The 111,149-nt window shown below is 70.1% G+C and carries 107 protein-coding genes and 2 pseudogenes (2 of these 109 only partly in view); 35 read left to right on the top strand and 74 right to left on the bottom strand.

The genetic code is table 11. The annotated features are described in order from the left end of the window. Positions 1-373, top strand: partial view of a SpoIIE family protein phosphatase gene (locus ACZ4RZ_RS15395; protein WP_467744866.1) — the final stretch only. 1,994 nt of this gene lie to the left of the window's left edge; 373 of the gene's 2,367 nt are visible here — the last part of the coding sequence; its start codon lies beyond the left edge, outside the window; its stop codon occupies positions 371-373. Between the two features lie 8 nt (positions 374-381). Here ACZ4RZ_RS15395 and ACZ4RZ_RS15390 read toward each other — a convergent pair whose 3' ends face one another. From ACZ4RZ_RS15390 to ACZ4RZ_RS15350, 9 genes are all read right to left on the bottom strand, one after another. Further along, positions 382-882 (bottom strand): GNAT family N-acetyltransferase, encoded by a 501-nt coding sequence (locus ACZ4RZ_RS15390; RefSeq protein ID WP_467744864.1) that lies wholly within the window; start codon positions 880-882, stop codon positions 382-384. A 7-nt stretch (positions 883-889) separates the two neighbouring features. Then, positions 890-2,467, bottom strand: a complete 1,578-nt coding sequence (locus tag ACZ4RZ_RS15385) for an acyl-CoA synthetase (RefSeq protein WP_467744862.1) — start codon at positions 2,465-2,467, stop codon at positions 890-892. Between the two features lie 50 nt (positions 2,468-2,517). After that, complete coding sequence (gene hcaB, locus ACZ4RZ_RS15380; protein ID WP_095855707.1) at positions 2,518-3,357, bottom strand: 3-(cis-5,6-dihydroxycyclohexa-1,3-dien-1-yl)propanoate dehydrogenase; 840 nt, start codon at positions 3,355-3,357, stop codon at positions 2,518-2,520. 3 nt (positions 3,358-3,360) lie between these two features. Further along, on the bottom strand, positions 3,361-4,227 hold the full coding sequence (locus ACZ4RZ_RS15375; protein ID WP_467744861.1) for an alpha/beta fold hydrolase: 867 nt from the start codon (positions 4,225-4,227) through the stop codon (positions 3,361-3,363). Between the two features lie 24 nt (positions 4,228-4,251). Continuing rightward, complete coding sequence (locus ACZ4RZ_RS15370) at positions 4,252-4,809, bottom strand: 3-phenylpropionate/cinnamic acid dioxygenase subunit beta (RefSeq protein ID WP_467744860.1); 558 nt, start codon at positions 4,807-4,809, stop codon at positions 4,252-4,254. A 95-nt stretch (positions 4,810-4,904) separates the two neighbouring features. Further along, complete coding sequence (locus tag ACZ4RZ_RS15365; protein ID WP_467744858.1) at positions 4,905-6,125, bottom strand: NAD(P)/FAD-dependent oxidoreductase; 1,221 nt, start codon at positions 6,123-6,125, stop codon at positions 4,905-4,907. Further along, positions 6,122-6,469, bottom strand: a complete 348-nt coding sequence (locus tag ACZ4RZ_RS15360) for a bifunctional 3-phenylpropionate/cinnamic acid dioxygenase ferredoxin subunit (RefSeq protein ID WP_467744856.1) — start codon at positions 6,467-6,469, stop codon at positions 6,122-6,124. The genes ACZ4RZ_RS15365 and ACZ4RZ_RS15360 overlap by 4 nt, the downstream gene beginning before the upstream one ends. Beyond that, positions 6,466-7,812, bottom strand: coding sequence for an aromatic ring-hydroxylating dioxygenase subunit alpha (locus tag ACZ4RZ_RS15355; protein ID WP_467744854.1), 1,347 nt, complete (start codon positions 7,810-7,812; stop codon positions 6,466-6,468). Before ACZ4RZ_RS15355 ends, ACZ4RZ_RS15360 begins: the two co-directional genes overlap by 4 nt. Continuing rightward, entirely contained in the window at positions 7,809-8,837 is a 1,029-nt protein-coding gene (locus tag ACZ4RZ_RS15350) for a 2-keto-4-pentenoate hydratase (RefSeq protein WP_467744853.1), read from the bottom strand. The genes ACZ4RZ_RS15355 and ACZ4RZ_RS15350 overlap by 4 nt, the downstream gene beginning before the upstream one ends. 187 nt (positions 8,838-9,024) lie before the next feature. Here ACZ4RZ_RS15350 and ACZ4RZ_RS15345 point away from each other — a divergent pair, with 187 nt between their 5' ends. Next, positions 9,025-9,870 carry an IclR family transcriptional regulator gene (locus tag ACZ4RZ_RS15345; RefSeq protein ID WP_467744851.1) on the top strand — a complete coding sequence of 282 codons (846 nt, stop codon included), beginning with the start codon at positions 9,025-9,027 and terminating at the stop codon, positions 9,868-9,870. 396 nt (positions 9,871-10,266) lie between these two features. On the opposite strand, the gene ACZ4RZ_RS15340 is transcribed toward ACZ4RZ_RS15345, so the two are convergent. Then, complete coding sequence (locus tag ACZ4RZ_RS15340) at positions 10,267-10,887, bottom strand: TetR/AcrR family transcriptional regulator (RefSeq protein WP_095855700.1); 621 nt, start codon at positions 10,885-10,887, stop codon at positions 10,267-10,269. 169 nt (positions 10,888-11,056) lie between these two features. Between ACZ4RZ_RS15340 and ACZ4RZ_RS15335 the strand changes: the two genes are divergently transcribed. The 3 genes from ACZ4RZ_RS15335 to ACZ4RZ_RS15325 all read left to right on the top strand — a co-directional run bounded on the left by ACZ4RZ_RS15335 (position 11,057) and on the right by ACZ4RZ_RS15325 (position 12,777). Further along, positions 11,057-11,686 carry a TetR/AcrR family transcriptional regulator gene (locus ACZ4RZ_RS15335; protein WP_355953893.1) on the top strand — a complete coding sequence of 210 codons (630 nt, stop codon included), beginning with the start codon at positions 11,057-11,059 and terminating at the stop codon, positions 11,684-11,686. Between the two features lie 535 nt (positions 11,687-12,221). Continuing rightward, entirely contained in the window at positions 12,222-12,509 is a 288-nt protein-coding gene (locus ACZ4RZ_RS15330; protein WP_467744849.1) for an IclR family transcriptional regulator domain-containing protein, read from the top strand. Continuing rightward, entirely contained in the window at positions 12,445-12,777 is a 333-nt protein-coding gene (locus ACZ4RZ_RS15325; RefSeq protein ID WP_467745064.1) for an IclR family transcriptional regulator domain-containing protein, read from the top strand. Before ACZ4RZ_RS15330 ends, ACZ4RZ_RS15325 begins: the two co-directional genes overlap by 65 nt. 332 nt (positions 12,778-13,109) lie before the next feature. Here ACZ4RZ_RS15325 and ACZ4RZ_RS15320 read toward each other — a convergent pair whose 3' ends face one another. From ACZ4RZ_RS15320 to ACZ4RZ_RS15235, 18 genes are all read right to left on the bottom strand, one after another. After that, positions 13,110-13,721 (bottom strand): helix-turn-helix domain-containing protein, encoded by a 612-nt coding sequence (locus ACZ4RZ_RS15320; protein ID WP_030928054.1) that lies wholly within the window; start codon positions 13,719-13,721, stop codon positions 13,110-13,112. Positions 13,722-13,730: 9 nt separating this feature from the next. Next, positions 13,731-14,543 (bottom strand): alpha/beta fold hydrolase, encoded by an 813-nt coding sequence (locus tag ACZ4RZ_RS15315; protein WP_467744847.1) that lies wholly within the window; start codon positions 14,541-14,543, stop codon positions 13,731-13,733. A 20-nt stretch (positions 14,544-14,563) separates the two neighbouring features. Further along, entirely contained in the window at positions 14,564-15,766 is a 1,203-nt protein-coding gene (locus ACZ4RZ_RS15310; RefSeq protein ID WP_467744845.1) for a thiolase family protein, read from the bottom strand. A 1-nt stretch (position 15,767) separates the two neighbouring features. After that, positions 15,768-16,412, bottom strand: a complete 645-nt coding sequence (locus tag ACZ4RZ_RS15305) for a CoA transferase subunit B (RefSeq protein WP_467744844.1) — start codon at positions 16,410-16,412, stop codon at positions 15,768-15,770. Beyond that, the gene (locus ACZ4RZ_RS15300; RefSeq protein ID WP_358978321.1) at positions 16,413-17,168 is read right to left on the bottom strand and encodes a CoA transferase subunit A; all 756 of its coding nucleotides are present in this window, start codon (positions 17,166-17,168) and stop codon (positions 16,413-16,415) included. Next, positions 17,168-17,464: a muconolactone Delta-isomerase gene (catC, locus tag ACZ4RZ_RS15295; RefSeq protein ID WP_099934617.1), complete on the bottom strand. Its 297-nt coding sequence runs from the start codon at positions 17,462-17,464 to the stop codon at positions 17,168-17,170. Before catC ends, ACZ4RZ_RS15300 begins: the two co-directional genes overlap by 1 nt. A gap of 18 nt (positions 17,465-17,482) precedes the next feature. Then, on the bottom strand, positions 17,483-18,352 hold the full coding sequence (catA, locus tag ACZ4RZ_RS15290; RefSeq protein ID WP_467744843.1) for a catechol 1,2-dioxygenase: 870 nt from the start codon (positions 18,350-18,352) through the stop codon (positions 17,483-17,485). A gap of 47 nt (positions 18,353-18,399) precedes the next feature. Continuing rightward, positions 18,400-19,503, bottom strand: coding sequence for a mandelate racemase/muconate lactonizing enzyme family protein (locus ACZ4RZ_RS15285; protein ID WP_467744841.1), 1,104 nt, complete (start codon positions 19,501-19,503; stop codon positions 18,400-18,402). A 9-nt stretch (positions 19,504-19,512) separates the two neighbouring features. Continuing rightward, entirely contained in the window at positions 19,513-20,565 is a 1,053-nt protein-coding gene (locus ACZ4RZ_RS15280; protein WP_099923658.1) for a 2Fe-2S iron-sulfur cluster-binding protein, read from the bottom strand. 80 nt (positions 20,566-20,645) lie between these two features. Next, complete coding sequence (locus ACZ4RZ_RS15275) at positions 20,646-20,966, bottom strand: phenol hydroxylase subunit P4 (protein ID WP_467744840.1); 321 nt, start codon at positions 20,964-20,966, stop codon at positions 20,646-20,648. 1 nt (position 20,967) lies between these two features. Further along, positions 20,968-22,512: a ferritin family protein gene (locus ACZ4RZ_RS15270; RefSeq protein ID WP_467744839.1), complete on the bottom strand. Its 1,545-nt coding sequence runs from the start codon at positions 22,510-22,512 to the stop codon at positions 20,968-20,970. Between the two features lies 1 nt (position 22,513). Beyond that, positions 22,514-22,801, bottom strand: a complete 288-nt coding sequence (locus ACZ4RZ_RS15265; protein ID WP_467744837.1) for an MmoB/DmpM family protein — start codon at positions 22,799-22,801, stop codon at positions 22,514-22,516. Next, entirely contained in the window at positions 22,798-23,814 is a 1,017-nt protein-coding gene (locus tag ACZ4RZ_RS15260) for a ferritin family protein (RefSeq protein WP_467744835.1), read from the bottom strand. Before ACZ4RZ_RS15260 ends, ACZ4RZ_RS15265 begins: the two co-directional genes overlap by 4 nt. Before the next feature lie 51 nt (positions 23,815-23,865). Continuing rightward, positions 23,866-24,264 (bottom strand): hypothetical protein, encoded by a 399-nt coding sequence (locus tag ACZ4RZ_RS15255; RefSeq protein ID WP_123979875.1) that lies wholly within the window; start codon positions 24,262-24,264, stop codon positions 23,866-23,868. Between the two features lie 213 nt (positions 24,265-24,477). Beyond that, complete coding sequence (locus tag ACZ4RZ_RS15250; RefSeq protein WP_467744833.1) at positions 24,478-25,635, bottom strand: acyl-CoA dehydrogenase family protein; 1,158 nt, start codon at positions 25,633-25,635, stop codon at positions 24,478-24,480. A 162-nt stretch (positions 25,636-25,797) separates the two neighbouring features. Beyond that, positions 25,798-26,703 carry a LysR family transcriptional regulator gene (locus ACZ4RZ_RS15245; RefSeq protein WP_467744832.1) on the bottom strand — a complete coding sequence of 302 codons (906 nt, stop codon included), beginning with the start codon at positions 26,701-26,703 and terminating at the stop codon, positions 25,798-25,800. A 50-nt stretch (positions 26,704-26,753) separates the two neighbouring features. Beyond that, positions 26,754-26,984, bottom strand: a complete 231-nt coding sequence (locus ACZ4RZ_RS15240) for a PucR family transcriptional regulator (protein ID WP_467744830.1) — start codon at positions 26,982-26,984, stop codon at positions 26,754-26,756. Between the two features lie 5 nt (positions 26,985-26,989). After that, on the bottom strand, positions 26,990-27,919 hold the full coding sequence (locus ACZ4RZ_RS15235) for an RsbRD N-terminal domain-containing protein (protein WP_467744828.1): 930 nt from the start codon (positions 27,917-27,919) through the stop codon (positions 26,990-26,992). Between the two features lie 153 nt (positions 27,920-28,072). On the opposite strand from ACZ4RZ_RS15235, the gene ACZ4RZ_RS15230 reads away from it, so the two are divergent. Further along, positions 28,073-29,566, top strand: coding sequence for a long-chain-fatty-acid--CoA ligase (locus ACZ4RZ_RS15230; protein ID WP_467744826.1), 1,494 nt, complete (start codon positions 28,073-28,075; stop codon positions 29,564-29,566). A 92-nt stretch (positions 29,567-29,658) separates the two neighbouring features. Here the strand turns inward: ACZ4RZ_RS15230 and ACZ4RZ_RS15225 are convergent, their stop codons facing one another. Further along, the gene (locus ACZ4RZ_RS15225; protein WP_467744825.1) at positions 29,659-31,944 is read right to left on the bottom strand and encodes an ATP-binding protein; all 2,286 of its coding nucleotides are present in this window, start codon (positions 31,942-31,944) and stop codon (positions 29,659-29,661) included. A gap of 114 nt (positions 31,945-32,058) precedes the next feature. Between ACZ4RZ_RS15225 and ACZ4RZ_RS15220 the strand changes: the two genes are divergently transcribed. Beyond that, complete coding sequence (locus ACZ4RZ_RS15220) at positions 32,059-32,529, top strand: IclR family transcriptional regulator domain-containing protein (protein WP_467745062.1); 471 nt, start codon at positions 32,059-32,061, stop codon at positions 32,527-32,529. A 269-nt stretch (positions 32,530-32,798) separates the two neighbouring features. Here the strand turns inward: ACZ4RZ_RS15220 and ACZ4RZ_RS15215 are convergent, their stop codons facing one another. After that, positions 32,799-33,554: an SDR family NAD(P)-dependent oxidoreductase gene (locus tag ACZ4RZ_RS15215; RefSeq protein ID WP_093629636.1), complete on the bottom strand. Its 756-nt coding sequence runs from the start codon at positions 33,552-33,554 to the stop codon at positions 32,799-32,801. A 180-nt stretch (positions 33,555-33,734) separates the two neighbouring features. Continuing rightward, entirely contained in the window at positions 33,735-36,329 is a 2,595-nt protein-coding gene (locus tag ACZ4RZ_RS15210; RefSeq protein ID WP_467744822.1) for a flavin-containing monooxygenase, read from the bottom strand. Positions 36,330-36,583: 254 nt separating this feature from the next. On the opposite strand from ACZ4RZ_RS15210, the gene ACZ4RZ_RS15205 reads away from it, so the two are divergent. After that, complete coding sequence (locus ACZ4RZ_RS15205) at positions 36,584-38,605, top strand: oxidoreductase (protein WP_467744821.1); 2,022 nt, start codon at positions 36,584-36,586, stop codon at positions 38,603-38,605. 70 nt (positions 38,606-38,675) lie between these two features. Here ACZ4RZ_RS15205 and ACZ4RZ_RS15200 read toward each other — a convergent pair whose 3' ends face one another. The 7 genes from ACZ4RZ_RS15200 to ACZ4RZ_RS15170 form a co-directional block, all read right to left on the bottom strand. Then, positions 38,676-38,921 (bottom strand): ATP-binding protein, encoded by a 246-nt coding sequence (locus ACZ4RZ_RS15200; RefSeq protein ID WP_467744819.1) that lies wholly within the window; start codon positions 38,919-38,921, stop codon positions 38,676-38,678. Continuing rightward, complete coding sequence (locus ACZ4RZ_RS15195; protein ID WP_467744818.1) at positions 38,918-40,111, bottom strand: UvrD-helicase domain-containing protein; 1,194 nt, start codon at positions 40,109-40,111, stop codon at positions 38,918-38,920. Before ACZ4RZ_RS15195 ends, ACZ4RZ_RS15200 begins: the two co-directional genes overlap by 4 nt. A 408-nt stretch (positions 40,112-40,519) precedes the next feature. Continuing rightward, on the bottom strand, positions 40,520-41,392 hold the full coding sequence (locus ACZ4RZ_RS15190) for an IS3 family transposase (protein ID WP_467744816.1): 873 nt from the start codon (positions 41,390-41,392) through the stop codon (positions 40,520-40,522). Next, on the bottom strand, positions 41,389-41,697 hold the full coding sequence (locus ACZ4RZ_RS15185; RefSeq protein ID WP_467744814.1) for a transposase: 309 nt from the start codon (positions 41,695-41,697) through the stop codon (positions 41,389-41,391). Before ACZ4RZ_RS15185 ends, ACZ4RZ_RS15190 begins: the two co-directional genes overlap by 4 nt. 44 nt (positions 41,698-41,741) lie before the next feature. After that, on the bottom strand, positions 41,742-45,566 hold the full coding sequence (locus tag ACZ4RZ_RS15180; RefSeq protein WP_467744812.1) for a coiled-coil domain-containing protein: 3,825 nt from the start codon (positions 45,564-45,566) through the stop codon (positions 41,742-41,744). Positions 45,567-45,577: 11 nt separating this feature from the next. Further along, positions 45,578-46,396 (bottom strand): hypothetical protein, encoded by an 819-nt coding sequence (locus tag ACZ4RZ_RS15175; RefSeq protein WP_467744810.1) that lies wholly within the window; start codon positions 46,394-46,396, stop codon positions 45,578-45,580. Then, positions 46,393-47,817, bottom strand: a complete 1,425-nt coding sequence (locus ACZ4RZ_RS15170) for a hypothetical protein (RefSeq protein ID WP_467744808.1) — start codon at positions 47,815-47,817, stop codon at positions 46,393-46,395. Before ACZ4RZ_RS15170 ends, ACZ4RZ_RS15175 begins: the two co-directional genes overlap by 4 nt. A gap of 239 nt (positions 47,818-48,056) precedes the next feature. Here ACZ4RZ_RS15170 and ACZ4RZ_RS15165 point away from each other — a divergent pair, with 239 nt between their 5' ends. Continuing rightward, positions 48,057-48,230 (top strand): hypothetical protein, encoded by a 174-nt coding sequence (locus ACZ4RZ_RS15165; protein WP_467744806.1) that lies wholly within the window; start codon positions 48,057-48,059, stop codon positions 48,228-48,230. Positions 48,231-48,234: 4 nt separating this feature from the next. Here the strand turns inward: ACZ4RZ_RS15165 and ACZ4RZ_RS15160 are convergent, their stop codons facing one another. Continuing rightward, the gene (locus tag ACZ4RZ_RS15160; RefSeq protein WP_467745077.1) at positions 48,235-49,182 is read right to left on the bottom strand and encodes a hypothetical protein; all 948 of its coding nucleotides are present in this window, start codon (positions 49,180-49,182) and stop codon (positions 48,235-48,237) included. 25 nt (positions 49,183-49,207) lie between these two features. Here ACZ4RZ_RS15160 and ACZ4RZ_RS15155 point away from each other — a divergent pair. After that, a pseudogene (locus tag ACZ4RZ_RS15155) lies at positions 49,208-49,480 on the top strand (AMP-binding enzyme); the annotation flags it as partial. Positions 49,481-49,883: 403 nt separating this feature from the next. Here the strand turns inward: ACZ4RZ_RS15155 and ACZ4RZ_RS15150 are convergent. Next, positions 49,884-50,624 carry a VOC family protein gene (locus tag ACZ4RZ_RS15150; RefSeq protein WP_467744804.1) on the bottom strand — a complete coding sequence of 247 codons (741 nt, stop codon included), beginning with the start codon at positions 50,622-50,624 and terminating at the stop codon, positions 49,884-49,886. A gap of 195 nt (positions 50,625-50,819) precedes the next feature. Here ACZ4RZ_RS15150 and ACZ4RZ_RS15145 point away from each other — a divergent pair, with 195 nt between their 5' ends. From ACZ4RZ_RS15145 to ACZ4RZ_RS15130, 4 genes are all read left to right on the top strand, one after another. Beyond that, entirely contained in the window at positions 50,820-51,608 is a 789-nt protein-coding gene (locus ACZ4RZ_RS15145; protein WP_467744802.1) for a tetratricopeptide repeat protein, read from the top strand. Positions 51,609-51,859: 251 nt separating this feature from the next. Next, positions 51,860-52,312, top strand: a complete 453-nt coding sequence (locus tag ACZ4RZ_RS15140) for an SRPBCC family protein (RefSeq protein ID WP_467744800.1) — start codon at positions 51,860-51,862, stop codon at positions 52,310-52,312. After that, positions 52,309-52,662, top strand: coding sequence for an ArsR/SmtB family transcription factor (locus tag ACZ4RZ_RS15135; protein ID WP_467744798.1), 354 nt, complete (start codon positions 52,309-52,311; stop codon positions 52,660-52,662). The genes ACZ4RZ_RS15140 and ACZ4RZ_RS15135 overlap by 4 nt, the downstream gene beginning before the upstream one ends. 47 nt (positions 52,663-52,709) lie before the next feature. Beyond that, complete coding sequence (locus tag ACZ4RZ_RS15130; RefSeq protein ID WP_467744796.1) at positions 52,710-53,153, top strand: SRPBCC family protein; 444 nt, start codon at positions 52,710-52,712, stop codon at positions 53,151-53,153. A gap of 87 nt (positions 53,154-53,240) precedes the next feature. Here ACZ4RZ_RS15130 and ACZ4RZ_RS15125 read toward each other — a convergent pair whose 3' ends face one another. Both ACZ4RZ_RS15125 and ACZ4RZ_RS15120 read right to left on the bottom strand, forming a co-directional pair. Further along, entirely contained in the window at positions 53,241-53,633 is a 393-nt protein-coding gene (locus ACZ4RZ_RS15125; protein WP_467744794.1) for a hypothetical protein, read from the bottom strand. 256 nt (positions 53,634-53,889) lie between these two features. Then, positions 53,890-54,291 (bottom strand): DUF5997 family protein, encoded by a 402-nt coding sequence (locus ACZ4RZ_RS15120; RefSeq protein WP_467744792.1) that lies wholly within the window; start codon positions 54,289-54,291, stop codon positions 53,890-53,892. Between the two features lie 333 nt (positions 54,292-54,624). On the opposite strand from ACZ4RZ_RS15120, the gene ACZ4RZ_RS15115 reads away from it, so the two are divergent. Then, positions 54,625-55,440 (top strand): LysR family transcriptional regulator substrate-binding protein, encoded by an 816-nt coding sequence (locus tag ACZ4RZ_RS15115; protein WP_467744790.1) that lies wholly within the window; start codon positions 54,625-54,627, stop codon positions 55,438-55,440. A gap of 10 nt (positions 55,441-55,450) precedes the next feature. Here the strand turns inward: ACZ4RZ_RS15115 and ACZ4RZ_RS15110 are convergent, their stop codons facing one another. The 3 genes from ACZ4RZ_RS15110 to ACZ4RZ_RS15100 all read right to left on the bottom strand — a co-directional run bounded on the left by ACZ4RZ_RS15110 (position 55,451) and on the right by ACZ4RZ_RS15100 (position 57,922). Continuing rightward, the gene (locus ACZ4RZ_RS15110) at positions 55,451-55,903 is read right to left on the bottom strand and encodes a hypothetical protein (protein WP_467744788.1); all 453 of its coding nucleotides are present in this window, start codon (positions 55,901-55,903) and stop codon (positions 55,451-55,453) included. 33 nt (positions 55,904-55,936) lie between these two features. After that, entirely contained in the window at positions 55,937-57,076 is a 1,140-nt protein-coding gene (locus ACZ4RZ_RS15105) for a DUF6745 domain-containing protein (RefSeq protein WP_467744786.1), read from the bottom strand. 249 nt (positions 57,077-57,325) lie between these two features. Continuing rightward, positions 57,326-57,922 (bottom strand): ABATE domain-containing protein, encoded by a 597-nt coding sequence (locus ACZ4RZ_RS15100; protein ID WP_467744784.1) that lies wholly within the window; start codon positions 57,920-57,922, stop codon positions 57,326-57,328. Positions 57,923-58,025: 103 nt separating this feature from the next. Here ACZ4RZ_RS15100 and ACZ4RZ_RS15095 point away from each other — a divergent pair, with 103 nt between their 5' ends. From ACZ4RZ_RS15095 to ACZ4RZ_RS15085, 3 genes are all read left to right on the top strand, one after another. Beyond that, on the top strand, positions 58,026-59,258 hold the full coding sequence (locus ACZ4RZ_RS15095; protein WP_467744782.1) for a cysteine desulfurase: 1,233 nt from the start codon (positions 58,026-58,028) through the stop codon (positions 59,256-59,258). An 85-nt stretch (positions 59,259-59,343) separates the two neighbouring features. Continuing rightward, complete coding sequence (locus ACZ4RZ_RS15090; protein ID WP_467744780.1) at positions 59,344-59,730, top strand: MerR family transcriptional regulator; 387 nt, start codon at positions 59,344-59,346, stop codon at positions 59,728-59,730. Between the two features lie 60 nt (positions 59,731-59,790). Then, entirely contained in the window at positions 59,791-60,243 is a 453-nt protein-coding gene (locus ACZ4RZ_RS15085; protein WP_467744778.1) for a carboxymuconolactone decarboxylase family protein, read from the top strand. Positions 60,244-60,247: 4 nt separating this feature from the next. Here the strand turns inward: ACZ4RZ_RS15085 and ACZ4RZ_RS15080 are convergent, their stop codons facing one another. Further along, positions 60,248-62,731 carry an alpha-L-arabinofuranosidase C-terminal domain-containing protein gene (locus ACZ4RZ_RS15080; RefSeq protein WP_467744776.1) on the bottom strand — a complete coding sequence of 828 codons (2,484 nt, stop codon included), beginning with the start codon at positions 62,729-62,731 and terminating at the stop codon, positions 60,248-60,250. 137 nt (positions 62,732-62,868) lie between these two features. Here ACZ4RZ_RS15080 and ACZ4RZ_RS15075 point away from each other — a divergent pair, with 137 nt between their 5' ends. Then, positions 62,869-63,318 (top strand): DUF6314 family protein, encoded by a 450-nt coding sequence (locus ACZ4RZ_RS15075; protein WP_467744774.1) that lies wholly within the window; start codon positions 62,869-62,871, stop codon positions 63,316-63,318. On the opposite strand, the gene ACZ4RZ_RS15070 is transcribed toward ACZ4RZ_RS15075, so the two are convergent. Continuing rightward, positions 63,300-63,893, bottom strand: a complete 594-nt coding sequence (locus ACZ4RZ_RS15070; protein WP_467744773.1) for a histidine phosphatase family protein — start codon at positions 63,891-63,893, stop codon at positions 63,300-63,302. The two genes, ACZ4RZ_RS15075 and ACZ4RZ_RS15070, sit on opposite strands and share 19 nt — an antisense overlap. A 244-nt stretch (positions 63,894-64,137) precedes the next feature. Then, positions 64,138-65,571, bottom strand: coding sequence for an aminotransferase-like domain-containing protein (locus ACZ4RZ_RS15065; protein ID WP_467744771.1), 1,434 nt, complete (start codon positions 65,569-65,571; stop codon positions 64,138-64,140). On the opposite strand from ACZ4RZ_RS15065, the gene ACZ4RZ_RS15060 reads away from it, so the two are divergent. Together ACZ4RZ_RS15060 and ACZ4RZ_RS15055 are read left to right on the top strand one after the other, a co-directional pair. Next, complete coding sequence (locus ACZ4RZ_RS15060; protein WP_467744769.1) at positions 65,570-66,544, top strand: DMT family transporter; 975 nt, start codon at positions 65,570-65,572, stop codon at positions 66,542-66,544. The genes ACZ4RZ_RS15065 and ACZ4RZ_RS15060 overlap by 2 nt on opposite strands. A 92-nt stretch (positions 66,545-66,636) precedes the next feature. Then, positions 66,637-66,828, top strand: coding sequence for a DUF1918 domain-containing protein (locus tag ACZ4RZ_RS15055; protein ID WP_369245325.1), 192 nt, complete (start codon positions 66,637-66,639; stop codon positions 66,826-66,828). Between the two features lie 40 nt (positions 66,829-66,868). On the opposite strand, the gene ACZ4RZ_RS15050 is transcribed toward ACZ4RZ_RS15055, so the two are convergent. Continuing rightward, positions 66,869-68,122: a glycoside hydrolase family 10-like protein gene (locus ACZ4RZ_RS15050; protein WP_467744767.1), complete on the bottom strand. Its 1,254-nt coding sequence runs from the start codon at positions 68,120-68,122 to the stop codon at positions 66,869-66,871. 168 nt (positions 68,123-68,290) lie between these two features. Here ACZ4RZ_RS15050 and ACZ4RZ_RS15045 point away from each other — a divergent pair, with 168 nt between their 5' ends. Continuing rightward, complete coding sequence (locus ACZ4RZ_RS15045; RefSeq protein ID WP_467744765.1) at positions 68,291-69,154, top strand: 3-hydroxybutyryl-CoA dehydrogenase; 864 nt, start codon at positions 68,291-68,293, stop codon at positions 69,152-69,154. 226 nt (positions 69,155-69,380) lie between these two features. Beyond that, positions 69,381-69,638 carry a hypothetical protein gene (locus tag ACZ4RZ_RS15040; protein ID WP_369245328.1) on the top strand — a complete coding sequence of 86 codons (258 nt, stop codon included), beginning with the start codon at positions 69,381-69,383 and terminating at the stop codon, positions 69,636-69,638. 25 nt (positions 69,639-69,663) lie between these two features. Here ACZ4RZ_RS15040 and ACZ4RZ_RS15035 read toward each other — a convergent pair whose 3' ends face one another. The 10 genes from ACZ4RZ_RS15035 to infC all read right to left on the bottom strand — a co-directional run bounded on the left by ACZ4RZ_RS15035 (position 69,664) and on the right by infC (position 81,772). Continuing rightward, the gene (locus tag ACZ4RZ_RS15035; protein ID WP_189323983.1) at positions 69,664-70,209 is read right to left on the bottom strand and encodes an NUDIX hydrolase; all 546 of its coding nucleotides are present in this window, start codon (positions 70,207-70,209) and stop codon (positions 69,664-69,666) included. A 142-nt stretch (positions 70,210-70,351) separates the two neighbouring features. Then, entirely contained in the window at positions 70,352-71,692 is a 1,341-nt protein-coding gene (locus tag ACZ4RZ_RS15030; RefSeq protein WP_467744763.1) for a transcriptional regulator, read from the bottom strand. A 265-nt stretch (positions 71,693-71,957) separates the two neighbouring features. Beyond that, positions 71,958-72,959 (bottom strand): PP2C family protein-serine/threonine phosphatase, encoded by a 1,002-nt coding sequence (locus ACZ4RZ_RS15025; protein ID WP_467745061.1) that lies wholly within the window; start codon positions 72,957-72,959, stop codon positions 71,958-71,960. Positions 72,960-73,451: 492 nt separating this feature from the next. Next, the gene (gene pheT, locus ACZ4RZ_RS15020) at positions 73,452-75,959 is read right to left on the bottom strand and encodes a phenylalanine--tRNA ligase subunit beta (RefSeq protein ID WP_467744761.1); all 2,508 of its coding nucleotides are present in this window, start codon (positions 75,957-75,959) and stop codon (positions 73,452-73,454) included. Next, entirely contained in the window at positions 75,959-77,083 is a 1,125-nt protein-coding gene (pheS, locus tag ACZ4RZ_RS15015; protein WP_467744759.1) for a phenylalanine--tRNA ligase subunit alpha, read from the bottom strand. Before pheS ends, pheT begins: the two co-directional genes overlap by 1 nt. Before the next feature lie 179 nt (positions 77,084-77,262). Then, the gene (locus ACZ4RZ_RS15010; RefSeq protein ID WP_467744757.1) at positions 77,263-78,480 is read right to left on the bottom strand and encodes a sensor histidine kinase; all 1,218 of its coding nucleotides are present in this window, start codon (positions 78,478-78,480) and stop codon (positions 77,263-77,265) included. Positions 78,481-78,531: 51 nt separating this feature from the next. Next, positions 78,532-79,389, bottom strand: coding sequence for a TrmH family RNA methyltransferase (locus tag ACZ4RZ_RS15005; RefSeq protein ID WP_467744755.1), 858 nt, complete (start codon positions 79,387-79,389; stop codon positions 78,532-78,534). A gap of 820 nt (positions 79,390-80,209) precedes the next feature. Then, positions 80,210-80,593, bottom strand: coding sequence for a 50S ribosomal protein L20 (gene rplT, locus ACZ4RZ_RS15000; RefSeq protein WP_467744753.1), 384 nt, complete (start codon positions 80,591-80,593; stop codon positions 80,210-80,212). Between the two features lie 95 nt (positions 80,594-80,688). After that, positions 80,689-80,883 (bottom strand): 50S ribosomal protein L35, encoded by a 195-nt coding sequence (gene rpmI, locus ACZ4RZ_RS14995; protein WP_007829094.1) that lies wholly within the window; start codon positions 80,881-80,883, stop codon positions 80,689-80,691. Between the two features lie 154 nt (positions 80,884-81,037). Then, positions 81,038-81,772 (bottom strand): translation initiation factor IF-3, encoded by a 735-nt coding sequence (infC, locus tag ACZ4RZ_RS14990; RefSeq protein WP_467744751.1) that lies wholly within the window; start codon positions 81,770-81,772, stop codon positions 81,038-81,040. Between the two features lie 357 nt (positions 81,773-82,129). Between infC and ACZ4RZ_RS14985 the strand changes: the two genes are divergently transcribed. After that, the gene (locus ACZ4RZ_RS14985) at positions 82,130-82,486 is read left to right on the top strand and encodes a DUF1844 domain-containing protein (protein ID WP_467744749.1); all 357 of its coding nucleotides are present in this window, start codon (positions 82,130-82,132) and stop codon (positions 82,484-82,486) included. Between the two features lie 4 nt (positions 82,487-82,490). On the opposite strand, the gene ACZ4RZ_RS14980 is transcribed toward ACZ4RZ_RS14985, so the two are convergent. Beyond that, the gene (locus tag ACZ4RZ_RS14980) at positions 82,491-83,222 is read right to left on the bottom strand and encodes an SseB family protein (protein WP_467744747.1); all 732 of its coding nucleotides are present in this window, start codon (positions 83,220-83,222) and stop codon (positions 82,491-82,493) included. A 149-nt stretch (positions 83,223-83,371) separates the two neighbouring features. Between ACZ4RZ_RS14980 and ACZ4RZ_RS14975 the strand changes: the two genes are divergently transcribed. After that, positions 83,372-84,337, top strand: coding sequence for a serine hydrolase (locus tag ACZ4RZ_RS14975; RefSeq protein WP_467744745.1), 966 nt, complete (start codon positions 83,372-83,374; stop codon positions 84,335-84,337). 64 nt (positions 84,338-84,401) lie between these two features. On the opposite strand, the gene mycP is transcribed toward ACZ4RZ_RS14975, so the two are convergent. Together mycP and ACZ4RZ_RS14965 are read right to left on the bottom strand one after the other, a co-directional pair. Next, positions 84,402-85,607 (bottom strand): type VII secretion-associated serine protease mycosin, encoded by a 1,206-nt coding sequence (gene mycP / locus ACZ4RZ_RS14970; RefSeq protein WP_467744743.1) that lies wholly within the window; start codon positions 85,605-85,607, stop codon positions 84,402-84,404. Then, positions 85,604-86,617, bottom strand: a complete 1,014-nt coding sequence (locus ACZ4RZ_RS14965) for a hypothetical protein (protein WP_467744741.1) — start codon at positions 86,615-86,617, stop codon at positions 85,604-85,606. Before ACZ4RZ_RS14965 ends, mycP begins: the two co-directional genes overlap by 4 nt. A 73-nt stretch (positions 86,618-86,690) precedes the next feature. On the opposite strand from ACZ4RZ_RS14965, the gene ACZ4RZ_RS14960 reads away from it, so the two are divergent. Together ACZ4RZ_RS14960 and ACZ4RZ_RS14955 are read left to right on the top strand one after the other, a co-directional pair. Then, entirely contained in the window at positions 86,691-87,299 is a 609-nt protein-coding gene (locus ACZ4RZ_RS14960; RefSeq protein WP_467744739.1) for a hypothetical protein, read from the top strand. A gap of 610 nt (positions 87,300-87,909) precedes the next feature. Next, positions 87,910-89,112 carry an amino acid deaminase/aldolase gene (locus ACZ4RZ_RS14955; RefSeq protein WP_467744737.1) on the top strand — a complete coding sequence of 401 codons (1,203 nt, stop codon included), beginning with the start codon at positions 87,910-87,912 and terminating at the stop codon, positions 89,110-89,112. Between the two features lie 34 nt (positions 89,113-89,146). On the opposite strand, the gene ACZ4RZ_RS14950 is transcribed toward ACZ4RZ_RS14955, so the two are convergent. The 5 genes from ACZ4RZ_RS14950 to ACZ4RZ_RS14930 form a co-directional block, all read right to left on the bottom strand. Beyond that, positions 89,147-90,073 carry a DUF2510 domain-containing protein gene (locus ACZ4RZ_RS14950; protein WP_467744735.1) on the bottom strand — a complete coding sequence of 309 codons (927 nt, stop codon included), beginning with the start codon at positions 90,071-90,073 and terminating at the stop codon, positions 89,147-89,149. A 74-nt stretch (positions 90,074-90,147) separates the two neighbouring features. Then, complete coding sequence (locus ACZ4RZ_RS14945) at positions 90,148-91,398, bottom strand: HAD family hydrolase (RefSeq protein WP_467744734.1); 1,251 nt, start codon at positions 91,396-91,398, stop codon at positions 90,148-90,150. Positions 91,399-91,422: 24 nt separating this feature from the next. Further along, the gene (locus tag ACZ4RZ_RS14940) at positions 91,423-92,205 is read right to left on the bottom strand and encodes a 3-oxoacyl-ACP reductase (protein WP_467744733.1); all 783 of its coding nucleotides are present in this window, start codon (positions 92,203-92,205) and stop codon (positions 91,423-91,425) included. Then, the gene (locus ACZ4RZ_RS14935; protein ID WP_467744732.1) at positions 92,202-93,602 is read right to left on the bottom strand and encodes an aldehyde dehydrogenase family protein; all 1,401 of its coding nucleotides are present in this window, start codon (positions 93,600-93,602) and stop codon (positions 92,202-92,204) included. Before ACZ4RZ_RS14935 ends, ACZ4RZ_RS14940 begins: the two co-directional genes overlap by 4 nt. A gap of 8 nt (positions 93,603-93,610) precedes the next feature. Further along, a complete protein-coding gene (locus tag ACZ4RZ_RS14930) occupies positions 93,611-94,981 on the bottom strand; it encodes a glutamine synthetase family protein (RefSeq protein ID WP_467744731.1) in 1,371 nt (456 codons plus the stop codon). A 77-nt stretch (positions 94,982-95,058) separates the two neighbouring features. Between ACZ4RZ_RS14930 and ACZ4RZ_RS14925 the strand changes: the two genes are divergently transcribed. Beyond that, entirely contained in the window at positions 95,059-95,796 is a 738-nt protein-coding gene (locus ACZ4RZ_RS14925; RefSeq protein ID WP_467744730.1) for a FadR/GntR family transcriptional regulator, read from the top strand. A 103-nt stretch (positions 95,797-95,899) separates the two neighbouring features. Next, positions 95,900-96,580: a gamma-glutamyl-gamma-aminobutyrate hydrolase family protein gene (locus tag ACZ4RZ_RS14920; protein WP_467744729.1), complete on the top strand. Its 681-nt coding sequence runs from the start codon at positions 95,900-95,902 to the stop codon at positions 96,578-96,580. Between the two features lie 119 nt (positions 96,581-96,699). Here the strand turns inward: ACZ4RZ_RS14920 and ACZ4RZ_RS14915 are convergent, their stop codons facing one another. Further along, on the bottom strand, positions 96,700-97,704 hold the full coding sequence (locus ACZ4RZ_RS14915) for a LysR family transcriptional regulator (protein ID WP_467744728.1): 1,005 nt from the start codon (positions 97,702-97,704) through the stop codon (positions 96,700-96,702). Between the two features lie 70 nt (positions 97,705-97,774). Between ACZ4RZ_RS14915 and ACZ4RZ_RS14910 the strand changes: the two genes are divergently transcribed. From ACZ4RZ_RS14910 to ACZ4RZ_RS14890, 5 genes and pseudogenes are all read left to right on the top strand, one after another. Further along, complete coding sequence (locus tag ACZ4RZ_RS14910; protein ID WP_467744727.1) at positions 97,775-98,914, top strand: TDT family transporter; 1,140 nt, start codon at positions 97,775-97,777, stop codon at positions 98,912-98,914. A gap of 215 nt (positions 98,915-99,129) precedes the next feature. Next, positions 99,130-99,683: pseudogene (locus tag ACZ4RZ_RS14905) on the top strand (transposase); the annotation flags it as partial. A gap of 375 nt (positions 99,684-100,058) precedes the next feature. Beyond that, entirely contained in the window at positions 100,059-100,928 is an 870-nt protein-coding gene (locus ACZ4RZ_RS14900) for a HalD/BesD family halogenase (protein ID WP_467745059.1), read from the top strand. A gap of 69 nt (positions 100,929-100,997) precedes the next feature. Then, complete coding sequence (locus ACZ4RZ_RS14895) at positions 100,998-101,843, top strand: class I SAM-dependent methyltransferase (protein ID WP_467744725.1); 846 nt, start codon at positions 100,998-101,000, stop codon at positions 101,841-101,843. Positions 101,844-101,902: 59 nt separating this feature from the next. Next, a complete protein-coding gene (locus ACZ4RZ_RS14890) occupies positions 101,903-103,663 on the top strand; it encodes a choline/carnitine O-acyltransferase (RefSeq protein WP_467744723.1) in 1,761 nt (586 codons plus the stop codon). 382 nt (positions 103,664-104,045) lie between these two features. Here ACZ4RZ_RS14890 and ACZ4RZ_RS14885 read toward each other — a convergent pair whose 3' ends face one another. The 6 genes from ACZ4RZ_RS14885 to ACZ4RZ_RS14860 all read right to left on the bottom strand — a co-directional run bounded on the left by ACZ4RZ_RS14885 (position 104,046) and on the right by ACZ4RZ_RS14860 (position 110,763). Then, positions 104,046-104,795, bottom strand: a complete 750-nt coding sequence (locus ACZ4RZ_RS14885; RefSeq protein WP_467744721.1) for a helical backbone metal receptor — start codon at positions 104,793-104,795, stop codon at positions 104,046-104,048. Next, positions 104,792-105,589, bottom strand: coding sequence for a class I SAM-dependent methyltransferase (locus ACZ4RZ_RS14880; protein ID WP_467744720.1), 798 nt, complete (start codon positions 105,587-105,589; stop codon positions 104,792-104,794). Before ACZ4RZ_RS14880 ends, ACZ4RZ_RS14885 begins: the two co-directional genes overlap by 4 nt. A gap of 141 nt (positions 105,590-105,730) precedes the next feature. Continuing rightward, the gene (locus ACZ4RZ_RS14875; RefSeq protein WP_467744718.1) at positions 105,731-106,309 is read right to left on the bottom strand and encodes a helix-turn-helix domain-containing protein; all 579 of its coding nucleotides are present in this window, start codon (positions 106,307-106,309) and stop codon (positions 105,731-105,733) included. Positions 106,310-106,459: 150 nt separating this feature from the next. Then, positions 106,460-106,972 (bottom strand): hypothetical protein, encoded by a 513-nt coding sequence (locus ACZ4RZ_RS14870; RefSeq protein WP_467744716.1) that lies wholly within the window; start codon positions 106,970-106,972, stop codon positions 106,460-106,462. Positions 106,973-107,066: 94 nt separating this feature from the next. Next, the gene (locus tag ACZ4RZ_RS14865; protein ID WP_467744714.1) at positions 107,067-109,682 is read right to left on the bottom strand and encodes an ABC transporter permease/substrate binding protein; all 2,616 of its coding nucleotides are present in this window, start codon (positions 109,680-109,682) and stop codon (positions 107,067-107,069) included. Then, entirely contained in the window at positions 109,675-110,763 is a 1,089-nt protein-coding gene (locus ACZ4RZ_RS14860) for a quaternary amine ABC transporter ATP-binding protein (protein WP_467744712.1), read from the bottom strand. Before ACZ4RZ_RS14860 ends, ACZ4RZ_RS14865 begins: the two co-directional genes overlap by 8 nt. Before the next feature lie 182 nt (positions 110,764-110,945). Between ACZ4RZ_RS14860 and ACZ4RZ_RS14855 the strand changes: the two genes are divergently transcribed. Then, on the top strand, positions 110,946-111,149 hold the start of the coding sequence (locus ACZ4RZ_RS14855) for a 5'-3' exonuclease (protein ID WP_467745057.1). Its footprint extends 726 nt past the window's final position; the window shows 204 of its 930 coding nt (coding positions 1-204); its start codon is at positions 110,946-110,948; its stop codon lies off the right edge, out of view.

The raw sequence follows: 111,149 nt of genomic DNA, 5'->3' as shown, positions 1-111,149 counted from the left end.
CTCCTGGGACGTTCCCGTCGATCCCGCGGTCGTCGCCGAGACCCGCCGCCGCGCCTGTGACCGGTTGGTCGCATGGGGCCTGGAGGAAACCGCGTTCGTCACGGAACTGGTCATCAGCGAGCTGGTGACGAACGCCATCCGGTACGCCAGCGGCCCGATCCGCCTCAGGCTGATCAAGGACGAGGCACTGATCTGCGAAGTCTCCGACGGCAGCAGCACCAGTCCGCACCTCCGCCGGGCCCGGGTGTTCGACGAGGGCGGCCGCGGCCTGTTCATGGTCGCCGAGCTCACCCGAAGATGGGGTACGCGCTACACCCGCACCGGCAAGACCATCTGGGCCGAGCTTGCTCCTCTCCACCTCTCCACGCGGTGAGGCGGTGGTCAGTGGGGCATGTCGTCGAGGGCGGTGGACATGTCGGCGAGGTCCGGCGGTTCGGTGGCGAACAGGACCACGCTGGCGTCGGGCAGGTCGGCCTCGGTGACCCGGAGGAGTCCGCCCGCCTCAAGGGCGGCCTGGGTGACGGTGTCGCTCTCGTCCGGTGCGGCGACGATGCGGCGGCAGCGGGGGTCGGCGAGGAAGAGTGCGGGGACGAGGGCGCACAGCAGTTTCGCGGCAAGCGCCCGGCCGGACGGCCCGTGGTCGGGGAGGACCAGGCCCAGGGCAAGGTCGTGGGTGCCGTACGGATAGCAGCTGTGCAGCGGGTGGTGCGCGACGCGGTGGACGCGCAGGAGCAGCGTCGGACCGCCCTGGGCCTCGGTGACGGCATACGTGCGCGCCGTCTGCGGAGTTACCGTGGCGGGCTCGTCGAGCGGGCGCAGCGTCCAGTCGGTACCCAGGACGGGTTCGGGCGGTGCCGGTACGACGGCGGTGTGGATGCTCATGGCCGGCTCACGGTGTCTCGGCGGACCGCTGGGTCTCGACCCAGCTCCGCAGTGCGGACTTGACCAGCTTGCCGCTGCCGTTGCGGGGCAGCTGTTCGGCGATCAGCACCTGGGTGGGCAGCTTGTAGCGGGCCAGCTGCCCGCCGGTGAAGGCCCGCACCTCCTCCAGTGTGGGCGTGGTCCCGGGCTCGCAGGTCAGCACGGCGAGCACGGTCTCGCCCCACTTCGGATGCGGGACGCCGATGACGGCCGCCTCCACGACACCCGGGTACGCGGCGAGAACGCGCTCGACCTCGGCCGGGTACACATTCTCCCCACCGCTGATGATCATGTCCTTGAGGCGGTCGACGATGTAGTAGAAGCCGTCCTTGTCCCGATGCGCGATGTCGCCGCTGTGGAACCAGCCCGCGTCGTCGAAGGCAGCACGGGTGGCCTCGGGGTTGTTCCAGTAGCCGGGCGTGACGTTCGGGCCGCGCACGCAGATCTCCCCGCGCGTGTCCGCGTCCCGCACGCCGGCCCCGGTGACCGGGTCGACGATGCGGATCTGCGTGTACGGCATGGGTACGCCGGCCGATCCGGCCTTCTCCGCCGTGAGCCCGGCCGGGAGGTAGGTGGCGAAGGGCGCGGTCTCGGTCAGCCCCCACGCCTGCTGGAGCAGGATGCCACGTTCTTCGTAGTTCCTGATCAGCTGAGCCGGGACGGGGGCGCCCGCGACGATCGCGGATCGCAGGGCGGAGAGGTCGGCCGCGGCGAAGCCGGGCACGCGGGTCAGGGCGCTGTACATCGCGGGGACCGCGAACAGGGTCGTCACGCGGTGCTGGACGAGGTCCTCCAGGCACTGGGCGGGGTCGAAGCCGCGGCGCACGACGACGGTGCCGCCGCGCACGAGGGTGCGCAGGGTGAGGGCGTTGAGGCCGCCGATGTGGAAGAGCGGGGCGACGGCGAGGTTCACGTCGTCCGGGCGGGTGTCCACGACACTTTCGACGTTGACCGCGTTCCACCAGAGGTTGCCGTGGGTGAGCATGACACCCTTGGGTCGGCCGGTCGTGCCGGACGTGTACATGAGCGCCGCCAGGTCGTCGTCGTACAGCGCCACCGGCTCCGTGCCACGCCGGTCGGCTCCGAGCAACTCCGAGAGCGGTGTCCAGACGGCGGCGGGCGCCGTCGCCGCGGGGCACCGCGGATCCGTGTCGACCAGCACGTGGAAGCGGGCGGGTATGTCGCTCATCACCGACTCGACGAGTGCGCGATGGCCCTCCTCGACGACCAGGGTGTGCGCACCGCTGTCGCTGAGAATGTGGCGCACCTCCTCGGCCGCGAGCCGGAAGTTGACCGGCACGAAGACCGCCCCGAGGTGGGCCGCGGCCAGCAGCGTCTCGAAGAAGGTCACGCTGTTGAGGCCGAGGTAGGCGACCCGGTCGCCGCGCCGCAGTCCACGTTCGGCCAGCCCGGCAGCCAACTCGGCCGTCCTGCGGCTGAGTTGGGCGGCAGAGATCTCATGGCCCTCGTAGACGAGTGCGCAGGCGGTGGGGTACTGGGCTCTGCGGTGCAGTGCCGCGGCGGGGCTGATGTCGACGGCGGCCATGCGGCGGCTCCTTCGATGGCTGTCGTGCGGAAGTGAGAAGGGGAGACGGTTCAGAGGCCGGCGCCACCGGCCGGGGAACGGAATCCGCGGACGGCGATGCCGCCGTCGGCGGGGATCACGGCGCCGGTGACGGTGCCGCTGTTGGCGCGGGAGGCGAGCAGGACGTACGGGCCGGTGAAGTCCTCCGGCTCGACGCTGGAGTCGTACAGCGGAATGAGCGGTTGCTGTTCCTGGCCGGACGCCTCGTTCTTGGCGAAGGAGGCTTCGAGCGTGCGGTCCTGAAGGCCCAGGCTCTGCGGGCCGCGCAGCTTGGTGCGCATGCCGCCGACGGCGACGCCGTTGACGCGGACCCGCGGCGCCAGTTCGTAGGCGAACTGGCGGAGCAGGCCGAGGCAGGCGTGCTTGCTGGCGGTGTACAGGGGACCGCCACCGTCGGTGTGGAAGGAGGCGTTGGACAGCGTCATCACGATGCTGCCGCGCGTGGCGACGAGTTCCCGCCAGGCCGCCTCGACGGCGAGGACGTAGCCCTTGACGTTGATGCCGAAGACCTCGTCGAACGCCTCGGACAGCTCCTTGCCGTCGAGCTTGGTGACGCTGCGGTGGTAGTCCCAGATCCCGGCGTTGGGGACGAGGATGTCCAGCTTGCCGAACCTCTCGACGGTCGCGTCCACCGCCCGGTGCAGATCGTCCGGGGAGCGTACGTCGCCGGTGAGGGGCAGCACCCGGTCGGAGCGGTCGCCCGCCGCGGCGACGACCTCCTCCAACTGCGCGGCCCCACGGCCGAGGACGGCGACGCTCGCGCCTTCGGCGAGGTAGCGCAGGGCAACAGCGCGACCGATGCCGGAGCCCCCGCCGGTGATCAGGGCGACCTCGCCCTCCAGCCAACCCATGATTCAGTGCTCCCCGAGGAAGTCGGTGACCAGGCGCTCGAACTCGGCCTGCCGCTCCAGCTGGACCCAGTGGCCGCAGCCGCCGAAGACATGCAGCTGGACGTCGCGGATCTGCTTGAGCATGAGCTGGGCGCCGTCGAGGGTGATGGTGCGGTCGTCGCGGCCCCACAGCAGGAGGGTGGGCGCCTTGATCTTGTGAACGCGCTGCCACAGCGGGTCCATGCCGTGCCGCTTGGCGAAAGCGGCGTTGTAGGCGTGGTAGAAGGCGATGTGGGACTCGTCGAGGGACGCCTCGTAGCGGGCCTGCGCGGTGTCGGCCCAACGCTTGGGCTCGGCGGTCATCACGCCGATGAAGTCCCGCATCTTCTTCAGGGTGGGGCCCTCGCCGTTGTAGTAGCGGAACATGGCCTTCTGGCCCTCGGTCGGGGTCGGTCCGAAGGGCAGCCAGCCTCCTCCCGGCGCCATCAGAACCAACTTCTCGACTCGGCCTGGGACTTCGAGTGCGGTGGCGATGGCGGCGGCCCCACCGAGGCTGTTGCCGAGCAGGTGGAAACGGTCAATGCCGAGGGCGTCCAGGGTCTGCAGCAGGGCGTCGACGGTGATCTCGGTGATGCTGCGGGCGTCGAGGTCGGCCTCGGTGGGGCGGTAACTGCCGCCGAAGCCGGGCTGGTCGGGCAGGAGCACGCGGAAGTGCTCGGTGAGCGTGGGGAGGTTCTGGCGGTAGTTGGCCACCGCGCTCGCGCCGGGGCCGCCGCCGTGCAGCATCACCAACACCGGGCCCTCGCCGGCCTCGCTGACCGCGATGGGGCCGAGCGTGGTCTGCACGGTGTGCTCGACGAGCTTCACCTCTGTGGTCTGTTCAGTGGTCACGAGCGGGCTCCGGTTCACAAGGGCCTACAGGAAGGTGCTGATGTTCTTGGCGAGCAGGACGTTCTGGTCGAGCAGGATGGTGCGGCGCGCGATCAGCAGCCGTCCGTCGTCCGGGTCGCGGCGCAGCTGGTCGGTGCGGCCGCCGGCGTAGATGTCGACCTCACGTTCCAGGCGGTTGCGGTAGCAGAGGAATGACGACTCGGCGACGTACTCGCCGGGCTCGTCGGCCGGCCAGACCAGGATGTTGGTGATCAGATGCCGGGTCCGCGACGGCGGGTCCTCGGCCCAGGCCATGCCCGAGTCGAACCGGCGGATGCGCCAGGCCAGGCTCGCCTTGGTCTCGTCGAAGATCGCGACTTCGCCCGGGGCGCCGTCGGCCAGGGCCTGCTGGCGCCGCAGGCGGTTGGTGCGGACCGGCGCCCAGTAGTGCAGGTCGTCGGTGAACAGCTCCAGCCAGTCGGCGTAGCGGTGCTGGTCGAGCAGTTGTGCCTCGACGGCGTACAAGCGCTGTACCTCGAAGTGGAGCCGCATGTCGACGGCGGGTGCGGTCGTCCGGGGGGTCTCCGGGGGGTGGATGCTCATCGGGGGTCCTCCTGCGGGCCGCGCCGGGTGGTGCCATTCCAGCGCGGAGGGGGCGGTTCGGGGAGCGCGTGTGCCACAAGGCGGCACGTGGCGGTTCAGCGCTTCAGCAGCGTGCGCAGATCCGCACTCTCGTCGGACAGGACGGCCGCGTCGACAGCGACACCGCGATCGACGATCCGCCGGGCGGCCTTGATGTCGCGTGGTCGGTCGATGGCGGCCGCGGCCACCAGCCGGTCGCCCAGCAGCCCGAAGACGGTGAAGGCGCCGTCGTCCGGAGCCCCGCGCAGCACGGTGCGCTCGGCGTCTGCCATGGTGCCGACCGCCTCCAGCCGGGAACCGTGCCGGTCGGACCAGAACCAGGAAGCGCCGAAGGACGGCAGGGGGCGGCCGAGGATGCCGTGGGCGGCGGCCTCGCCGTCGCGCTGGGCGGCCTCCCAGTGCTCATGACGGACCTTGTGCCCCTCGGGGCGGGCGACGTCGCCGACGGCGAAGACATTGGGGTGGCAGGTGCGCTGACCGGGGTGGACGACCACACCGTTGTCGACGTTCAGCCCCGCGGCCTCGGCCAGTTCCGTGGCCGGACGCATGCCGATGCCGACCACCACGGTGTCGGCGAGCACGGGTGCCCCGTAGCCGGTGAGGTGCAGCAGGACTCCAAGGTTGCCTGGACGGCGCTCGATGCATTCGACGCCGGCGGTCAGGACGGCGATGCCTTCGGCGGAGTGCCTCAGATGCAGTGCGTTCGCGATGTCGTCCCCGACCGCTGCGGTCAGTGGCACCGGTAGCGGGTCGATGAGGGTGACGCGGCAGCCCAGGGCGTGGGCGACGGCCGCGGTCTCCGCGCCGATCAGCCCGGCACCGATCACCGCCACCCGGGCGCCGGGTAGCAGCCGCTCCCGCAGCCGTTCGGCGTCATCCCAGGTGCGCAGCAGGTGTACGGCCGGGTCGTCGCCGCCCGGCACCGGCAGGGGGCGCGCGGTGCCGCCGGTGGCCAGCACGATCCGGTCGGCTGCGGCAAGCTCGCCGTCGGCCAGCTCCAGTCCGCCCTCGTGCGGGCGGATCGCCCGGACCGGGGCGCCATCGCGGAGTTCGATGCCCTGCTCGTCGTACCACTGCTCGGGCCGCAGCAGGACGTTCTCGCGGCGGGACTTGCCGAGCAGGACGTCCTTGCTGAGTGGCGGGCGGTCGTAGGGCAGCCCCCGCTCGGAGGAGTACAGCACGAGCTCGCCGTCGTAGCCCTGGGCGCGCAGCGCGTCGCAGGTCGAGACGGCGGCCAGGCCCGCGCCGACGACGGCGATACGCCGTGGCGCGCTCATGCTTCGGCCTCCTCGCCGGGGTGCAGCCAGACCTCACCCTCGCGCACCTCGACCCGGTGGGTGCGCTGGGCGAGGGTGGCGGGCATGCACTGCGGTTCGCCGGACTTGAGGCAGAAGCGGGCGCTGTGCAGCGGGCACTCGACCTCGCCGTCCTCGATCCAGCCGTCGGCGAGCGATGCCTGGCCGTGGGTGCAGGTGTCGTCGAGGGCGTAGTAGGCGCCGGCCTCGTGGAAGACGGCGATGGCGTCGGTATGGCCGGTGGTCTCGGCGGGCACCTTCAGCGCCTCGCCCTCCTCGATGTCGCCGACGGCGGCGACCCGGATGCCGGTGCCGGTGGTGCTCATGGGCTGTCCTCGGGGTTCTTCTCGGTGTTCTTCTCGTGCCAGGCGGGCGTGTTCATCAGGTCGCGCCAGCGGGCGTAGAAGCCGCGGGCGGCGCCGTCGCTGTAGAGGCGGCCGGTGCTGCCGGGGTGGACGCCGTCCTCGGCCTGAAGCCCCAGTCCCATCTGGTAGTTGAGCGTCATGGAGCCGGCCACGAAGCCGTGCGCGGTGGCCTGCACCTCGCTCCAGTTCTCGCCGTCGTCCTGCTCGAAGATGCCGCTCGGCCCGAACGTGCGCAGGTTGTAGATGCGTTGGGCGTCCTTGACCTCGTCCGGCATCGATTTGTCGACGATGGTCCAGGCCCAGACCTCCATCTTGTCCGGGCCCTTGGGGTGCCACACGCGGATGGAGCCGTTGACGGGCAGGTAGGAGAAGTTCGGGAAGACGGTGCCGTGCCCGGTGGTCATCGGCCCCTCGACCCGGGCGTCACCGAGCCGTTCGCGCAGCGCCTCGTAGTCGGTCCACTCGTGTACGACACGGTCGTCGAAACGGCTCTTGGGGTGGGTCGGAAAGCCGTGCCCGTGCCCCAGCGAGTCGGTGTACTGCCGGCCCGGCGTCTGCACGATCTCCGTCTTGGGGCCCTTACCGGTGGGCGACATGACCATCAGCGCGGAGGCGTGCGAGATGTTGACGTGGTACCAGTCGGAGGCGAACTGCTCGGCGGCCAGCTTCCAGTTGCCCTCCAACACCCACTTGTGCACCCCGCCGACGGCCTCGGTGCCCTCCGGGTCGTGGTCGAGCATCGCGTCCAGGTACCACGCCAGTCCGCCCAGCGCCTCCACCAGGGGCGGGGCCTCGGGGTTCCAGGTCGCGAAGACGAGTCCCTTGTACGTGTCGAGTTGCGCGACCTCGATCAGTCCCCACTGGTCCTGCTCGAAGTGGGCGGGGTAGTCCCCTCCGTTGGGGACGTTGATCAGCTTCCCGGAGGTGTCGTAGGACCAGCCGTGGTAGCTGCACGTGAACGCCTTCGTCGCCCCCGCGTCGGCGCGGCACACCCGCATGCCGCGGTGGCGGCAGGCGTTGAGGAAGGCACGCAGTTTCCGGTCCTTGCCCATGGTGACGATGACCGGGTCCTCGCCCATGTAGGTGGTGAAGAAGTCACCGGGCTTCGTGAACTGGCTCTCGTGCGCGAGGAACAGCCAGCTCGGCGCGAAAAGGCGGCGCAGCTCCTGCCGGTAGACGGCCTGGTCGCTGAAGATCGTGCGGTCGACCAGACCGCGGTCGAGGTCGAAGTAAGGGCTGACGTCGACGGCCGGCTCGGGTACGCGAGCCAGGCGGTCCGCCGACCGGGCGGGCGTGGTTGTCATCGCTGGGCCTCCTCGGGCCGGATCGGGCGCGCGCTGCGCCGCCATCGTGGGCTGGTGGTGCGGCGTGCGTTCATGTGCACACCCGAAGGGTCGGAGCGCTCCGGTTCACGCGGTGGCATGGCGGCTCCTCCGCATCCTTGGTGGTGGTTCATCGGACGGTCACGGCCGGTTCGGGCAGGCGGCCGGTGCCGGACCGCACGGCGAGCCGAGAGCCCGGTGTCAGGGGGACGCCGGCGTGCACAGACCCGGTGAAGCAGCAGCTCGCCCGGATGGAGAGCGCTGCCGTGCGCGTGGAGCGTCCGGGCCGGCCAGGCCACGGCCCGAAGCGGATCGCCGAGGACTTCGGCCCCCAGGCCAAGCGTGACGCGCTCCCCGTCGGCGCACAGCCCGACGCACTCGTCCCGGAGCACCGTGAGCAGGTCGTCCGTGGCGTCGACGGAACGGCCGACGGCGACGCGCGCCGAGGAGGCGTTGTCGTCGACGGTGTCGGCCTGGGAGACGCGCCAGTCGGTGATGCGGCTGTCGATGATCTCCATGGTCGGCGCCACCTGGGAGACGGCCGCCCGGACCTCCGCGTCCGTCACGCGGGGTCCGGACAGCCGCCGGCCGAGGACCAGACCGACCTCTGCCTCGGCTCGCGGGGTGATGAGCTCCCGCGTGTCGATGGTGCCGCCGTCCGGGATCACCATCGACTGGAACAGGGTCCCGAAGCTCGCTTCGGGCAGGCCGAGTTGCTCGCGCATCGGCAAGGACGTGAGGCCCACCTTGCGTCCGGCGAGGTGCTCACCCGCCGCGAGACGGATCCGTACGTTGGCCTCCTGCGCGGCGTAGGCGACGGCCAGGTCCAGGTCCTCGTACTCCTCGGTGAGTGGTGCGACGGGAATCCTCCCCCAGCCTTCGGCCGGGAGGTGCCCCCAGGCCTCGGCACGCCGCAGCAACGCCGCCAGCTCCTCGACGAGCTGTGCGTCGGGGGAAGCCGGGGCGGCGAGGACGGCGGTCGTGGCCACTGTGGCGTGTCGCTGCATGGCCACAGCAGACGCTGCTCCCGGCCGCCGTGCCCAGCCACCGTGCCGAGATACGGCACGGGGTGACGATCGGATCCGTCACGCAGGGGCAAGCGGGGTCCCCGGTGTTTTACAACGACGAAACGATCTATTAAGCTGGACGTGCGTCCATTTTAATGGCCACCCTGGATCCCCATCGGAGCCCGCCATGCCACTCCCTTCCTCGCCTTCCGCGCAGCCCTCAGCCACGGCGACCGGCGAGCCCGACCAGCAGACCGCTGTCGACAAGGCGCTCTTCCTCCTGAAGTCCCTCGCCGAACTGGACGGGGAAATCGGCGTGAGCGAGCTGGCCCGGCGGACACGGCTGACCAAGTCGACCACCTTCCGACTTCTGGGCATCCTCCACCGCAACGACCTCGTGGAACGTGTCGGCAGCAACTACCGGCTGGGATCCCAGCTCTTCGACATCGGCGTACGGGTCTACGGCCCCAATCCCCCGCTCCTGCAGGAATGCCTGATGCCGCATCTGGCGGACCTGTACGAGATGACCCACGAGACCGTGCACCTGGCCGTACTGCACGACACCGACATCGTGTACGTCAACAAGATCCAGGGCCACCGAGCGACCCGCTCCCCCTCCCGGATCGGCGCCCGCCTGCCCGCCTACTGCACCGGCGTCGGCAAGGCCCTCCTCGCCTTCGACCACGACGCCATCGACGCCGCGATCGCCGACGGACTCGCGGCACGCACTGAGTACACCTGCACCGATCCCGACCGTTTCCGGTCCGAGCTGCGCCGCATCCGCCGGGACGGCGTCGCCTACGACCGCCAGGAAGCTGTTCCCGGCCTCACCTGCGTCGCCGTACCGATCATGGGTTCGGCCGGGCGACCCGTGGCCGCCTTCTCCGTCGCGAGCGCCGACCGCCGCTTCGAGCCCGCCCGGTTCGCGCCGGCTCTGCGACGGGTGGCCTACGAGGCGGCACGCGCGGTCAACGCGGCCACAGCAAGCCGGCAGGCGGCCCCCTCGCGGCTCGACAATCTATCTGCGGCTTGACCCTGGCACGAGAGCCCACAGGCCACCCACCTGGACGGCGACCCCGGTGTGCGGCACCGAGGTCGCCTCACGGACGGGCCGGGCCCAGCGGAGTGGCCTGATCCCGTCCAAGTTCACCGCTGTCCTTGCCAGGAGTGGTCAGCGGCGATGTCGCCCCCGACGTCCACCGGCGGCTGACGCCAGCATTCCGGGTCGGCGCCTACCGCGGCGAGAACACGTGCCGGAAGACGGCACAGCGCATCCTGATCAGCGCCGGACGCCGCCCCGCCCCGTTACCGGTAACGGCCCTTCAGGGCTGGGAGCGCGTGCGGGACGGCTAGGGCTCAGTAAGTCGAACTCACGCACGGAGCACGACGTCTAAGGGCGATCAGGCAGTCATCCCGCAGAGGGGAGCGGTCAGCCTGATCCGGCGTCTCCGACTGCGCGCAGCCCATGAAGGAACAGGTCGAGGAACCGGTCACGGACTGCGTGCGTGTTCATGCCGCGGAGGCGGGCGATGTGCGTGCTGAACCCGCCGATCGACGCCGCGAAGGTCTCCGCGGCCACGGAGCGGTCGATGTCGCTGCGGAGTTCGCCGCGCACCTGGGCGTCGCGGAGGACGTCCTCGATGACGGCCAGCGGCTGGTCGATGCAGTCGCGCTGGAACGTCGCGTAGAGCTCGGGGTGGTCGGGGAATTCGAAGCTGCAGCGAGCTCCGATCAGCCAGCGGGGGCTGTCGAGATGCTCGGCCATGGCGTCGTAGAGAAGCCGTATGTCCTCTTCGAGGCTGCCCGTACACGGCGGGTCGAGCCGCACGGACAAGGTGGCCAGGCCGGCCAGGATGAGATCGTCGCGCTCGGGCCAGCGCGAGTAGAGGGTTCGTTTGGCGACCTTGGCACGCGCGGCGATGGAGTTGATACGGAAGCCTGCGATGCCGACCTCGGCGAGTTCGTCCACGACCGCCTGGATTATGCGCTCATCCGCACCCGGGTCGCGAGGCCGTCCGGGCTTCGCCGCCGCCGGTGACGTGCTTGCCATGCATGTCCCTTCCAGGTCTGCTCGCGGTCCAGTTTCTCAGGTGGCCCAGATCGAAAGCCAGTGCCGGGCTTCGCCCGTGTCCCTTTTCACTACCGAAACGGTTTCGTATTCATGCTTCCTCGGGATAGATTTTCCTCGCACGGAACGGTTCCGTTCGAGGGAGTCGCTGATGTTGACGGAGGCCGAGCGCAAGACGTCAGCAGCCTCGGAGGGGCCGGACCGCGCGAGGCCGCGTAGCCGGATAACGCCCGAGCGCGAGGCAGAGATATGCGAGGTCGTGCTCGATGTGCTGCGGGAATCCGGTTACGAGGCCCTGACCATGGACGCCGTGGCCGCCCGGGCCCAGTGCAGCAAGGCCACCCTTTACCGCCAGTGGACGGGCAAGCCGGAGCTGGTCGCTATGGCGCTACGCCATCAAAAGCCCGCCACCCTTTCCCGTGTCGACACCGGATCCCTGCGAGGTGACTTCCGGGCGATGGTGGCGCAACTGGACGACCGGCAGATGATGAAGAACGCCTCGCTCATGCGCGGCCTCGTCCAGGCCGTGCACACCCATCCCGATCTGTTCCAAGCGCTGCGTGACCTGCTCGTACACCCGGAGCTGACGGGACTCGACAAAGCGCTCGCCCGGGCGGTCGAGCGGGGTGAGATCAGCGCGGCCTCGCCGACCCTGACCTACGTGCCACACATGCTCCTCGGTGCCCTGATCGCCCGTCAGTTGATCGAGGATAAGTCGGCCGATCGAGCCTTCGTGAGCCATTACCTCGACGCCGTTGTCCTCCCCGCCCTCGGCGCCTGAACCGCCGCACAACGGCGTATAGCACAACAAGCGTCGTGCAGCGCCACAGCGCCCCTCGCGCCCCACCTGACGTGCGCCACTCTCGTACGGTGGGCGCTTCTCGCCGTCGTCGCCGTAATGCACTATCGCGATGCGGCCGATACCGGTTCGTATTCGGGACACCGCCGGCACAGTCGACTGAAGCGAGTCTGAGCCTGTCGGCGGTCAGGCATGCCGAGTGCGACAGCAATCTGCTCCAACGTCTGCCCATGAGCACGGGCCTGATCAATGAGCCCGGGTGGCTGCGACGTGGAGCATCGGCCCGGATGACTCGCGATCTCCCTCCACCTGGCGTTGTGCCAGGCGGCGGGCCGCCTGGATCGCGACATCGTCACTGCCCGGATCGTATCGGCGCGCGCCCGCCCGCTCTGTAGGTGTTTGCACTCCTCAGGCTTGGCGCCGCGCCGCCAACATCGGATCGTCCCCCACCGACAGGCAAGCGCCCTCGACACTCAGCCGAGACCTCTTCGCCCCGAGGCCGTTCCGTGCGACGCCGGTGCTGCTCCGCGAGCAGCTGCTGCCGCATCTCGCGGACCTGTACGAGCTGACGCACGAGACCGTGCACCTGGCGGTCCTGCGTGGCACCGACATCGTGTACGTCAACAAGATCCAGGGCCACCGGGCGACCCGCTCCCCCTCCCGGATCGGCGCCCGCCTGCCCGCCTACTGCACCGGCGTCGGCAAGGCCCTGCTCGCCTTCGACCCCGACGCGGCCGAGGCTGCCCTCGGCCGGCCTCCCGGCCCGCACCCAGTACACCCTCGCCGACCCGCGACGGTTCCGTGAGGAGCTGCGGCGCATCCGCCAGGACGGCATCGCTTACGACCGGCAGGAAGCCGCCCCCGGTCTGACCTGCGTCGCAGTGCCGATCATGGGTGCCTCCGGACGTCCGGTGGCGGCGCTCTCGGTCGCCGGCGCCCACCACCGCTTCGAGCCGTCCCGATACGCCCCGGCCCTGCGCCGCGTGGCCTTCGAGGCGGCACGCGCCCTCACCGCGGCGAAGGGACGCCAAGCGGCAGCGCCGTACGACGTGAGCAGGCCGTCGGCGGCCTGAGCGGACCGCCGGCGCCCCCGGCATGCGCGGCACCGAGGTCACCGGGCAGGCGGATCGGACACGCCGACCCGGCCGATCCGCCTGCCGTGCCGTCGCGGACTGTCCGGCCCCACCCGTTTGTGGATGGATCCCGGTCTCCGACATGACCACCCCTGGACGCGGAGAACGGCGGCCGGCCAGGCGTGTGTCCAAGAGCACCACGGTTTATGCCCGGACGCTCACGCCTGGCGGCCCCGGACCGCCCTGACGAGCGGCCGACCCCAGATTCCGCCCTGTCCCGGGGGTGGGCCAATCGGTTGTACCGAGGTGCGGCACACCAGGTGCGGCGAAGCTCAGCGTCTTTCGTTCCCGTGGGTCCGTGCCAGGTTCGTACCGCCGGTGCCGGGCTGGACGCGCGGCACGCTCACCACGATGTGCACCAGGCTCTCGTCCGCCAGTGACTCGTACACGTGGGGCCGGTCGCCCGGATAGCGCGCGAAATCCCCCTCGCCAAGCTCCAACGGGCTGTCGACAGGCCCCACGCGTACCTTGCCGCTGATGACGTAGAGGTGCTCCAGTGTGCCCACCGGGTGCGGTTCGGACGGCATGTCCGCACCGTCGCTGTGCCGGCCGATGCGCACCACGTAGTTCTCGATGACACCTGAGCCGTAGATGTGGTCGAGCGACCGTGACTCGTACCTTCCGTGCTGCTCCCAGACGACCTCGTCGCCCCGCTGCACGTTGATGACCTGTTCCCGCTCGGCGACCAGCCGGGTTACCGGCACGCCGAGGGCCGTGGCGATGGAGAACAGGGTGTCGACCGTGGGGTTGCCCGTGCCCTGTTCCAGATTCGACAGCGTCTGTTTGGCCAGCCCCGCCCGGCGGGCCAGCTCGGCCAGGGACAGGCCGCGCTGCTCCCTGAGAAGGCGCACATTGCGCGCGACTACGGCGTTTCCTTGTGACACACGGCCACTCTACGAGCTGCGGTCGGCGTCCTCCGCGCCGCCCGCCATTCGGAGATGGGCCAGCAGCGCCGCTCCGACGGCCTGTGGCTCTTCCACGGCGAGATGACCTGTATCGACCGTCACCAGCTTCGCCCCGGAAATCCCCTCGGCTAGTTCCCTGGCATGTGGCAGGGGTGTGGCGGTGTCCTGGGAGCCATTGAGCACGAGCGTGGGGGCGGTGATCCTTCTCAGGTCGCGCCGAACGTCGTAGGCGGCAAGGGCGTCGCAGCAGGCGGCGTAGCCGATCGGGTCGGCGGTGGCGAGGTCCTGCAGGAACGTCTTCCCGAGGGAGGTCGCGGCTGTGCCGGGATCGGCGAACCAGCGGCCGGGCATGGCCTCGAGCAGGGCGCCGGTTCCCTCGCGTCGTACGAGAGCGGCGCGCTCCTGCCAGAACTGCGGCGGGCCGAAGTACGCCGAGGAACAGACCAGCGCCAGCGAGGCGATGTGGTCCGGCTGATGCAGTGCGAGGTGCACCCCCACACCGCCGCCGAGCGAGATGCCGGCGTAGTGGAACCGGTCCCGGCCCTGGTGGGCGACGAGGTCCAGGACCATGTGGGCAAGGTCGCCGACTGTCGTACGGCCGGGATTGTGATCCCGGACGAGATCGCTCGGCGAGCCGCCATGCCCTGGAAGGTCGTAGCACAGCACGCGGTGGCTCTCGGCAAGCACCGCCACATGGGGTTCCCATACGGTCGTCGACGTGCCGAGCGAGGGTCCCAGGACGAGCAGCGGCGCGTCGACGGGACCGAGCACCCGGTGATGCAGCAGAGGGCGGCGTTTCACTGCGGCTCCTGTGGAGGTTCTCAGCGTTCGAGGAGGAGGGCGAGGCCCTGGCCTACGCCGATGCAGAGGGTTGCGATGCCGGTGCCACTGCCCCGGCGGGCGAGCTGGTGAGCGACCGTGCCGGCGAGGCGGGCGCCAGAGGCGCCGAGGGGGTGGCCGAGGGCGATGGCGCCGCCCTGGGGGTTGAGGACCGCCGGGTCGAACTCGGGCCATTCGGCGAGGCAGCCGAGGACCTGGGCGGCGTAGGCTTCGTTGAGTTCCAGGACGTCGAGGTCGGCGAGGGTCTTGCCGGCCTTGGCCAGGGCGCGGTTGACGGCCTCGACTGGGGCAAGTCCGAAGTAGTGCGGGTCAATTGCCGATGTGCCGCTGGCGCTCACGCGGGCGAGCGGCTCGCGACCGGTGGCTTTCAGGCCCTCCTCGTCGACCAGCAGTAGGGCTGCCGCGCCGTCATTGAGGGGTGAGGCGTTGCCCGCGGTGATCGTGCCGTTCTCGGCGCGGAAGGACGGCTTGAGCTTGGCCATCGCCTCCAGCGAGGCGCCCGGCCGGACGCCCTCGTCGCGGTCGAAGGAGACCGGGTCGCCCTTGCGTTGCGGGATGGTGACGGGGACGATCTCGGCGTCGAACAGGCCCTGTCGCTGAGCTGCGGCGGCCTTGCGGTGGCTGTGCAGGGCGAACTCGTCCTGCTGCTCGCGGCTGATCTTGTGCTTGTCGGCGATGAGCTCGGCGGACTCGCCCAGAGGGATGGTCCACTGCGGGTCCATCCTCGGGTTGACCATGCGCCAGCCGAGGGTGGTGGAGTACAGCTCGGCGTGCCCGGCCGGGAAGGGCCGGTCGGACTTGGGCAGCACGTAGGGCGCGCGGGTCATGGACTCCACCCCGCCCACCACGATGACGCTCGCGTCTCCGAGCGCGATCGCCCGGTAGCCCTGGATGACGGCTTCGAGGCCGGAGGCGCACAGCCGGTTGACGGTCACCCCCGGCACGGAAGTGGGCAGTCCGGCGAGCAGGGCGGCCATGCGGGCGACATTGCGGTTCTCCTCGCCGGCGCCGTTGGCGTTGCCGAAATACACGTCGCCTATGACGGCCGGGTCCAACTCGGGGGTTTGGCCCAGGAGTTGTCGGATGACGTGGGCGGCCAGGTCGTCGGGGCGGACGGCGGCGAGGGCGCCGTTGTAGCGGCCGATCTGGGTGCGCACCGCGTCCACGATGTAGACGGTCTTCATGTCAGGCGAGGCCCTCCGGGACGATCAGCTTGGCATCGGTCCGGGCGGTGATCTCCTCGACGGAGATGCGCGGCGCGGTTTCGACGAGGACCAGTCCGTCGTCGGTGACGTCGAGGACGCCGAGGTCGGTGATGATCCGGTTCACGCACGCCCTGCCGGTGAGCGGCAGGGCGCATTCGGTGAGGATCTTCGGGCTGCCGTCCTTGGCGGTGTGGGTCATCACCACGATCACTTGTCGGGCGCCGTGGACCAGGTCCATCGCCCCGCCGATCCCGGTCACCAGCTTTCCCGGGATGGCCCAGTTGGCCAGGTCACCGCGCTCGGAGACCTGCATCGCGCCCAGCACGGCGACGTCGATGTGCCCGCCGCGGATCATGGCGAAGGAGAGCGCCGAGTCGAAGAAGGAGGCGCCGGGCAGGACGGTGACCGTCTCCTTGCCGGCGTTGATCAGATCCGGGTCGACCTGGTCCTCGGTGGGGTAGGGGCCGGTGCCCAGGATGCCGTTCTCCGACTCCAGCACCACCTCCACGTCATCGGGCAGGTAGTTGGGGATCAGTGTGGGCAGTCCGATGCCGAGGTTGACGTACTGCCCGTCCTTCAGGTCGCGGGCGGCGCGAGCGGCCGTCTGTTCGCGAGTCCAGGCCATCTAGGGGCTCACCGTCCGCTGCTCGATCTTCTTGTCCGCCGCCTGCTGAGGGGTGAGCGCGACGATGCGCTGCACGAAGATGCCCGGCAGATGCACTGCATCGGGGTCGATCGCGCCGGGTTCGACCAGTTCCTCCACCTCGGCGATGGTGATGCGCCCGGCCATCGCCGCCAGCGGGTTGAAGTTGCGGGAGGACTTGTTGAACACCAGGTTTCCGTGCCGGTCTCCGCGGGCCGCGCGCACCAGGGCGTAGTCGGTGCGGATGCCGCGCTCCAGGACGTACTCCACGCCGTCGAACTCCCGCACCTCCTTCGGCGGCGAGGCCAGCGCGACGCCGCCGGAACCGTCGTAGCGCCAGGGCAGCCCACCCTCGGCGACCTGCGTGCCCACCCCGGCCGGGGTGTAGAAGGCGGGGATCCCGGCGCCCCCGGCACGCAGCCGCTCGGCCAGCGTGCCCTGGGGGATCAGTTCCACCTCCAGCTCCCCGGCCAGGTACTGGCGGGCGAACTCCTTGTTGGCGCCGATGTAGGAGCCGGTCACCCGGGCGATCCGGCCCGCGGCCAGCAGGACCGCGAGACCGGATTCCAGGGCGCCGCAGTTGTTCGACACCACGCTCAGCCCGCCGACCCCGCGCTCGTACAACGCCTGGATGAGCACGTTCGGCACACCGCTGAGCCCGAACCCGCCCACCGCCAGCGAGGCACCCTCCGGTAGGTCGGCCACCGCCTCGTGGGCGGTGGCCACCGTCTTGTCCATCAGGCCACTTCCACGCCGGCCGCGAGGTCGGACGGGTGCTGGGCCAACGGGATGACCTCGACGCTCATGTAGGGGAAGAGCGGCAGGTTCCACAGGATCCGGTGCAGCGCCTCGTTGTCGGCGACGTCGAAGACGCTGATGTTGGCGTACTGGCCGACGCACCGCCAGATGTGCACCCACTCACCGGTCTTCTGCAGTTCCTGGCAGTAGGCCTTCTCCCGGGCCACCAGGTCCGCGCGTACCTCGGGGTCGAGGTCCCGCGGAATCTCCACGTCCATGCGCACCGCGAACAGCATCGCGTTTCCTCCGGTCCTTCACTGTTGCGGCGCGAGCTCGAGGTCGTAGTGGACCTCGTGCCCGTTGCCGTCCGCCGCCGGGGCGGGGTCGAGGACCAGCTCGGGCTTGACGGCGGAGGCGATGTCATCGGTGACGTGCTCGCCGCCGCGGAAGTACAGCTGGGTGGTGAGCGGCTGGTGGCCGGGTGCGCTGACCTTCAGGTGGAGGTGGGCGGGGCGCCACGCGTGCCAGCCGGCGGCGGCGATCAGCTTGCCGCAGGAGCCGTCCGTCGGAATCTGGTAGGGGGCCGGTTCGACGGTGCGGATACGGAAGGTGCCCTTCTCGTCGACCGTGACGCTGCCCCGCAGGTTCCACTCCGGGAGGTTCGGCGCGAACTGCGCGTACAGGCCGTCGGCGTCGGCCTGCCAGATGTCGACCAGGGCGCCGGGCAGCGGGGTGCCGTCGGCGCTGCGCACCTGGCCCTGGAAGACGAGGGGGGTACCGCTCTCGCCCTCACGCATGGGCAGGGTGGCGTCCGCAGACAGGGCCGGGGCGCCCGGCACGTAGTACGGCCCTTCGATGGTGCCCTTGCTGCCGGGGCGGGCCTCGTTGTTGACCTCCTCGACCACGTGCTCCACCCACACGTCGAGGAAGAGCGGCCACTCGCCGTCGAGGCCGACCTGGATCAGCCAGGCCTTGAGGGCGTCGTACTCGGCGTAGGTGACCTTGTGACGGCGGATCACGTCGTGCACCGCGGCCAGGACTTCCGAGGCGAGCGTGCTGACCCGCTCCTTGCTGCTGGCGGCCTCGCTGCGCTCTTTGGCCTGGAAACGCTCGGTCGCCGAGGCTCCCGAGGCAGCGGCGGTGGCCTTCTGTTCCGTGCTCTGCTGTGTGGTGACATCAGTCATGTCCGGCTCTCCTTCGAGCTGGTCGTCGAGTCAGATGTATGGGCGGTTCAAATGTCCTGGCGGTAGTGCTTCAGCTTGTTGTCGTCGATCTCGATGCCGAGGCCGGCGGCCGCGCGTACGCGGACCGTGCCGTTCTCGATCCGCAGCGGCTCGGCGAGCAGGTCGTCGGTCATGTCCAGGAAGTTGGACAGTTCCGCGGGGCGCCGCGCGGTGGTCTGGTAGGCGGCTCCGAACGCGGCGCTGCACAGGGAGCCGATCTGGCCGTCGATCTGGTTGCCCATCACCACGTCGACGCCCAGGCCCTCGCACTGGTGGACGATGCGCTGGGACTGGGTGAAGCCCGTGCGTGCCGTCTTCACGCTCACCCCGTGCGCCGCTCCGGCGAGGAGTTCGCGGGTGACCTCGGCGGGCCGGGTGGCGCTCTCGTCGGCGTACAGCGGGATGCTGCTGTGCTCGGCGAGCCAGCGCCGGGCGAGGACGTCGTCGGCCGGGCACAGCTCTTCGGCGAAGGTGAGGCCCACGTCCTCCAGCTCGCGCAGGGCGCGTGCCGATTCGGCCGCGGTCCAGCCCCGGTTGCCGTCGATGTAGAGCTCCACGTCCTCGCCGAGGGCTTCCCGCAGGGCGCGGGTGGCCTCGACGTCGTCCCGGTAGGGGCGGCGCCCGACCTTCACCTTGAAGGCGGTGATGCCGTACTCGGCGCGCAGTTTCTCGGCCTCGGCCACCATCTCGGCCGCCGGGGCGAAGCCGACCATGTGGGCGACCCGCATCCGGTCGGTGAACCCGCCGAGGAGCTCGGTCACCGACACGCCCAGCGACTGGCCTATGACGTCCCAGAGGGCCATGTCGAGGGCGGCCTTGGCGGTGGGGTTGCCGACCGTCCTGGCCAGCCGGGTCCAGATCGCCTCGCGGCGCAGCGCGGACTCGCCCAGGATTTGCGGGGCGAAGACGGTGTCGATGACGGCGATGATCGACGGCTGGGTCTCGCCGTAGGTGAAGGGGCGGGGTGGCGCCTCCGCCGTGCCGGTGATCCCGTCCTCGGTGTGGACGCGGACGAGTACGTGCTCGGCCGTGCCCACCTCTCCGCTCGCGAAGCGCAGCGCCTTGCGGTAGGGGATGGCGAACGGGATCGTCTCGATCCTGGTGATCTTCACGTCTGGTCCTTATCGGCGGATGAGCGGACTGCGCACGACGTGAGTGCCGGCAGCGCGGTCGGCTGCGTCGAAGAAGTCCTCCCGATAGATGTCACGTGGGAAGAGGCGCGCCTTCATCAGAGCCTTCAGCGTGTCGGCGACCATTGCCGGACTGCCGCAGACGTAGGCCACGTGGCCGGAGGCGCGGGGATAGTCCTCGGCCAGCAGGGCGGGGACTCGCCCGCTGCGGCCCTGCCAGCTGTCGCGGGAGAGGGCGGGGCGGTAGGTGAACCAGTCGTGCTCCGCCTGAAGCGTCTCGAACCACTCCGCGTCGTAGAGGTCCTCCTGGGCGGCGACGCCGTGGTAGAGCACCACCTCGCGCTCGGTGCCGGTCTCGACCAGGTGCCGGAGCATCGACACCATCGGTGCGAGACCGGTGCCGCCGGCCAGCAGCAGAACGGGTTCCTCGCGCAGCGGCCGGAAGGAGAACTGGCCGTACGGACCGGAGAGTGCGACCCGCTCCCCCGCACTCAGAGTCTTGAAGATCCAGCCGTCGGTGCACACCCCGCCCTCGGAACGCTTGATGTGCAGTTCGATACGACCGCCGTCGGCGGGGCTGCTGGCGATGGAGTACGGCCGCTGCTCGCCGCCGGGCACGTCCAGCAGGACGTACTGTCCCGGGTTGAACGCCAGCGGCTCGTCCAGCGTGATGACGACCCGCCGGACGTCCGGGGCGATGTCCTCGACGACGGTCACCTGGCCCGCCCGGTCCCGCACCGGGTGGATGTCCACGCCCTCCTCGACGTCCACCTCGCCCTCCACGACGAGATCGCCGCGGGGGCAGGCCACGCACAGCAGTGCGCAGCCCTCCTCACGTTCGCTCTCCAGCAGCGCGTACGGGGAGGCGTCACCGAGGTCGGCGTCGCCCTCGAGGATCTGTGCCTTGCAGGTGCCGCAGGTGCCGTGGGTGCACGCGTGTGGCAGCCAGATGCCCTCGCGCAGAGCGGCGTCCAGCACGGTCTGGTCCTCGCGGCACTCGATCTCCGCGCCGAGCGGCTCGATGCGGACGGTGTGAGTGGTCACTGCGGTTCTCCCTTGCCGGACCCGCGGGTGCGGGGCTTCTCGGGCAGCGCCTGCACCCGCGGGTGGATTGCGGTGGCCGCTCAGGCCGCGAAGCTGAGCAGAGCCTTGTGTCCGATGCCGAGGTCGGCCAGCGACTTGTCCTGCCCGCCGGTGAGCGGTTCGTCGAACAGCCGCCAGTCGGTGACTGACGCGGGGTCGAAGTCGGGGTCGGACGCGGCCCAGCCGTGCACCATCGAATCGACGAATTCCGCGAACGGCATGCTCTTCGGTACGCGGAAGCAGGCGGCCGAGCAGAACAGCGGGTTGCCCCGCCAGTGCACGTAGACCAGCTGGTCGTCGCCGAACACCTCGGCGCGGTCGGCCGACGGGAACTCGTAGTCGTAGAGCGCCTTGACCGTCATCTCACACCGCCTTGTCGTCGCCGTCGCTGTGCCACGCGGCCCAGGCGAGCTGGTCGGGCGAGCCGGTGTACTCGCCGTTGTCGCCCTCCTGGATGCCGTACCAGGCGAGCACATCGGGCACGGTGGGGCCGCCACAGTTGCCCTGGTAGATCTGGTGGACGGGGAGCCAGGCCTGGACGTACTTCTCCGGCTCCCGTTCGAAGATCCACTGACAGCCGTCGCTGCAGGTGTGGAAGGTCTCGTCGCGGAAGGTGCTGCGCCGGAAGGAGATCTGGGCCGAATTTCCGGGCTCGGTGAAGGCCATCGGAACTTGGCAGACCTGGCACAGCTGCGGCAGTCCTTGGAAGAACACCCGGCCGCCGTCGGCCTCGATCTTCCGGTGCTTCTCCCAGACCGGCCGGTAGACCTGGTCGAAGGAGTCCGGGTACTGCTCCGCCAGCCACGCCATGTGGGCCTCGTCGGGCGTCTTGGTGGTGAAGGCGGCGGCGAACGAGAAGTTGTGCAGGATCTTGTAGACCTGGTGCGAGAGGTGGTCCTTCTCGGCGATCGCGTCGTTCACGTGCCGGGGCGGCTGGATGCCGTAGTACTCCAGGTCGGGGAAGAGCCCGCCGAGCATCTGCTCCTCGAAGTACAACTCGAATGCCTCACGCCAGCTCATCACTGGCTTGGGCAGCATGTAGTCCATCATCCCCGCGACCAGCGCGGACATCCGGTACGCCCGCCAGAACCATTTGTCGATCCAGTCCTGGATGATCGGCACGTTGCCCTCGTCCTGCTCCAGCAGGAACTTGATGGCCTCCAGGCCCAGGGTCATGTGCCGGCTCTCGTCGGACTGGGCGGAGAAGCCGAACGACATGGTGGGCATGTCGCCGTTGAAGCTGGCGCCGCTCATGAACGGTACGAACAGCAGGTTGGTCAGCAGGTACTCGAAGCTGAACGAGATGGAGATGAGGAACTCGAACGGCCCGGCGGTCATCGCGTCGTCGAAGAGGGACTTGGGCACCGACAGGTACCAGACCCGGTCGTGCATCTTCGACCAGCTGTGGAAGCCGCCGTAGTACTTGTTGTAGTTGCTGATGGTGTGGATCTGCGTCTGGCAATGACGCAGTTCGTCCACGCTCTGGCACAGCGCCGCGAACCGGGGGGCCGGGCCCTCCAGATGGCGGGCCAGGTAGGCGAAGTGCCGGTGTGCCGCGTACTCCAGGGGCGTGACGCCCTGGATGAACAGCTTGATGGCGTTCAGGTAGCTGGCGTCCGACAGCGACAGGTGACCCTGGCTCTGGGCGAAGCCGTCCAGCACGGCGTACAGCCGCTTGTCCTTCTCGGCCTGGTACTTGTAGTAGGCGTCCACGGTCAGCCGGAAGGGGTCCTGCCAGCCGTCCCAGTCGTGGATCTTGATGCCCTCGTAGCGGGTGTGCGGAAAGAGTTGCTCACGGTCGACGTATCCCGGTTCCCAGTCCAGGTCGCGGGTGAGCAGCGCGTAGCGCTCCTTGAGCGGCAGCTTGCGGGCCGGCTTCGAGGCGGCTTTCTTCGTGGGCACGCTCATGTCAGTGCTCCCAACTCACGATGATCTGGTCGTCGTCCCACTCGGAGAAGGTGCCGGTGTAGGAGACGATGGCCAGTTGGAACTCGCCGGTCTCCCACTCCCGCCCAAGGCGGTTCTCGACGCTTTCGCGGTTGATGACGATCCGGCCCGCGGCCTGCAGCTTGACCAGGCCAGGAAGGTGACGGAGGGTCAGTTCGGGGTTGTCGTCCTTGATCGCCTCGATCAGGGCCCGGTTCTCCTCGGACTCCTGGAGGTCGATGGCGACCTGGCGCAGTGTTCCGGTGCTCATGCGGCGCCTCCGGTGGTCTTGGTCCATGCGGTGGCGTGGGCGTCGGCGAGGTCGCCGAGCACAGTGGTGCTCGCCGCCTGCGGGAGCGCCTGGTCGATCGCCTCGGTGAGGGACGCGACCGCGTCGCGTGCCCGGTCGGACCAGGTGGCGGCGATCCGGGTCAGGGCGGTGCGGTTGTCCTCGCCGTGTTCCGGGTCGTTCGCCCAGCAGGTGAGCAGCGCGTCCAGCCACTTGCGCTGGTCGGCGTACCACGTGGCCAGGTGCTGTGCGACGAGGCTGTAGGCGCCGGCCCCGCCGAGCAGCGCGGTCTCGTCGAGGTGCTGGTACAGCAGCGGGTAGACGAGTGAGTCGACGAGGTCGACGGCCAGCAGGCCCTCCGCCCAGTCCTCGACGACCATGATCTCCTCGGTCAGGCGGCGCAGTGGCTGGAGGTGCTCGCCGTCAAGCCATTGCCGCTTGGCCTCCTTGAGCGCCTCGGCGGTGCCGCCGCCGGCGGCGATCCCGGCCCGGGAGAGCATCTGCGCGTTGCCGATCCGGTCGAACGCGGCGAAGGTGCAGCACTGCTCCAGGGAGGTGCCGTAGGCGAAGCGGGCGCCGGAGACGCTCACCAGCTGGGCCCCGGATTCGTAGTGCCTGAGCGGGACGACCACCGAGGTCAGCACTGTGTGCCACGCCTCGGGCAGCTTCGCGAGCAGGTCGCGCGCCTCCAGGTAGCCCAGCGTCTTGCCGAACTCGTCGTGTAGCGCGGCCCGTTGGGTCACGTACGGCGTGTAGTAGTACTGGCGCGGATCGGTGTAGCTGTACGGATCCGTCAGCCGCAGGGCGGAGAACCGCTCGTCGTACAGCTCTCGGTCCTGCGCCCAGGTGGGCCGGTAGTGGAAGTTCTCCGTCGGCTCGACGTCGAGTGTCGCTTCGAGATAGCGGCTCGCCGGCTGGTCGCCGAGGCGGTCGATCACGTTCTGGTAGGTCTGGCGCCTCGGTTCGAGGACCCGGTAGCGCAGTTCGTATTGCACGAGCTTCTCCTGACGGGCTTCATCGGCATCAGGGACGGTTGCCGCGCTGTTTCAGCGGCGTACGGAGGCGGCGATCAGGCCGAGCAGGAGTGCCTGAAGCTCGTCCTCGCTGGTGAGCCGGCGCGGTACGTCGTCCGGGAGACTGGGGGCGGTGAGCCGGGCGACGGCGGTACGGCCGGACACGGCGGTCTCCACCCGGGCTTCGGCTTCGCCGCAGCCGATGGTGAATGACAGGCTTCCGGGGCCGGTCGCGTCCACCAGGGTGAAGGCGGTGCCGTGGTCCCGGAGGACCGTGTTCGCCTCGCAGATCAACTGCTCTGCGAGGGACCGGACGACGACCTGCGTGTCGGTGAGGACCGCCACCGGGCCGGCCTGGCTCGGCTCGGTCTCCGGCACGGGCGGTGGCGCCCCGTCGAGCAGGGACATCACGGAAATCATGAACGGCGTCATCGGGCGCTCCTTGGTCCGAGCCGACGTCCGCGGGGCCGCTCGGGCGGTGCGCCACTGCCGCGGCCTGCGGTTGCTCTGAGTGTTACAGCGCCGCAATGACGTGTGAAATATCGGTTACTAATGGATTGATATCCGGGGCGTCATGTTCAGAAGACGTCCTGCTCGATCTACCCGACGTCGAGCCGATCGAGCAGGGACGGGAGTGCCTGATGCCTACAGACCCATGTCCTTGGCGATGATCGTCTTCATGATCTCGCTGGTGCCACCGACGATCCGGTTGACGCGGTTGTCGGCGTACAGGCGGGCGATCGGGTACTCGTTCATGTAGCCGTAGCCGCCGTGCAGCTGGAGGCAGCGGTCGATCACGCGGTGGGCGACCTCAGTGCAGAAGAGCTTTGTGCTGGCGGCCTCGGCCGGGGTCAGCTCACCGGCGTCGAGGGCCTCCGTGGCGCGGTCGATCACGGCCTCGGCCGCGTCCACCTCGGCCTTGCAGGCGGCCAGCTCGAACTTGGTGTTCTGGAACGTGGCGACCGGCTTGCCGAAGACGACCCGATCCTGCACGTACTGCTGGGTGAACCGGACCGCGGCCTTGGCCTGCGCGTACGCGCCGTAGGCGATGCCCCAGCGTTCGGAGGCGAGGTTGTGGCCGAGGTAGTAGAAGCCCTTGTTCTCCTCACCGAGGAGGTTCTCGACGGGCACCTTGACGTCGACGAAGGCCAGCTCGGCGGTGTCGGAGGTCTTCATCCCAAGCTTGTCGAGCTTGCGACCGACCGAGTAGCCCTCGGACTTGGTGTCCACCACGAGGAGGGAGATGCCGTGGCGGCGGTCCTCGGCCGTCGGGGCGGCGGTGCGGGCGCAGACGATCACACGGTCGGCGTGCACGCCACCGGTGATGAAGGTCTTGGCGCCGTTGAGGACGTAGTGCGTGCCGTCCTCGGAGAGCTTGGCGGTGGTCTTCATGCCCGCGAGGTCGGAGCCGGTGCCCGGCTCGGTCATCGCGATGGCCCACATCTCCTCACCGGAGACGAACTTGGGCAGGTAGCGCTTCTTCTGCTCGTCGGTGGCGAGCATCTTGATGTACGGCAGGCAGAGGTTGACGTGGACGCCGGACCCGCCGAAGGTGATACCTGCGCGGGCCGTTTCCTCGTACTGGATGGCCTCGAACTTGTGGGTGGCCAAGCCCGCGCCGCCGTACTCCTCCGGCACGCTGATCCCGAACAGGCCCAGCTCGGCGAGCTTGTAGTAGAACTCGCGCGGCGCCTGGCCGGCGGCGAGCCATTCGTCGTGGACCGGAACGACCTCGGCCGCGATGAAGGCGCGGAGGGTCTCCCGGAACGCCTCGTGATCTTCGTTGAATACCGTACGGCGCACGGACATGCTCCTTCGTCAAGGCTCGCGACCGGCGGAGACCAGCGGACCGGCGAGCACACAGAGGGGACCAAGCATCTGACTAAGCGCTTGCTTTTTCGAGATTACCGGCCGGCCGTCGTGGCAGTACAGAGACGCACGACACGTCAGAGCAGGTCCGAGGCGTCAGCGGGCGGCAGGTCGGCCGCCGCCCAGCAGCCACCGCAGGCGGGGCATCACCCGGGCAAGCAGCGCGGAGTCCTCGCCCGCTCGGGTCGCGACGGCCAGCTCGACCTCCTCGGTCGTGCCCGACAGGGGCCGGTACGTGGCCCCCGTGATGTGCAGGTGCCGCACCGAGGCGGGCACGAGCGCGACGCCGAGCCCGCCGGCGACAAAAGCAACGAGAGTCGAGGTCTCGGCCACCTCCTGCACTGCCGAAGGATGGAAGCCCGCTCGCTGGCAGGCATCGAAGACGGCGTCGTACACCACCGATCGATGCTGGGAGGGGTAACAGATGAACGGTTCGGTCTGCAGCTCGGCCAGCGGCACGCTCTCCCGGTCGGCGAGTTCGTGCCCCTCCGGCAGCACGGCGATGAGCGGTTCCCGACGGAACACCAGGACGTTCAGCTCGGGGTCGCGTACCGGGGGGCGCAGGAAGGCGATGTCCAGGGACCGGTCGTGCAGCGCTTCCACCTGGCGTGGTGTCAGCATCTCCCCCTTGAGCTCCAGCTCGATCCCCCGGAACTCCTCGCGCAGCGCACGGGCCACCGTCGGCAGCAGCTCGTACGTCGCCGAACCGGTGAAACCGATGGCGAGTTTGCCGACCAAGCCGGAGGCGACGAGCCCTGCCTCGTCCGCGGTGGCGTCCACCGCGGCGAGGATGCCGCGCGCCCGCTCCAGGAACCGGGCACCGGCGGGTGTGAGTTCGACCCGGCGGGTCGACCGGGTCAGAAGTTGTACGCCGAGTTCCGTCTCCAGCTGTTTGATCTGCTGCGACAGCGGAGGTTGGGCGATGTGCAGACGTTCCGCGGCGCGCCCGAAGTGGCACTCCTCGGCAACGGCGACGAAGTACCGGATGTGCCGTAGCTCCATGCGGGGAGCATAAGGTGGCCGGTCGCGGCTCCCGGGCCCGTACCGCCTGATCAGTGGGGAAGGACGCGCAGGGCCTCCAGCGCCGCCCCGAGATCGGCCAGGGTGCGGGGGTCGGACAGGGAGCGACCGGTCAGTTCCTCGATCCGGCGCAACCGGTAACGGACCGTGTTCGGATGTAGGAACATCCGCTCGGCGGTGTCCTGTGCCCGGCCACCTGCGGCGAACCAGTGGCGGAGAGTCTCCAGGAGGCGCGTCCGGTCCTGCGGGGGCAGAACGAGCACGGGTTTCAGGATGACGTGCACCAGGCGTGTCGCCTCCTCGGGCGCCGCCGCGACGACCATGGCCAGCGGGTGGTCGTCGAAGCAGGCCGCGCCCGCCGACTCCCGGGCCAGCCGGCGAGCGCCAGCCGTGCGAAGCGCAGTGCCCGGGGGGTGTCGCCAAGGGAGTCGAACAGCGGGCTGATCCCCATCCGGGCGCGGCGCCGCCGCAGGGTCCGGAGGCTCAGAGTCTCGGCGTCCGGCACGGCGAGGGAGAGAACACCGATCTGCTGGTCCAGCAGCAGTCTCCAGGCCGAGGGCACGTGAGCCTCGCGCAACGCCGCCTCGATCCCGGGCAACGGTTCCTCTCCCGCCCCGAGGCCCGCGGCCACCACCACCGCATACGGTCCGTCCTTGGGCAGCCCGAGGTGGCGCGCCGCGTCGTCGAGGCCGGCAGGGTCCGTGATGTCGCCCCTGCACACTGCCTCGACCAGTGCTGAACGTCTCGCCTCGCGCTGCCGGCTCAACTCGGTGGAGGTCTCCCGGTATGCGGTGGCGAGCACCTCCGCGTACCGGCCGAACAGCATCCAGATCTCCGAGGATCCGGCTGCGAGCTGGGCCTCAGCCACCTCGGGGTGGCGCCGGGCCTCGTCGAGGATGTGCGCCCAGAGCGAGTCGAACGCGATCCGGTAGGCGTGCAGGGCGTCCACCAGCGGGACGCCCTGCTCGGCGCGGATCCGTCCGGTCTCGCGCGCCGGGCGGGAGTCGGGCTCGCTGCCCTCGGCGAAATACGCCAGGACGACCCGGGCATTGCGCTCCACGGAAAGCCGCAGCGATTCCCTGGGAACAACCGAATCATCGGCGTAGGAATCAACCTCGGCACGAATGCGCACCGCCAACGCCTCACTGATTTCGTGAAGGCGCTCCTGCAGCACCGAAGCGACACCGGAGAGGTCCATCTCCGCAGCTTATGGCGGGGTCCTTGTTTCTGGGAACAAGCAGTCCACAGCGATGCTGTATGTGCTGCCATAGACGCTCCTCATTACGGGCGGCAGCATGCCGCCAAGCATCGCTGGGACGCGCGATGCACGTAGTCGCAAGAGGAGACAGGCATGCCCAATCTCGCGGAGTTCCTGGTGGCGACGGCCGCCCGACAGCCGGAGCGCCCGGCGCTGCGGCTGGGAACGGCGACCATCAGCTACGCGGAGCTGGACGAGGCGAGCGCCCGAGCCGCCGCACTGCTGCGCGCCGAGGGGGTCCGGCCCGGCGACCGGGTCGCCCTGATGCTGCCCAGCTCACCCGAGTTCGTCATCCTCTACTACGGCATCCTGCGCGCCGGCGGCATAGTCCTGCCGCTGAACCCGCTGCTCAAGGAGCGGGAGGTCGCCTACCACCTGGGCGACTGCGGTGCCGTGCTGCTCTTCGAGTGGCACGAGGCGCCGGGTGAGGGCGACAAGGGCGCTGCCGCCGCCGGCGTGCGGCATCTGGTCGTCGGGCCCGCCGACTTCGCCGAGCGTCTCGGGCGGCACGAGCCCGATCGACAGGTCGCCGCGGTCGACGGGGACGACATCGCGGTCCTGCTCTACACCTCCGGCACCACCGGCCGCCCCAAGGGCGCCTCGCTGACCCATGCGAACCTGCGCCACAACACCGAGATCATCGTCACCGACCTGGCCAGGATGGTCTCGGACGACGTGGTGGTGGGCTGCCTGCCGCTCTTCCACATCTTCGGCCAGACCGCCACCCTCAACGCCGCGGTGAAGAGCGGCGCTCTGCTCGTGATCGTCCCCCGGTTCGACGCGGAGACCGTGCTCGACATCCTCGCTCGCGAGGGCGCCACCGTGTTCGAGGGCGTCCCCACCATGTACGCAGCGCTGCTGCAGCACCCGGCTGCCGCGAACGTGGATGTGTCCGCCCTGCGCACCTGCATCTCGGGCGGGGCCGCGCTGCCGGTGGAGATCCTGCACGGCTTCGAGCGCCACTTCGGCTGCATGGTGTTGGAGGCCTACGGCCTGTCCGAGACGAGCCCCGCCGTCTCCTTCTGCCGCCCCGACCGCATGCGCAAGCCCGGTTCGGTGGGGACGCCCGTCCGCGACGTCGAGGTACGGCTGCTGGACGCCGACGGACAGGAAGTGGCCACGGGCGAGGTGGGCGAGCTGGTCGTGCGCGGCCCGAACGTGATGAAGGGCTACTGGAACCGCCCCGAGGAGACGGCGGCGGCCATTTCCGACGGTTGGTTTCACACCGGTGACATGGCCCGGCGGGACGAGGACGGTGACCTGTACATCGTCGACCGCAAGAAGGACCTGATCATCCGGGGCGGCTACAACGTCTATCCGCGCGAGATCGAAGAGGTCCTGCACGAGCACCCCGCCGTCGCCCTGGCCGCCGTCGTGGGTGTGCCGGACGACAAGCTCGGTGAGGAGGTGGCCGCCGCGGTCGTCCTGCGCCCCGGTGCGCAGGCCACGCCGGGGGAACTGCAGAAGTTCGTCAAGGAGCGGGTGGCGGCGTACAAGTACCCGCGCCGCGTGTGGCTGACCGACTCCCTGCCGACCGGGCCCACCGGCAAGATCCTCAAGCGGGAGATCACCGCATCCAGCGTCTGAGGACAAGGGTTGAGGGCCTTCGAGCAGCTGTGGCGGCTCGGAGGCCCTTACTTCTGCCTGGCGACAGCGGTCGGAGCCGGGTGCGGTCGGCGCTATCCGATCCCGCCCGTACGCCCGGCGAACTGTGCGCGTCGGCGGGCCATCCACGCGGCGATCTGGGCCCGCGAGGTGAACCCGAGCTTGGCGAGGATCCGCTCGACGTGACCGTCGGCGGTGCGCTTCGCGATCACCAGCCGATGGGCGATCTCCCGGTTGGACAAGCCGGATTCGATCAGGGCGGCGACCTCCAGCTCCCGCTTGGTGAGTGGCTCGGTGGCATCGGCGCGCCGGGCCACGGCCGTGCTCCCCTCGGCGCCCAGGGCCAGATCGATCACATCCCGCAGGCGCCACAGCGGAACGGAGGGCTCGCCACCCCCGGAACTCGGCAGATCGAGCTGGTGGGCGCAGTGGCGTTCCGCGAACTCCGACACCTGCGGCCCGAAGGCGGCGATCGACGTGCCGAGGGAACGCCACACTCGCCGTGCCGCCTCGCACAGGGCGGCCGCGCGGTCCACCTCACCACGGTCGTAGGCCACCCAGGCCAGCAGGTCGGTGCACAGAGCGACGCCGATCCCTTCGGACGGGAGCTGAACCCGAAGTGCCGCACGGGCCGATCGCTCCGCCTCCTCCAGGTGGCCCAACGTCCACTCGGCCAGGCCCGCAGCCCAGAGGGAGAAGGCGCGGCCGGACCTGTCTCGGTACGTCTCGCACAACGCCACCGTGCTGCGGCTGATCTCCACGGCCTCGGCTGCCCGGCCGGCGCAGGCGAGCGCGGTGGCGAGCATATAGCGAGCGGCGAGTTCCAACTCACGATCACCGCGGTCGCGGTGTCCGTCGACAGCGGTCCGCAAGCCCTGCACCGCGGTGTCTGCGTCTCCGGTGAAGAGCGCCCACAGCGCCCCCCAGTGGGTGACACGCAGCTTCACACCGGGGTCGTCCAGTTCCTCCGCGAGGTCCGCAAGTGTGCTGAGCCACCGTGCGGCACTGTGGTGGTCCCCCTGGATCAACGCGATCCAGATCATCACCCACACGCCCTCGGCGCGCTCCGGCGACGGCGCGGTGACCGCGGCGAGGGCCGCCTCCATGCGCGTCCGGCCGTCGGCGAGGAACCCTCCGGACAGCCAGTGGTAGCGCAGCCGTGCCATCAGGCGCAGAGCGGCTCGTTCCTCCCCCGGAGTGGAGAGGCTCCACTGCACCGCTGCGACATGGTCCGCGTGCTCCAGGCGCATCCGCTCCAGCAGGGCCTCCTGCTGGGGACCGCACCACTGGTCGAGGACCCACTGGGCCCGGCGCAGCATGACGTCGCGATGTCTGCGCCGCAACTCGTCCGCTTCGCCGGCCTGTTCGGCGTGTTCGGCCGCGATCTCACGGACGGGAGCGAGCAGGCGGTACCGCATGGTGCCGACATCGCGCTCGGCCAGCAGGATCGACTGCCCGACCAGACGCTCGATGGAATCGACGACGTCGTCGGGGTGGAGCTCGCCGAAAGCACAGACCTCTTCAACGAGCTCAAGATCGAAGGTTGCGGGAAACACCGACAAACGGCGCCAGAGGATCTGCGCGGTCTGCGGGCAGAGCTGGTGGCTCCAATCCACCATCGCCCGCAGTGATCCGTGCCGCGGCCGGGACTCGGCGTCCGGCGCGGTCAACGATGCCAGTCGTCGGCCGAACCGTTCCACCACTTGCTCGACGGTCAGCGCGCGCAGCTTCGCTGCTGCCAGCTCGATGGCCAGCGGTATGCCTTCCAGTAGTCGGCACAGCTCGACCACGGCCTCAGCGTTGTCTTCGGTGACATCGAACTCGGGATCGACGGCACGCGCCCGCTCCACCAGCAGGCTCACCGACCCGTCCGCGATCAGCTGTGCAGCCGGGGTGGCCGGTTCCGGCACGCTCAGTGGCAGCACCGGCCGCAGCACCTCGCCCTCGACACCGAGGGGTTCCCGGCTCGTGGCCACCACGCGCAGCTGCGGAGCCTCGCGCAGCATGACCGGCACCGCCGCCCGCACGGAATCCAGCACGTGCTCGCAGTTGTCCAGAACCAGCAGCAGTTTGCGGTTGCTCAAGAAGGACAGCAGCTTCTCACGTGGCTGCGTGGCGGACTGATCGTTGATGTCCAAGGCGCTGACCACCGCGGACTCCACCTCCGCGCCCCCTGCACCGATGCTCAGATCGGCCAGTCGGACCAGCCACGCGCCGTCGGGGAAGCCGTTGCGAGCTCGATAGGCCAGTTCCAGGGCCAGCCGCGTCTTACCCACACCGCCTGCCCCGACGAAGGTCAGCAGCCTGGATTCCGACAGTGTCCGCTGTGCGACGTCGAGATCGCTCCTTCGCGCGATCAAGCGATTCAGAGACGGACCGACCCGGTTCCCTCCTCGTTGAGAGGCCTGGGCGCTAGTCATGCAGAGATCCTAGGCGAGTCCAACCCGAACACCACACCCTCGCGGGTCTGATCAATTCTCGCGACCACCCCCAGCAAGCAAAAGCCTGCTCGCAGCATCCACCCGCGACACCCATCTTGTCCCCGGCCTCAACCCGGGAGTCGGCGGTCCGACATCGCCCGCCGCCTCGGCGCGGCCAAGAGCACGGCGCACCGGCTGCTGACCATGCTGTGCAGCCGCGGCCTCGCGGAAAAGAAGCCGGCCACCCGCCAGGCGAAGCGGCGCCGGCCCACGCACTGCTCCAGCGCCGGCAAAGTGCTCGCGGCCTTCGACCCTGCCCTGGCGGCGGCCCGCAGGGCCGCCGGATTCCCGCCCCGCACGGACACCACCATCTGCACCGCGTCGGACTTCGAGCAGGCGCCGGCCCAGGTGCGCCGCACCGGTTACGCCACCAACCTCGGTGAGGCGATCGTCGGCGCCGCAGTGGCTGCCCGCGCGCCGGACCGGTCGGGCAGGGCCTGTGCCGCCGTCTCTCTTGTGACGTGAACGTCGGGTTCACCAGGGACGTGGGCCGCCCCGGTCCGATGGGTGATGGTCGCCGCCCGCAAGGTCGCCAAGAGCCTCGGCGCCTGACGCCGCCCGTGAGCACGGTTGCCCCACCGAGTGGGTGCGCCTGCGGTGAGTGGCAGTCGGGCCCAAGGCCCAGAGGCGGGCCGTCGCGCGCGGAGGACGAGTCCGCCTTCCTCGTCCCAGACCGGCACGAGCGCCGGGAGCGGGCCGCGCTGGGCGAAGGCGAAATGGGCGGATCCGCCCTCTCACAGTCGCCGCACGTTCATTCCCCCGTCGATCACGGTGGCGGTGCCGTTGACGAACGAGGCGCCCTCCGAGGCCAGGTAGGTGGCCAGCGAAGCCACTTCCCCGGGTGTGCCGAGCCGTCCCTGCCCCAGGGTGATCAGATCCTTCAGCGGCGTTCCGGTGGCGGCCTCGAACTCTGTGAAGGCGCGCTCGATCATGGGGGTGTCGATGAACCCGGGACAGATGGCGTTGGCGCGCACGCCAAGGTCGCGCAGCTCAAGCGCCATCACCTCGGTCATGCGCACGACACCGGCCTTGACCGCCGCGTAGGCGCCGAGCAGAGGGAACCCGACGACGCCGGCCAGCGACGCGAGGTTGACGATCGCGCCACCGCCGTCCGTCAGCGCGGGAACCGCGTGCTTGTAGACCAGCCATGTACCGCGCAGGTTGACCGAGTACATCCGATCGAACTCGTCCTCGGTCAGTTCGTGGAGGAGACCGAAGCACTCGACACCGGCGTTGTTGACCAGCACGTCGAGTCCGCCCAGGGCACGCGTGGCCTCGGCGACCGCCGCGGCCACGCTGTCGCCGGAGCGGACGTCGCAGGTGACGCCGACGGTGTCGTGGCCGATCTCCAGAGCTGCCTTGTCGGCCCCCTCGATGTCGGCGATCACGACGCGGGCGCCGGCGGCGACGAACGCTTCGGCGACCGCCCGGCCGATGCCCCGGTGCGCGCCGGTCAGCAGCGCACGCTTGCCCTCCAGAATTCCGGTCATGCTGTTTTCCTCTCCGGTCTGCGTGATGGTGATCGTGCTGTGGTGCCCCGCCATCGCACGCCGGACGGTGGCAGGTGTCCCTGGCGTGCGCTGAGCGAGCGTCAGAAGCGGTGCCCCGTGGGCATCAAGCCATCGATGCCGCGCGGGGCACAGGCCCGGCCGTGAACTCGCAGGGCCTGCTCAGCCGAGGGTGGCCGCGGCCTTCACCGTCTCGGCCTCGGCCGACAGCAGCGGCGCGAGGAAGTCGCGGATGGCGTCCTGGATCTCGGCGGCGCGAGGGATCGAGCCGGAGAGCACGAACGTGGTGTGGATCAGACCGTCGAGGCGCTTGCAGACGGTCGGCACACCGGCTTCCGTCAGCGCTCGCGCGTAGTCCTCGCCCTCGTCACGCAGCGGATCGATCTCCATGGTGACCACGAGTGCGGGCGGCAGGTTCGACAGGTCCTGCGCGTGTGCCGGGGCGGCCCAGGACGACGTCACGTGGGCAGGGTCGCCGAGATACCAGGCCGCCATGCGCCCGCCCAGCTCGGTGGAGATGATCGGGCCGCGCGCGAAGATCCTGCGGGACTCGGTGTCGGCGGTGAAATCGGTCGGCGGAGTGACGAGGACCTGGGCGGCAAGGCGCGGTCCGCCCTCGTCCCGGGTGCGCAGCGCGGCCACCGCGGCGAGGTTCGCACCGGCGCTCTCGCCGCCCACCGCGATTCGCTCCGGGTCGCCGCCGTACGCGGTGATGTTCTCCGCCGCCCAGCGCAGAGCCGCCATCGTGTCGTCGATCGCCGCCGGGAACGGGTGCTCGGGGGCGAGCCGGTAGTCCGGGGACACGACGAGAGCGCCGAGGCGCCGGGCCAGGGACGCGCAGGGCTCGTCGTACAGGTCCAGGCTGCCGGCGACCCAGCCGCCGCCATGGAGGAAGACGACCACCGGCAGCGGGCCCTCGACCGGCGGCCGGTACAGGCGCACCGTCCGCTCACCACCGTCCGTCGGGTACTGCGTGTCGGTGATACCGACATCCGAGGGAACCGGCAGCTGCAGATGCTTGAAGGTCTCGATGGCGCCTCGGATCTCCTCCAAGGAGGACTCCTCGAGCGGCTTGGCACCCATGTTCATCAGGCCGGCGAGGAGGAAGACGGCCGCACCGTCGATCTTGATCGAGTTCGGCAGGTCTCGCGCGTCCCCGTCGAGCGAGAAACCGGCGTACTCGGTCGCCTGGACCTCGGCGCAGATTGCGCGGTACATCGGCGCACCGGTGAACAGCGAGAGCGGAGTCCGCGGCTTGCCCGGAATATTGTCGCCCATGTACCAGGTGACCGCCTTGGGGAACAGGGTCACCTCGGCGACCTCCCGGACCACCTCGTTGTACCGGTCCTCGGCCGCGGCCGTCACCTCGGCCGTCCGGTGCCCGTGCGCGTCCGTATAGGCGATGAGGTCGGCGATGAAGTCGACGCTGTCCTCGATGGCGATCGGGTTGTTGAAGAGGGCCGCCGCGCCCTGCGGCCCGTTGACGTGGAACAGGTTCGGGAAGCCGTGGTTGGCCATTCCGATGTACGCGCGCTGCCCGTCGGCCCAGTGGTCGGTCAGTTTCCGGCCGTCGCGGCCCACCACGCCCATCCGCATCAGGGCGCCCGCGCCCACGTCGAAGCCCGTGGCGAGCACGATCACGTCGAACTCGTACTCCTCGGCCGTGGTGGCGATGCCCTTCTCGGTGATCCGCTCGATCGGGGTCGTCTTGGCGTCGACGAGACGCACGTGCGACAGGTTGAACGTCTCGAAGTACTTCGTCTCGAACGTGGCGCGCTTGGCGCCGTACGGGTGCCCCTTCGGAGTCAGCAGTTCCGCGGTCTTCGGGTCCTTGACCCGCTCCCGGATCCGGTCCCGGATGTAGTCCGCCGCCGTCTCGTTGGCGGCCGGATTGAAGATCAGGTCGAAGTAGGTGGACGCGAGCATCCGGAAGCCGCCGCCGTTGTAGTACGTGTCGTACGTCTTGCGGCGTTCCTCGGGGCTGTCCGCCATCGCGGAGCGCGTGGCGCGCGGGTACGCGGCGCCGGCCAGGCTGTTGCGCGACTCCTCCCGCAGCCTCGGGTAATCGGCGACGGTCTGCTCGAACTCCTCATCGGTGAGCGGACGGTTCCCGAGGGGACAGGCGAAGTTCGCGGTCCGCTGGAACACGGTCAGTTCGGCGACCTGCGGGGCGATCGTCTGGATGACCTGGATACCGGTCGAGCCGGTGCCGATCACGGCGACACGCTTGCCGGCCAGATCGACGCCGTCGGCCGGCCACCGGCTGGTGTGGACGACCGTGCCTCGGAACGTCTCCTGGCCCGGGAAGTCGTTCGGCTTGTTCACCGAGAAGGCGCCGGCCGCGTTGATGAAGAACCGCGCGATGGTGACGCCGCCGTCGTCCGTGCCGATGACCCAGCGCTGAGCGGCGTCGTCCCAGACCGCAGACGTGACGCGCGTGCTGAAGCGGTAGCTGCGGCGCAGGTCGAACCGGTCGGCCACATGCTCCAGGTAGGCCAGGATCTCCGGCTGCGCGGCGTACCGCTCTTTCCAGCGCCACTCCCGCTGCAGGTCCTCGTCGAAGGAGAAGGAGTAGAAGATGCTCTCGAAGTCGCAGCGCGCGCCGGGGTACTGGTTCCAGTGCCAGACGCCGCCGGGTCCCGAGGCCGCCTCGAAGGACTGAACCGACAGGCCCTGCTGGTTGCGGAGGCGGTGGGTGGCGTAGAGGCCGGAGAAGCCGGCACCCACGATGACTGCGTCGACATGTGTTTCGTCCATGTACCGACTCTGGGTTCAGCACGTTGCGAGGGCTACGGGTAGGGATACCTGATGGCATACCTGATCCCCTACCTGTCTTCTGCCGGGACGGTCGGCTGCGGCGACCCGGTTCAGATGCGAAACCGCTGGTGAATGGGGTGAACAGCCTGATTCGCGAGACTTCGGCGATCTTTTGCAACTGATTGCACAAACGTCCTCCGGGTCATACAACTGCTCGCATGTCGCAGCACGACTCAGGAGCAGGAGCCCCGCCGATGTCCCCCTACCCTCACCTGCTGAGCCCCCTCGATCTGGGGTTCACGACCCTGCCGAACCGTGTCCTGATGGGCTCGATGCATCTGAGCCTGGAAGAGGCCGAGCACGGTTTCGAGCGGATGGCCGCCTTCTACGCCGAGCGGGCCCGCGGCGGCGTCGGGCTCATCGTCACGGGCGGGATCGCCCCGGATGAGCGAGGTCGGGCCTTCCCCAGCAGCGCCAAGCTCACCACCGAGGCGGAGGCCGAGCAGCACGCGCTCGTCACCGAGGCGGTGCACCGCGAGGGAGGCCGGATCGCGATGCAGATCCTGCACACCGGCCGGTACGCCTACCACCCCGATCTGGTCGCCCCCAGCGCACTCCAGGCGCCGATCAGCAGATACGTGCCGCATGTGCTGACCGATGACGAGATCGAGGAGACGATCGAGGCGTTCGTCCGTGCGGCCGCGCTCGCCAGGACAGCCGGCTACGACGGCGTCGAGATCATGGGGTCCGAGGGCTACCTGATCAACGAGTTCATCGCCCCGGCCACCAACCACCGCACTGACCGCTGGGGTGGCACCTACGAGAACCGGGTCCGATTCCCCCTGGAGATCGTCCGTCGCGTGCGCGAACGGGTCGGCCCCGACTTCATCCTCATCTACCGCCTGTCCATGCTCGACCTCGTCCCGGACGGCAGCACCCTGGACGAGGTGGTCACGCTCGCCAAGGCGGTGGAGGCGGCCGGCGCCACGATCATCAACACCGGGATCGGCTGGCACGAGGCACGCGTCCCCACCATCGCGACCTCAGTGCCGCGCGGCGCGTTCTCATGGGTCACTCAGCGCTTGAAGGGAGTCGTTTCCGTCCCCCTGGTGACCAGCAACCGCATCAACACCCCGGAGGTCGCGGAGGAACTGCTGGCTGAAGGCAGAGCGGACATGGTCTCGATGGCCCGTCCCTTCCTCGCCGACCCGGACTTCGTCGCCAAGGCACGCGCCGGACGCCCCGACACGATCAACACGTGCATCGGCTGCAACCAGGCGTGCCTGGATCACGGTTTCACCGAGAAGACGATCTCCTGTCTGGTCAACCCGCGTGCCGGTTATGAGACGGAGCTGGTGCTGTCCCCGACGCGCCGCCGCAAGCGCGTGGCTGTGGTCGGGGCAGGTCCGGCCGGGCTGGCGGCGTCGGTGACGGCCGCCCAACGCGGCCACGACGTCACGTTGTTCGACGCCAACGACAAGATCGGCGGCCAGCTCAACATCGCCCGGCAGGTCCCGGGCAAGGACGAGTTCAACGAGACCCTGCGCTACTTCCGCGTCCAGCTCGACGAACACGGCGTGGACGTCCACCTCGGCACGAAGATCACCGCTGAGGCGCTGGCAGAGGGCGCCTATGACGAGGTCGTCGTCGCGACGGGCGTCACCCCCCGCATTCCCGACATCCCGGGCTGGGATCGCCCGAATGTCGTCAGCTACCTGGATGTGCTGCGCGACCGGATGCCGGTGGGCGAGCGGGTGGCGGTCCTCGGGGCGGGCGGTATCGGGTTCGACACCGCGCTCTACCTCACCGACCCGGGCGACGAGGCCAGCCGCCGTCCGGACGTCTACTTCCGGCACTGGGGCGTCGACGTCGACTACCGCACGCGTGGCGGACTGTGCCGCCCTGAGCGACCCACGGTGCCGCGAACCGTTCACCTCCTCCAGCGCAAGACCAGCAAGGTCGGCGCCGGTCTGGGCGCGACCACAGGGTGGATCCACCGGGCTGAGCTGAAGCATCGCGGGGTCACCATGGTCGCGGGAGTGACGTACCGGCGCATCGACGATCAGGGCCTGCACGTCACGGTCGACGGCGAGGAGCGAGTGATCCCGGTCGACACGGTTGTCCTGTGCACGGGCCAGGAACCCAACCGAAGCCTCTACGAGGAACTGCGCGAGGCCGGGCTGTCGGCACACCTCATCGGTGGCGCGGACCTCGCCGCGGAACTCGACGCCAAGGGGGCGATCCGCCAGGGCACGGAACTGGGGGCGACGCTCTGACGCCAAGCCGTCTCGGTACTCCGGCAGGTCCGCGATGTTCCTTCGGCGACTTCGCACCTCGACGACCGCGTCATGGGATCAGTTCGTCAAGCTGCTGTTCCGCCCAGATCGTCTTGCCTGTCGTGGAGTAGCGGGTGCCCCAGCGGCGAGTGAGCTGGGCGATCATGAAGAGCCCACGGCCGCCTTCGTCGAAGGTGCGGGCCCGGCGCAGGTGAGGGCTGGTGCTGCTGCCGTCGGAGACCTCGCAGATCAAACTCCGTTCCCTGATCAGCCGGAGCCGGATCGGCTCCGTGCCGTAGCGGATCGCATTGGTCACCAGCTCGCTGACCGCGTGTTCGGCGCGACGGCGGCGGCCTCCAGATGCCACGCGGCCAGCCGGTCCACAACCTCTCTGCGGATCGTGGCCACAGCTGCGGGATCAGGAGGCACCGCCCAGTCGGCCACCTGATCCTCGCTGAGCCTCTTGGTGCGGGCCAGCAGCAGGGCCACGTCGTCGGTGCGCGGCTGCGTGCACATGGACGCCAGGACGCTGTCGCACAGCGCGTCCAGTGACCGGGCGGGCTGGGCCAGAGCCCGTTGGAGGTCGGAGAGGTCTTCGTCAAAGTCGCCTTCCCTGGATGTGACGAGACCGTCGGTGAACAGAGCCAGCACGCTCCCGTCGGGAATGTCGAGGTCCACGGCCTCGAAGGGCAGGCTGCCGAGTCCCAGCGGCGGCCCTGTGGGCAGGTCGACGACCCGGCCGCTGCCATCCGGGAAGCCTGACATGACGTCGCGGGCACCACGCCATCCGTAGATGGCCTGGGCCGAGTCACCGACCATCACCAGTTGGGCGTGGGCGCGTTGGGCGGTGAAGACCTGCTCGAGGACAGGGTTGGTGTCCTGAGCTTCGTCGAGGAGGAGGAAGTCGGTCTCGATCTTCGGTTCGGTCAGAACCCACATCTTCAGATAGTGGTCGTGCTCGAAGCGGACCACGCCGTCCTCGGGATTCTGCAGGTCATTCCAGGCCTTCTCGATGAACGGCACGACGGCGTCGGCGAGTTGGGCGCGCTCATCCGGTGTTCCGAATCTGCGCAGCGCCGGTACGTGGTGGGGAGCAGGCGCTCCGTCGGCGGACTGGCAGAAGCGGGTGACCGCACGGAGCACGGTGTGGGACAGGGTCCTGGGGCTAATCTCGTGATCACCGATGCGGACGGGTGAGCTGATGCCGAGGGCCTGTCCAATGGGCCATGCAGGTTGACGTGGACTGTTGAGGCGGCGCGCGAAGCGGTGGCCGATGGCCGCGTAGACCGCGGCGTGTCTTGCACAGCACAGAGCGCGGGATCGGGCGGCGGCGTCGTTGGCGATGTCCTTGTTGAACGCGAGGTAGCGGCCCCGGTGTTTGGTACTCGCGGCGAGCAGGCCCAGCGTGCTGGTTTTGCCAGTGCCGGCCCCGGCCTGCAGTACCAGGTGGTGGCCGTCGCGGAAGGTGTCGACGGCGTGGGTCTGTTCGTCGGTGGGGGTGTGCAACAAGGGCTCCGCGGTCGAGGTGGGTCAAGGGGTTGTGAGGCAGCTGTTCGGGCGGCCATCATCCGTGTCGCTCGAAGGTGGCGACGCAGGGCGGCGACGCAGGGCGGCGACGGTCGAGCATGAGGCGGGCCGCGCAGGCGAGCACCTCGTCAGGGGCATGATGGACAAGGAGGCCTTGCAGTCATGCGGTCAGTTGCCAGGCGCGGACACATTCGTCTCGTTCAATGACCGCTACGACGGTGCGCGCGATGAAGTCTGCGGACTTCTGTCCCCGGGTTGCCGCGGCCTGGCCGAGCGCCGAGCGCGTGGTGCGGTTGAGGGCAAGGTTGAGCAGGACCTGTCGGCAGTATCGGGGTAGTGCGTGGTCATGAGCTTGTTCCGCTTTGGCGGACACCATCGGTGTGCTGGTCAGGCTGCGAGTGCGGTCTCGTATTCGGCGGGACTGCGGTAGCCGAGGCTGCTGTGCAGTCGGTGCAAGTTGTACCAGCCCTCGATGAAGTCGAAGATCGCGGTGCGGGCTGCGGCCCGGCTGGGCCAGGTTCTCGTGTCGAGCAACTCCCGTTTGATGGTGGCGAAGAACGACTCGGCGAGCGCGTTGTCCCAGCACTGACCGGTGCGGCCAACGGACAGGCGGATAGCGAACTCCGTTGCCAGAGACGCGAATTGCTGACTGGTGTACTGGCAGCCGCGATCCGAGTGGAAGATCACTGGCTGGGCGGGACGACGCTCGCGGCAGGCGGATGTGAGAGCGTCCGCGACCAGTTCGGTCCGCAGGTGGTCGGCGGTGGACCAGCCGACCACGCGGCGGGAGGCGATGTCGATGACGGTGGCCAGATAGAGCCAGCCCTCCTCGGTCGGGATGTAGGTGATGTCACCGCACCAGCGAGTGTCGAGGGCGTCCGGGGCGGGGGCGAAGTCGCGGACGACGAGGTCGGGCCGGGACACGGCCCGCGGGTCGGGGATCGTCGTCACCTGCCGCCGTCTGCGGTGCCGGCCCTGCAGCCCGGCCTTGCGCATCAGCCGCGCGATGCGGCGCCGTCCGCACTCCTCGCCCTCTCGTTGCAGGACGGCGTGGACTCGTGGGACGCCGTAGCTCCCGCGGGACCGCTCATGAACCTCGGTGATCTTCTCAGTCAGCTCGGCGTCGCGGACCGCCCGCGGACCGGGCCTGCCGGTGCGGCGGGTGTAGAAGGCGGCTCGGGAGACCTGCAGCAGTTCACACGCGCGCTTGACGTTGTGACCGTCTCGCTTCTCCGCCTCGATGAACGGGTGCACCGTCACCGGGTCTCCTTCGCGAAGAAAGCCGTGGCCCGCTTGAGGATGTCGACGTCCTCGCGCAGCCGGCGGTTCTCCCGCCGCAGCGCGGCCAGCTCCTCGCGTTCGCTGCTGGTCAGCCCGTCACGTTCGCCCGCGTCGACCTCGGCCTGGCTGACCCACAGCCGCACCGCGGTCTCCGTCAGATCGAAGTCCTTGGCGACCTGGCCCACCGAGCGGTCACCGCGCCGGCACAACTCGACGATCTCGGCCTTGAACTCCGGCGTGAACGAACGGCGAGGCCGAGGCTTCTTCTTCCCCATGCTCTCCATGATGGACATCCTCCCGGGGCAGAACCCCTGATCTCTGATGTCCGTCAAAGCGGATCAAGCCCATCGGCGAGGGAGCGCGGTAGCGCGGACAGGCGCTGTGCCGACCGCAGGACGGCCAGGGCCTTGTCGACCTCGCCCTTGAGGTGATCGATGATCACTTGCCGGTGTCTGCTGATCTGGTTCAGGTCGTCGGTGAGGCTCCGCAGCCGCGAGGTGAGGGGGATGTCCCAGCCGCGTGCCTGGGCGGTCAGTTCCTCGGGCGGGAGGATCAGGATCTGGCGACGGACGGGGATGTTCAGGGAGTCGTACTTGTCGGCGCCCGCGTGCTTCTTCAGCCCCTCGATCGCCTTGCGCAGATTCCGCTCATGTCTGGCCAGATCGTCCCGGGCTGTGTTCCTGGCATGGTCGAGTCGGCGGTGCTCGTGGCGTGCCGCAGCGGCGTCATCCGCGAACGGCTCGTCGGCGGCTTCCTCGGGAGTGAGAGCCGCGAGGGTTTCCGCCAGGATGGTGAACTCCTTGGCGGTGTCCTTCGCCGCCTCCCATGCCAGGCCGGCCGCTGTGTGCAGGGAGGTCACCGAAGCCTCCGCGTCCGCGGCGGCCGACTGCTTCGACCGGGCTTCCTCGACCGCTTCCTGACATGCGGTGATGTCGCGGGGCTGCCGCTCCAGGGGCATGGGGGCAACGCTCTCCGAAACGAACACCCGGAATTCGCTCTCCCGTTCTTTGAGGGCGTTCTCCTGCTGTCCTTGGGCGAGTTGAGCCTTTCCGACCGCCTCTTCGGCCGCGTTCTGCCTACGGCCCGCGCGCCGTAGGGCTTGTGCGCGGGTGGTCGCGTCGGAGGCCTCCGGAGTCAGCAGGAGTCGGTGGGCCTGGTCACGAGGAGCATCTTCCAGCGTGGAGTACTCGTCGCTGGCCTCCGTTTCCTCCGCCTCCGCCCGGATGAGACTTCGGCGCAACTCGTCCGGCACATTGGCTTTCTCGTAGTTGTCGGATGCGGTCTTGTAGGTGTTACGCAGCAGAGCAATGGGCTCGTGTGGAGCATCCGCCTCGTCAGGGACACCTTGCGCGCCGGGCAGTGCCGCCCGTTCCTTGAGCGCGTCTTCCTTGATCCGGAGTTGTTCACCGGCTGTGTTCCTGTGTTCTTTCGCCAGACGGCGGTGTTCGTCCGCGGCAATCAGGGCTTGGTCAGCCGCTTCGTTCTGCTGATCTCGTCGTACTTCGGCGGCACGGGCCAGGTCTGACCATCCCGGGATCTGGGCCAGTCGTTGGGCGATGTCGTCGAGTCTGTCACTCACCGCCCTCAGACGGTCCCGCTCGCTCGCGGCCGTGCGTTGCGCTGTCCGGTTTTGTGTCTGCCGCTTGACCAGTTCGGTGACGCCGCGCCGTCGGTCGGCTGTGAGTTTCTCCGCCGTGGCGAGATCCTCGGCGGCCACAGCAGCCCTTTCGGATAGGGCTGCGACGGCACCAGGCGGGTAGCTCTCCCGCCATGTGGCGATCCGATGCCTGAGTTCCTCGTCCCTGCGTTTGGAGGCCACGACCTCGGCGAGGCGCTGTATCCGTTGGGAGCACCGCTCCTCAACGGCCCGGTGTTCGGTTTCGGCTGCGTCGTGGTCGTACAGCGCGGGATGGAAGGGGAGCGTGAACGCGACGCCGTCCGGTTGCCCGGCCTGTAGGGATTCGAGTGCCTCGCTGGTGCCCACGGCCACGTAAGCGGTGGGCTGGGGTGTCAGCGCGGCGAGGATGTCACGGGCCTCACTCACATCACCACCGGAGTTCAGCAAGACGCCGCTGACGAGATGGGGAGCCCTGGCTATGAACTCCTCGCGCTTGTGCTGGGGGTAGTCCGCAAGATGTTCCCAGCCCGGCCAGGCGTCGATCTGCCGGTCCCTCAGGATCCGGCAGGCTTCGGTCACGACGGCCGGCGGAGGCAGCAGCCGCCCATCGGCCAGGGCCAGCCGGGCTTGCTCGTCGCGGGCGTCCTCGATCCGCAGCGCAACGTGTTCCCGTTCGGCTTCGGCGATCGCTCCGGCAAGACGCTCGACCAGGAGGTGCGCGTCCTGGTCGAGGTCGACTCGTTCGCCGTCGAGGAGCTCGGTCAGCCGTGGCTCGGATTCCAGTGCCGTCTTGGGACCCATGGCCTGTTCCAGCCTGTCCTGGAGGCGTTCGGCAGACTGACGTGCCTTCCCCTCGTTCTCCTTCGCGTCGTCCAGGAGCCGCTGGACCTCGAGGTGTTCTTCGGCGAGCGCTTCCGCCTCCTCTGCCAGCGCGTCGACCTTTTTGCGTGCGGCTTCGAGAGCGTGCTGTGCGTCCTGGGCGGCCTGCGGCAGCGCCTCCGTGTCGGCTGCCAGTCCGTCGGCCACGGCCTGCTGGGCGTCTGCACGGACCGCCTCCATACGCTGGACGAGGCTCTGCCGCTCGGCCTCCGCTGCGGTCGAGGCCTTGAGCGACTCCTCTCGCTCGCCGCGGACTTTCGCCTCGGCCTCGTCACGTTGACGCGCCGCCTCCTCCTCATCGCGTGCCCGGGTTCCGGCTTTGCGGACGAGGGCCGAGAGCCCGGCGGCAAATGCCCTGGCGGCCTGCTCACGCGCCTCGAAGGCAGGGCGGGCCTGTTCCTCGCCTGCGTTGACCAGCTCACGCAGCCGGGTCGCCTCGCCGGTCTTCTCCTGGTGGCGCAGTACGACGGCTGTCGCCTGCCATCCTGCTGTCAGGGCGTTGGCATCGTCCCGCTCAGTGGACGCCCGCGCGACAAGAGCCCTGGCCTCCTCCAGACGCATCGCGGCAAGGCTGAGTCGCTGCTCGGCCACGGTCGCGCTCCACCGCTTGGCCAAGCGCGCGGCGTCGTCACGTTCCCGTGCGAGACGGGTCGCCTCCTGCTCCAGTTTCCCCAGGCGGGTGTCGTCGTCCTGGACGCGACGCTTGAGCTGCCCGGCGAACTTCACCAGGCCCTCCTCGGCCTGTTGGACGTGCTTCCGTGCTTCGGCCTCCGCGCGTGACGTCTCGATTAGCGGTCCGTGGAGTTCGACTGTGTGCTCCACGAACTCCTGCTCCAGCAACAGGCTCCGCCTCCGGGCGAGCTTGTCCAGGTGCTGGGACACCAGCTTGGCCAACTCGGTCAGGCTGTCCTGCTTGATCACGGCTTTGAGCAGGAAGTCGACGAAGCTCGCGTCCGAGTCGAGGTCGAACGCGCGTACCGCCTCACCCTCGCCCTTGTTCATCACCCGCTGGTAGCGGAAGAGTTCGGAATCGATGCCGACCTTCGCCAGACGCTCCGTCCAGTCGGTTTGGGACTTCGGCCAGTCGAGTCCGAGACGGGGGTCCGCATCACTGAGTTCGAGCAGTTCATTGCGGTAGGAGTCGAAGGACAAATAGCGGCGTCCGCCGTCGGTGATCGGCAGAGTGTCCAGGGCCAGCGTCTCGGTGGGGTAGAAGTAGTACCACCCCTCCTGGAGGTTGTCGGCGGCCTTGGAGACCGTCTGGTTCTTCCACGCCATCGCCTTGCCGGTGACAAGGGACCGGCCGTTCACCGCGTGCGTCCATTCGAGAGCGACGTGTGAGACGTCCTGGGCCAGCACGTAGTTGTCGAGGAGACGGGGGTCGTCGGCCCCCTTAACGAGGCCCCGCCCCGGGAGCAGCACCGAGAACACCAGCTTGAGAAGCACGGACTTGCCGCCGCCGTTCTCGAGGAAGAGCACGCTGGCGGGCGACGGACGCAGTGTTTGCGTCACGGAATCGAACAGATCTGCCTGCTCCTGGGCGACCGGACGGCCGGCACCGCTGAGGTCCAGAGTCACATCCTGGAACCGTGCGCCCGCGGGGCCGACCGAGCAGAGGCGGATCCGGGAGAGCTCGTAGTTCATCGTGTTTTCCATGCCCGAGCCCGTCAGTACAGCGTGCCGGAATCGGAGACCCGCACGATGCCTGCGGCAACCGGTCCTGCGGGGGCACCTAGGCGCAGCAACTCGTCGTACGCCTGGACGCCTGCCAGTTCGCGGACCTGGAGTTGGTAGCGGCTGGTCGTGCGGTAGACCTTGACCGAGCGCTCGTCGTCCTCGGTCTCGGTCAACATGCCCTGGTCGACCAGGTAGCGAAGGGCCTTGCCCACGATGGCCTCGGTGGACGGCGGGGCGACGCGGCCGTCGCTGGTCGAGCCGGCCTCGGGTCTGCGCAAGTACACGCGCCAGGCACGCTCCAGTTCGAGGGCGTCGGTCATGGGGTCGCTGTTCTCCTCCGATCCGGCCACACGCTCGGATAGTTCCTGGCATGCGTGACGTACCAGTTGGTCCACCGTCGGAACCGTGGCCTGGCCGACATAGCCGTCGTCGGCGAGGTCCTCGGGCCGCGGGAAACAGCAGGCGGCGATGGCCAGGTGGGCGATGCCGTGCAGCACCCGCTCTGCCTCTCGCTGATGGGCCTGGCGCGCCTGCCGTGCGTAGTGATCGAGTTTGGTCTCGAACACCGAGCCCGGCAGAGCCCCGAAGACGGCACCGGCACGCTGGGTGATTCCGATGACCCGCAGCCCGAGGCCTGCCGCGCTCCTTCTCACGAGTTGCTCGAACGCCGGTTCCTCGTCATAGCGGCGGACGAGGGCCGCGTAGTCGGCGTCCCGGTGCGGACGCAGCCTGGGGCGAAGGCCGTATCCGACGAGCCGTGCCGCCTCCTCCGCGTCGTGCTCGCTGTAGGTGCCGAGGACCCCGCTCATCGGTTGTCGCCTCCGGTGTTCTTCGTGGTCGGTTCCGGGCCGTCGGCAGTGGCCGGGTCCACGAGCCGTGCCGTGGTGAGGAGCAGGTCGTCTCCCTCGAAGTCCTGGCTGTCCAGGCCGGCGTCGGCGTGCACGGCCACCAAGACCCGGGGATCTCCGCGGCGCAGGGCTGTTCCGGTTTGCGGACCGTACGCGTGCAACGCCAGGAGTGCTACGAGTTCGGGAAGCTCGGGGTCGAGGGCTGCCGCTTCGTCTAGAAGACCGGACAGCGTGCGTACTTCGTCCGGCAGGTCGAGGAGCGCGTTGGCCTGTTCCCACTGGCGGTTAGTGAAGCGCTTCTGCTCTTCCAACGTCTCCAGGTCGGGTTCGAGGACTTCTCCCGCGAACCGCGTGCGCTCCGGTGCCGGGCGCAGCAGCAGGGGAACGAGGGTGGCCAGGTCCGGAAGATCGCGGACGACCGGGCCCGAGGAATCCGTGAAGTATCGGTCGGCTAATCCGGAGACATCAGTGACCGGCAGTTCGAGAGCAGGCGTGAGGAGGTGGCCGTACAGGTCGAGGGTCTGGCGCTGGGGAGTGTCGGCGAACTGCTGGCGATCCTGCTGCTCCCGGAACAGGTCCCGGGCTCCCATGAGGTGGGTGTGGAGCTTGATGTGGCGTCGTACGCAGTCCTCGACGATTTCGACGAGTTCCGCCGCCCGACTCTTGCGCACGGGCTCCTCCGCCTCGTCGCGTGCCTCGGCCATGTACTTCGCGATCGCCCGCTCGGCCTTGACCCGTTCCTCGACGTGGGCGAGCGCGTCGTCGAGCAGTTTCGGGACCTTCTCCTGCCAGTCCACCGCCTGCACGTTGCGCTTGGTGGCGTCCAGCTGGACCCGGATCATCTCCCCGTACTGGATCGTACGGATACGCGCCTGCTCGGCGATCTGCTTGGCGTCTGCCAGCTGGCCCCGCCTGATCAGGTTGTCGAGTTTCACCTCGGCGGCGACCTGGGCGGACTCGACGTCGGTGTCCAGGGCGCCGACCAGGACGTTCAGAGCCTCGTGCGAGGCACGCAGGTACAGCTTGCCCGTGGCGTCCCTGCGCTCCTCGATGAGCTTGAAGTCGAACGTGTGCACACGGTAGACGCCGTCGGCGTCCACTGCCCCGTACGGGCGGCGGAACGCACGATCCACGTCCCCGACATTGATCAGACTCTCCAGTACCCAGGACGTGACCCGCGCGTGCTCCTTGGCTGGGCGCTGCGACGCCTGCCGCGCGACGAACCGCTGGACTCGGTCCACGATGTGCTGGTGACTGGCGCCCGTGTCGAAGTCCATGGTGATCGCGACCTGGTCGATGGTGTACAGAGCGATCTCCGCCATCAGATAGGTCTTCGCCTCGGCCCACTCGATCATGCCCTTACGGGCGTCGAGCTCGTGCAACGGGGCGGTACATGCCAACGCCTTCGCTCTGCGGCTGAGTCCTTCGTCAACCGTGACAGCAGGCTCCCACGTCTCGTCTCGCACAGTTGACACACTAGCCATGTACGACTAGTCCGAACTCGGGTTTTCTCAGCCTATGTCGCCCCCGCCTCAGATTCGCCACACGACTCAGCCGTCTCGCTGTCCCGATATGGGTCCGGTACCTCCTGGTCTCCGGCTGGACGGATGACCTCGAAGCTGTGGCAGGACTGGCGGACTTCGTGACACGGCTCGCCACGGGCGACCAAGAGGACATCCTGCCGTTCCGCGAGCTCAGCGGCGCGATGCACGAGGCCCTCGGCATCCCGTTCCCGCTGCGCAACGCCCAAGTTCTACGCGGGAGTCGATACAGCCGATACGGGAGATCGGCCTGAAGGCCTACTTAACCGGAGTGAAGCGGTCGATCAGGTAGCGGGCTACACCAGTCAGAGCCTGTAGGCGGAAGCGTGCCTCGCCGGCGTGCGAGGCACCCGGATGCGGTCCGTTGGTGTGCGTGATCTGCCACAGGCCGCGTACGAAGGAGCCACCGTCGTTGTCGGGCAGCAGGCCCTGGTCGACGAGGTACCGAATGGCCGCTCCCCCCGCGCCCTGCACCGTGGTGGTAAATCCGTGGGCAGTGGCCACGTATACGGCGACAGCCTCGAACATCGCTCTCAACTGGCCGTTCGCCGCCTCGAAACGCTGCTCCACCAGGTTGTCCACGGCCTGGCGGTAGCAGTTCCTGGCGACGGTCAACCCGAGCCGACCGAATTCGTGCTCCAGCGCTGTGATCTCGTCACTAAGCGGCGCGCGCGGCTCGTCGAGAGGCAGGAGACGCGCACCAAGCAGCCGCGACCTGGACCTGCCCCACATCTCCTCGGTGGTCTCGTACTCCGCGACGAGGTCCAAGCCATCCGACCTGAGTGCCTCCCGCAGCTGCCAGAACGGGGTACCGGCAGGAACATCCCCGTCCTCGGCGGGCGCCGTCCGCTCCGCGACCAGGCGGACGAACTCGTAGAGCGCCTTACGGGCCGCCAGATCGGCGTCGGCGGCCTGTTGCTGTGCGCCTCGAACCGTCCGGACCACCAGTTCGGCCTTACCGTACGAGTCGGATGGCATGAAGCCGTCCAGGCCGGCCTTCATGAAGAGGAGCTCCAGCTCGGCCTTGGAGAAGACATCCTTCGCGATGTCCGCCGCGCACCCGATCACGGGCGACGAAATCAGTTTCACCTCGGCATCGTCCCAGCCCGGCGGGAAGCGTGTCGTGCCGTTTTCATCTCGATCACCGGAATCGGTGCTCGCGACGCGGTCTGTTTGGACAGCGCCCCCGTCCGCCGCCTCCAGCAACGAAAGGCACCACTTCGTCCGCTACGACGAGGACAGCGACACCTGGGTCCTCGGGTGTATCGACGACGTCATGAATGTCTCTGGGCACCGCAGCTCCACCGCCGAGGTGGAGTCCGCGCTCCTCTCGCACCCCGATGCCGCCGAAGCCGCCGTGGCGGGCGTCCCGGACGCCACCACGGGCCAGGCCATCGTCGCCTTCGTCATCCTGCCCGGCGCCACGGAGGAGACCGACGCGTCCACGGCCGGGCTGCGCGAGCACGTGACCCAGCAGATCGGCTTGATCCCCAAACCTCGCCGGGGCCTCCTCCGTCGAACGTCCGGCGCCTACGGGATCGAGTTCACCAGGCGCTCGGCATCGCCGACGAGGAACCGGCTCACCCCGTCACTCACTCACAGTGAGCATCCAAGCTCATGATTCGCCAACTATGCCTCTCATGATTTGCCAACAAGGATTCTCCACGCGCTCCTGACCTGCGCGTCTCAGTCCATGATTCGCCAACTAAAGTTCTCGGTCACAGGTGTTGTGACTTGGCGCTTCAGCCGGCGACTTGAGTGTTGTGGTCGGCGAGCGAGCTGATCTCGCCCCCGACACGCAAGCTCTCGCCGCCGGAATCGACCGAGACGCCGCAGCCCAACCCACCCGGGGTCATGGCGTATGAGCACGCAAGGCTCACGTGTCGGGGTGTCGTCAAGGCTCCGCGTCAGGACGGGGCGAGGACGCAGAACTCGTGACCCTCCGGGTCGGCCAGGCACGTCCACGGGACGTCGCCCTGGCCGAGGTCGAGGTCGGTGGCGCCGAGGGCCCGCAGCCGGGCCACCTCCGCTGCTTTGTCGTCACCGGGGTACGGCAGCAGGTCAAGATGGACGCGGTCCGGAACGGTCTTCACGTCGGGCGTGCGGAGGAACTCGAGATACGGGCCGACACCCTTGGCGGAGCGCAACACCGCATGATCGTCGGACACCTCGTGCAGGGTCCAGTCCATCGCCTCGTCCCAGAACCGGGCCATGGCCCGCGGATCCGCGCAGTCGACCACCACCGCGGCAATCGGCCCGGTGTCCCGGTAGATCTCCCGAGGCTCCAGCACGCAGAACTCGTTGCCCTCCGGGTCGGCGAGGACCGTCCACGGCACGTCGCCCTGGCCCACGTGGGCGGGCGTCGCACCAAGAGCCTGGAGGCGCGCGACCAACTCCGCCTGATGGGCCGCCGAGGTGGTAGCAAGATCGAGGTGCACACGGTTCTTTGTTGTCGTTTTGGGTTCCGGGACGGGAACGACGTCGATGCAGACGGCGACCGGGTCCGGCCAAACGAAGCCGCCGACGGGTCCAACGTAGGTGGTCACGCCGGGTCTGAAAACACTCCAGCCGAGCGCCTCCGCCCAGAACCGGCCGACCGCCAGGCCATCAAGAGCCTTTATGTTCACCTGAACAGGTCGCAGTGCCATGCCGGCGATCCTATGCACCCGCTCTGCAACGACATCCGCACCGTCGCCAGACATCTCGGTCACACGGACGCCTGACCTCGGGGCGGCAGGAGCCGCCGACCCACTCTTGTCTCATTGCCGAACCGGTGTGCGCGGCATCCGTATGCTCCGGGCATGAAACCCTTCCGGCCACGGGGCCAAGACGACGCCGGACGGATGACGAGATCCCCCTTGGCCCAGGCCATGGCCCTGTACCAGGCCGGACGCTATGCCGAGGCGGAGGCCGAGGCTCGCGCCGTTGCCGCGGCCCGGTCCCGGCCGCGCGACGACCCGTACGCGCCGCTGGCGCTGAGCATCGCGGCGCTCGCGACGGGCGCCCAGGGCCGCCACGCCGAGGCACTCGCCGCCTACGACACAGTGCTGCCGGTCTTCGGCAGGATCTTCGGCGCCGAACACCCGCAGACCCTGAAGCTGCGCTCGGACCGAGCCCAGGCGCTGGCCGCGCTCGCCCGGCACGCTGAATGCGAGGCGGAGTGCGCGGCCGTCGCCCGGGCAGCGACCCGCGGCACCGGGCCGGAGATGCCGCTCATAGCGGCGGCCGCCCGCAATGGACTGATCTACGCCCTCAACGCGCAGGGACGCCACCCGGAGGCCGAGACGCTCGCCCGCGAGGCCCTCGCCGCCCATCGTGTACCGGACCGGCTCACCCTGGTCCTGCGGCTCGGCCTGACCCGCAGCCTCAACGGCCAGGCCCGCCACGAGGCGGCTCTCACCGAGGCGGAGCGCGCCGACGAACTGCGCCGCAGCCTGCCCGAGGAGCAGTGCCGCTCGGAGACCGGCGCCGTCGAGCTGGCCGTGGCCACCGCCCTCCTGGGGCTGGGCCGCGGTACCGAGGCCCGCGCCCGGGCCGCAGCCGCCCACGATGCCTGCCTGGCCTCCTTCGGCCCGGACCATCGCCGCACCGTCGAGGCTCGGGCGCTGCTCGAGCGCAGCGACGGCGCTTGACCGAGCGCGCGAGCGCGGTCCGGTGCCGCACCTCCCGCTGAGTGCCGCGCCACCAGGCCGGGCCAACCACTACGGCGCTGAGCGGGGCCAACTCAAGCGCTGAAGGGGCCAACTGAATCGCTGAGTCACTTCGGGGCTGGACCTCGAAAGCCCGACCACTCGCGATTACGCAACCAATGGTTGCGCAACCCCTGATTACGCGCTGGCGTAATGCGCAACCAAACGTTGCACATGGGGAAGAGGTGAAGAGCATGGAGTACGGCAGCATCGAACGCGAGATCCACGTCGACGCCTCGCCCGAGGTGGTCTTCGAGGTCGTCAGCCGTCCCGAGCACATCTCGGAATGGTGGTCCGACGACGCCGACATCGAAGCGACTCCCGGCGCTGTCGGTGAGCTGGTCTGGGGCGACAGAGCAGAGGTCGTCCCGATCACCGTGGTGAACGCCGAGCCGCCTCGATTGTTCTCGTTCCGCTGGTGCTATCCCGACGGCAAGGTGGACGACTCGGCCAACACACTGCTGGTCACCTTCGAGCTCACCCCGTCGGGCACGGGCACAAGGATTCGGCTCACCGAGACCGGGTTCCGGGAGATGGGCTGGGAGGCCGCCAAACTGGCGGAGCAGTACCGCGAACACGGTGTCGGTTGGGACACCTTCGTTCCCCGACTCGGGGAGTACCTCGCGCGGCTGGTGTCAACGCCATGACCACCGCCGTCGACGACGCGCTGTGGTCCGCGGTCGGCGATCCGACCCGTCGGCGGATGCTCGATCTGCTCCTGTCCGACGGCAATGGCACCGCCACCAGCCTCAGCGAGCAGCTGCCCGTGACCCGGCAGGCCATCGCGAAACATCTCGGTGTGCTCGACCGCGTCGGCCTGGTGCACGCCACGCCTGCCGGGCGAGAGAAGCGGTACCGGGTGGACGAGGCACAACTGGCTCGCGCGGTCGCTCAGCTGTCCTCGGTGGGGGCGGCATGGGACGCCAGGCTCCGGCGGATCAAGCAGATCGCCGAGGCGATTCAGCGCAGCAAGGACGAGCACGGCACACAGCAGTGAATGCACAACACTCGGGCGAGAACCAGGACGGGAAAGAGGAATCGACAATGGTGGACATCCTGCACAGGGTCGGAATCAAATCGTCGGTGGCCGATGTCTACGCGGCCTTGACCACCGTCGAGGGGCTTGCCGGCTGGTGGACGACCAACACGCAGGGCGGAGACAACGATCTCGGCGGCGTGCTCCAATTCCGGTTCGGGGCCGGCGGATTCGACATGAAGGTCCTCGAACTCACCCCGGGCAAGCACGTGCTGTGGGAGGTGGTCGACGGACCCGAAGAATGGATCGGCACGCACGTGGACTGGGATCTCAATCAGGTCGACGACCACACCATCGTGCTCTTCAAGCACGAAGGCTGGAAGGAGCCGGTGGAGTTCATGCACCACTGCAGCACCAAGTGGGCGGTCTTTCTGATGAGCCTGAAGTCGCTGATCGAAACCGGGAAGGGTGCTCCGGATCCCCACGACGTCAAGATCGACAACTGGAACTGAGGTTCCGCTCGATTCGCATGCGTGCGCTCGAGTCGGCCGGACGGGCCGACTCGAGCGCTCAGTCGACGGGGGGGGCAGGGCAGCGCCTCAGTCGGCGAGCTGCTGCGCGGAGGTCAGCCACCGCCAGCGTGGGCGTTCCGTGACAAGGGTGGCGGCGGCCAGGAGGGTCACCGGGACCGCCGCCCACGCGGGCCAGGCCAGCCACGAGGACACCACGGCCGCGGCGAGCTGGAGCAGCACCAGCAGGATCGTGACCCGGCCCGGCACCGCGATGATCACGTTCGCCTTGTCACCCGGAGTGGAGAAGCAGGTCGGAAGGCCGATCAGCAGCACCACGGACAGGGCAGCGAGCAGCCATGAGCGGTCGGCCAGTGCCCACGGAGTCGCTACCCAGGCGACGAGTTCCACGGCGAAGCGCAGGGCGGACGCGGTGCGGTCGTCCGGGCGTCCCGGGATCGCGTCGTCGGCAGAGTCGGTCACCCGCGGACGATCTCACGGCGGGTGCGCGGATGTCAGGCGCTTGACGTGCCCGACTGCCAGGGGCTCGAGGCGTCGCGGTCGCCGGGGTGCCGCCACGCTCACGTCTCTCAGGCGGAGGCCGTCGGCGGTGCCGCACTGCCGACCGATGAACTTCCCCCGCGGGCGGACCTCGGGCGACCGGCCCCAGGGCCCCGGGATCACCGGAGTGGCGGGACGGTGGGACGGGCGCCACCGGGCCGTGCCGGTGAGGGCTGGGTCAGCGCGGGTCGCCGGAACGAGCCGCACGCTCCGCGTTCTTCTCCTTGATGCGGACGGCTTCCTTGCGGACCTCGGCCTGCGTGGCGCGCTCCTTCTGCAGCCACTCGGGGTTGTCCGTCTTCAGTGCCTCGATCTGCTCGGTGGTGAGGGCCTCGGTGACCCCGCCCCGGGCAAGCCCCGCGATGGAGACGCCCAGCTTGGCCGCGACAACGGGCCGGGGGTGCGGGCCGTCGCGGCGCAGTTCCCGCAGCCACTCGGGCGGGTCGGCCTGCAGCGCATTCAGCTCGGCACGCGAGACGACACCCTCCTGGAACTCGGCGGGGGTGGCCTCGAGGTACACACCCAGCTTCTTCGCCGCAGTCGCGGGCTTCATCGTCTGGGTGGTCTGGTGCGAACTCATGGTGTCAAGGGTATCGAGCATGTGAGCCACCGCCGACCACACGAGCCCGGCGCCCGCCCCTCGCGAGCGTGGCACCCCACCCTCGCCGGTGCACCGCCCACGACCGTGACCGGCCGGACCCTCATGACCACGACCGGCACCGCGCATGACCATGACCGGCCGGGCGCTCATGACCACGACCCGTATCTCCCACGACCGTGACCGGCCGGACGCTCATGACCACGACCGGCACCGCCCACGACCGTGACCGGCCGGAGGCTCATGACCACGACCTGTATCGCGCATGACCATGACCGGTGAGGTGCCGGTGACCACGACCGGTAACCTGACGAAGTGACTGGCTCCGAAGCACCCCCCTCGTTCCGGCTCGCATACGTCCCGGGGGTCACGCCCGCCAAGTGGGTACGGACCTGGAACGAGCGGTTCCCCGCCATCCCGCTGACCCTCGTCGCGGTGCCCGCCGCCGAGGCGTTCGGCCTGTTGCGGAGCGGTGGCGCCGACGCGGGCTTCGTCCGGCTGCCGGTCGACCGGACCGACCTCAGCGCGATCCCCCTGTACACCGAGACGACGGTGGTCGTGGTCCCGAAGGACCACGTCGTGGCGGCGGTCGACGAGGTCTCCACGGAGGATCTGGCCGACGACATCGTGCTGCACCCCCTCGACGACACCCTCGACTGGGAGCGCCTGCCGGGGAAACCCGCGCTCGAGCGCCCCGCCACCACGGCGGACGCGATCGAACTCGTGGCAGCGGGCATCGGAGTCCTCGTCGTCCCGCAGTCCCTCGCCCGCCTGCACCACCGCAAGGACCTCACCTACCGGCCGGTCACGGACGCCCCCGAGTCGCGCGTCGCCCTGTCCTGGCCGCAGGACGAGACCACCGACCTGGTGGAGGACTTCATCGGGATCGTCCGCGGCCGGACGGTCAACAGCACGCGCGGTCGTACCCCGGCCGCCGCCCAGCCGAAGTCCCAGCCCGCGTCCAAGCGCTCCGACACGGGCGGCGGCGCCCGACGGAAGCCCGCGGCGGGCAAGTCGAGCGGCAAGAACGCACGCGGCGGCAGTTCGGGATCCGCCAAGGGCGGAGCCAAGGGCGGGGCCAAGGGCGGGGCCAAGGGCGGAGCCAAGCGCGGCAAGCCCCGCCGCCCCTGACTCCCGTGCCTCAGTCGGCGATCATCCGGTTGCCCGGCCACGCGCCGCGCTCCGTGCCGCGCTCGCGCTGACGGCGTACGAGGTAACGACCGGGCGCGATGCCGGTGCCGCCGTGCTCGGGATGGATGAGGTACACGACCTCCGAGGCGTCGATCATGCCTAGGGCGAGCCCCACGGGGTCGCGCACGGAGGTCGTCCAACGGCAGGCGTCGGCGTCGGCCACGAGAGAGTGCGGGTTGCCGCCGGCGGCGCTGCGGAGCAGTTCGACCCCCGCAGCGGGGACGTCCTGCCAGCGGGCGTGCGGAAACACTCCGACATGCCGTGCCACGAGCCCGTACGGGATGACGATCAGGTCGCCCTGGGCCTGGAGCCCGTCGACGACCGGGACAGTGACCTGGCGCTCCAGGTGGTCGAGGACGTCGAGGCCGGTGCGGGTGGTGAGTTCGGCAAGGGTCATGGTCATGTGTGCATCACCTTGAAGGTTTCGGGGGCGGGGTCAGGTGCGGCGGACGAGCTGCGCGTAGTGCTCCGCGGACAGTCCGTACGACCAGCCGGCGGCGGCCACCGGGTCGTCGAAGTGGGCGGGCACGCTCAGGCCGTAGCGGCGGCGGCGCCCGTCCGGTTCGACGGAGCCGTTGACGGCGAGCAGCAGGCGCGCGGGACGGCCCCAGAGTTCCCTGGGCACGTCGTAGAGGTGCAGGTCGGAGCCGGGGTTACCGGGGTCGTCGGCGGTGGCGACGAGCCGGAGCCCTGCCTGATCGATGTAGGCGCTCCAGCCGATGCGCTCGATGGCGGTGCGGCGGACCTCGACGTTGCGCTCGGCGTGGATGCGCTCGACCGTGGGTTCCGTGACGACCCAGGCCGGGACATGGGTGCCGTGCAGGACGTGGACCGCCGTGCCGTCCGCGAACCGTACGGCCGGGCCGTCGTCGCGGTGCAGCCGCAGCTCGCCGTGGTCGCTGTTGGGCTGGGGTTCGGTGTGGATCTCGGTGGGCCGTTCGGCCATGACGCAGGTGCCCTCGCCGGGCCACCACCAGCCGGTGGTCCGGGCGAGTTCGGCCCAGAGGCCGAGCCGCTCGACCGCCGCGCCGGGGTAGCCGGCCAGCCCGGCTCGGGCGTACACGTCGTAGTAGGCGATCCAGTGGGCGTCGTGCTGGCCGTACCAGGTGATGCCATCGATGCCGCCGGACGCCGGCATCAGTTCCGTACGCATCGGGGCACGCACGGAGTTGTGCAGGGTCGCGCGCAGGGCGGCATGGGCGACGGCGTCGACCGCGACCCGTACCGACCAGCCCTCGGTGGTCACGGCGAGAGACGTGCGAGAACCGTCCCACGAATTCACGTGTCCGATGATCGCGTCGAGTTCGGAACGCAAGTCCCTGACCAGGGAGGCGAGTCGGGTGGACACGCCCTGGTCGTACGAACCCGCGGGCAGGGACGCGGCTCTCAACCGCACGGGCGGAAAGGCCCGTGGGTCGTCGAGTACGAGCGACAGCGCCGCCGTCGGGGACGGAACCCATGTGAAGTGCGGCGCCGGTTCCCCGACCAGGCGATACAGCTCGGTGACGGCAGCCTCTGCCCTGGGCCGGTCCGCGGGACGTGCGGCCAGACCATGCTTGAGCCAGTTCTCGCTCAACAGCCGTGCCAGAGCGATGCGTTCAGCGGATGAGTCGGGCTGCGGAAAGAGTCGGCGCACCTCACGCGCGCCACGGGAAGATCCCCCTCGGGGGTCGGTCACGGCGCTCACCAGAGGGTGGCGGTGTCCGCCTTTCGGTTCATCATGCGAAGGATCGTGACAGCGCGGCCGGAGATCCGCAAGGATTTTCTGGGGGCGTCCGCGCGCCTTGCGGACTACCGCGCCTTGCGGACTACCGCGCCTCGCGGACTACCGCGCCTTGCGGGCCGCGTAGGCCCTCGCCGCCCGCACCCGGTTGCCGCACTTCGTGGTGCACCACCGGCGGGCCGCGTGCGAGCGGAGAAACCACCGGGTGCAGCCTGCGGCCGCGCAGGGGGCGAGCTGCGGGGACTCGGGACCGGTGAGGAGTTCGGTCGCGTCGTCGGCGAGGAGGGACAGGGCGGCGCCCGCCGGATTGCCGGTGTCGGATGCGTCGGCGCGGTGCGGGCCGTCCGCCGTCCAGGCGAGCCGGGGCGTCGAAGGAGCCGCGGCCAGCGCGGAGTTGAGGGTGTCGAGGCTCTCGTCGGACGGTACGGAACGGGCCTCGCGTGCCTCGAAGAGCGAGCGCAGCGCTTCGCGCAGGCCGAGCAGCCGGCCGAACTGCCGCCCGTTCAGCGCCACCCGGTCCGGCAACAGTTCGTGCCGTACGAGCCAGAGGTGCGCGGCCTCGGCATCGTCGAGCAGGTCGACCAGGCCGTGGCTCAGCGCGAAACGCGTGTTGACCAGGGCCAGCGAGACATAGCGCTCCTCGCCGGGGACCGGCAGCTGGTGCAGGTAGTGGGGGGCTTCGTGTTCCACGCCTCTCATGCTAACGATCCACAGCTCTCATGGAAATACTTGCGATTCTCCGTGAGGAGGCCTAGCGTCCCTCACGGTAAATGTACAACGAACCCGTGAGAGGTGAGCTACCGTGGCCTTCGACGTGGACGCGCTCCGCAAGGACTTTCCGATCCTGGAGAGGACGATGGAGAGCGGTGCCCGACTCGTCTATCTCGACTCGGGCGCCACCACTCAGAAACCCCTCCACGTCCTGGACGCCGAGCGGGACTTCTACCTCACGCACAACGCGGCCGTGCACCGCGGCGCGCACCAGCTGGCCGGAGAGGCGACCGAGGCGTACGAGGGCGCGCGGCACACCGTCGCAGGCTTCATCGGCGCGGAGGACGACGAGATCGTCTTCACCAAGAACACGACCGAGGGCATCAATCTCGTCGCCTACGCGCTCGAAAACGCGCGTCGCATCGGCCCGGGCGACCGGATCGTGGTCACGGAGATGGAGCACCACGCGAACCTCGTCCCCTGGCAGCAGCTCGCGGAGCGCACCGGTGCGACGCTGGACTGGTTCGGGCTCACCGACGAGGGCCGTCTCGACCTCACCCGTATCGACGAACTGCTCGACGAGCGCACCAAGGTCCTCGCCGTCACCCACCAGTCGAATGTGCTGGGCACACTCAACCCCGTACGCCAACTCGCCGACCGGGCCCACGCGTTCGGCACGCTCGTCGTGGTCGACGGCGCCCAGTCCGTCCCCCACCGGCCCGTCGACGTACACGAGTTGGGCGCCGACTTCCTCGCGTTCTCCGGCCACAAGATGCTCGGACCGAGCGGTGTCGGCGTGCTGTGGGGACGGCGTCGGCTCCTCGCGGATCTGCCGCCGTTCCTCACCGGCGGTTCGATGATCGAGGTCGTCGAGATGGACCGTACGACGTTTCTGCCGCCGCCCCAGCGCTTCGAGGCGGGCGTCCCGATGACGGCGCAGGCGGTGGGCCTGGCGGCGGCGGTGGACTATCTCCAGCGGCTGGGCATGGCCGAGGTTGCCGCGCACGAGGAGCAACTCACCGCCCGCGCCCTGGAGTTGCTCGGCGAGATTCCCGGGGTACGGATCGTCGGCCCCGGCGGGCTCACCGACCGCGGCTCCGCGGTGTCGTTCACGGTCGACGGCATCCACCCGCACGACGTCGGTCAGATCCTGGACGAGCGGGGCGTCGCCGTGCGCGTCGGCCACCACTGCGCCCGCCCGATCGTGCGGCGCTACGGGATCCCGGCGACCACTCGCGCGAGCTTCTACGTCTACAACACCCCGGCGGAGGTCGACGCTCTGGCCGAAGGCGTCCGCGCAGCTCAGCGGTACTTCGGGGGCTGATCGCCGACAGGGCCGAAGGCTCTTGCCCGAGCGGTCACCGACGGGGCTTGACCTGGAGCGCGCTCCAGGTTCTACCGTTCTTGTCATGACCAGCGGACAGCCCCTCCCGCACAGCCAGGAGCCGACGCTCACGATCGCCCAGGCCGTCGAGCGCACGGGACTCTCGCACGACACGTTGCGGTACTACGAGAAGGCCGGCCTGATCGAACGGGTCGGCCGGACCACCGGGAACCAGCGGCGTTACGAGATGGCCGACCTGGCCTGGCTGGAGTTCCTGATCCGGCTGCGCGAGACGGGCATGTCGATCGCGGACATGCAGCGGTTCGCACAGCTGCGGGCCCGGGGCGACGCCACGGTCCCCGACCGGCTCGCGATGCTCCGGGAGCACCGCGCCGACCTCGCGGACCGCATCCGCGCACTGCGCCGCAACGCGGCCGCCCTCGACGACAAGATCGACCTCCCCCACGCCTGAAGGGCGCGGGGGGACCCCCATCGAACGGCTGCTCGACCAGCCGGGATCGGACGACCTCTCATGAGCAACGCCACCACCCTGAGCGAGGCCACCACCCGCGAGGAGCGCTTCGAGCACGGCCTGGAGGTCCTCCAGCGAGTGGACGGCGAGGCCGGGCAGCGGGTCGTCGACGCGCTCGCCGACATCAACCCCGAACTCGGCCACCAGATCGTCGCCTGGGCCTTCGGCGACATCTACGACCGGCCCGGACTCGCCCCGCGCGACCGGCAGTTGGTGACCCTCGGCATGCTCACCGCGCTCGGCGGCTGCGAGGCCCAGCTCGACGTGCACGTCAACGCCGCTCTGAACGTCGGCCTCACGCCGGAGCAGATCGTCGAGGCTCTGCTGCACTCCGCGGTGTACTGCGGCGTGCCCAAGGCGCTGAACGCCACGTTCGCGGCGAAGAAGGTGTTCGCCGAGCGTGGGCTGCTGCCTGTCGGACAGCAGCCCACGACGTCGGCCGACCCTTCCTGAAGGGCTACTTCTGCTTGATCCTCAGGAAGGTCACGGAGTTCGCCGGGAAGGTGTACGTGAAGCGGTCTGCGACCCCTGCGAAGGTGGACCTCACCGGGGCGACCGCCGTGGCCGTCTCCGAGTTCACCGCGTCCGGCGCGGCCTGCAGTGTGGTGACGGCGGCCTTGCGGCCCACCTTCGCCCCACCCAGGTCGATCGCCGTACGGGCGTCCGCGGACTGGGCGTTGACGACCTTGACGATGAGGTCACCGGTCTTCGCGTCCCGCGTGACGACCTGCCGGAACGGCTCCGCGGGCTTGTCGTCCGTGAAGCTCCCCCACTCCTGGCCGTCCAGGTAGAGGGTCACCTGACGGCCTCGCACCTTGATGTCGATGTCGTAGGCACGGCCCGTCTCGATCGAACCGACCTTGGAGATCAGCGTCGACTTGCCGCCGTCCACGGCCTGTTCGACCGCGGAGGTGGTGTTGTTCCAGCCGCCGAGGTTCCACCAGTAGTAGTTGCCGGTGTCCTTGACGCCGAAGGCGACGAGGAAGCCCTCCTTGCCGGACTTCTTGGTGGCCTTCACCCGCAGGTCGTAGTCGTGCCAGGCGGGGTCACCGGCCGAGACCATGGTGTTCTCGGCGGCCACGTCGGTCTGCACGTACTGCCCGTCCTGGACACTCCAGCTTCCGCCGCCCGTGTGGGTCCACTGCGAGGCGTCACCGCTGAAGTCGTCGCTCAGCAGTGTGGTCCCGTCCGCGCCGGTGACCTTGACATCGTCGTACGCCGCCGTGGTCGCCCAGGTCGACAGTCCGACGGCGCCCGAGATCGGCGCGCTCAGCGATGGCGTGGTGGTGGCGCTGCTGGGCACCACCCGGTCGCCGACGTTGCTCATGAAGAGCTTCTGCACCTCGTAGTCGGCCGAACCCCATGAGGCGTGGTTGTTGAACCAGATCATGTCCGGACGCCACTGCACGTAGTCCTCGTTGGCGAGCAGCGGGGCGTACGAGGCGAGCTTCACGACGTCCGCGTTGCGCTCCAGGCCGGTCATGTACGCGGCTTCGGAGAGGGCGTTCTTGAAGGTGTTGCCGCCCGACGCGTACTCCCCCAGGAAGACCTTCGGACCGTTCCTGTCGTACGAGTCGTAGCGGTCGTTGTTCTGCAGGAACCACTGCGGGCTGTTGTAGTAGTGCTCGTCGACCATGTCGACGTTCGCGTCCTTGTTGAGCTTCCAGGCCGTGTCGAAGGTGGTGCCGGAGTCGTCCGGACCGGCGTTCGAAATCACCGTGACGTCCGGGTACTTGGCCTCGATGGCGGCGCGGAACTGCTTGAAGCGGGCGAAGAACTCGTTCGGCAGGTTCTCCTCGTTGCCGACTTCGAGGTGCGTGAGGTGGAAGGGCTTGGGGTGGCCCATCTGCGCCCGCTTCTTGCCCCACTCACTCGTGACCGGCCCGTTGGCGAACTCGATGAGGTCGAGGGTGTCCTGGATGTGCCGCTTGAGCAGCGCGTCGTCGTCGGTGGCCTTGTTCTGGCCGCAGCCGGTGACCAGCGCGGGCACGACGGGCAGCGGCATCGCGCCGACGTCCTCGGCGAACTGGAAGTACTCGTAGTAGCCGAGGCCGTAACTCTGGTTGTAGCCCCAAAAGTTGGAGTTGGTGGCGCGCTGCTCGACCGGGCCTATGGTGTCCTTCCACTGATACGAGCGCTTGCGCTGATAGCCCGACGCCTCGTCATATCCCTGCATGCTGCCGGTGTTGACCAGGCAGCCGCCCGGGAAGCGCACGAACCCGGGGTGGAGAGCGGCGATCTTCTCGGCGAGATCCTCGCGCAGGCCGTGTCCCTTGTACGTGTCCTGGGGCAGCAGCGAGATCATGTCGAGCGCGACCGGGCCGGCCGCGGCGACGGTGAGGCGCCCGGTGGTGCTGCTGCGGGCCGCGGTGAACGTCGCCCGGTACTTGGCCCAGCCGCCGCGCACAGTGACCCGGCGGGCCTCGGCGAGCGCGCCCTCGGAGTCCTGCAGTGTCACGGTCACGGCCGACGCTGCGTCGGCGCGGGCCCAGACCGAGAAGTCGTACGCCTTGCCGCTCTCGACCGAAATCCCGGTGTTGTAGCCGGAGTTGGTGACGGACGAGCCCCCGCCCAGGGAGAGATAGCTGCGGTTGCGGGCATTGAGCCGCCCGTCGTCGTTCACGGCCTTGGCGGTGCCGGAGACGGTCCACGAGGTGAGCGGCGTATAGGAGTTGTTGTCGGCGGTGCTGTACTCGAAGGACCGGTTCTGCACGAGCTCCGCGTACAGGCCGCCGTCCGCGGCGCGGTTGATGTCCTCGAAGAAGACGCCGTACATGGTGTCGTCGATCTTCGCGCCCGAGCCCTTCGGGTCGACGGTGATCGCGTAGTCGGTGACGTCGGCGGCGGCGCTCGCCGGAGCGGGCCCGGGTACGACGGTGGAGGCCACCAGGAGTGCGGTGGCCGTGAGTCCGAGTCTCCAGCGGGTGCGGGTGGGTGACATGGATACTCCGCGGCTCTGTAGTGTTGAGTTGTTCGAAATATCAGACGTCGATCAATACTTCGAACGGCAAGATAGGGAGGGGGTCGGAGTGCGTCAATGGGTCGCGCAGCATCGGATGGGACGGAGAGCGGGTCGGTATGGGCGAGTTCTGGCCAGTGACGGACGTACTGGCCTACCTGACCGGCAGTTGGCGGGTGGAGCGCTCGGTGCGGGATCTGGCGAGCGGCGCCGAGGGGCGATTCACGGGGACGACCGTCTTCTCACCACTTGAAGACGGCGGCGACGGCCTCCTCCATCAGGAGTCCGGGACCTTCGTCTGGCAGGGCACGCCCCGGCCCGCCGAGCGGACGCTGTGGTTCCTGCCGGGAGAGCGCCCGGGCAGCGCGGCCGTACGGTTCTCCGACGGCCGTCCCTTCCACGATCTGGACCTGACCACCGGGCGGCACATCGCCGACCATCCGTGCGTGGCGGACCTCTACCGGGGCGAGTTCACCGTCCGCGACGCGAACCACTGGCGGACCGTGTGGCGCGTGCGGGGACCCGCGAAGGACCTGGTGCTCACCACCGACTACGCGCGTGTGGACTGAGAGAACGCTCCGTCGAAGCGCAGGTTCCAGCGGCCGGCCCGGCCCGTGACGGTGGTCGTCGACAGGGGGCGTACATCGATGTTCCAGTACGTCGAGGGCGGCGCCTTGAGGGCGTAGACCAGGGCGGCCCGGATCACCGAGGGTTCGGCCACGGCGACGATGCACCCGCCGTCGTCGGCGGGCCTGGTGTCGAGCCAGGCGCCGACGCGAGCGATGAAGGCCAGCAGCGATTCGCCGCCGTGGGGCGTGGACCGCGGATCGGCGAGCCAGGCGTCGACGGCCTCGGGTTCACGGGCCATCGCCTCGCCCAGCGTGAAGCCGCGCCAGCGGCCCATGTCGCAGTCGCGCAGGGCGAGCTGGACGAGCGGCCCGTACCCCAGGGCGTCACCGGTGGCACGGCTGCGTGGCGTCGGCGAGCAGTAGCGCAGCTCGGCCGCCGCCAGCGCCACCAGCTCGGGGGCGGCGCGCTGCACCTCGTCCCAGCCGGCCTGGTCCAGTGGCCGGTCGTCCTGGAAACGCTCCGCGAGCAGCGAGGAGCTGCGCGCGGCGGCGACGAACGTGACCCGAAGATGCATGCGGAGATCGTGGAACGCGGGACTCCGCAGGTCAAGGGGCATTACGCAGGGTATTTGCGGGCTCACTGCAGCGGGTTTGCGAAGCGGGCCTGCCCGGAGCGGGCCCCGCCGCACCGTTTTGGTTTGCCGCCCCCTCCGCCCCTACCCGTCCCGTACCTGGGGGCTCCGCCCCCCAGACCCCCGTATCGCGCTTCGCGCTCGCCCCCGAACGCCGGACGGGCTTGAAACTTCTGGCGGCGGCCGGCTAAGCGATCTCCGCGCATGCGGCCCGCAGCCTCCGTACCCCCTCCGTGATCTCCTCCGTCCCCGCTACCGCCGCGAAGCTCAACCGGAGGTGGGCGGCCGGGGGTTCGGCGCTGAAGTAGGGGCGGCCGGGGGTGACGGCGACGCCTGCACGGAGGGCGGCGGTGACCAGGGCGGTCTCGTCCGTGCCGTCGGGCAGGCGCAGCCAGAGGTGGTAGCCGCCGAACGGGATGTGAGGGAGGGCGAGTTCGGGGAGGTCCAGGCGCAGCGCGGTGGTCATCGTGTCGCGGCGGGCCTTCAACTCGGCGGCCAGGGCGCGGAGATGGCGGGGCCAGGCGGGTGAGCCGACGAGTTCGAGCGCGGCCTCCTGGAGCGGGCGCGGTACGAAGAAGGTGTCGACGACCTGGATGGCGCGCAGCCGCTCGAGTACCGGACCGCGCGCGGCCAGTGCGCTCACCCGGAAGCTCGGCGAGGTCGCCTTGGTCAGCGAGCCGACGTGCACGACGACTCCGTCGGGGTCCTCGGCGGCCAGCGGCCTGGGCAACGGTCCCGCGTCCTCGTGCACCAGACGGCGTACGAAATCGTCCTCGACCACGAACGCGCCGGCGTCCCGCGCGATGCGCAGCACCTCGCCCCGCCGCTCGGGCGCGAGGACGGCACCCGTCGGGTTCTGGAACAACGGCTGGCAGACGAAGACGCGGGCGCCGGTCGCCCTGAAGGCGTCGGCGAGCAGTTCCGGCTTCACGCCGTCGGCGTCGACGGGCACCGGCACGGGGCGCAGTCCGGCCGCGCGGGCGATCGCCAGCATGCCCGGGTAGGTGGGCGATTCGACCAGAACCGGCGCCCCGGGCGGCGCGAGCGCGCGCAGGGCGGTCGTCAGCGCGGACTGACCGCCTGCCGCGATGAGCACCTCGGCCGCGGTGATCGCGCCCCCGATCCCCCGCGCGAACCACTCGCGCAGTTCCGCGAGCCCTTCCATGGGCGGCCTGGACCAGGCCCCAGGACGGCGCCCTGCCCGGGACAGGGCCGCGCCCATCGCCCGCTCGGGCTGCAGCGACGGGTGCAGATAGCCGCCGTTGAACTCGACGACGCCGGGCGGCGGGGCGGCGAGCGAGACGAGGACGCCGGACGCGTCCACCGTGCGTGGTACGAGTTCGGCCGCGGCGTCCGCGCTGAGCGCGAGCTCCTGCCAGGAGGTGTCCCCGGCGGGAGCGGGGGTGGTACGCGGCCGCGCCCGGAACGCGCCGGCGCCGGGCCGGGTGACCACAAGACCTTCGGCGGCGAGCTGTGCCAGCGCCCGCGACACGGTCACCGGACTCACCCGGAACCGCTCCACGAGTGCCCGGCTCGACGGCAGCTTTCCACCCGGCGAGTAGCGGTTCAGCTCCCGACGCAGCTGATTCGCCAGCTCTCCCACACTGCTACGCTCTTGCATGAGAGCACAGGATAGCGCTACTGCCGAGACCCCGATAGCGGTTGTCACTACTGGGACCGCCGCGAGCGACACTGCCCGGAGCACCGCGAACGACACCCCTCGGACCGCTGCGACGGCCCGCCGCTCAGGCACCCTCCAAGCCGCCCTCGGTGTCACGGCCTTCTCCCTGACCTTCCCCTCCACCGCGTGGGGTCTGGAGGGATTCGGCCCCTGGTCCCTGGTGGCCGTGCGCAGCGTCCTGGCGGCGGTCATCGCGGGCGGCTGCCTTCTGGCGCTGCGTGTTCCCGTGCCGGGCCGCCGCCACCTGGCGGGGCTGGCCGTCGTCGCCGCCGGTGTCGTGCTCGGCTTCCCGCTGCTGACGACGCTCGCGCTGGAGACGTCGACCACCGCCCATGCGGCCGTGGTGGTCGGGCTGCTGCCACTGACGACCGCGCTGTTCTCGGCACTGCGGACCGGGGCGCGGCCCTCGCGGATGTTCTGGGTGGCGGCCGTCGCGGGCGCGGCCGCGGTGATCGCGTTCACCGTGCAGCAGAGCGGTGGCGCTCTGACCGGCGCGGACGCGTATCTCTTCGGGGCGCTGCTGATCTGCGCGGCGGGCTACACCGAGGGCGGCCGGCTCGCCCGTGTCATGCCGGGCTGGCAGGTCATCGGCTGGGCGCTGGTCCTGTGTCTGCCCCTGTCGGTGCCGGGCGCGCTGATCGCGCTGTCGCAGGAGCCCGTGCGGCTGACCACGCACAGCGTGGCGGGACTGCTGTGGGTGTCGGCCGTGTCGCAGTTCCTCGGCCTGGTCGTCTGGTACCGCGGTATGGCATCGATCGGGATTCCGAAGGCCAGCCAGTTGCAGCTGGCGCAGCCGCTGCTCACACTGGTGTGGTCGGTACTGCTCCTGGGCGAGCAGCTCACACCGGCCGCACCCCTGACGGCCGCCGCCGTTCTGGTCTGCATCGCGCTCACCCAACGGGCGCGGGGCTGACCGGCACGCACGGGCCGGGCCAACCGGCGCCACCAGCCGTAGACTTGCGACAACGGACCGCTACTCCCGCACATGACGAGGAGACCGTTCATATGCGTGCAACCGTGGGCGACCAGATTGTGCAGCACGGCAGGGTTGTCGGGCAGCACGACAAGGTCGGGAAGATCACCGAGGTCATGGGGGCGGAGGGCAATCCCCCGTACCGCGTGAAGTTCGAGGACGGGCACGAGGGAGTGTGCTCACCGGGCCCCGACACCGAAATCCGCCACAAGGACACCAGGTAGGAGCTCAGCACAGGGGCGCGCCCAGCCGGCGCGCCCTGGCTCAGCGCGGAGTTCTCGCCGGCCGCTGATAGTGGTCGGCGACGACCCGTGCCATTGCGCCGATGCGATCCGCGCCGACCTCCCTGGCCGAGAAGAAGGCGTGCCCGCACACTTGCGGGTGGTCGCCGGCGAGGGTGAGGTGCCGGGAAAGCTCGGCGGGGTCCTGCCATGCAGCGGGCTGCGCCGGATCGCCCGCCTTGTACAGCGCCTCCCCGACGTACAACTGCACGCCCGTGCCCTCGGCGACCGACGACCACCAGGGCAGCAGCTTCGCGTAGTCGGCGGCGGCGAGCCCGATGTTCCAGTACAGCTGCGGGCAGATGTAGTCGATCCAGTGCTCCCGGACCCATTTCCTGGTGTCGGCGTGCAGATCGTCGTACGTCTGCACGCCGGCCCGGGTCGGCGAGCCGAGCCCGTCGGTGGTGGCGTTGCGCCACACCCCGAAGGGGCTGATCCCGAAGCGGGCCGCGGGCCGGATCTCCTTGATGCGGGCGGCCATGTCCAGGACCAGGCAGTCGATGTTGTCGCGCCGCCAGGCGGCCTTGTCCGGGAAGCCCGCGCCGTGGACCGCGTACGTCGCCTCATCGTCGAAGACCTGGCCGGCGACCGGATACGGGTAGAAGTAGTCGTCCCAGTGCACGGCGTCGATCTCGTACTTCCGCACGGCGTCGAGCATCGCGTCCTGGACGAACTCTCGGACCTGGGGCAGCCCGGGATCGTAGTAGAGCTTCCCGCCGTAGGGCACGACCCACTCGGGGTGCTCGCGGGCGGGGTGGCCCGCCACGAGCCTCGCCAGGTCGGTGTGGTTGGCGATCCGGTACGGGTTGAACCAGGCGTGCAGCGACAGGCCGCGCGCATGGGCCTCCGTCACCGCGGTGTCCAGCGGGTCCCAGCCGGGGTCCTCGCCCTGGACACCGGTCAGGTACTGGGACCACGGCTCGTAGGGCGAGGGCCACAGTGCGTCGGCCGTGGGGCGCACCTGGAAGATCACGGTGTTGAGGCGGAGGCGTACGGCGGTGTCGAGATGGTCGAGGAGTTCGGCGCGCTGCCAGCCGGCGGTCAGGCCCGGGCTCGACGGCCAGTCGCGGTTGGAGACGACGGCCAGCCACATCCCGCGCAGCTCGCTCCCGGGCTGCGCCCGGTCGCGCCCCCGGGAGGCCGGGCCCGGGGATGACGCGGCGTCCCCCGCCGTCGCGAGCCCCGAGAGTGTCGCCACGGCTGCCACCGCGAACGCCCGACGCGACAGTCGCTCCATCTCCACACCCCGATACGCAATGGATCCGCGCCATCACGGATCGTCTCCGCGCCCAGCATGCCGGACCCGGACGATCGATCATCGATACTTCGGAGTAACGTGCACGATCGGAGCAGGCACCGAACAACGGGAGTCCTGCCAGTGCCGTAGATCAGCGAAGGGGACGATGTGACCGACATCGAACGCGTCGGAGTCGTGGGCTGCGGCCAGATGGGAGCGGGTATCGCCGAGGTGTGCGCCCGCGCCGGTCTGGACGTCAAGGTCGCCGAGACCACCGGTGAAGCCCTGGAGATCGGCCGTACCCGGCTCTTCAACTCCCTCTCCAAGGCGGCCGAGCGCGGAAAGATCTCCGAGCCGGAGCTCAAGGCCACCCAGGACCGGCTCAGCTTCACCACGGACCTCGGCGAGTTCGCCGACCGCGACCTGGTGATCGAGGCCGTCGTGGAGAACGAGCAGGTGAAGACCGAGATCTTCCAGGTGCTCGACCAGGTGGTGACCCGGCAGGACGCGATCCTCGCCTCCAACACCTCCTCGATCCCGCTGGTGAAGCTCGCCGTCGCCACCTCGCGCCCCGACCAGGTCATCGGCATCCACTTCTTCAACCCGGCCCCGGTGCAGCAGCTCGTCGAGCTGATCCCGGCCCTGACCACCTCCGAGGGCACCCTCGGCCGCGCCCAGCTGTTCGCCGAGAAGGCGCTCGGCAAGCACGCGATCCGCGCTCAGGACCGCTCGGGCTTCGTGGTCAACGCGCTGCTGATCCCGTATCTGCTGTCCGCGATCCGGATGTTCGAGTCGGGCATCGCGAGCCGCGAGGACATCGACAATGGCATGGAGATGGGCTGCGCCCACCCGATGGGCCCGCTCAAGCTGTCCGACCTGATCGGCCTCGACACGGTGGCCTCGGTCGCGTACTCGATGTACGAGGAGTACAAGGAGCCCCTGTACGCCGCTCCCCCGCTGCTCCAGCGCATGGTGGACGCGGGACGCCTGGGCCGTAAGTCGGGCTCGGGTTTCTACACGTACGGTCAGTGATCTTCTCCACGTACGACCAGTGATACCGAAGCGCTGACTACGGTCCGTACAGCTCGGGCAGGCGCGGGCCCGGCACCCTTTCGGGTGCCGGGCCCGCGCCATTCACACACCGTGTGCGCGCCGGGCCCGCATATGCCCCTCGCACACGCTCCCCACCTGTCCACCAGGCGAGTTGACTTTCCGTGCGCATGTAAGGGATGTGACGACTACGGAAAGGAGCGGACTCGTGACCGCCGACCCCGAGCATCCCGTGGCCCCAAGGGAACTCGCAGAGTTACGCCGGTCGCTCGAAGTGGGCCTCACCCGCATCGAGGGCGGACTGGCGCTGCTCACTCAGCGCGACGACCAGACCGCCAAGGATCTCGACGACCTGAGCGCACGGGTCGTCGCCCTCGAGCACACCCGCTGGCCACTGCCCACCCTCGCGGCCGTCGCGGCCGTGGGCGCGCTGGCCGTGGCGGTCTGGCAGGCTCTGGGCCACTAGGCCCCTGGACGCGTGGGGGGACGGATCAGGGCAACGCGTCCTGCCCGAGCCTGAGATGGTGCAGAAGGAGCAGTGCGGCAGCCATGTTGGCGGCCGGGACCTCGCCGCGGGCGACCATGTCGGGAACGAGCTTTAAGGGAACCCATTCCCTTCGGTCCGACTCGAAGTCGTCCACGGGGTGTCCGATGTACGCGCCCTCGTCGGCCCAGAAGATGTGGTGCCGGGCGTCGGTGAGCCCGTTCGAGGGCTCGACGCTCATCAGATGCCGCAGGGGTCCCGGCCGCCAGCCGGTCTCCTCCTCCAGTTCGCGGGCCGCCGCGACGGCGATGTCCTCACCGTCCTCGACGACGCCCGCCGCGAGTTCCCACCCCCAGCTGTCGGTGATGAAGCGGTGCCGCCACAGGAGCAGCACTTCATTGGCCTCATTCACCACAGTGGCCACGGCCACCGGCCGCAGCCGTATCAAAAAGTGATCGAGGTGCCGACCGTCCGGCAGCTCCACATCTGCGAGATTGACGCTGAACCAGCGGTTTGCGTACACAGTTTGTTCGTTTCGTTTCGTCCACTGCACGGTTCTGCCACCTTCCGCCGAGTAGATGGCAATATCGCAGCAGGAGCGTCCTCTCAGCAGGCTCACAGCGGTCGGGGCACGGTGCAGCGGCAGCGCAGGCACGGAGTTCTGAAGCGGTACGCGGTGTTCTGGGAGCACTTGTCTACAGCGGTACGCGCAGTGCCCCGTCGATGAGTTCGGCGGCCTCGGCCGTGCCCGCACAGCCGCTGCGCACCAGGTGTTCGCGTACCGCGCGAAGTCTGTCACGCAGTCGCTGGGACTCCATCCCCCGCGCCTGTTCGGCCATTTGGACCGCGGTGGCCACCGCCTTGTCGGCATTGCCCTGGCGCAGCTCGATCTGACTGAGCATCGCGAGCCGGTGCACCCGTCCCCGGTCGTGCGCCGGGTTGTCGACGGCGGCTATGGCGTGCTCCCCCGCCGCCACCAGATCGCCGAGGCTGAGCAGCGCCTCCGCCACCTGTACGTTGACCAGGCCCGGCTGGACATAGCCGGTCTCATCGGGCTCGTAGCCCCGACGGATGCGCTCGGCGGCCTGTTCGGCACGCCGGATGCAGGACAGCGCGCTGCTGCCGTCGCCCAGGTGCGCATACGCCTTGGCCTGCATCGCGTAGAGGTCGGAGGCGAGCGCCGGAGTGATGTGCCGCCCCGCAGCGCGCAGCGCGGCCTCGGCGAACGCGACGGCCTGCCGGTACTCGCGCATGAACAGCGACTGGTTGACGAGCAGGGCTATGACGTAGGCCCCAAGTCCCCTGTCCCCGCTGGCCTTCGCCAGGCGCAGCGCCTGGTGGAAGTAGCGCTGGGCGAGTCCGTGCGCGTCGGAGTCGTAGGCGCAGATACCCGCGATGGCGACCAGGCCGCCGGTCGCGCGGTGGAGTTGGCGGCCGGTGGCGTCGGTGTAGCTGCCGCGCAGCAGAGGTGCCGTCTCCGAGTTGAGGAAGCCGACGATCCGGGTGCGGGTCGCGATGCCGCCGGCCTTGCGGTACATCTGCTCGTAGTGGGCGCGGGCCGCGCGCAGCATCTCGATGTCGGCCATGCTGACCCGGTGGCGTCCGCCGCGCGAGACGTCGACGTCCTCGGGCGGGTTCTCCCACTCCCACACCGGCATCACGGCGGGCGTTCCGGTGACGGCCGGGGCGCCGAGGATGTGCGGGCGCTGCTGTTCGTCGGAGCGCCACAGGGCGGTGGCGCGCTCGACGAAGCCGGAGAGCGAGGTGCCGTGCGGGGTGGACGGCTCGCCGGGCACGCCGAGGCCGATGTCGTCGAGCGTGACCGGCCGGTGCAGTCGGCCGGCGAGCACCTCGCAGATCAGGTCGGGCACCTGGCCGCGCGGGCGCTGGCCCTTCAACCAGCGCGCCACGGCGGTGTGTTCGTACCTGAGCGCGAGACCGCGCGCTCTCCCCGCCTGATTGACGTGGGCGGCGAGTCCCGCGTGCGAGATGCCGGCCTCGTCGAGAATCGCGTCGAGCAGAGTGTTGGGCTGCATGAAGGCCCCCCGGGTGGCTCGGTGCCGACAGACTAGTGCGTCCCGTTTCACACGGGGTGTGAAACGAGTGCCCGTATCCGGGCAGTACGCGCACTGTCGCAGAGCGTTTCTGGCCGGTTGACTGAAATGCCTCGCAAGAGGCCGGCCGGGCCGCCGGCTCCCCCTCGTACAGTGCGGCGGCCCGATTCCGCGCCGTCCGCCCAGCTGCCTGCCCGACACTCCGTGGCGGGGCGGACGGCTCCGCCGGTTGCACAGCCCCGCGCCCCTAACGGGGCGCGTGGTGGGCCACGGCGTGCCCCTGCTGCAGGGCGACGCGACTGCGGTCGTTGCGGAGCACGAGCACGGCCACGTCGTCGGCGGGTCTGCCGCCGGTGTGACGCAGCAGCCCGGTGAGGACTGCGCGCAGGACGGACTGGGGTGAGACGGGCTGGGTACGGACGGCCACGGTGAGTTCGGCCGGGAGCGGGAAGAAGCGGCCGTGGCCGTCGCGTGCGTCCTCGACACCGTCGGTGTGCAGGAACAGCACCTCGCCGGGCAGGAGTTGACCGCAGCGCACGGCGGGCAGCTCGGCCGGGAGCGGGAACGGCCCCAGCGGGGGCAGCGGGTCGGCACGCACGAGTGGTTCGGCCCGACCGCCGCTGAGCAGATACGGCCACGGATGACCGCAGTTGAGGGCATACACCTCGCCGTCGGAGCGGATCTCCAGCAGCAGCACGGTAACGAACTCCTCGGCGACCGGACTGTCCGGATCGAGCCCGGTCGAGGGGTGCTCGGCCCGGGCCCGCTCGCGCAGATGCCGGGCCAGCGCGCGCTCGAGTCTCCTCAGTACGCAGCCGAGTTCCGGCTCGTCGTGCACGGCCTCGCGGAAGCTGCCGAGAACGGCGGCGACGGTTCCGATGGCGCCGAGCCCGTGTCCGCGGACGTCGCCCATGACGATCCGTACGCCGTGCTCGGTGGCGATCACCTCGTACAGGTCACCGCCGACGCTCGCGCCACGGTCCGCCGACAGCTGGGCCGCGGCGACGCTCAGCCCGTCGATGCGCGGGGGCAACGGCCGCAGCAGCACGTTCTGGGCGGCGCCCGCGACCTTGCGGATCTGCCTGAGCTCCCGCAGCAGCGCACTTCTGACGTGGAGTATCAGGCCCGTGCCGACGGCGAAGAAGACGGCGCTGGTGACGATCCGGGCGCCGAGCCCGTTCTGCTGCGCGAGCGGGCAGGCCATCTTGTACGTGATCGCCATCGCGCCCCAGGCGAGGGGCAGCCCCATGCCGAGCGCCCGGGCCAGCGGTGGGCGCTCGGCCCGGCGAACCGTGCGGTCCTGGCCGGCACGCGGGACACGTCTGCGGACCAGCCGGGGTCCTCCTCCGCGCACCGCCCGAGTGAGCCCGACCCGCAGGGCGTCGCCCCGGCCCCGCGGCCCGAGGCCCGCCCGGGCCAGCACCCGTGAATGCGTCCGGGGCGTTGCCCTGCAGGGAGCCCCAGCCTTGATACGGATCATGCCGATTGGCCCCCCAATAGGCCCTGACAGCGCAGACGGCCTCCGAGAGGCCGGTCCGATTCTGTCGACCGCATGCCCCGATCGGGCCAGATCGCCCGGACTTGTCACCCGAATGAGTGAGGTGCCTTCGGATACATGCATTTATGCAGGTGGGCCAAGGGATGGCGCCCCCGTGAGGGGCGCCGGGAACTGCGCGTCGAGCCACGAACAACCCGCGGCACATGAACGACCCGCAGTTCCCCGGCACAGCCGGCGGAGCGCCTACGCTCCGCGCAACACCGCGTCCGTACGCTCGGCGGCCAGCGCCACCGCCGCGTCGCGGGCCGCGGACGCCTCGTCCACGGTCAGCGTGCGGTCGGCGGCACGGAACCGCAGCGCGTACGCGAGCGACTTCTTGCCCTCACCGAGCTGCTCACTGTTCTCGTAGATGTCGAACAGCCGGATGGACTCCAGCAGTTCACCCGCGCCCTCGCGGAGCGCGGCCTCGACGTCCGTGTGCGGGACGAACTTGTCGACGACCAGTGCGACGTCCTGCGTGGCGACGGGGAAGGTCGAGATCTTCGGGCCCTTGGGGAGGCCCTCGCTCGCCTGCTCCAGCGCGTCCAGGTCCAGCTCCATCGCGCAGGTGCGCGCGGGCAGGCCCAGGGTGTTCAGGACGCCGGGGTGCAGCTCACCGGCGTACCCGATGACCTGCTCGACGCCACCCACGCGGACCGCCAGCTCGGCGCAGCGGCCCGGGTGCCACGGCCCGTACTGGCCGGAGCGGACGAGGAGTTCGGTCCCCGACTCGCGGGCCAGGGTGCGCGCGGCCTCGATCGCGTCGGCCCAGTCGGCCGGGCGGCCCTTGCCCCACCAGCCGGCCTGCTCGCGGGCGCCCGCGAGGACGACGGCGGCGTGCCGCGGCTGGATGGGGAGCGCGGCGGTGAGCGACGCGATCTCCTCGTCGGTCGGACGGCGGTCGACGGGCAGCCAGCCCGCGACGCGCAGCTCGTCCTGCGGGTGGAAGACCAGGCCCGTCTCGAAGAGCGCCAGGTCGTGCGCACCACGTCCGTCGTTGCGGCGCAGGGCCTGGAGCAGGCCCGGCAGCAGCGTCGTACGGAGCGCGGGCTCCTCGTCGGAGAGCGGGTTTACCAGCTTGACGACCTTGCGCATCGGGTCGTCGGCGGCCAGGCCGAGCTGGTCGAAGACGTGCTCGCCGATGAACGGGTAGTTCAGCGCCTCGACGTATCCGGCGCCGGCCAGCGCGCGGCCGATACGGCGCTGCAGCCGCTGCCGGTCGGTGAGGCCGAGGCCGGCGGGGGGCGCCGGCAGCGTGGAGGGCAGGTTCTCGTAGCCCTCGAGACGGATGACCTCCTCCGCGAGGTCGTTCGGGTCCGTCAGGTCGGGGCGCCAGGACGGCACGGTGACGATCAGCTCGTCCTGACCGTAGACGTCGCAGCCGACCTGCTGGAGACGGCGTACGACGGTCTCGCGGCCGTATTCGACACCGGCCACCTTGTCCGGGTGGTTCGCCGGGACGGTGATGGTGTGCGGCGCGGAGGGCGCGATGACCTCGGTGACTCCGGCGTCGGCGCTGCCGCCTGCGAGGAGGACCAGCAGGTCGACGGTCCGCTGGGCCGCGGCGGACGCGGCCTGCGGGTCGACGCCGCGCTCGAAGCGCTTGGACGCCTCGGAGGCCAGCTTGTGCCGACGGGCCGTACGCGCGATCGAGATCGCGTCGAAGTGCGCGGCCTCGATGACGACCTCGGTGGTGGTGCCCTCGGTGTCGTCGATCTCGGTGTTGGCGCCACCCATGACGCCCGCGAGGCCGATGGGGCCGCGGTCGTCGGTGATGACCAGGTCCTCGGCGTCGAGCGTGCGCGTGACGCCGTCGAGAGTGGTGAGCTTCTCGCCCTGCTCGGCCCGGCGCACGCCGATCGCGCCTTGGACGCGGGTGCGGTCGTACGCGTGCAGGGGCTGGCCGAGCTCCAGCATCACGTAGTTGGTGATGTCGACGGCGAGCGAGATCGGGCGCATGCCCGCCTTCTGGAGGCGGCGCTGCAGCCAGATCGGGGAGCGGGCCTCGGGGTCGAGACCCGTCACCGTGCGCGCCGTGAAGCGGTCGCAGCCGCGCGGGTCGGCGACCTGCACCGGGTAGCCGAACGCGTTCGGCGCCGGCACGTCGAGCAGCGCCGGGTCGAGCAGCGGGCGCCCGTACGCGATGGCCGCCTCGCGGGCGATGCCGCGCAGCGAGAGGCAGTACCCGCGGTCGGGGGTGACGGCGATGTCGAGGACCTCGTCGACGAGCTGAAGCAGCTCGATCGCGTCGGTGCCGACCTCGGTCTCCGGCGGAAGGACGATGATGCCACCGCTGCCGTCGTCGCCCATGCCCAGCTCGTCGCCGGAGCAGATCATGCCGTGCGAGGTCCTGCCGTACGTCTTGCGCGCGGCGATCGCGAAGTTGCCGGGCAGGACGGCGCCCGGCAGGACCACGACGACCTTGTCGCCGACGGAGAAGTTGCGGGCGCCGCAGACGATCTCCTGGAGCTCACCGGTGCCGTTGGCGGTGCCGACGTCGACCAGACAGAAGCGGATGGGCTTCTTGAAGCCCTCCAGCTCCTCGATGGACTGCACCTGGCCGACGACCAGGGGGCCCTTGAGGTCGGCGCCGAGCTGCTCGACCGTCTCGACCTCGAGGCCTGCCGAAATGAGCTTGGCCTGGACGTCGCGCCCGGTCTCCGTCGCCGGCAGGTCGACGTACTCCCGCAGCCAAGAAAGCGGGACCCGCATCAGATCTCCATCCCGAACGGCCGGGTGAACCGGACGTCACCCTCGACCATGTCTCGCATGTCTTCGACGTTGTGGCGGAACATCAGCATCCGCTCGATGCCGAACCCGAAGGCGAATCCGCTGTACTTCTCCGGGTCGACGCCGCAGGCGATGAGCACCCGCGGGTTGACCATGCCGCAGCCGCCCAGCTCGATCCAGCCCTCGGAGGAGCACGTCCGGCAGGGGCGGTCGGGGTTGCCGACGGACTCGCCCTTGCAGACGTAGCAGAGCATGTCCATCTCGGCGGACGGCTCGGTGAAGGGGAAGAAGGCCGGGCGCAGCCGGGTCTTCATGTCGGAGCCGAAGAGCACCTGAACCATGTGGTCCAGGGTGCCCTTGAGGTCGGCCATGGTCAGACCCTCGTCGATGGCGAGGAGCTCGATCTGGTGGAAGACCGGGGTGTGCGTGGCGTCCAGCTCGTCCGTGCGGTACACGCGGCCCGGGCACACGATGTAGACGGGCGGCTCACGGTCGAGCATGGCGCGGGCCTGCACCGGCGAGGTGTGCGTGCGCAGCACGACACCGGACTCGCCGTGGTCGCCCTTCGGACCCTCGACGAAGAAGGTGTCCTGCATCTGCCGGGCCGGGTGGTCCGGGCCGAAGTTCAGGGCGTCGAAGTTGAACCACTCGGCCTCGACCTCGGGGCCCTCGGCGACCTCGTATCCCATGGACACGAAGACGTCGGCGACCCGCTCCATCATGGTGGTCAGCGGGTGCCGGGCGCCTGCCGGTACGCGGTCGTAGGGCAGCGTGACGTCCACCGCCTCCTCGACCAGCACCCGGGCGTCGCGCTCGGCCTCCAGCTCGGCCTGGCGGGCGGCGAAGGCCTTGTTCACGGCGCCGCGGGCCTGGCCCACGCGCTTGCCGGCCTCGGCCTTGGCGTGCGGGGGCAGGGCGCCGATCTCGCGGTTGGCGAGGGCCAGCGGCGAGGTGCCGCCGGTGTGGGCGACCTTGGCCTCCTGGAGCGCGTCGAGGTCACCGGCGGCTGCGAAGGCGGCGAGCGCCTTGTCCCGCATGCGCTCGATCTCTTCCGGTTTCAAGGCCTCGACCTCTACAGGGTCGTACGACTTATTCGGTGCCGACATCTCTTCCCGTGCTTCCGGTTGGCTGGCGGATGGTCCCCGTCGACGACTCGGAGACGAATCGTCCACATTGAGGGACGCAAAGGTGCCAAAGGCCGAGTCTAACGGGGTGGGAGACAGCCTTGGACGCGCAGTCCAAGGGGTGGCTCCTGAGCGCGTGCGCCCGTGGGGCCTCTTCGGCGTTACAGCAGATACGCCGGGGTGCCCACGGGCAACGTAAATCGGAACTCGGCGCCGCCGCCGGGGGCGCGGCCGACCGTGATGGAGCCGCCGTGGGCCTCGACGATGCCCTTGACGATGTAGAGCCCGAGCCCGGTGCCGCCGCGCTTGCTGCCCCGCCAGAAGCGGGTGAAGACGCGGTTCATGGATTCCTCCGGGATGCCGGTGCCCTCGTCGCTCACGGTGACCGACGTGGCCGCGTACTCGCCGTCTTCGCGCTCACGCGGGGACGCCGAGGGCGCTACGTCAATCGTGACGGTTCCCTCGCCGTGGCGCACCGCATTTTCGAGCAGGTTGCTGAGCACCTGGTCGATCTTGTCGGGGTCCGCCCAGAGAGCGGGCAGGGGATGTTCGATGCGGAGCAGGAAGCGGTCGGCGGGCTGGCCCGCGGTGACGTACGCCTGGATGTGGCGGCCGACGGCGGCGCCGATGTCGACGGGCTGGCGGCGCACCTCGAGACGCCCGGAGTCGATGCGGGAGATGTCGAGCAGCTCGGCGATGAGCCGCGTGACGCGATTGGCGTCGGCGTCGACGGTCTCCAGCATGAGCTTCTTCTGGTCGTCGGTGAAACGCTCCCACTTGGCCAGCAGCGTCGCGGTGAAGCCCTTGACGGAGGTGAGCGGCGAGCGCAGTTCATGGGCGACCGTGGCGATCAGCTCGGCGTGGCTGCGCTCGGTGCGGCGGCGGGCCTCGGTGTCACGCAGGGAGACGACGACGCGGTGGATGGGGCCGGTCGGGTTCGTCCGCACGTAGCGAGCCGAGACGAGGACCTCACGGCCGCCGGGCAGCAGCAGATTGCGCTCGGGCTGACCGTTGCGGATCGCGAGACCGCCGTAGGGGTCGGTCAGCTGCCACCAGCGGCGGCCCTCCAGGTCCTCTAAAGGGAGGGCCGACTCGAGTCGGCGGCCGAGGGCCTCGGAGGGAGGAACGGCGGTGATACGAGCCGCGGCGGCGTTGAAGCAGATCACCCGGCCCTGCTCGTCGGCGACGACGAGTCCGTCGGGCAGGTCGTCGGGGTCGATACCCAGCTCGGCCCCGAGCTCGGCGCCCGGGGCGCCCGCGGCGTCGGCTCCGAGTGCGGCTTCACGCTCGGTGGCGAGCTCACCGCGCCGGGACGCGGGTGTGCCGCGCACGTCCCGTGCTCGCGGCGCCTTCTGCGCACCGCTCGTGCCGACACTCATCCCCGTACCCCACCTCTCGTCTGGCAGTGGGCCCCCGAGCCCGTCACCCTACTAGCTGTCGGTGACGGAACGGCACCCTCCGGAGGCGCGCTGTGCACGGGCGGATGCATAGAGACATACGGCGGCGGCCGTGGCGAGGTTCAAGCTCTCGGCCTTTCCGTGAATAGGAACGCGCACGACGGCATCGGCCAGCGCGCGGGTCTCCTCCGGAAGCCCCCACGCCTCGTTCCCGAACACCCAGGCGGTGGGCCCGCCCATGGTCCCCTTGTCGAGCTCGTCGTCGAGATCGTCGTCACCGGCGCCGTCGGCGGCGACAATCCGCACACCGGCGTCCTTGAGCCCCTGCACGGCCCGCTCGACGGGCACGCCGACAGCGACGGGCAGATGGAACAGGGAGCCGACCGAGGCCCGTACGGCCTTGGGATTGTAGAGATCGACGGACGCGTCGGTGAGGACGACGGCCTCGGCGCCGGCTGCGTCCGCGCACCTCAGCACCGTCCCGGCGTTCCCGGGGTCCCGGACGTGCGCGAGTACGGCGACGAGCTTGGGCGCGGCCCGGAGGATCTCCTCGAACGGGGTGTCCAGGAAACGGCAGACCCCGACCAGCCCCTGCGGGGTGACGGTCGTCGAGATGTCGGCGATCACCGCCTCGTCGGCGAGATGCACACGCGCCCCGGCGTCCCGGGCCTCCCCGACGATGTCGGCGTACCGCTCCGCCGCCTCGACGGTCGCGAAGAGCTCCACCAGCGTGGCGGCGCCGTCGGCCCGATGCGCCGCCGCCTCCCGCACGGCCTGCGGCCCCTCGGCGAGAAACAGCCGCTCCTTCCCCCGGAAGTTCCGCCTCGCCAGCCGCCGCGCGGCAGAGACACGAGGCGAGCGCGGGGAGATCAACTCGGGGGCGGCAGCCATGGGTTCACCTTCGGTGGGTTACGGAGAATGGTTCAACGCCCGCCGCACGGGGCTGAACCGACGACGGGGATCTCGTGGACGGAGCGTCTCGCGTCTGCCGCCGAGCACGACAGCAGGCTGTCGTTTGCGGCTGCGGCTGCGGCTGCGGCTGCGGCTGCGGCTGCGGGCGAGTATCCCGGCAAGCCGGAGCCTTCAGCCTCTGGAGCGACCGGGACCTTCAGCCGCGGCGGTGACCGGAGCCTGCAGCCTCCGAAACAACTGGGATCTTCAGCCGCGGCGGCGACCGGAGCCTTCAATCGCGGCGGCGAGCCGGGATCCCCCGCCCTGGCCCGGGAGTGCGTGGAAATTCCCGCGGCTGCTTCGCCCAGGGCCCGCACCGCTGCGCGGGCGAGCGTCTCCCGCCATGACAGCGGCTGAGGCTTCCCGTCTGCGGGGCGGTCCTTCCCGCAGTGGCGGGTGAGCCCCTTGCCGCCGACAGCGTGGGCCCTGCGGGCGAGGCCCTTCGCCCAGGGCGGCAGCCGCCTCTTCCCGCCGCGACGGCACTCGGCCGTGACGGGGTCCGGGCGGTGCCGACCGGGCGGAGCAACGCGCAGCGTACGGTCCACGACCCGGCCACGGACGGCCCGCGGGGCCGAACCAGCCGCCACCACGACCCGAGCCGTGCACGGCTTGCGAGGCCGAAGCCGAACGTCCGGCCGGGAGAACCGGCCCTCGCACAGCGCAGGGCAGCGCAGCGCAGGCGCAGCGAAAACGCACATGGACCCGCAAGCCGCGAGGCAAGCGGGTCCACAGCTACGTCCGGCTCAAGCCAGCGCGAGCGTCACGCGGCCTTCGGCGCGTTGACGTCCGACGGCAGCGCCTTCTGCGCGACCTCGACGAGCGCGGCGAACGCGTTGGCGTCGTTGACGGCCAGCTCCGCGAGGATCTTGCGGTCCACCTCGATGTTGGCGGCCTTCAGACCCTGGATGAGGCGGTTGTACGTCATGCCGTTGGCGCGGGCAGCGGCATTGATGCGCTGGATCCACAGCTGACGGAAGTCGCCCTTGCGCTTCTTGCGGTCGTTGTAGTTGTAGACCAGCGAGTGGGTGACCTGCTCCTTGGCCTTGCGGTACAGGCGCGAGCGCTGACCGCGGTAGCCAGAGGCGGCCTCGAGGATCGCCCGGCGCTTCTTGTGGGCGTTGACTGCCCGCTTGACGCGTGCCACTTTTTAACTCCTTGTAGCGGGGCCGTGGTGGTCGTCACACGGCCCGAAATCGATTGGGTCCCGGTCCAGACGTACGGCGGCGAGGCGCCGATACGTCACTTGCCGAGAAGCTTCTTGATCTTCTTGGCGTCGCCCGGGGCCATCTCGGCGTTGCCGGTGAGGCGACGCGTCAGACGGGACGACTTGTGCTCGAGCAGGTGGCGCTTGCCGGCGCGCTCACGGAGCACCTTGCCGGAGCCGGTGACCTTGAAGCGCTTGCTGGCACCGCTGTGCGACTTGTTCTTCGGCATAGCGCCGTTCTCTCCTCGTCAGTGGCGTTCCGATGCCCGGTCGTTAAACCGGGCACGGTGGAACGTCATGTATGTGTCGATTGTCATCCCTGGACGGGTGTCCCAGGACTCCACGGACTCTCGTCCGTGACTCCCCGGGGCCTTCGCCCTGGGATCAGGCCTCGGCGGAAGCCTCGGCCGGGGCCTCGGCGGTCTCGGCGTCGGCCGTCTCGGCGTCAGCCGTCTCGGCGGCGTTCTGCGAGCGGCCCGGGTTGGCCTTCGCTTCCGCCTTGCGAGCCGCCTGGGCCTCACGGGCCTCGGCCATCGCCTCGGTCTTCTTCTTGTGCGGACCGAGAACCATGATCATGTTTCGGCCGTCCTGCTTCGGGTTCGACTCAACGAAACCGAGGTCCTCGACGTCCGACGCGAGACGCTGCAGCAGTCGGTAGCCAAGTTCCGGCCGGGACTGCTCGCGACCACGGAACATGATCGTGATCTTGACCTTGTCGCCCTGCTTGAGGAACCGGACGACGTGACCCTTCTTGGTGTCATAGTCGTGCGGGTCGATCTTCGGCCGGAGCTTCATTTCCTTGATGACCGTGTGCGCCTGGTTCTTGCGCGCCTCACGGGCCTTCATGGCCGACTCGTACTTGAACTTCCCGTAGTCCATGAGCTTGCAGACCGGCGGGCGCGCGTTCGCGGCCACCTCGACCAGGTCGAGGTCGTACTCCTGCGCAAGCTCCAGGGCCTTGGCAAGCGGAACAATCCCGACCTGCTCGCCGCTGGGACCGACAAGTCGCACCTCGGGAACGCGAATCCGGTCGTTGATGCGGGGCTCGGCGCTGATGGATCCTCCTCGGTAGCACCACACGGCGGTCTGGCGGACAGCCGCGTATGTCTCTGATGACATGTGGACCAACCACCGCGGGGCATGAAAAATGCCCCGGGACGGTACACAGGCGGGGCTCCAAGGACTACCGGAGCACCGCCGCGGTGAACCGCGGGGCGCACTTTCGGGCGACTCCACCGTCCGTACGGAACGGTGGTGGCCGCCTGACCGGGTGACCCGCCGTCCCGGAGGACGGTCAGGTGGGAGATCGGAGCCTCCACTTGTGGGCCGGGTGCGCTGACATATGTCTGGGCACATCCAGCCGGTCGTCACACAAGGTTAGCAGCTCCCCGGGGGAGGCGCGAACCGGTGTGCACCGGACAGTGCACCGGCCTCCCCCGCACAGGGGCGGGCGTGCCGGGGCCTATCGTGTGAGGCATGAGTGACACCCCTCCCCAGACGCCCGACTACGACGCCCTGACCCGCGACATCGCCGAGGTCCCCGCGGTCGAGGTGATCGTGACGGTCGCCGTCAACCTGATGAGCGCCGCCGCAGTGAAGCTCGGTCTGACCGAGGAGGGTGACGAGCACAAGGACCTCGACGAGGCGCGCAAGCTGGTGACCGCGCTGGCCGGGCTGCTCGACGCGAGCGCGACCGAGATCAGCTCCTTCCACGCGGCACCGCTGCGCGACGGCCTGAAGTCGCTGCAGCTGGCGTTCCGCGAGGCGTCGATCGTCCCGGACGAGCCCGGCCAGGGCCCGGGCGAGAAGTACACGGGCCCGGTCTACGGCTAGGTCTTCAGGAGCGTACGTACAAGGGCTCGCCCGGCGGCGTCGCCCCGGCCGGCAGCAGTGCCAGGTCGAGGCCGCGCACCAGGCGGGCCCTCAGCGTTTCGTCGGCCGCGAGCCGCTCGGCGACCGCGCGTGCGGTGTCGGCCGGGGCGGCGGACGGGTCCACTACGAGGGCGAGGGTGCCGTCGGCCTGCCCGGGGCCGAGGTGGGCGCGGAGCACCAGGGGTTCGGCGGCGACCGCGGCCCGTACCGCTTCGACGACGGCCGGGTCGGCCAGCGGGTCGGCGGACGTGCGCCCCTCGGCGAGTGCCAGCAGGGCGGAGCCGGTCAGCTCGTAGGGCACGGGTCCCGCCATGTCCAGCACGATCGTGTCGGCCTTCTCGTGCGCCGCCGCCTGCAGGGCCTGGTGCAGGGGTACGGCGACGGGGCGGGCCTCGGGGTCCCAGCGGGCCAGCGACTCGGTGGAGGTGAAGGCGGGCAGCGCCGTGCGGCTGCCGGCCTTCAGGGTCGGCACGGCCATGTCGCTGGTCTTCTCATGGCGGAGGCCGTTCTCGTCCTCCTCGACCTCGCCGAGGATGGCCACGACGGGCACCAGCAGCCGGGCTCCCTTGAGCGCCTCCAGGACCGGCCGCACGGCGGTGCGGTCCTCGGACCAGGCCGCGAGCGCCGCGCTCAGCCCGGGGTCGGCGGAGCCGTCGTCGTCGGAGAAGCCGGAGTCGGGAATGTTCTTGTTCGCCACGGTCCCCGACCCTATCGGGGGGATGCTGCTGCGCTTGTGCGGCCCCGGAAACCCCGCGTTGACAGGGCTCATGGGTTTCTCAGCCTTCCCTGACACACATCTAACATTCGCCTAACCGCGGGCACAGGCCCGGCACCCAGCATCGCGGGATGGACCGTCACAGAGCCCGCGGGCGCCGCGCCCGGCCCTCCCGACGCAAGCCGATCCTCTATACCTTGGTGGCCTCCGCCGTCCTCGTGGGCGGTACGGCGGCCGGAACGGTGTATGTGAAGGCACAGGCGCACGACGGCCCGGGCCTCGTATCGTCGTCCCCGGCCTCGGCATCGTCCTCGGCGTCGCCGACCGTCAGCGAGGAGGCCTCGGTGGAACCAGTGGCGGAGCCCGCGGTGGACCGGGACGCGCTGCTCACCAAGGCGATGCAGGCAGTGACCGTGGAGGACGGCGCGGAGGTGTCGGTCGCGGTTCTCGACCTCGACTCCGGTGAGAGCGCCGCGTACGGCGACGGCACCTTCGACACCGCAAGCATCGTCAAGGTCGACATCCTGGCCACGCTGCTGCTCCAGGCCCAGGACGCGGACCGGCATCTGACGGCCCAGGAGAAGACGCACGCCGCCTCGATGATCGAGAACAGCGACAACACCTCCGCGTCCGCCCTGTGGCGCACGATCGGACAGGCGGACGGGCTCGCCTCCGCCAACCAGCGCTTCGGACTGACCGGTACGGAGGGCGGGGACGGCATGCTGTGGGGTCTGACGCAGACCACCGCGGCCGATCAACTGACCTTGCTGCAGCAGGTGTTCGGGGACGACTCGGCACTCAGCGAGAGCTCGCGGACATACCTTCAGGGGCTCATGGGTGACATCGCCACCGATCAGCACTGGGGGGTGTCGGTCGCGGCCGACGGCTCCAAGTGGGCCCTGAAGAACGGGTGGTTGGCGCGCAGCACGACCGGCCTGTGGGACATCAACAGCATCGGGCGGGTCACGGTCGACGGACACGACTATCTGGTGGCGACGCTGTCGCACGGCAACTCGACGAAGGCGAAAGGGATTTCGCTGGTGGAGGCGGCGACGCAAGCGGCGGTCTCCGCCTTCCAGGACACGGCCGACGACTGAGGCCGTACGCCGCCGACAGCTGAGGCGTGTGTCTCGGTCGTGTAGGCCTGTCTCGAAGGCGTCGCTACAAGCCGTACCGGCGCGGGCCCCTGCGGCCGCGCCACAGCAGCACCGCCGTCGCCAGCAGGACCGCGCCGAGGCCGCCCGCGAGGGGGCCCGCCCAGCCGGAGGAGTTCTCGTCGTCCGCGGGGGTGTCGGGCCCCGAACCGAAGTACTTCTGGCCGTACGCCGCCGAGTGGAGCCCTTCCGGCTTGAGACGGTCGGCTCGCTTGATCGCGGCGGCGGGGTCGATGAAGCCGAAACCGCGGGAGTCGTCGCGACCGCCGGCGGGGGCGTTGCGGGCCGTGTCCTCCAGGAGCTGCTTGATCTGGGCCGGGGACAGGCCCGGGTGGGCCGCCTTGATGAGCGCGACCGCGCCGGAGACGAACGCGGACGCCGCGCTGGTGCCCCAGCCCTCGTAGTATCGGTCGTCCGGGTCGGCGATGACGACGTCGACGCCGGGGGCGCTGACGGTGGCGTACCAGCGGCGGGTGGAGAAGGAGGCGCGGGTGCCGTACCGGTCGACGGCGGTCGCGGTGATCACGCCCGGGTAGGCGGCGGGGTACGAGACATGGTCGCCCTTCTCACCGCCGTTGCCGGCCGAGGCGACGACGACCACACCCCTCTTCAGGGCGTACTGGACGGCCTCGTCCTCGGCGGGTTCGGGGTGGGCGGACTTGGAGTCGTCGCCGAGGGAGAGGTTGATGACGTCGGCGCCGTGGTCGGTGGCCCAGCGGATACCCTCGGCGAGGGCGTTGCCACGGGTGCTGCGGGCCTTCGTACGGGCGGAGTCGCCGTCTTCGAGGATGACGCGGACGGGGAGGATCTTGGCCTCGGGGGCGATGCCCATGACGCCGTCGGCGTCGCCCGCGCCGTGACCGTGCCCCGCGATGATGCCCGCCATGGCGGTGCCGTGCCGGGCCCAGGCCCGGTCGCCGCGGCTCGCGCCGAAACCGACCATGTCCTTGCCGGTGAGGACGTTGCCCGCGAGGTCGGGGTGCTGGGCGTCGACGCCGGTGTCGAGGACCGCGACGGTGATGCTCTTGCCCTTCGTCGTGCGCCAGGCCTCCTGGGTGTGCATCGCGTCGAGGGCCCACTGCTGGGCGCGTATGCCGTCGGCGTGGGCTGCGGTCGGCGGCACCAGGGCGAGGGAGGCGGCCAGCAGGACGCCGAGGAGCCCGGCCCTGCGGGTCCGTCCGGCCCTACGGGTGGGTCCGGCCTTACGGGTCATGACGGCTTCTCCGTGGCCGAGGTGACGGTCTTGCGAAGGCCCCGCTCCACGCGGTCGGCGAGGCCCTGCGCCTCGTGTCCGAGGCCCGCCTGGGCCGGAGCCGTGGTCGCGCCGGGCTTCATGGCGTCGACGGCGGGCTGCGGGGCCGTGACGATGCGGCCGTCGGCGAAGCCGGAGACCGCGTAGACGACGACAGGGGCGTCAGTGAGGACCGACACCGTCCAGCAGGCACGCTGGGCGTCGCCGAAGTCCTCGGCGTCGGTGCCCTTCGCGGCGTACGGGCGGGGCATCAGGTCGGTGCGCCGGTCCAGGTCCTCTTTGCGGAAGCGGGCCTTCAGCGAGGTCATCGCCGCCGCGTCCGCCTTGGTGAACAGCAGTCCGACGGTGGTGACGTGGCTGCGGGTCGCGTCCGTGTACGTGGCGCGCAGCAGGCGCAGGCAGCCGACCGGGGCCAGGGCCTTGCGCAGGAGCGGGTCGAAGGCGTCCTTGCAGCCGCTGTCGGGGGCGACGGCGATACGGGTCCAGGTGCGGTCGGCGCCGCCGGGGCCCGCGCCCACGCCCTGCAGGGTGGGCGGGAAGAGCTGGTTCACGGGCACGCTGTGCCAGAGCTCACCGGACGCCGCGAAGGCGCTCCGCGAGCCGGACCCGTCCGCGCTGTCCCCGGTCAGCCAGCTCCCTGTCACCGCACCGCCGATGAGGCCGAGCCCGAGCACGACACAGGCCGCGGCCGCCACGGCACGGGGCCGGGTACGGCCGCCGAGCGGGCGCGGCCGTGCGGTCTCGTCGTTGTACGTCTCCGGCTGCGCGAACGACACGAAGGGGCGCTCCACGCTCGGGGTGATGGACGGGGGTGCGGGAACCGGGCGTTCCGCCGGTTCCTCGGCCGGGATGGGGCGCAGCCGCCGGGTCGTCTCCTCGGGACTCTCCTGGGGCACGGCGGCACGCCGCTCGGCGGGCGCCGGGGGCGCGTCCGGGAACCGCGCGGAGGCCGCGGGCGGGGGCGGGGGCATCGCGCTCGACCGCCGCTCGGGACGCAGTTCGGGGAACCGTCGGGCCTCCGGCGCAGCGGACCGCGGGGCACGAGTGAGCTCCGCCGCCGGCACCGGCGTATCGGGCATATCCGCTGTATCGGTCGAGGAGTCGAAGAAGTCGAAGGACCTCGACGGGGACGGCACGCGCCCCGCACGGGGCATCGCGCCGACACCGGCCGCCCGAGGACCGTCACCGGCCGCCGAGGGCGAACCGAAGTCCTCCCCCACCGAAGGCGGCTCCACCGGGCGCGGCGGCAGCGACGCGGCACCGCTCGACGGCGAGGCCACGCGCCTCGAAGCGTCCACAGGCCGGGACGACGAAGCATCGCCGGTCCGCGCGGCCGCGGGGCGGAACGAGGACGGCGCAGCGTCGCCCGCCGGCGCCGTCACGGGGCGCGGCAGAACCGACGGGGCGTCACCCGACACCAGATCTCGAGCCCGGGACGACGAGGCCTCACCGGAAGGCGAAGCCGTCGGGCGGGGCGGCAGATCGGTCTGGCGGGGCACCGAGGCCTCGCCCGAAGGCGAAGCCGTGGAGCGGGGCGGCAGATCGGTCTGGCGGGGTACCGAGGCCTCGCCCGAAGGCGAAGCCGTGGAGCGGGGCGGCAGCGGCGCGGTGCCGCCCGGCAGCGGATCCCGCGACGGGCGCGGCGGGGCGTAGCCCGGGGGCGGGGTCGCGGGACGGGGCGGCGCCAGGGGCTCTGCCCTCGACACGGCCTCGCCGCGCGACGGGGTTTCCCCGGGAGCCGCCGCCTCGCGCCGTGCGGCCTCGCCGGGCGGCGACGGCTGCTCGGGCGACGAAGGCTGGTCCTGACGGGGCAGGCCCGACGGGGTATTCGGATCGGGCGGAGTCGACTGGTCGTGCGGGTTCGACATGCCCGACGTGCGCGACGGAGCCGCCGTGCTCGGCGGAGGCGTGGTGTCCGGCGGAGGCGTCGAAACGGGCGGCGTCGCCGGGCGTGGGGGAAGGGAGGCGCGGCGCGCTTCCGTGCTCATGGACCCCCCGTTTCCTCGTACCCGGGCCAGCGGACCGCCTCGGAGCTCGGCGGGGCCGTTTCACATGCGCGGAAGGGAACCCCGCCACGGGCACGCATACCCGTACCGGTGGACCGTCACCCCGGGCAGGGCCCGCCGGGGCAAGGTCGTTCCTCCCTGCGTGCGCGTCACTCTACGGGTTGACCCCGGCCCGGAGGGAACCAGTCCGGGGCCCCGGGGCATCTGCCCGGAACGTCCCCCTACCCTGCGGTAATCGAGTCTGGCAGGCTTCGGTCATGACTGCCCGCGCCGCAGACAGGGCCCGCTACGACCGGGCCACCGCTCACCTCGACGCCCCCGTCGCGATCGTGGACCTGGAGGCCTTCGACGCGAACGCGGACGATCTGGTCCGCAGGGCCGCCGGCAAGCCGATCCGCGTCGCCAGCAAGTCCCTGCGCTGCCGCGCCCTGCTCGAACGCGTCCTGGACCGGGACGGCTTCGCGGGCATCATGTCCTTCACCCTCGCCGAGTCCCTGTGGCTGGCCAGGTCCGGCTTCGACGACGTACTGCTCGCCTATCCGTCGGCGGACCGCGAGGCGTTCGCCGAGCTGACCAGTGACCCCAAGCTCGCCGGAGCCGTGACCGTCATGGTCGACGACCCGGCCCAGCTCCGTCTCATCGACGAGGCCCGGCAGGGCGGCACCGAAGTCGTGCGCGTCTGCCTGGAGTTGGACACCTCCCTCAAGCTGCTCGGCGGCCGGGTCCGGGTCGGGGCCCTGCGCTCGCCGCTGCACTCGCCCGCCCAGGTCGCCGAGATGGCCCGCGCCGTCACCCGGCGGCCGGGGTTCAAGCTCGTCGGGATCATGGCGTACGAGGGCCACATCGCGGGCGTCGGTGACGCGGTCGAGGGGCAGCCCCTGCGCTCGCGTGCCGTCCGGCTGATGCAGGCCACCGCCCGCAAGGAGCTCGCCCAGCGGCGCGCCGAGGTCGTCCGCGCGGTACGGGCCGTGGAGCCGGACCTGGAATTCGTCAACGGCGGCGGCACCGGCAGCGTCCAGCACACCGCCGCCGAGGACGCGGTCACCGAGATCGCGGCGGGCTCGGGGCTCTACGTGCCGCGGCTCTTCGACAACTACACCTCGTTCACCGGGCGTCCGGCCGCGCTGTTCGCCCAGCCCGTCGTCCGCCGGCCGGGCGTTGGGGTGGTCACGGTCCTCGGCGGCGGCTACCCGGCCTCCGGCGCTCCCGGCCGCGACCGGCTGCCCGTCCCCCACCTCCCCGAGGGGCTGAAGTACGACCCCCAGGAGGGCCCCGGCGAGGTGCAGACACCGCTGCTCGGCTCCCCCGCGGACGATCTGCTCATCGGCGACAAGGTGTGGTTCCGGCACGCCAAGGCCGGCGAGCTGTGCGAGCGGTTCGACACGCTGCATCTGGTGCACGGCGATGCGGTGACGGCCGCCGTGCCGACGTATCGCGGGGAAGGACACACCTTCCTCTAGGGCCGGTCGGGCCTCTGGAGCCGGTCCGGCGGCCTCACTTCGTCGGGCCGATACTGCTGCCCACGCCGCCGCCCGTGTCCGCGTCGCCCAGCGGCCGGATCCCCTTGGTGATCTTGTCCATGTCGGACAGCGGCGGCCCGTCGGCGCCCGCGTCGAAGGCGAAGCGGACGATGACGAGCGACTCCGAGCCCACGCTGGACGGGAAGGCCAGCGACTCGACGTAACCCCCGGGCCCCACCCCGGTCCTGACCTTCCAGCGCACGAAGTACCCGGCGCGCCCGGCCACGGCGACCGAGCCCGCCTTCACCAACTGGTGGGACTTGATGCCCTTGTAGGGGCGGCTGTCGACGAGGTCGCGGTCGTACGCGCCGTTCGCGGCGTCCTCGATGTCCTGCTCGGCGAGGACCCGCGGGGACTTCTCGTCGTTCGCCGTGACCGTGCGCGAGATGACCCGGCCGTGGCGGCAGAGGCCGGGGTCGCCCGGGCAGTCGTACGTGCCCGGAGTCGTCATCACGACGTCGTCCTCGGCGACGTACTGCGGTCTGGCCCAACCGTCCAGCAGGGGCAGGGTGATGCCGTTGAGCTCGTCCACGACGACGGACGGGTCTTCCGTCGAGGGGGCGGAGGTGGACACCGAGGGCGATGGTGTCCCGGTCTCCGGCGGGGCAGGGGACGCGCCGGTCGGGGTGGCCTGCGCCGCCGCGTCGCCGTTGCCGCCGTCGCGGCCGAGGAGGACGGCGCCGGTGACGATCGAGGCGACGAGCACGACCGCGGCCACGGTGAGCGCGATGGCCTTGGCACGGCCGGAACCGCCCGTTCCGGGCGACTCCGGCTGCGCCAGAGGCTGTTGGGGCACCTCCGGCTGGCGCCGGTGGTCGGTCCAGGCGGTCCCGTCCCACCAACGCTCGACGAGGGGATAGGAGGGGTCGCGGTACCAGCCGGGCGGTGGCGTCATGCTCATCCCGGCACTCTAGGACGAGCCCCGAAGATCAGTACACGGTGCTCGGCACATGGTGCTCGCTCGGCACAGGGTGCTCAGTGGACGGCGTCCTCCTGATCGGGCACGATCGAGCCGTCCGCCCCGCGCACGGGCCCCTTGCTGCCATCGGGCGCGTTGTAAGCGCTCGTCGAGCACGGGTAGGGATCCGGCTTGCGCGGCAGCGGGTCGATGAACATCGGGTTGATCACCCAGCGGCCGTCGGCGTCGTCGTAGGCCCGGCACATGAGTTCGCTCTTGTTGCGGTTGAGGACGACGTGCGCGCCGGTGGCGTCGCCGACGAAGGTGACGTCGGTGTCGGCGTCGCCGCCCGCGATCGCGGGGCGATGGCGTCGGTCCTGCCGCTGCCAGGCCGCGGCTCCGCGCACACCGTAGATCTCCTGGTTGATCCAGCAGCGCTTCCCGTCGATGTACGGGATGACTTCGCCCTGGTTCACCGCTACGTCGCCGCAGCCCTGGTTCCAGGTGGTGATGCGCCCGTGCCGGTCGAGGACGGAACGGATCGCCACGGTGTGCCGCGCGTCGATGCCGACGCCGCGCGACCAGACCTCGGTGACGGGTTCGGAGCCCGCCGAGACGATGTAGACGTCGAATCCGGCCCTTTGGAGCGTACGGATCAGATCGCGCTGCTGGTCGTAGTAGCGGACGTACGCCGGGAGGGTGTGGGTGCCGAGGATCCGTGTCGAGCCGACGGGCGCCGCGAGGGCCTCCGCGCGGGCCCGGCGGGCGTACGAGGTCAGCTCGGCGATCGTGTGTCCGGCGAACAGCTGGGGCACCCAGGCGTACTGCGGGACGGTGCGCCGGTGGTTCCATTCTCCGGCGAAGGCGGCGGCACCGCTCATCGTCCTCCCCTCCGCGCGGATCTCGAAGATCTCGTCCGTGCAGCGGGTGTTCGTGGCGGTGGGCAGCGGCGCGCCCACGGGAACGTCGGTGGCGCAGGCGGCGGTGAGTGCGGTGTCCGCCGCGTCGGTCAGCCACTTGCTGGTGGCCTTCCAGCCCGCCGGGCGCAGGATCTTGTCGTGCCGCAGGGCCCAGGCGAGGGTGGCGTCGGTGACGTCGTTCTTGGTGACCGTGTTGTCCCAGTCGAAGGCGGCGACCGGGTGACCGCCGAGGTGTCCGGCGCAGGCGCCGCGCTCGTCGATGACCTGCTGCAGGTGCGCGCGGTTGTCGCCGTACCAACTCGCCGACAATTGCGGGCAGTTGGCGCGCTCGGCCGGAGCGGCGGGTGGCGCGGCCGCCAGGGCGGCGGCCGCGGCCAGGGTCCACGCGAAGACGGATCGGTATCGCATGGGACGTGCATACACCGGGGTGGGCTACAGAGGCGTGACGTACGCGCCCGAGATCCCGCCGTCCACCAGGAAGTCGGTGGCATTCACGAAGGAGGAGTCGTCGCTGGCGAGGAAGGCGACCGCCGCGGCGATCTCCTTGGCCTCGGCGAACCTCCCGACGGGGATGTGCACGAGCCGCCGCGCGGCCCGCTCCGGGTCCTTGGCGAACAGCTCCTGGAGGAGCGGGGTGTTGACCGGCCCGGGGCACAGGGCGTTGACCCGGATGCCCTCCCTGGCGAACTGCACGCCCAGTTCGCGGGACATGGCCAGCACACCGCCCTTGGAGGCCGTGTACGAGATCTGCGAGGTCGCCGCGCCCATCCGGGCCACGAACGACGCCGTGTTGATGATGGAGCCCCTGCCCTGGCGTCGCATGTAGGGGATCGCGGCCTTGCAGCACAGGTAGACGGAGGTCAGGTTGACTTCCTGGACGCGCTTCCAGGCCTCCAGGCCCGTCTCCAGGATGGAGTCGTCGTCGGGCGGCGAGATGCCCGCGTTGTTGAAGGCGATGTCGACGGAGCCGTAGGTGTCGTACGCCGTCCTGAAGAGCGCCTCGACCTGCTCGGGGTCGGTGACGTCGACCTTCACGAAGGTCCCGCCGACCTCCTCGGCGGCCGCCTTGCCGCGCTGCTCGTCGACGTCGCCGCAGACGACGTGGGCGCCCTCGGAGGCGAGCCGGCGCACGGTGGCGAGGCCGATGCCGCTGCCGGCGCCGGTGATGACGGCGGTGCGGCCGACGAGACGGCGGCAGATGCTTTCTTCGGTCACTGTGCGGGGCCCTCCGTGCTGATGAAGACGTTCTTGGTTTCGGTGAAGGCGGTGAGCGCGTCCGGCCCGAGTTCGCGGCCGATCCCCGACTGCTTGAAGCCCCCGAACGGGGTCCAGTAGCGGACGCTGGAGTGGGAGTTGACGGACAGGTTCCCGGCGCGGACGGCACCCGACACCCGCAGTGCCCGGCCGACGTCGCGGGTCCAGATGGAGCCGGAGAGGCCGTACGACGTGTCGTTGGCGAGCCGGATCGCGTCCGCTTCGTCCTCGAAGGGGAGGACGACGGCGACGGGGCCGAAGACCTCCTCCACGGCCACGCGCGCGTGCGGCTCGACGCCGATGAGGACGGTCGGCGGGAACCAGAAGCCGGGGCCCTCGGGGGCCTTGCCCCGGATGCCGGGTGCGTCGGCGGCAACGTAGGACCGTACGCGCTCCAGCTGCGCCCGGGAGATCAGCGGGCCCATCTGCGTCTGCTCGTCGGCCGGGTCGCCGACGAGGACGGACTCGACGGCCGGGGTGAGGAGTTCGAGGAAGCGGTCGTAGGCGGAGCGCTGGACGAGGATGCGGGTGCGGGCGCAGCAGTCCTGGCCGGAGTTGTCGAGGAAGGACATGGGGGCGGCGGCCGCAGCGGCCTCGATGTCGGCGTCGGCGAAGACGATGTTGGGGCTCTTGCCGCCGAGTTCGAGGGTGACGCGCTTGAGGAGGGCCGAGCCCTTCGCCAACACCTGTTTGCCCACGGTCGTGGACCCGGTGAAGACGATTTTGGCCACTCCCGGGTGCTCGACGAGGGCGTTGCCCGCGACGGGTCCCGCGCCCGGCAGCACCTGGAACAGGTGCTCGGGAAGGCCCGCCTCCAGGGCGAGTTCGGCCAGGCGCAGAGCCGTCAGGGGTGTGGTCTCGGCGGGCTTGAGGATCACCGCGTTGCCGGCCGCGAGCGCCGGTGCTGTGCCCCACGCCGCGATCGGCATCGGGAAGTTCCAGGGTGCGATGATCCCCACGACGCCGAGCGGTTCCAGGATCGTGACGTCGAGACCTCCCGGCACCGGGATCTGACGGCCGGTCAGCCGCTCCACTCCCCCGGCGGCGTAGTCGAGCAGATCGCGGACGTTGCCCGCCTCCCAGCGGGCGTTGCCGAGGGTGTGGCCGGCCTCGCGGACCTCCAGCCGGGCCAGCTCTTCGAGGTGTTCGTCCACGACGACGGCGAAGCGGCGCAGCAGCCGGGCGCGCTCGCCCGGCGCGAGGGCGGCCCACCCGGCCTGTGCCTTCGCAGCCCGTACGACGGCGGCGTCGACGTCCTGCGGGGTGGCTCCCGGGACGGTGGCGATGACCTCTTCGGTCGCGGGATTGAGTACCTGGAGCTCGTACGGTGCGGCGTACTGCTCGGACTGCTCGGACAAGAAGGGCCTCACATGCGTTCGAAGGAGCGGCGCAGCTCCCAGTCGGTCACCGCGGCATCGAAGGCTTCGAGCTCGACGCGCGCCATGTTGCGGTAGTGCGCGACCACCTCGTCACCGAAGGCGGCCTTGGCGATGGGGCTGTTCTCCCAGAGCTCGGCGGCCTCGCGCAGCGTGGTGGGCACGTGCTCGTACTCGGAGGCGTACGCGTTGCCCGCGCACGGCTCCGGCAGCTCCAGCTTCTGCTCGATGCCGTACAGGCCGGCCGCGACGAGTCCGGCGACGGCCAGGTGCGGGTTGACGTCGCCACCGGGGAGCCGGTTCTCGAAGCGCATCGAGCGGCCGTGGCCGACGACGCGGAGGGCGCAGGTGCGGTTGTCGTATCCCCAGGCCACGGCGGTCGGCGCGAAGGAGCCGGGCTGGAAGCGCTTGTACGAGTTGATGTTGGGCGCGTAGAGGAGCGAGAAGTCGCGGAGCGCGGCGAGCTGCCCGGCGAGGAAGTGGCGCATGACCTCCGACATGCCGCCCGGGTCGTGGGAGGAGCCGGCCATGACGTTCGTGCCGTCGGCGTCCGCGAGCGAGAGGTGGATGTGACAGGAGTTGCCCTCGCGCTCGTTGTACTTCGCCATGAAGGTGAGCGAGACGCCCTCCTGGGAGGCGATCTCCTTGGCGCCGGTCTTGTAGACGGCGTGCTGGTCACAGGTGACCAGGGCCTCGTCGTACTTGAACGCGATCTCGTGCTGGCCGGGGTTGCACTCGCCCTTGGCGGACTCGACGGTCAGCCCGGCGGCCTGCATCTCGTTGCGGATGCGGCGCAGGAGCGGCTCGATGCGTCCGGTGCCGAGGACCGAGTAGTCGATGTTGTACTGATTGGCGGGCGTCAGGCCCCTGTACCGCGCGTCCCAGGCCTGCTCGTAGGTGTCCTTGAAGACGATGAATTCGAGCTCGGTGCCGACCTGGGCGGTGTAGCCGAGCGCGGCGAGGCGGTCGAGCTGGCGGCGCAGGATCTGGCGCGGCGCGGCCACGACCGGGGAGCCGTCGTTCCAGGCGAGGTCGGCGATGAGCAGGGCGGTGCCCTCGTTCCAGGGGACGCGCCGCAGGGTGCCGAGATCGGGGTGCATGGCGAAGTCGCCGTAGCCCCGGTCCCATGAGGACATCTCGTACCCGTCGACCGTGTTCATCTCGGTGTCGACGGCCAGGAGGTAGTTGCAGCCCTCCGTGCCGTGCTCCAGGACCTCGTCGAGGAAGAAGCGTGCGGCGAACCGCTTGCCCTGGAGCCGCCCCTGCATATCGGGGAAGGCCAGGACGACGGTGTCGATCTCACCGCCCGCGACGAGGGCGTGCAGTTCCTCGACGGCGAGCGGGGGTGTGCGGTCTGCCACCGGAAAAGCCTCCTTGGGTCAGCCGAGAGCCATAAGGTATTGCCGAGAACCATTGCTTGGGAAGGGGGCACGACCGGATGACGCGGACGGAACCGGACGGCGGGGTGGACGACCGGCTGACGCCGGTGCTGCGGCCGGTGCGGGCGGGCAACGGTTTCGAGGAGGCGCTGGAGCAGATCCTCCAGGTCGTCCGGCTCGGCCTGGTGCCCGGCGGCGAACGGCTGCCCGCCGAGCGGGAGTTGGCGGAGCGGCTGGGGATCAGCCGGGTGACGCTGCGCGAAGTGCTGAAGGTGCTGCAGGACCAGGGCCTGGTCGAGTCCCGGCGTGGCCGGTACGGCGGAACGTTCGTGCTGCCGAGGAGCGACGCGCCCGGCGAGCACGAACTGCGGCGCCGCACCGCCGAGGTCGACGTCGAGGACGTGCTGCGCTTCCGCGAGGTGCTGGAGGTGGGCGCGGCAGGGCTGTGCGCCACGCACGGGCTCGACGACGACCGGGCCGACCGCCTGCGCGAGGCGCTTGCCCGCACGCACGACGCGCCGCTGGCCGACTACCGGCGCCTGGACACGATGCTCCACCTCACCCTCGCGGAACTGTGCGGCTCCCCGTCGCTGACGGCCCAGTACGCGGCCGTCCGCGCCTCCGTCAACGACCTCCTCGACTGCATCCCCCTCTTGGTACGGAACCTGGAGCATTCCCAGCGCCAGCACACCGCACTGGTCGAGGCGGTGCTCGACGGGGACGCGGACGGTGCGCGGGAGATCATGCGCGAGCACTGCGCGGGGACGGCGGCGCTGCTGCGGGGGTTCCTGACGTGAGCCGGATGCGGCGCGTGGGGCCTTGCTCCCCACGCCCCCGTCGCAAAGGTATGAGAGCGTTCCATTAGATCCGGTAGACCTGGTTGATCCGAGGGAGAGCAGCGTGGGCAGGCCGCTGATCGGTGTGAGTACGTATCTGGAGTCCGGGGCGCGCTGGGGTGTGTGGGAGCTGGAGGCGGCGCTGCTTCCGGCCGGTTACCCGAGGCTCGTGCAGCGCGCGGGCGGGCTCGCCGCGATGCTGCCGCCGGACGATCCGGCGCGGGCGGCCGCGACCGTCGCCCGCCTCGACGGGGTGGTTGTCGCGGGTGGCCCGGACGTCGACCCCGCTCGCTACGACGCCGAGCGCTCCCCGCGTACGGGGGCGCCCGCGCCGCAGCGTGACGCCTGGGAACTCGCCCTGGTCCAGGCCGCGTTGGCCTCGCGCACGCCGCTCCTCGGCATCTGCCGGGGTATGCAGCTTCTGAACGTCGCCCTGGGCGGCACGCTGGTTCAGCACATCGACGGGCATGTGAAGGACGTCGCGGTCTTCGGGCACCACGAGGTGTCGCCCGTGCCGGGCAGCCTCTACGCCGGTGTCGTGCCCGAGTCGTGCGCCGTGCCCACGTACCACCATCAGGCGGTGGATCGTCTCGGCGAGGGACTGGTCGCCTCGGCGCACGCGGCGGACGGGACCGTGGAGGCGATCGAGCTTCCCGGCTCCGCCTGGGTGTTGGGGGTTCAGTGGCACCCGGAGATGGGCGAGGATCTGCGGGTCATGCGCGCACTGGTCCGCGCCGCTGCCTGAGCAACCCGGCGTGGGCGCGGGGCTGGAGGGGTTTTCGCCCCCGCCGCCCCTACCCATTCCCGTACCTGGGGGCTACGCCCCCAGACCCCCGCTAAAAGATTGCGCACCACACCCCGGCGCTACGCCCCGCGTGTCAGCGACAGGAGGTCGCGGGCCGGGCCCGTGGGGCGATGACCCGTCGGCCAGACCGCGCGGAGGGCGCGGTCGAGTCGGACGTCGGCCAGTGGGATGGTCACCAGGCGATGGGCCGAGAGCTCCTCGCCGAGGGCCAGCTCGCTGAGGACGGCGGGTCCGGCACCGCTGACCACGGACGCCTTGACCGCCGTGGTCGAGGAGAGCTCGATGAGCGGGCGGGCGAGACCGCCGAGCGCCGTGTCGAGGACTTGGCGCGTGCCCGACCCCTCCTCGCGAAGGATGAGCGGCGTAGCCGCGAGCTCCGCGGCGGACAGGGGCGAGCGGCGACGCGCCCACGGGTGCCCGGGCGCCGTCACGACGATCAGCCGGTCGTGGGCGATGGTCGCCGAGTCCAGGCCCGTCGGAACCGAGAGGCCCTCGACGAAGCCGAGATCCGCCTCGCCGGCGAGAAGTCGTTCCGCGACGGCGGCGGAGTTCCCGGCGAGGAGCGACACCGCCGTGTCGGGCCGCTGCGCGCGCAGCGCGATCAGCCAGCCCGGGAGCAGATACTCGGCGATCGTCATGCTCGCCGCCACCCGGAGCCGCGAATCCCGACGGTCCCGCAGCGCCTGCGCCCCCGCGTCGAACGCCTCGGCCGCCTCCACCACCCGCCTCGCCCAGTCCGTGACGAGCGCTCCCGCGTCGGTGAGCCGGGACCCGCGCGGTGAGCGGTCGACGAGCGCCACCCCGAGCTGCCGCTCCATGGAGCGGATACGGCTGCTGGCCGCCGGCTGGGTGATCCCGAGCTCGCGTGCGGCCCGCCCCAGACTCCCCAGGCGTGCCACGGCCAGCAACAACTCCAGCGCGCCCAGATCCGGCACCCGGTGCGCGATCCCGATCCCGATCGCGACCGGCTCCTCGCCCCTGCTCCCGACCGGGCCCGTTCCAGCCGGTCCTGTCACGACCGACTCTGTTCCGGTCTCCCCTGCCACCTCTTCCGCCTTACTCATAAACCCAGCTTATGCCCTCATAGAACCATGCTCCCTGGTGGGCAGCGCACCACCGCGCGACCGTGGACACATGGTCACCGCAGCCCAGCCCCTCACCCTCCGCAAGGCGGGTACCTCCCGCACGACGGGAACCCCCCGCGCCGCCGCCGTCCGGCACCTCGGACCGAACTGGTACGCCTCAGTGATGGGCACCGCGATAGTGGCGACGGCGGGCGCCGGGCTTCCCGGGCACGTATCGGGTCTGCGGATCGCCTGCACGGCCGTATGGGCGCTCTCGCTGGCGATGCTCCTGGCCCTGCTCGCCGCCCGCACGCTGCACTGGGCGTACCACCGCGACCAGGCCCGCGCGCACCTTCTAGATCCGGCGATGGCCCCCTTCTACGGCTGCCTCTCGATGGCTCTGCTGGCGGTCGGCGGCGGCGCCCTGGTCGTCGGCCAGGACTGGATCGGGACACGAACGGCGGTCGCTCTGGACTTCGTCCTGTTCGGCGCCGGCACCGCGATCGGGCTCGTCGCCGCCGTGGCCGTTCCGTACCTCATGGTCGTCCGCCAGCGCATCGAGCCCGGCCAGGCCAGCCCCGTATGGCTGCTCCCCCTCGTCGCCCCCATGGTCTCCGCCGCCCTCGGCCCCCTGCTCGTCCCCCATCTCCCTGCCGGGCAGCCGCGGGAGACCCTGCTGCTCGCCTGTGTCGCGATGTTCGGGCTGAGCCTGCTCGCCGTCCTCGTGATGATGCCGATGATCTTCGCGCGGCTCATCACCACGGGTCCGCTGCCGCTCGCGCTCACGCCGGCCCTGTTCCTCGTGCTCGGCCCGCTGGGCCAGTCGACCACCGCCGTCGGCAAGTTCGCGGACTTCGCACCCGGCGTGGTGCGCGCGCCGTACGAGCAGGGCTTCGGCACCCTCGCGGTGCTCTACGGCGTCCCCGTGATGGGCTTCGCCCTGCTGTGGCTGGGACTGTCCACCGCGATGGTGCTGCGGGCCCGCCGCCGGGGCATGGGCTTCGCGATGACCTGGTGGGCGTTCACGTTCCCGGTGGGGACCTGCGTCACCGGCGCCGAGGCGCTGGCCCGGCACACAGGGCTTGTCGCCTTCGAGGTGCTCGCGGTCGCCCTGTACGTCCTGCTCGTGGCCGCCTGGTCCGTGGCCACCGTCCGCACGGCTCGCGGTCTGCTCAGCGGCGAGCTGCTCGCAGCACCTTCGCGAATGTAGCCTCTTGCGGCTGCCTTCCCATGCCTTTGCCGCGTGGACTGGCGTGGCTGGGGTTCGTCCTTCGCTGGGTCTTCCAGCGATGTGCGGATCGTAGTGAGGTTGCCTCGGCGGTGGGCGGTGTCGGGGTGGTTGGGGCCGAGCGCGGCGGGTGTTACCCCTTGATCGTGGACATCCTGATCGTTGGACCGTGAGGATCCGAAGGACAGGAGTTCCCGTTGGGGACGTCGAAGTACTCGCCTGAGTTCCAGGCGGATGCCGTCGCGCTGTACCACGCCAGTCCGGGTGGGACGTATGCGTCGGTGGCCAAGGACCTGGGTGTCAACCACGAGACGCTCCGCACGTGGGTGCGGGATCCGAGCAGGCGGCCCAGCCCGGGGCGGGGCGAGGCCACCACGATGGAGAAGGAGAACCGGCAGCTGCGGGCGCGGGTGGAAGAACTCGAGCTCGAGCGGGAGATCCTGCGGAGAGCCGCGAAGTATTGTGCGGGCGAGACCAGCTGGTGAGCCGTTTCCAGTTCGTTGACGATCATCGTGGCGCCTGCGGTGTCAAGCGGCTCTGCCGGATCCTGACTGTCTCCCGGTCCGGGTTCTACCGGTGGCTGGCCGGCGCGGACGCACGGGCCGAGCGGGCCCGGGCCGATGCCGAGCTCGCCGGGCGCATCACCGATGTCCACGCCGAGTCCGACGGCACCTACGGGGCTCCACGCGTGACAGCCGAGCTCCGTGACGAGGGCGAGCGGGTCAACCACAAACGGGTGGCACGCGTCATGGGAGTTCGCCCAGGTCTGCGCGGACCTGCGCACCTCGCTGGTCACCGACGCGCTCAAGGCCGCGGCCGCCGTCCGGGGCGCTGCGGCTCCTGCGGCTCCTGCGGCTCCTGCGGCTCCTGCGCGACGGTCGGCCCGGCCGAACCCGCGAAGGCCTGCTGGAGCTCACAGTTGGGCAGTGTGACGCGTCACAGACAACACGGCGCCGCTGTGGGAACTTCAAGTGCCCTTCTTGCCAGCCGAGTTACTCAAAATCCGAGAGTGAGGTCCGGCCGGCCGCACGGATTGCGTCGCTCGTCCCGTGTGTGCGTAAGAGGCGGAACCGCGGGCCGGCGAGGGAACCGACGAGAGGGGCGGCCCGCTTGTGGAGAGGATCGAATGCGCTCTTTGGAAGCCCTGACGCTTGATCAGGTAGTCGACACGGCTCGCTATCCCCTGTCGGAACTCGCGAGCGCCCGGGGACAGGCCGTGGTTTCCCGTGCCCGGCGCGACCTGTTGACTCTCGGCTGCACCGTGCTGCCGGACTTCATCCGCCCGTCGCTGCGCGATGTGCTGCGGCAGGAGTGCTCGGCCATCGCCCCCCGGGCGCACCACGACGTCGAGACGGTGAACGTCTACAACATCGCAGTGGACTCGGCGCTGCCGGAGGACCATCCGGGCCGGAAGACCTTCGAGCGGGGTAACGCGTTCGTCGCGCGGGACCGCATCCCCGCGGACTCCCTCATCAGCCGGCTCTACTCCAACATGGTGTTCCGGCACTTCATCGCCCGCTGCTTCGAACTGCCAGAGCTGCACGAGCTGGCGGACCCGCTCTCCGGGCTGGTTCTCAACGTCATCGCGCCGGGCATGGAGCACCCCTGGCACTTCGACACCAACGAGTTCACCGTGAGCATGCTCACCCAGCAGGCGCAGGCCGGCGGCGTCTTCGAGTACTGCCCGAACATTCGGACCGCGCAGGACGAGAATTTCGACGACGTCCGGGACGTAGTGGACGGCCACGGCGAGCGGTTGACCCGGCGCCTCCCCCTGCAACCGGGTGACCTGCAGTTGTTCAAAGGGCGCTACTCGCTGCACCGAGTGAGCCCGGTGCGCGGCGAGGTCGCGCGCCACTCCGCGATATTCGCCTACAGCGAGCGCCCCGGCGTCATCGGGAGCGTGGAACGAACCCGGCAGCTCTTCGGCCGGGTGCTGCCCGAGCACCTGGCGGCCGAGGGCCGGGCGGTCCGCGGCGACCGGCTCCTGGACTAGCGGGCGGCGAGAACGCGTAGTCGCCGTAGGCCGTTTCCCCCTGCGCGATCCCACGGAGGAGTAAGCCCTGTGCGTTTCGACGTGACCGGAAAAGTCTCACTCGACCACATCTACGACCAGCCCGATCCGCGAACCTATTTCAGGGTGCTGCGCCCGCTCGACTACGGCGTTCCGCAGCAGGCCAAGCCCTACTTCGCCAAGATCATCACGGAGTACCGGGAGTCCCAGCACGTCGCGGTACCGAAGGTGCTGGACATCGGCTGCTCGTACGGAATCAACGCCGCCCTGCTGAAGTACGACGCGACCATGGACGAGCTGTACGCGCGCTACGGCGACGAGGAGCGTGCGGGTGAGAGCCGCGAGGCTTTGCTGGCCCGCGACCGGGAGCTGGCTCGGTCACGCCAACCCCCGCAAGCGATCCGCTTCGTCGGCCTCGACACCTCCGGCAGCGCGCTGTCCTACGCTCTTGAGGCCGGGTTCCTCGACGACGTGGTGCACGCCGACCTGGAGGAGCACGAGCCCACACCGCAACAGCGCGCCCAGCTCTCGGGTACGGACCTGGTGATCTCGACGGGCTGCGTCGGCTACGTCACCGAGCGGACGCTCACGCGAGTCGTCCGGGCGCAGGGCATCCGCCGGCCCTGGATGGCGCACTTCGTGCTGCGGATGTTCCCGTTCGACTCCGTCGAGCGCGCGTTGGCGAGTCTGGGCTACCGGACCGTCCGCGTCGACGAGGTGTTCAGACAGCGGCGGTTCGCCTCCCCGCAGGAGCAGGCGCTCGTGCTCGACAGCATGTCGGCCGCAGGGGTGGATCCGCGGGGCCTGGAGGCGGAAGGCTGGCTGTACGCACAGCTCTACCTTTCCCGTCCGTACGACATCACAGGTACCAACGATCCGAATCGAGAACAGAGTTGAAGACCAGTCAGGATGCGTCAGGCAACGCGACCTTCGCCCAGGAGGACAGCCTCCCGCGCGTGCCGCTGCCTACGCTGGATGCGAGCTGCGAGAGGTTTCTCGCCTGGTGTACGCCGCTGCTGGCCACCGACGAGCGGTCGGCGACCGAGGCGGAGGTTGCCGCCTTTCTCCGACCCGGTGGCCCCGGCCGGGTGCTGCATGCCGCGCTGGAGGAATACGACGCCACGGAGGGCGTGCACAGCTGGCTCGACACCTTCTGGCCGTACCGATACCTGGGCCGCCGGGACCGGATCGCGCTCAACGCCAACTTCTTCTTCCTGTTCCAGGACTCCGACCAGGCGCAGGTGGAGCGGGCGGCCGGGCTCGTCGCCGGGGCCCTCAACTACAAGCGGCAGCTCGATCAGGGGCTGATTCCACCGGTGGTGCAGCGCGGAGCACCTCAGTCGATGGTGCAGAACAAGTTTCTGTTCTCCACCACGCGTATCCCCGGCGTGCAGCAGGACACCGTCCGCGCCCCCTACACCGAGGAGTGGCCGGGACCGTCCGAGGCCCGGCACGTCGTGGTGTTCTTCCGGGGCGGCATGTTCCGGCTGGACGTGCTGGGTCCGGACGGTGTCCCGCACAGCCTGGATGACATCGAGGCGGGGCTGCGCGCCGTGATGAAGGCCCACCCGGCCGGCGCGGACACCTCGGTGGGCCACCTCACGACCATGGCCCGCGCGGAGTGGGCGGCCGCCCGGGAGTCCCTTCTCGCCTGCCACCCCCGCAACGCCGACGCCCTTGACGATGTCGAGACCGCGCTGTTCTGCGTCGCTCTGGAGGACTTCGCTCCCGCGGACGTCCAGGACGCCTGTGACCAGCTGCTGTACGGCGACCGCGGCAACCGCTGGTTCGACAAGGCCGTGTCCTTCGTCGTCTTCGCCGACGGACGGGCGGGCATCAACGTCGAACACTGCGAGTTGGACGGGACCACGATCCTCACCTTCACCGACGCCCTGCTCAACACCCCGGCCGAGGAGCAGTCGCGGCAGTCCGGAGCCCGCTCCCAGGGGCTGCCGGCGCTGGAGCCGATCGTGTTCGAACTGGACGACGCGCTGCGGGACCAGGCGCGCTCCGCCGCCGACGCGTTCGCGGCCTACGGGGAGAACACCGCGACCAGCACATTGTCGTTCGCGGACTTCGGCAGCAGCACGGCCAAGGTGTTGGGGGTCTCGCCGGACGCGTTCGTCCAGGCCGCTTACCAGCTCGCCCACCAGCGCGCCAAGGGGCACCTGGGCGCCACGTACGAGTCGATCGCCACCCGGCAGTACCGGCACGGGCGGACCGAGGCGATGCGCGTCGTCACCACCGAGATGGTGGCTTTCGTGGCGGCGATGGAGGACCCGGCAGCGGACGCGGACGCCCGCCGCGCCGCGTTTCGGGCAGCCACCGAGGCCCATGTGGCGCGCGCGAAGGCGTGCCAGGCCGGGCAGGTGCCGGAGCAGCACCTGTGGGAGCTGGAGCTGATCCAGCGCCGGCGGGGGGCCGAGCTCGGGGTGACCGAGCAGCCCGCGCTGTACCGGACGCCGGGCTGGTTGACCATGCGGGACGACTACCTGAGCACGAGCTCCGCGCCGTCCGTCAATATCCAGTACTTCGGCTTCGGGTCGACCAGCAGCCAGTGCATCGGTGTCGCCTATGTGCTGCTTCCCGAGCGGTTCAACCTCTACCTGAGCACGCCGTTGGCGGTCGCCGCGCAGATGCGGACGTTCGCCGACCGGCTCCGGGAGGCGATGGACGAACTCCGGGAGCTGCTGGCGCCCGAGCGGCCTGAGGACTGAACGGACCCCGCCGCCGGACCGGAACTCCCGGTCGGGGACCACGGTCCGGCGGCCCGGAACCTCAACCAGTGTCCGCTCGACCGCCCGACACCCTGCCGCCGGCTTCCGCCCCAAATCAGGCACCATACCGGCTCGCCCCTAGAGCACCTCCGCAACAAGGGCAGCGAGGGCACTCCCCCGTCGCATGGATTGCCTGCCCGCTATCCGAGGCCCCCTGCTCACGCCCTGATTCTTGACTCACGGAAACTGGATATCCCGGAACCGTTCGCCGGCTACAGAGACGACCGGAACGCGTGACTAGAGATCGACCAAATGCCCGGAAGTGCTGGCGCGGATCTGACCCCCAGGCGTTGGGGGTCGTGGTCGACTAAAGAAGCGCGTTTCACCCCGACTCCGATTGCCGTGGGCTTGGTCGCAGCGCCTCGCTGAGCAGACGGGGCGCCTGCGCCAACGAAGGCCCGTACCACGTCAGTTGGCGACCGTCGACCAATGCGCAGGGCACGCCCTCGAAGGCCTCGGGCCCGTCGTCGGCGGTGAAGCGGTACGGCTCGTCGGGCAGGACCACCAGATCCGGGTCCGCCGCCCTGAGCTCGGGGAGCGGGATGCGGGGGTAGCGGTCCTCGTGGCGCGCGTACACGTTGTCCACGCCCAGCCGGGCCAGCACGTCCCCGGCGAAGGTGTCCCGGCCGAGGACCATCCAGGGCCGCCGCCAGATCGGCACGATCGCGGTCGTACGGCGGTCGGGAGCGGGCAGCTCGGCCCACGCCGTCTCCGCCTCGTCGAGCCAGCGCGGCCGGTTCGCCGCCCCGCACGCGCGCAGCACCCGCTCCAGTGCGCGGAAGGCACCCGGCACATCCCGCACCTCGGTCACCAGTACGTCGATGCCTGCCTGACGCAAGGCGGTCAGGTCGGGCTCGCGGTTCTCCTCCTCGTTGGCGACGACCAGGTCGGGGGCGAGCTGCACGATCCTGTCGACCTGGGGATTCTTGGTGCCCCCGATCCGTACTACATCGAGATCCGCGGGATGGCTGCACCAGTCCGTCGCGCCGACCAGGGCACCGGGTACGGAGACGGCCACCGCCTCCGTGAGCGAGGGCACGAGCGACACCACGCGAGGCAGGGAACGCGTCATGGCCGTACACCCCAAGTCGTGATCAGTGGATAGGAGTTGACGGTGAAGTCGGGGTCGTCCAGGAGGCGCAGACATTGCTCCAGCTGCTCCTCCGTCAGGCCCTCCTCGACCAGTCGGCCGCCCAGCTGGCGGATGTTGACCTGGTGCAACCGGGTGCCCGGTGAGCCGCCGCGCCAGGATTCCGCGTACGTGGCGGACGCCACGTCGCTCAGACCGGCCCGGCGCAGCGCCGCGTACGCCTGCGCGCCCCAGCGCATGTCGGCACCGGCCGCCGTGATGATGCCCATCACCGCCCCGTGCGTCTTCTCGAACAGTTCGGCCGACCCGGGCGAGGGGGACGCGAGCACCGGGGTCCAGCCGCAGTCGAACTCGTCCAGGACCAGCAGGCCTCCTGGGCGCAACGCCCGCACCAGCCGGTCCAGGGCCGCCCTGCGGTCGGGCACGTGCGGCAGCACGAACCGGGCGTGGATCAGATCGAAGCCGCCCTCCGGCAGCTCTTCCGCGCCGATGTCGTGCCGTACGACGCGCAGGTTGGCGCGCCCGGGCAGGCCGTCCATCCAGCGCGGTTCGATGTCGGTGACGAGGACGGAACCCGTCGGGCCGACCCGGTCGGCGAGCCAGACGGCGACCGAGCCGCCGCCTCCGCCCAGCTCCAGGCAGCGCATTCCGGGACCGACGCCCAGGTCGGCGAGGCGGGCGAAGGAAACCGGGTCGTAGCAGCTCTCCAGGGCGTCGAAGCGCCCGCCGGCGTGTTCGGAGGTGTCGTCGAAGGCGTAACCGGAGGTGCCGGACATGGCGTCAGTATCGCAGTGCGGGCCGGCACCGATCCGCCACGGACGGGTCAGCGCCACCCAAAGGTGTACTGGCCTCAACGGAACGCCTTGTACCGCCCAAGGGTGTACCGGCTCTCAGAGGTACCTGCCTCCGCGGAGTGATCAGCGCTTGCCGAAGCCGTGCCGGTCCTCGACCGCGTCGATGTGGTCGGCGACCTCGACGACGATCACCCGGGTGTCCGGCACGGTCGCCCGCCACCGATGGCGCACACCGCCCGTCAGATACAGCGTGTCGCCGCGTCCGAGGCGATGGGCGCGGCCCTCCGCCTCGACCTCGACGGCGCCGTCGGCGACGTACATCAACTTGTCGTTGCGGTGCTGGAGTTCGCGCCCCTCGTCGTGGTCGCCGGTGAACTCGGTGGCGTGCAACTGGTGGTGACCGCGCACCAGGGGGCGCACCCGGGCCTCGGGGATGAAATCCACGCCGTCCGCGCGCACCACGTCGACGCTGCACGCCGGGTCGGCGGCGGCGAGCAGTTCGACCGCGGTGGTGCCGAGCGCGTCGGCGACTCTTTCCAGGGAGCTCTTGCTGGGCCGGGCCCGCTCGTTCTCGACCTGGCTGAGAAAGGGGACCGACAGGCCGCTGCGCTCGGCCACGACGGCGAGGGTGAGCTGCAGTGCCCGGCGCCGCCGCCGGACGGCGGCGCCCACCCGAAGGGGCTGTTCTTTGTGGTCGCCCATCGCTCCGGCTCCCTCCCTTGCGTCGTCGGTCCGCTGAATCTTCGGTTTCTTCGGTCCACTGCTTCTGATGAGTTGTTTGCACCCTACGCATGTTCGGCAAACCGTTTCATGCACCCGTCACATCGCTGACACATCGAAGGAGCGTGAGGGTCACAGTTCTCGCCAATGCGCGAACCGTCCCGACTCCCCGGGCGCCGCCCCCTCGCGCGGCACGAAAAGGCTGACCAGCAGGGCCGGGTGCCCGTCCGGATCGGTGAGCAGCGTCGCCGACGGGTGGGCGAGGGCCCGGCTGTCGCCACGGGTGCGCAGGGTCAGCCGGTCGGGCCCGGCGTGCCAGGTCGTGAAGTCCTTCAGTGTGGCGCGGAGTTGGCCGTCCGTGTCGCGCTCGGCCCGGTAGTGGCCGGTGAGTTCGACCGTTCCGTCGTGCACGGAGGCGATGTCCGGCGTGCCCTGGGCGCAGCGCGAGAGGGTGCGCGGGGCGTCGTACACATGGGCGGCGTCGCCGGACAGAAGGGCGCCGAGATCGGCGTAGCCGCGTACCGCGATGTGGTTGTCCGGATCCTTCTCGTACGCCAGGACCCAGCCACCGGAGTCGTCGGGCGCGAGTGCGGGCCGGCCGGGAACCATCAGATGATCCGGGGCGCGCCGGTGTGTCCTGCTCACCGCCCAGGAACGGCGGATTTCGCTCCACGGGGCGCGCTTCTCACGCCTGCGTGGGGGGTCGGTCCCGAGACCGACCGCCCACGCACGGGTGGTCCTACTGCGGAGTCATCCGCTCCACCATGTCCGGGTGTTTCTTCAGCCACGCGGCGACGGCGTCCTCCTCGTGCCCCTGGCCGCGCTGCTTGATCTCGCTCTCCAGGCTGCCGAGTTCGGACTCGCTCATCCTGAAGTTCTTGATCCACTTGGTGAGCTGCGGATACTGCTCGGGGAACTTCTTGCTGGAGATGGTCCGGATCGTGTTGCCCTCGCCGAACAGCTTCTTGTCGTCCGCGAGCTTGGTGAGCTGGTACTCGCTGTAGGCCCAGTGCGGGGACCACAGGACGACGGCGACCGGCTGCTTCTTGGCGTAAGCGCGCTTCAGCTCGGCCAGCATCGCGGGCGTGGAGCCGTCGACGACCTTGTACTCCTTGTCCAGGCCGTAGCCGGGAAGCACCTTCGTCTTGAGGAGGTTCATCTCGCCGGTGCCCGGCTCGATTCCGATGATCTTCCCACCGAAGGTGCCGGCCTTGCCCTTGAGGTCGGCGAGGGATTTGACGTCCTTCACGTACGAGGGCACGGCGATCTCCAGGGAGGTCGGCTGGTACCAAGTGCCAAGATCTCTCAGGTCGTTCTTGTGCTGGTCCCAGTAGTTCGCCTGGGCGTACGGCAGCCACGCGTCGAAGTTGAGGTCGAGGTCACCGGAGGCCAGACCCGTGTAGACGGGGCCGACGTCCATCTGCTTCAGGTTCAGCGTGTAGCCGCGCCGGGCCAGGACGTTCTTCCACAGGTAGGTGACGGCGACGTCCTCGTCCCAGGGGAACCAGGCGACGTCCAGCGCGCGCTTCGCCTCGGCCGGGGCGGCGGCCGCGGAACTCTCGACCGGGGCCAGCTTGTCGACGACGCCGGGGTTCTTCTTCAGCCAGGCGCGCACGGCGTCCTGCTGCTTGCCCTTGCCGGCCTTGTTGATCTCCGCCTCAAGGCTGGTGAGCTGCTGCTCGGTCATCTTGAAGTCCTTGAGCCACTTCCCGACGACCGGGTTGTCCTGGGCGAAGCCCTTGCGGGAGAGCGTGTGCACTCCGTCGCCCTTGCCCCAGGCGCCCTTCGGGTCCTTGAGCTTCTTCAGCTTGTAGTCGCTGTACGCCCAGTGCGGCGACCACAGGGTGACGACGACGGGCTCCTGCTTGGCGTACGCGCGCTTCAGTTCGGCCAGCATCGCGGGCGTCGAGCTGTCGACGACCTTGTACTCCTTGTCGAGGCCGTACGCCCCCAGCACCTTGCTCTTGAGCAGGCTCATCATTCCGGCGCTGGACTCGATGCCGGTGATCTTGCCGCCGAAGGTGCCGGACTTGCCCTTGAGGTCGTCCAGGGAGTTGACGTCCTTCATGTACGAGGGGACGGTCAGCTCCAGGGACGTCGGGCCGTACCAGGAGCCCAGGTCGTCGAGCTGCTTGCCGTACTTCTTCCAGTACTGCTCGTGCGTGGTCGGCAGCCAGGAGTCCGTCTCGAAGTCGATGTCGCCCTGGGCGAGGGAGGTGTAGAGCGGGCCCGCGTCGAGCTGCTTGGTGTCGACCTGGAAGCCTCGCTGCTCCAGGATCTCCTTCCAGAGGAAGGTGGAGGCGACGCCCTCGTCCCAGGGGATGTAGCCGATGGTGACCTTCTTGCCCTGGCCGACGTTCTCGCCGTCGGCCGCGGTGGACTCTCCGGTGGCGGAGCCGAAGATGCCCATCCCGCCGGCGACCAGGGCGAGCACGACCACGCCGACCATGGCCACGACGGGCCTGGGGCGGTAGGACCAGATCTTCAGGCCCTGCGCGGCGCGCAGCTTGGCGGCGGCGCGGCGGCCGAGCGGCGAGACCTGGGTCCCGAGGGCGCTGGTCATGCGGTCCAGGTAGATCGCCAGGATGACGATGGCGACGCCGGCCTCGGAGCCCAGGCCGACGTTCAGCTGGCCGAGGGCCTCGTTCACGTCGCCGCCGAGGCCGCCGGCGCCGACCATGCCCGCGATGGCCGCCATGGACAGGCCCAGCATGATGACCTGGTTGACACCGGCCATGACGGTGGGCAGAGCCAGCGGCAGCTGGATGCGCAGCAGGGTGCTGCGGGGTGTGGTGCCGAACGCGTCGGCGGCCTCGACGAGTTCCTTGTCGACCTGCCGGATGCCCAGCTCCGTCATGCGGACGCCGGGGGCCAGCGCGAAGATCAGGGTGGCCACGATGCCGGCGGGGGCGCCGGTGCCGAAGAACAGGATCGCCGGGATGAGGTAGATCATCGCGGGCAACGTCTGCATGAAGTCGAGCACCGGGCGGACGATGCCGCTGACCCGGTCGGAGCGCGCCGCCCAGATGCCCACGGGGACGGAGACGACGAGCGCGATGAGCGTCGCCACGAGGACCAGCGACAGGGTGTCCATCGCGTCCGCCCACAGTTCGAGGGAGTCGATGAAGGCGAATCCCACGAAGGCGAGGACACCGGCGGAGGTGCCGCGCAGCCAGAACGCGATGACGGCGAGGATGCCCGCGAGGAGGAGCGGTTCAGGGGCCTGGAGGACGGCGTTGATGCCGTCGTAGGCGCCCAGGAAGACGGTCTTGAAGAAGTCGAAGAGCCACGCCATGTGGTTCAGCAGCCAGTCGACCGCGTCGTTGACCCAGTCGCCGAAGGGGATCCTAGGCACCGGCCTTCACCGCCTCGTCACGCTGGTCGCGCGGGCTGGCGCAGCCTTCCGGGGTGCCCTGCTCGTCACCGAGGAAGCCGACGAGCCGCTGACGCGGGACGACTCCGACGAGCTTTTGGGTCTTGTCGAGCACCGCGACCGGGTGCGACAGGCGGGCGCTGAGGGCGCACAGGTCCACGAAGGACGTGTTGGGCGTGGCGGTCGCGCAGGAGCAGTCGGCCTCGTCTCCGCGTACGTCCGTGTCCATGACGGCGCCGGCGGTCAGTACACGGGAGCGGTCGACGTCCTGGGTGAAGGAGGCGACGTAGTCGTTGGCCGGGCGGACCAGGATGTCCTCGGCGCTGCCGATCTGCACGATGCGGCCGTCGCGCATGACGGCGATGCGATCGCCCAGACGCATCGCCTCGTTGAGGTCGTGCGTGATGAAGACGATGGTCTTCTTGAGCTTCTTCTGAAGCTCGATCAGCTGGTCCTGCATGTCCCGGCGGATCAGCGGGTCGAGCGCGCTGAAGGACTCGTCCATCAGCAGCAGATCGGCGTCGGTGGCGAGCGCGCGGGCCAGGCCCACGCGCTGCTGCATTCCACCGGACAGTTCGTCGGGCCAGGACTTCTCCCAGCCCGCGAGCCCGGCCAGTTCGAGTGCCTTGGTGGCGCGTTCCTTGCGCTCGGCGCTCGGCACGCCCTGGACCTCCAGGCCGTACGCGGCGTTCTCCAGGACGCTGCGGTGCGGGAAGAGCGCGAAGTGCTGGAAGACCATGCTGATCTTCTTCGAGCGGACCTCGCGCAGTTCACGGGCGCTGAGCGCGGTCAGATCCTGGCCGTCGAAGCGCACCTGTCCGGCGGTCGGCTCCAGTAGTCCGTTGAGCATCCGCAACAGCGTGGACTTGCCGGATCCGGACAGGCCCATGACGACGAAGATCTGGCCCGGCTCCACCGTGAAGGAGGCGTCGATCACCGCGGCGGTGGTGCCGTCGGCGCGCAGTTCCTCACGGTCGGCTCCCTGCCGGAGCCGGTCCACCGCCTGTTCCGGTCGTCTCCCGAACACCTTGTACAGATGCTCGGCCTCTAGCCTGGCTGACACGTGTGCCTCTCGTTGGACGCTTGGACAGAGGCGAACGGTTGAATGAACAACGGGATTCGCCCCGGTGCCGCGCCTGCCCCTGCTTACGCGGAGCAAACACAAGAGTGGTCGAGGTCACTGTCCGTGGCGTACGTCGTGGTCTGTGGCGTAAGAGACGGTCACTGTCAGTGGCGTACGGCATGATGCGAAACGTGACCCGACGCCTGATGCTCCTCGACACCGCCTCGCTGTATTTCCGCGCCTACTTCGGCGTGCCGGATTCCGTGAAGGCCCCGGACGGCACACCTGTGAACGCCGTGCGCGGGCTGCTGGAATTCATCGACCGCCTGGTCAAGGACCACCACCCCGACGACCTGGTGGCCTGCATGGACGCGGACTGGCGTCCG

The organism is Streptomyces sp. NPDC027189 (assembly GCF_055566975.1).
The sequence above is the reverse complement of the archived record's forward strand: the minus strand, read 5'-3'. Positions and strand labels throughout refer to the sequence as shown.

Bases quoted from the DNA above. Each gene is read 5' to 3' on its own strand.
- ACZ4RZ_RS15390 (WP_467744864.1), bottom strand. From the start codon at position 882: ATGAGCATCCACACCGCCGTCGTACCGGCACCGCCCGAACCCGTCCTG.
- ACZ4RZ_RS15385 (WP_467744862.1), bottom strand. From the start codon at position 2,467: ATGGCCGCCGTCGACATCAGCCCCGCCGCGGCACTGCACCGCAGAGCC.
- hcaB (WP_095855707.1), bottom strand. From the start codon at position 3,357: ATGGGTTGGCTGGAGGGCGAGGTCGCCCTGATCACCGGCGGGGGCTCC.
- ACZ4RZ_RS15370 (WP_467744860.1), bottom strand. From the start codon at position 4,809: ATGAGCATCCACCCCCCGGAGACCCCCCGGACGACCGCACCCGCCGTC.
- ACZ4RZ_RS15365 (WP_467744858.1), bottom strand. From the start codon at position 6,125: ATGAGCGCGCCACGGCGTATCGCCGTCGTCGGCGCGGGCCTGGCCGCC.
- ACZ4RZ_RS15360 (WP_467744856.1), bottom strand. From the start codon at position 6,469: ATGAGCACCACCGGCACCGGCATCCGGGTCGCCGCCGTCGGCGACATC.
- ACZ4RZ_RS15355 (WP_467744854.1), bottom strand. From the start codon at position 7,812: ATGACAACCACGCCCGCCCGGTCGGCGGACCGCCTGGCTCGCGTACCC.
- ACZ4RZ_RS15350 (WP_467744853.1), bottom strand. From the start codon at position 8,837: ATGCAGCGACACGCCACAGTGGCCACGACCGCCGTCCTCGCCGCCCCG.
- ACZ4RZ_RS15345 (WP_467744851.1), top strand. From the start codon at position 9,025: ATGCCACTCCCTTCCTCGCCTTCCGCGCAGCCCTCAGCCACGGCGACC.
- ACZ4RZ_RS15340 (WP_095855700.1), bottom strand. From the start codon at position 10,887: ATGGCAAGCACGTCACCGGCGGCGGCGAAGCCCGGACGGCCTCGCGAC.
- ACZ4RZ_RS15335 (WP_355953893.1), top strand. From the start codon at position 11,057: ATGTTGACGGAGGCCGAGCGCAAGACGTCAGCAGCCTCGGAGGGGCCG.
- ACZ4RZ_RS15310 (WP_467744845.1), bottom strand. From the start codon at position 15,766: ATGAAGACCGTCTACATCGTGGACGCGGTGCGCACCCAGATCGGCCGC.
- ACZ4RZ_RS15305 (WP_467744844.1), bottom strand. From the start codon at position 16,412: ATGGCCTGGACTCGCGAACAGACGGCCGCTCGCGCCGCCCGCGACCTG.
- ACZ4RZ_RS15300 (WP_358978321.1), bottom strand. From the start codon at position 17,168: ATGGACAAGACGGTGGCCACCGCCCACGAGGCGGTGGCCGACCTACCG.
- catC (WP_099934617.1), bottom strand. From the start codon at position 17,464: ATGCTGTTCGCGGTGCGCATGGACGTGGAGATTCCGCGGGACCTCGAC.
- catA (WP_467744843.1), bottom strand. From the start codon at position 18,352: ATGACTGATGTCACCACACAGCAGAGCACGGAACAGAAGGCCACCGCC.
- ACZ4RZ_RS15275 (WP_467744840.1), bottom strand. From the start codon at position 20,966: ATGACGGTCAAGGCGCTCTACGACTACGAGTTCCCGTCGGCCGACCGC.
- ACZ4RZ_RS15270 (WP_467744839.1), bottom strand. From the start codon at position 22,512: ATGAGCGTGCCCACGAAGAAAGCCGCCTCGAAGCCGGCCCGCAAGCTG.
- ACZ4RZ_RS15265 (WP_467744837.1), bottom strand. From the start codon at position 22,801: ATGAGCACCGGAACACTGCGCCAGGTCGCCATCGACCTCCAGGAGTCC.
- ACZ4RZ_RS15255 (WP_123979875.1), bottom strand. From the start codon at position 24,264: ATGACGCCGTTCATGATTTCCGTGATGTCCCTGCTCGACGGGGCGCCA.
- ACZ4RZ_RS15245 (WP_467744832.1), bottom strand. From the start codon at position 26,703: ATGGAGCTACGGCACATCCGGTACTTCGTCGCCGTTGCCGAGGAGTGC.
- ACZ4RZ_RS15235 (WP_467744828.1), bottom strand. From the start codon at position 27,919: ATGGACCTCTCCGGTGTCGCTTCGGTGCTGCAGGAGCGCCTTCACGAA.
- ACZ4RZ_RS15230 (WP_467744826.1), top strand. From the start codon at position 28,073: ATGCCCAATCTCGCGGAGTTCCTGGTGGCGACGGCCGCCCGACAGCCG.
- ACZ4RZ_RS15215 (WP_093629636.1), bottom strand. From the start codon at position 33,554: ATGACCGGAATTCTGGAGGGCAAGCGTGCGCTGCTGACCGGCGCGCAC.
- ACZ4RZ_RS15210 (WP_467744822.1), bottom strand. From the start codon at position 36,329: ATGGACGAAACACATGTCGACGCAGTCATCGTGGGTGCCGGCTTCTCC.
- ACZ4RZ_RS15205 (WP_467744821.1), top strand. From the start codon at position 36,584: ATGTCCCCCTACCCTCACCTGCTGAGCCCCCTCGATCTGGGGTTCACG.
- ACZ4RZ_RS15185 (WP_467744814.1), bottom strand. From the start codon at position 41,697: ATGGAGAGCATGGGGAAGAAGAAGCCTCGGCCTCGCCGTTCGTTCACG.
- ACZ4RZ_RS15180 (WP_467744812.1), bottom strand. From the start codon at position 45,566: ATGGAAAACACGATGAACTACGAGCTCTCCCGGATCCGCCTCTGCTCG.
- ACZ4RZ_RS15175 (WP_467744810.1), bottom strand. From the start codon at position 46,396: ATGAGCGGGGTCCTCGGCACCTACAGCGAGCACGACGCGGAGGAGGCG.
- ACZ4RZ_RS15150 (WP_467744804.1), bottom strand. From the start codon at position 50,624: ATGGCACTGCGACCTGTTCAGGTGAACATAAAGGCTCTTGATGGCCTG.
- ACZ4RZ_RS15145 (WP_467744802.1), top strand. From the start codon at position 50,820: ATGACGAGATCCCCCTTGGCCCAGGCCATGGCCCTGTACCAGGCCGGA.
- ACZ4RZ_RS15140 (WP_467744800.1), top strand. From the start codon at position 51,860: ATGGAGTACGGCAGCATCGAACGCGAGATCCACGTCGACGCCTCGCCC.
- ACZ4RZ_RS15135 (WP_467744798.1), top strand. From the start codon at position 52,309: ATGACCACCGCCGTCGACGACGCGCTGTGGTCCGCGGTCGGCGATCCG.
- ACZ4RZ_RS15130 (WP_467744796.1), top strand. From the start codon at position 52,710: ATGGTGGACATCCTGCACAGGGTCGGAATCAAATCGTCGGTGGCCGAT.
- ACZ4RZ_RS15120 (WP_467744792.1), bottom strand. From the start codon at position 54,291: ATGAGTTCGCACCAGACCACCCAGACGATGAAGCCCGCGACTGCGGCG.
- ACZ4RZ_RS15110 (WP_467744788.1), bottom strand. From the start codon at position 55,903: ATGACCATGACCCTTGCCGAACTCACCACCCGCACCGGCCTCGACGTC.
- ACZ4RZ_RS15100 (WP_467744784.1), bottom strand. From the start codon at position 57,922: ATGAGAGGCGTGGAACACGAAGCCCCCCACTACCTGCACCAGCTGCCG.
- ACZ4RZ_RS15090 (WP_467744780.1), top strand. From the start codon at position 59,344: ATGACCAGCGGACAGCCCCTCCCGCACAGCCAGGAGCCGACGCTCACG.
- ACZ4RZ_RS15085 (WP_467744778.1), top strand. From the start codon at position 59,791: ATGAGCAACGCCACCACCCTGAGCGAGGCCACCACCCGCGAGGAGCGC.
- ACZ4RZ_RS15080 (WP_467744776.1), bottom strand. From the start codon at position 62,731: ATGTCACCCACCCGCACCCGCTGGAGACTCGGACTCACGGCCACCGCA.
- ACZ4RZ_RS15075 (WP_467744774.1), top strand. From the start codon at position 62,869: ATGGGCGAGTTCTGGCCAGTGACGGACGTACTGGCCTACCTGACCGGC.
- ACZ4RZ_RS15070 (WP_467744773.1), bottom strand. From the start codon at position 63,893: ATGCATCTTCGGGTCACGTTCGTCGCCGCCGCGCGCAGCTCCTCGCTG.
- ACZ4RZ_RS15060 (WP_467744769.1), top strand. From the start codon at position 65,570: ATGAGAGCACAGGATAGCGCTACTGCCGAGACCCCGATAGCGGTTGTC.
- ACZ4RZ_RS15065 (WP_467744771.1), bottom strand. From the start codon at position 65,571: ATGCAAGAGCGTAGCAGTGTGGGAGAGCTGGCGAATCAGCTGCGTCGG.
- ACZ4RZ_RS15055 (WP_369245325.1), top strand. From the start codon at position 66,637: ATGCGTGCAACCGTGGGCGACCAGATTGTGCAGCACGGCAGGGTTGTC.
- ACZ4RZ_RS15050 (WP_467744767.1), bottom strand. From the start codon at position 68,122: ATGGAGCGACTGTCGCGTCGGGCGTTCGCGGTGGCAGCCGTGGCGACA.
- ACZ4RZ_RS15030 (WP_467744763.1), bottom strand. From the start codon at position 71,692: ATGCAGCCCAACACTCTGCTCGACGCGATTCTCGACGAGGCCGGCATC.
- ACZ4RZ_RS15025 (WP_467745061.1), bottom strand. From the start codon at position 72,959: ATGGGGCTGCCCCTCGCCTGGGGCGCGATGGCGATCACGTACAAGATG.
- pheT (WP_467744761.1), bottom strand. From the start codon at position 75,959: ATGCGGGTCCCGCTTTCTTGGCTGCGGGAGTACGTCGACCTGCCGGCG.
- pheS (WP_467744759.1), bottom strand. From the start codon at position 77,083: ATGTCGGCACCGAATAAGTCGTACGACCCTGTAGAGGTCGAGGCCTTG.
- ACZ4RZ_RS15010 (WP_467744757.1), bottom strand. From the start codon at position 78,480: ATGAGTGTCGGCACGAGCGGTGCGCAGAAGGCGCCGCGAGCACGGGAC.
- ACZ4RZ_RS15005 (WP_467744755.1), bottom strand. From the start codon at position 79,389: ATGGCTGCCGCCCCCGAGTTGATCTCCCCGCGCTCGCCTCGTGTCTCT.
- rpmI (WP_007829094.1), bottom strand. From the start codon at position 80,883: ATGCCGAAGAACAAGTCGCACAGCGGTGCCAGCAAGCGCTTCAAGGTC.
- infC (WP_467744751.1), bottom strand. From the start codon at position 81,772: ATGTCATCAGAGACATACGCGGCTGTCCGCCAGACCGCCGTGTGGTGC.
- ACZ4RZ_RS14985 (WP_467744749.1), top strand. From the start codon at position 82,130: ATGAGTGACACCCCTCCCCAGACGCCCGACTACGACGCCCTGACCCGC.
- ACZ4RZ_RS14975 (WP_467744745.1), top strand. From the start codon at position 83,372: ATGGACCGTCACAGAGCCCGCGGGCGCCGCGCCCGGCCCTCCCGACGC.
- mycP (WP_467744743.1), bottom strand. From the start codon at position 85,607: ATGACCCGTAAGGCCGGACCCACCCGTAGGGCCGGACGGACCCGCAGG.
- ACZ4RZ_RS14965 (WP_467744741.1), bottom strand. From the start codon at position 86,617: ATGCCCCCGCCCCCGCCCGCGGCCTCCGCGCGGTTCCCGGACGCGCCC.
- ACZ4RZ_RS14955 (WP_467744737.1), top strand. From the start codon at position 87,910: ATGACTGCCCGCGCCGCAGACAGGGCCCGCTACGACCGGGCCACCGCT.
- ACZ4RZ_RS14950 (WP_467744735.1), bottom strand. From the start codon at position 90,073: ATGAGCATGACGCCACCGCCCGGCTGGTACCGCGACCCCTCCTATCCC.
- ACZ4RZ_RS14945 (WP_467744734.1), bottom strand. From the start codon at position 91,398: ATGCGATACCGATCCGTCTTCGCGTGGACCCTGGCCGCGGCCGCCGCC.
- ACZ4RZ_RS14925 (WP_467744730.1), top strand. From the start codon at position 95,059: ATGACGCGGACGGAACCGGACGGCGGGGTGGACGACCGGCTGACGCCG.
- ACZ4RZ_RS14915 (WP_467744728.1), bottom strand. From the start codon at position 97,704: ATGAGTAAGGCGGAAGAGGTGGCAGGGGAGACCGGAACAGAGTCGGTC.
- ACZ4RZ_RS14910 (WP_467744727.1), top strand. From the start codon at position 97,775: ATGGTCACCGCAGCCCAGCCCCTCACCCTCCGCAAGGCGGGTACCTCC.
- ACZ4RZ_RS14900 (WP_467745059.1), top strand. From the start codon at position 100,059: ATGCGCTCTTTGGAAGCCCTGACGCTTGATCAGGTAGTCGACACGGCT.
- ACZ4RZ_RS14885 (WP_467744721.1), bottom strand. From the start codon at position 104,795: ATGACGCGTTCCCTGCCTCGCGTGGTGTCGCTCGTGCCCTCGCTCACG.
- ACZ4RZ_RS14880 (WP_467744720.1), bottom strand. From the start codon at position 105,589: ATGTCCGGCACCTCCGGTTACGCCTTCGACGACACCTCCGAACACGCC.
- ACZ4RZ_RS14875 (WP_467744718.1), bottom strand. From the start codon at position 106,309: ATGGGCGACCACAAAGAACAGCCCCTTCGGGTGGGCGCCGCCGTCCGG.